The organism is Ochrobactrum sp. Marseille-Q0166, assembly GCF_014397025.1.
Taxonomy (GTDB): Bacteria; Pseudomonadota; Alphaproteobacteria; order Rhizobiales; family Rhizobiaceae; genus Brucella.
Window position 1 is genome coordinate 288,356 of the sequence record NZ_JACJUO010000003.1, and the last position, 115,343, is coordinate 403,698.

The following is a 115,343-nucleotide window of genomic DNA, read 5'->3' on the forward strand; positions in this document are numbered from 1 at the left end:
CGATTGCTTTTGAGGCGATATTTGGCTGCCACTTCGTCGATCATCGACAACAGAATATGGTCAAAGCGAATGCCGTGAAACTCAATGCGCTTGTAGTTGGCAAGATCGCCTTGCACGACGATGCCCGCGGGAAACAGCGGTGCCAGTACAATGCAGCGGTTCTTTTGCGCAAAACTTGCAAAGTGATCGCGGTATTGTGCCGCCGTCCGCCCTGTTCCGTGAATGATGACGATCAGTTCGTGCGTTTCTGTGCCGTCTTCATCATAGTCTTCGGGGACATAAAGGCAGTAGCTGAAACGCTGGTCGAACTGACTTGCAAAAAACGTGGTCGCCCCAAAATCGTAGAAGCTGAGTTTCTTGCCATGGCCCTGCCGCTTGGTGGCAGGCTTTTCCTCAGTGGTGGACATAACCGCCCTCCTCTCCGGATCTCGTATTTGCATTATCGCCGCGCCATTTGAGTTTGACGCCACCTTCGTCCGTCAGTTCGAGCATCGGAATGGCTGACAAAAGACGGCGGGTATAATCGTTTTGCGGGGCGTCGAAAATCTCGTCGCGCGTTCCCTGCTCGATAATACGACCGTCATTCATCACGACCACACGATCGGCAATTTGTTCAACCACGCCCAGATCATGAGTGATAAACAGGCAACCGAAGCCGTAGCTCTGCTGCAACTTGGCAAAGAGATCGAGAACCTGCGCCCGCACCGTCACGTCAAGCGCCGAGACTGCCTCATCGGCAATAACAAAAGCGGGACGGCGCACAAGCGCACGCGCAATCGCCACACGCTGACGCTGACCACCCGACATTTCATGCGCATAACGATTGGCATAATCTCCACCGAGGCCAACATCCTCCAGTGTTTCGCGAACACGATCCACTTTCTGGCTGGACGAAAGCTCTCTTGAGAAACGCAGCGCCTCGCCGACCAACTCGCCCACTTTCATACGCGGGTCGAGTGATGAATAAGGGTCCTGAAACACCATTTGCGTGTGATAACGATAATCCTGATAATGGGATGAACGTCTCTCAACGGGCTGGCCCCTGAACAGCAATTTGCCTTCGCTCGGCTTGATTAGTCCGGCCATCACACGCGCGGCTGTCGTCTTGCCCGAACCGGAGCCGCCAACCACGGCAACAACCTCGTTGGGCAGAACATCAATTGTAACTCCATGCAGAGCTCGTTTGCCGCCCGCTTTCTTGAACCAGCCGCCCCGACCTTCAAAATCAACCACAAGATCGCGCACGCTGATCAGCGGATCAGCCTTTGGAACCACGCGGGCAGGCCCACGAACCGGCAATGTCGAAAGCAGTTTGCGGGTGTATTCATGGCGAGGCTTTGCCAGAACATCAGCGGTATCGCCTGTTTCAACCACTTCTCCATGGCGCATTACAACAACACGATTAGAATAGCGCGCAATCATTGGAAGATCGTGGCTGATCAGCAAAACGGTCGTGCCGCGTTCGCGCGTGAGATCGACCAGCAACTCCATAACCTCGCGCTGGATGACCGCATCGAGCGCAGTGGTCGGCTCGTCCGCGATCAGCAGGTCGGGCTTCATCAGCATCGCGCAGGCGATCATGATGCGCTGGCGCATTCCGCCAGAAAACTCATGTGGGAACGCCTCAATCGCCCGGTCAGGATCGGCAATACCAACACGCAACAACATGGCTCTGATCCAGTCGGCATGTTGCGCCTTCTCGGCTGGAAAGTGCAGTTCAAGCCCTTCTTCAAGCTGCCGCCCGATGGTTAGTGACGGGGTGAGCGAGGTCATCGGCTCCTGAAAGATCATAGCAATGCCATCGCCACGCAGCCCGCGCAAAGCGGTCGGCGACATCGTTGACACGTTCTGCCCCTTGAAGCGGATCGCACCATGACTTGTTTTAATGGACGCCGGAACCAGTCCCATAATGGCCCGCGCGAGCATGGTTTTGCCGGAGCCGGATTCACCAACGATGCCGAGAATTTCGCCAGCTTTTATGGAGAAGGACGCGCGCTTGACGATCTCCAGCGCACTGTCGCCAACGCGCAGGCTGACATCGTCGATTTCAAGCAGGGGTGCGGAAGTCATGAGCGCTTCCTCATGCGTGGGTCGAGGCGGTCGCGCAACGCGTCACCAAGAAGATTGATACCAAGCAGCGACAGCGAAATTGCAAGGCCGGGGAAAATACCGAGCCAAACGGCCTGCTCAATGAAATTGCGGCTACCGGCCAGCATATTGCCCCATGTCGGCGCTGGCGGCGGCACACCCAAACCCAGAAAGCTGAGCGAACTTTCTGCGAGAATTGCCCAACCGCACATGGACGTTGCCATGACAAGAACCGGTGCCAGACAGTTCGGCAGAATATGGCGCACCATCGTATAGATTTCCGAGTTCCCCATGACGCGGGAAGCCTCAACGAACTCCCGTTCACGCAAGCTCAAAACCGTGCCACGAACCACGCGAATGACCGAAGACATATAGGCGAGAGCGAGTGCCAAGATGATGCCATTCTTGTTGGCACCAAAAACGGCCAGAAGACCAAGCGCCATCAATATACCAGGGAATGCCAGCAGCGCATCGTTGACCATCATCAACAACCGGTCGAACCAGCCACGCAAAAAGCCGCTGATCGCCCCGATAAGCACTCCACCGAGGGTGGCGAGAAAGACGGTAAACACGCTGATTGAAACACTGGCCGATGCGCCTTTCATAAGACGGCTCAGCTGGTCGCGACCAAATTCATCCGTACCCAGCCAATGCGCGGCACTTGGCGGCGCAAGGCGCGCGGTGAAGTCCAACGTGAGCGGGTTATAGGGCGTCCAGAAGGAACCCACCACTGCTATTGTGAGAAGCGTTGCGGTCAGAGTTCCGCCGATCAGTGCGTTGAGAGAGATGTTTTTCATTTCGCCGTCACCTTCGGGTCGAAGAACGGATAGAGAAGGTCCACGATCAGATTGACCAGCACATAAACGCAGGCTGTGAACAGCAAGCAGCCCTGAATGACGGGATAATCGCGGGCAAAGATGGCATCAACGAGAAGCCTGCCAAGTCCGGGAATCGTGAAAACTGTTTCCACAACTGCAATACCACCAAGCAGATTACCAAGGATCAGCCCCAACAGGGTCCAGGTCGGGCCAAATGCGTTACGGAAGGCATGGCGCCACATCACGGTTGCTTCCGACAACCCCTTGGCGCGGGCATGGGTGATGTAATCGAGGTTTAGCACTTCAAGCGTCGAAGCGCGCGCCATACGCAGAATGACGCCAATTTCATGCAGAAACAGTGTGGTGATCGGCAGAACCAGATAGAGAAACGCTTTCCATGGGTTCTCGCCGAAGCTGACATAGCCGACAATCGGCAACCAACCGAGCTTGAGGCCAAATGCCAGCAGCAACAGCAAGCCCATCCAGAATGCCGGAACCGAAAGCAGCAAAGTGGCACAGGTCACAAGCGTCAGATCGGTCAGGCTGTTCTGCTTCCAGGCTGCGATCATTCCAAGCGGAACAGCGACAAGCGTAGAAAGCACCACTGCTGACAAGACAATACGCGCACTCACTGAAAAGCGCTCCAGAACCAACGGAAGCACCGGCTGCTGGTTGGCAATCGAAACACCAAGATCGCCATGTAAAACATTGCCACCCCAGATCAGAAACTGGGTGAAAATACTGTGATTGAGGCCGAGCTGTTCGCGCAGCGCAGCCAGCGTCGCAGCATCCGCAGAATCACCCAGCATCAGGGCTGCTGGATCGCCCGGTATCAACCGAACGATCACAAACACAGCCACTGCCACGATCAGCAATGTTGGTATGGCCATGCCTATTCTGGAGAGCGCAAAGCGCAGCATTTCTTTAGCCTTCGATAAAGAGGGATTTCGCGCGTGGCGCAGCATCGGACGGTAGCGGCGTATAATCCTGCAGACAGTAGGTCGCAAACTGACGGTTCAAGGCCGGCAACGGCGCAATTTCCATGATGCCAAGCGCTGCTTCCATCACCACCATGGCAACTGTAGCCGTGATATTGTCGTGATTGCCGGGACGCGGCGGGCGGCAGACTGCATAAGGTGTCAGGAAGTCGTCAAACAGCGCCTCCTTCAGCTCTTTGCGGCCAATTTTTCCACCATGCGATTCAAGAGACTGTCGAACGCGCCAATCACGGTAGAAGCTTTCAGGCACAAACGGGATGCCGGTGTCGCGCAGCTTCGTCAGCGCAATCGGGCTGACCCAATGGTTGGCATGAACGATCAGATCATTTTCCGGCAGGATCGGAAAAGATTCATCCGGCGCGCATTCAAAATCGATGCCGAAACCGGCGCTCGTCGCAATCATGATATTGTTTGAGCAGGATTTTGGTGTCGAAGCCACAGCCTTGATTGCTTTTGCAAAATGCTCTTGCTCCAGCACCTTGCGGCGCACCAGACCCAGAGGAACGCCCAGCTTCTTATAGTCGCGTTCGCATTCAAGATAATTTGCAGTAATCGAGATGCCAGCCTCATTGAAGCCGCTGCGCGCCAGACCACCAGCCTCGACAAATGTCACAAAATCCGGACCGTTATTGTTGCGGACACGCAGCACAATGCCGGTTTCAACACATTCAGAACGCCAGTCCCAGTTCTGGCCATGAACCAGATTACCAGAAGCGCTTTTTGCAGGCATGATGAGAGCGCCGGTGCAGCCATCATCCTGCTCTTCGGGATCAGGCGAACCCGTTTCCGCACGCGCCATCGCAACAACTTCCGTGCGCGCATTGATCATGACGATCTGCTCAAATGGCACATCCGCACCTTTGGCGATGCCGCGCATTTCCTCGACATAGGACGCGTCGAATTCTTCAATCCGGCCTGCAAATTCTTCGATGAGGCTTTGCCTGCGTTCTGGCGAAAGACCAAATGCATCGAGCGTGCCGGAATAAAGACCTGCGCTGCGCCGAATGCGTTCTGCTGCCAGCACCCCATATTGGCGCCCGCGCTCTTCCGGTACGCCCGAAACTGTAATGAATGGAAATGGGGTTACTGACATACTCAATCCATATTTTGTATTTTGTATCTTCTTAATACAATTCACATTCAATCATTGCGGAGTCAACAGTTTTTTATTAGAATATGGAACAATTTGATTTATACACTATCTGCAGAGGACCGCCTGTCATTCCAATGGGATAGGCTATACGAGAAAGAAATGGCCTATTGCGAAATATCCCGTATTCTTTGAGCATAGGTTCATGAGAGAACGCACATTCAGGGGGCGCTGCGCGTGAATATGGACGTTAAGAGATCAACGGAAGGCGAATCCGGTCTGAGCAGTCTTCAGGCGGAAGTCGCACATAAAATGGTCTCGCTCATATCCGCTGCTCGCTGGAATATCGGCGACCGGCTGTCGGATGCCGCCATTGCAAAAGAACTTCGCGTATCGCGGTCGCCCGTGCGTCAGGTGCTCAATCTTCTTGTACAGCAAGGTATTGTCAGCCAGACGCCCAATCGCGGATATCAGTTGCATCGCATCCCAGAGCCGGACGAACTCAATGACAATCTGCTGCCGCCATCGGAGGCGGAAGAGCTTTACCGGCGTCTGATGAGCGCGCGCGCCTCTGGCGCTGTTGGCGACGAAGTATCGGAAGCTGAACTGGCCGATCAGCTGGGTGCAACGCGTGGCGCAGTCCGCCGGGCTTTGATGCGCTTTGCCACCGAAGGTCTCGCAGAGCGTCTTCCGGGCCATGGTTGGCGCTTTGCCGAGTCGCTCGATAATGAGCGTGCGGTCAATGAAAGCTACGCCTTCCGTTTGGTGATCGAATGCGGTGCACTTTCGCAACCCGACTACGCGCCTGATCTCAGCCAGTTGACAGCCCTGCAACGCGAACAGAATGAAATAGCGGTTCTACCCATCCAAAGCCTCACACGTGATCTTTGGTTCAACGCCAATGCAAACTTTCACGAAACTATTGTTTCATGGGCGAATAATCGCTTTTTTACACAATCAGTCCGCTGGCAGAACCATCTACGCCGCATGACGGAATATTCCGACTTTGATCGTCTGGGTGAAGAGCGTATTCGCAAGGCTTGCAAAGATCATTTAGGCATACTCGAAGCCATTGAAAACAAGGATTTCGAGTTTGCTGCAGCGTTACTAAAACGCCATATCAGCCGCTCGGGTGCGGAGGATGTTTAATGGCCGCGTAATGCATGAATCGTTCAGGCTAGTTGTTTGATCCCAGCGTTTGATGGTGCGATATTTTCCACAAAATGGAAGGAGGCTGTGTCGCAAAATTTTGATCAGATTAAAGGCGGGCGTATCTCCGGACGCAATTATGCTGCGAGCTCCGCAAAGAGCTCGAATGGCGAGCGATTGTCATTTGCAAATTGCTTCTTGCGGATCATATGTGCGACTTCAATGCCCACGATTGTTGCTGATGCGCTGTGAAACGCGTTGGAGCCCATCATCGGTTTGGTGACCCGCTTGATGAACAGATGATCTTGTTCAAGAATATTATTGAGATATTTGACCTGAAGAATTTCAATCATTTTGCTTGAACCGGTGATCTTCAGAATGTTGTTAACAGCCTGCGCTCCCGCTGGATTGGCTCCACTTTTATCAATGATTATTTTGTTTGGAACGCCATTGCTTGAAATGGTTTTCTCCAAAAACGCCTTGCAGCGCCGAGATTTCGCCGTTCAGAGAGCATGAAATCGAGCGTTTGACCGTCACGATCAACAGCCCGATACAGATAGGTCCATTTCCCTTTGAGCTTTATATAGGTCTCGTCAACACGCCAGGAGCCAAGCGTTGGCCGTTTACGTCTTTGTGCTTCAGCCGCGATCTGGGGGGCGTAACGAACCACCCAGCGGTTCAGTGTTGCATGGTCCATGTCGACACCCCGCTCAGCCATGATCTCCTCAAGGTCACGATAGGAAACCGAATATCGGACGTAAAAGAAAACGGCAGAAAGCATCACACTTTTGGGGAAATGAGCTCCTTGGAAATCAATCGCCATCCCCGCTCTCCTCACTCAATGATGCCTCGCAGCGTAAAATAGCTCAGAAAAAATGAACCTTTTGCGACAGAGCCCCATGCCATTGTCCTCAATAACTGCGGCCATTCTTTCTCGGACGAGGCTGATATTGTCGAGCACATTACCCGGATGATTGCTGGCTATCTGCGCACTGAACCAATACCTATCCGTGTTATTTTGAAAGAAGCGGCCTGATTCTAATTGTTTAAAGGCTGAACTCGAACAAAACGCCTTCATCGGATGACAAATGACATTTGGATGAAAGGATTATTATTATCAAAGGTAAACGCTATTTTCTTTGGCAAGCAGTTGATCAGGATGGCTTCACGTTAGAGGTTTTAGTCCAGAAATGCCATACTCCAAGCGCTTCATGCGCAAACGAGCGATAGGCCTTAACGTTTGCGATCATCACCAGCATAAAGGTCTGAACAACCGGTCAGAGACTTCACATCAGCCGATCCGACGACGCGAGCGGGTTATGCAGCGCTTTAAATCGGCGCGACATGTGCATAAAAGAGCAAGTTAGGTCGGCACGCACGTTAAAGTAACGGTGCCTAACGGAGCATTTCGTGCGATCATGCTTGATTAGGCGGGAATCCATGCTCTTTGGCGAGAAAAGCTATAGCGTAGGTCAACAATAGCAACGTCAACACCGACCATGAGAGCCATGTGACATCTGTATGTTGGAGCAATACCCCACCCACAAGTCCGCCCCCCGCAATCGCAAGGTTCCAGGCGGTAACTATCATAGATTGCGCCACATCCGACGATTCATATGCTGTGTTTGCTGCGGCTGTTTGGAACAGAGTGGCAGCTCCGCCGAAAGCCAGCCCCCACATTACTGTCGCCGACCATACTAGACTCTGCACATTACCCCATATGCTAAGCATAAGTGCTGCAATACTGAAAAGTAAAATGCTTGCTAAGACGAGCTCACGCAGCCATCGGCCGATGAAATAGCCAACAATGCAGATTCCAACAACTGCCATTATTCCAAATAAGAGCAAAATAATTTCAAGCTTAGAAGCCAGTCCCGAAGGCCCGACAAGCGGACCAATATAGGTGTAAAGAATATTATGAGCGAGAACGAATAATAGAGTTACAAGCAACACTGACTTGATACCATCAATTGACAATGTTCCAAATATAGACGTCTTATCCCTAGTAGTCGTTCCAGGATAGTTCGGTACCTTTATAAATACCAAAAAAATCAATGCTATAGTAAGAACCATCATCAATAAAAACGTCGTTCTCCACCCAATGAAGGAACCGATCATAGTGCCCGCGGGGATGCCTAATGATAAAGCGAGTGGAGTACCAACCATAGCAACAGCAATTGCACGACCTCGCAATTGTTCTGAAACCATTCGTGCTGCATATCCTGCCAGCATCGCCCAAAGAAGCCCAGCACAAATTCCCGCAAATAGGCGGGCTAGCAGCATAATGCTATAACTTCCTGTGATCGCCGTCATGCTATTGGCTATGGCAAAGCCTGAAATAGCGCAAAGCAGTACCGGTTTTCGCGGAAAATGCTGCGTGAGCGTGGTCAACGGAATAGCTGCTATAAGTGAGCCGACAGCATATACTGTAATGAGCTGGCCAATCGCAGAGGGACTGGCACTAAGTTCCCTACTCATTAAAGGAAGAAGACCAGCAGGCAAGGCTTCCGTCAGGATTGTTATGAAGCCTGCCATAGCGAGGGTGAGCAAAGCAGCCATCGGCAATCTGGTTTCATCATTACCTTCAACGCGATCTTGATTTTCTAAAATTAAGCTGGGCATTGTAATTAGCCGCGAAGCCCAAGTTTCGGTAAAACCAAATCGTGCACTTGATAGGTATGGAATTCACTTTTTGAGACGGTATCTAACTTACGAAACTTTTCGACGAAGACAGGATCGGAGAAGAACTCATCCACATTGTCTGCGCCCTGAATAGCTTCAATATTAACAACTGTGAGCCCATCCGTACTTTTGGCGAGATTGCTCCACAGGAAACCAAGTTTTCTCTCCGCCACATAATGAACTACATCCTGAATGATTTGAAATGCTTCATCCTGCTTGCCTGGAAAAGCATGAATAACATTGACGATGAATGTGGTTGGAACTGGCGACGACGTAAATCCGGCAGAAGGCTTCATATCCATTGTAAACTTCCTTGAAAAGATGAGTCATTCATCTTGCGACACACTGGATATCGCCTTCCAAATAAGTGATAAATAATCTTCTATTCTCATAAGACAGGAATTTATTTCCGTAATAGAGAGTTCTATGGATAAGCTCGCAACCTTGAAGATATTCGTTCAAACAGCTGAAAGCGGTAGCTTTGTCGCGGCCTCCCAACGCATGGGGCTTACCAGTTCGGCAATAGGCAAAGCAGTGGCGCGCCTTGAGCATGATGTCGGAGTTTCTCTATTTCATCGCTCGACCCGCAGCATGACGCTGACGGAAGAAGGGAGTTTCTTTCTCGATACTTGTAAAAGAATATTATCGGAACTTGATGCCGCAGAAGCACAACTCTCCCGGTCGCACAGCACACCATGCGGTCTGTTACGTGTAAGCTTTCCGCTGACCGGAATGCTACTCATGCCAACCATTTCTGCATTTATGAAGGCCTATCCTGCAATCGATCTTGACCTCGATTTCACCGATCGGCTGGTTGATGTGATAGAGGAAGGGTTTGATGCCGTTGTGCGCACGGGCGAAGTTCGGGATACGCGGCTGATGAACCGCAAACTGGGAACGTTCAAACATCGGGTTGTCGCATCACCCGACTATCTGAAACAACAAGGTACGCCACGTTTACCAAAGGATCTACTGCAGCATAGGTGTATGCATCACCGCTATGCTAATTCGGGAAAACTGGAACCTTGGCCTCTCATTGCAGATCAAACAGAGACCCGCATGATATTGCCGATAACGACCGTTGCCAGTACTTTGGAGCCGCTTATCCACCTCGCAGAAAACGGCTTTGGCATCACGTGTTTGCCTAGTTTCGCAGTTAAACAGCAGATTGCAGAAGGCAAACTTGTTCCGATACTCGATGAATATCTTGCGGAAACAGGTATCTTCCGAGCTCTATGGCCGACGAACCGATATTTATCTCCTAAAGTCCGTGTATTTGTCGACTTCATGGTTGCAAATCTGTTCGCGACGGGAGGCACCCAGCTCTAAATCACGCTAACTCAAGTCTCTCCGCACCAACGCTTCATTGACATCAGGGACTGCGTTGATAAGCATTTTCGTGTAGGCATGTGTTGGGTTTTCAAAAATATCTTCAACCTCCCCCTGCTCTACAAGAACACCATGACGCAATATCCCAACACGATCAGCCATCTGTCTCACAACTGCAAGGTTATGGCTTATCAGCAGGTAAGTAAGATTAAATTCCGCCTGTAACGTCGTCATTAAGTCGAGAACCTGAGCCTGCACCGAAACATCAAGTGCAGATGTGGGTTCATCGCAAATAATAAAACGGGGGCGGCTGGCAAGTGCTCGTGCGATTGCAATGCGTTGCCTTTGTCCGCCAGAAAACTCATGCGGATAGCGCCGCAAAGAGTCCTGAGGTAACCTTACCTTATCCAATAAATCGCTCACGAGGGCCTTAACAGCGGAAGGGTCACGTTCAAGCTTCAAGCGTCGGACAGGCTCTGCAATAATATCGCCGACACGCCAGTGAGGGTTGAGGCTGGCATATGGATCCTGAAATATCATCTGCACCGCACCGTTATGATCGAGAGAAGCTCCATCAGAACGTTCTTTACCATCAACTTTGATCAACCCCTCTCCAATTGGTAAGAGACCGGCAACAACCCGCGCAATTGTCGATTTACCGGAGCCGGATTCACCCACAAGTGCATAGGTTTCACCTTCTCGAATATGAAATGAGACATTGTTCACAGCACGAAGATTATTCTGCCTTTCCTCGCGCTTCCAGAAGAAAAAGCCGCGACTTCCAACACGAAAATCGTGCGCAAGGTTTTCAACGCGCAACATCTCCTTGGTTGATGATTGTGGAGGTTTGCGGAGGTTTTTCTGGTGAATAGAGGGCGTGGCTGCGATCAATCCGCGGGTATATTCTTCACGCGGTGTCTGGATCACATCACGGACGGATCCGGCCTCCACAGCTCGACCGTGATGAAGCACCAAAACACGATCGGCAATCTCCGCAATGACGCCCATGTCATGCGTAATAAGCAAAACAGCCAAGCCACGTTCAACGCAAAGTTTTTTAAGAAGCGCAACAATCTGAGCCTGAACCGAAACATCGAGAGCCGAGGTCGGCTCATCAGCAATAAGCAGTTCCGGGTTGGCGGCAATTGCCAGAGCAATAACAACGCGCTGGCGCATACCACCAGAAAACTCATGCGGATAAGCATCAAGTCGTCGCTCAGCCTCCAGGATTCCAACCTCTGTCAGAAGCTCAATTGCCCGTTTACGCGCAGCCGACTGGGAAAGGGGAAGATGACGGCGTATCGTCTCGATTAATTGCCGGCCAATCGTGTAAAGTGGGTTGAGACTTGAAAGGGGATCCTGAAAGACAGTTCCTATTTTTTTACCACGTAAAGCTGCTAATTCTTTATCCGGCAAATTATCAATACGCTGTCCCTTGAGATGAATTTCACCACCGGCAACATATCCGGGAGCGTCAAGCAGACGTGTTATCGCCGAACCGGTCATTGATTTTCCTGCGCCTGACTCTCCAATCATTCCAAGCACTTCACCGGCATGGATATCGAAAGACACATTATTAACGGCATGGAATACATAGCCATCCGCAGGGAAGTCCACTTTCAGATTGCGTACGGTTAATATGGGAGTTCCCTCTTTGCTCGACGCATCATGCATTAGCGTTGCCCCAGCTTTTTCGGATTGAGAAAATCGCGTAGCCGGTCACCAAGCAAATTTATGGACAAAGCAAGCAGAACCAACGTGACCGCAGGAAAGAAGAAGATCCACCATTCGCCTGAAAACAAAAACTGCTGTCCATTGCGAATGAGTGTACCCAATGATGGGCGTGTGGGCGGAACCCCTACCCCAAGATAAGACAGTGTTGCTTCTTCCAGTATCGCCAGAGCCAGCCCCAATGTTGCCACGACGAGCGTTGGGCCGAGCAAGTTGGGCAAAATATGCGTAAGCAACAAACGAAGAGGGCGAACACCAATCAGCCTTGCAGCTGCGACATAGTCCTTACGCCGCTCAACCAGGACTGCACCTCGAACTATACGCGCAAATTGTGGCCAATTCGAAAGACCAATTGCGAAAATCAGGAGCCACACAGCAGCTGCCTCCTGATGCGCGGAAGGAACCAACCCTTGCGCAAGGCCAAAAATTAGAAGTGCAATCAGTATTGTAGGGAATGTCAATTGAGTGTCGGCTATGCGCATGATGATCGTATCGAGCAGCCCACCTGCATATCCGCTGATAAGTCCGGCGCTGACACCGATTAACAATGATACAAAGGTTGCAGACACAGCCACCAGCAAAGAAACACGGCTTCCATAAAGAATAGAGGAAAATATATCGCGGCCCTGATGATCCGTCCCCATCAGAAATGTGTTGCCTGTAAACGCACTGGGCTGCAAAGGCGCACTCAAACCGTCCATAAGATTCAGCGTTGCCGGATCAAAGGGTGAATATGGTGCTATCAAAGGGGCAAATACTGCGCCCAATACCAGTATTGCAGCAAAAAATGCGGCAATTGTAGCAACCAGTGGTAACCGTTTGGAGTACGATTTAACCCCGGCCGAACGGCGATGATGGGCCATTTCTACAGAAAAAGGCGTATCTGTCATATTACGCTCCCGTCTTGATACGGTCGAAACGAAGACGCGGATCAACAGAAAAATAAAGAAGATCAACCACGAGATTGATGCTGACAAAAAGCAGAGATATGAAAACCAGATATGCAGCCATAACGGGCACATCGACGGCCTGTACGGAGTTGATAAAGAGCGAACCCACGCCCGGCCACTGAAACACCGTCTCCGTCACAATAGCAAAAGCGATGACTGAACCAAGTTGTAGTCCGACCACTGTTATCACCGGAACGAGGGTATTTTTCAGCGCATGTCCGAAATAGATACTCCGGCTGGAAAGACCACGCGCTTTTGCAAAACGGATATAATCCTGCCGCAAAACATCAAGCATTTCCGACCGGATCAAACGCATGAGCAGGGTAGTTTGAAACAGGGACAAAGTGATTGCCGGCAATATCAAAGAGCGCAAACCTGATGTTGTCAAAAAACCGGTGGTCCACCAGTTACCAAGCTCGATAACCTGCCCTCTTCCAAAGGAGGGCAGCCAGCCCAACTCGACGGAAAATAGATAGATCAGCCCCACTCCGATCAGGAATGTTGGCAACGAAACTCCAATGAGTGACGATGTCATTATGAATGCAGTCAAGCGCGATTTAGGGCGTAATGCGGCGTAGACACCCAGAATGCCGCCCCCGATAAGAGCTATGATTGAAGAGGTTATTGCCAGCTCAATTGTAGCGGGCAGTTTCTCTATGATCATTCGGGTGACTGGTTCCTGCTGTTTGTATGACAGGCCAAAGTCGCCCGCCAGACCACGCTGTATGAAAGACAAAAATTGCAGATAGACAGGTTTATCCAGTCCCAGACGTTCTTTCAGTTCCAGCCGTTCCTCTAGCCGTGTCTCCTGACTGGCTATTGATTCCAGTGGGTCGCCGACAAATCGAATAACAGCAAAAGCGATTAGTGCTACCGTGAGCATGACACCCGCAGATTGAAAAATGCGCCTGATGATAAAACTGGTCATATATTCAGCCTGAACTGTACTGCCACCTTGTGGCTGTTATTCATGATTTTGCTCTTTCGCCCGCGTATACGAGGGCGAAAGCAGTGATTAATTGCTTACTTGTTGATCGTTGCTTGTCCGATCTTGGGCGAATTATCAGGCTGATGTTCGAGATTAAACTTATCGCGCACCGCCCACGCTCCAACCTGATTGTGAAGCGGCAGATAAAGGTGCTCCGCTTTCACGAGTTTCCATAGCTCATCAATGGTTGCATCACGCTTGGCTGGGTCTATTTCAGCCCCCAATGACTCAATTTTCTGGTCAACGTCTGCATTGGAATAGCCGGTCGCATTATAGGCACCATAACGTCCCTGTCGTGTGTGCACCAAATCGTTGAAGTTATAGGCACTGTCGAAGGTCGGTACTCCCCAACCAAAAAGATAGAAATCTGTCTTTTGATCAACAATTAAAGGCGAGTGTTGTGCATAGGGTCGTGACGCCAAATTTACCTTTACACCTATGCGGCCAAGAAACCCTACAACTGCCTGTGCTATGGCTTCATCATTGACATATCGATTGTTCGGGGTGTCGAGAGTAATGGTAAAGCCCTGCGGATAACCTGCTTCAGTCAAAAGCGCTTTTGCTTTTTCGACATCAGGCTTTGAATAGCTGTCGAGTTCCTGCGTCCAGCCATGAACAAATGGCGGAACGATGATACCGGTTGGCACTGAGTTGCCGCGAAGGACAACTGTCTTGATGGCATCGCGGTCTATTGCAAGATCAAAGGCCTCGCGCACCCGAACATCGCTGAGTGGATTTTTATCCTTGACGTCAGAAGAGGCAAGCGGTGCATCATCAACCCGGTAGCCAAGGAAAATGGAGCGGTTTTCGGGGCCAACCGAGACGTTGATCCCAGGTGTATTTCGTAGCCGATCAATATCCTGCACGGGTACTTCATGCAGAAAATCCACCTCACCGGAAAGAAGCGCTGCAACGCGTGTCGCATTGTCGGCAATTGGCGTATAGACAATTTCCGTTATTTCAGGCTTCTTTTCCGCCCAATGGGCTGGGTTGGCATCAAGCACGGTTCGAACCCCCACCTCACGGGACTTGAGCGTATATGGACCCGTACCGTTGGTGTTTTTTACCGCATAATTGTCCTTACCGGCTGCAATATCCTGAACGTCTTTAACGTCATGCTTTTCCGCCCAATCCTTATCAAGAATGTAGGTTCCAGTCAGATTATTGGGATAGATTGCATTGGGAGCACGCAGCTTTACCTCGACCGTATTGTCGTCAACAGCCGTAACTTTTTCCACGTCTGCATGAAGCTGACGAAGATTGGATTTATCTGATCGCGCCCGATCAAGTGTAAAAACAACATCTTCAGCAGAGAAATCCGCACCGTCGTGGAATTTGACATCCTTACGCAGTTTAAAGACCCAAGTGGTCGGGTCACCCTCTTTCAAGCTCCATTCAGTCGCCAGGCGCGGCACCAGCTTGCCTTCGGCATCACGCCATAGAAGGCTTTCGTAAATATGGTTGAGGATCGCATGTGTGACGCCGTCATTCTGTGCATGAGGATCCAGCGTTAAGGCATCGGCAGCTCTGGTCCAGCGCAACGTGTCGGCGTTACTAAACTGCGTGGAGGAAGCAATAATCAGTGTAGCCGACAAAAGGCTTAGTATAGTTGATCGCAATTAGAGACCCTCTCATCCATGAAAAACTAGTTAGAGTTTTTCACAGGAAAGGGACTTGACGCACGCATCAATTAACTAAAATTTTCTACATGATAAAAATATTCTTCTTATAATTTCCTGTATATGCTCTCCCCACAATCTCACAGCCCTCAAGACTATCTTTATTCGCTCCACTGCAAAACAGCCGCATTATGTAATGGGTAAATTCTAACTATGTTTACACCGCCACCGATGGGCAACCCAGATTGATCGGATGGAACCCACTCTTCTCTGCTCGATACACTTAATCAGTGCACCGCAGCATACATAATGTCTTTCTCAGTGACTGTAAGGGGTGAGAATTCTTCGACAATGCGTCCCTGACGACAAACCAGAATACGATCTGACAGGGCCAGAATTTCCGGCAAATAAGATGAGATTACGATAACAGCCAGTCCCTGATCTGCGAGACCTTCAATCAGACTGTGAATTTCCGCAATCGCGCCCACATCAACGCCTCGCGTCGGCTCATCGAAGATAATGAGTTTGGGCTTCTGCACAAGCGCCTTGCTGATGACAACCTTTTGCTGATTGCCGCCTGAAAGTTCAATAACCTGTGCCTTTGAATCAATACTTCTGATGGCGAGCTTACTTCGCCATGCGTCGGCAAGCGCCCTCATTTCCTTATAGCTGACAACAGGCAGCCGCTCCAAACCAGCAGCGAGAAGTCCGGCATAAAGGTTTTCAGCGATGGACATGGTCTCAAAGAAACCGTCAATTTTACGGTCTTCGGTGACATAAACAATCCCGTCCCGCACGGCCTCGCGCGGCGTTGTGTAGCGCACGGGCTGTCCGCGATATTCAATAGTTCCGCCACGCAGAAAATTGCGTTTGAAAACTCCGGCGATGATCTTGGCCGTCTCTGTTCTGCCAGAACCAACAAGCCCAAAAATACCGGTCGCCTGCCCCTCGAAAACTGAGAACGATGTATTGCGCACCATCGCTCCCATAGACACATCTTCGACAGAAAGGATGCGTGGACCAGCAGAACGAATAGCTCTGCGGGGCTGGGAACCCTCGACAGAAGCACGGCCGATCATCGCCTCAACGATCTTCGCCTGATCCAGATGAGCCGTTTTTTCTGTCATCACCTTTTCACCGTCACGCATGATAGTGATGCGGTCTGATATAAGCAGAGCTTCTTCGAGAGCATGACTGATGAAAACGATGGTTACGCCGCGTTTTTTCAATCGCCGGACAAGTGCGAAGAAGTGTTTTCGCTCTTCAGGTGTCAAGGTCGCCGTTGGTTCATCAAAAATGATGATCCTGGCATTCAGCCGCACTGCGCGCGCAATCTCCACCATCTGACGCTTTGCAGCACCAAGCGTAGAAACATTGGCCGTGGGATCAACAGTAAAATTGAGCGATTGTAAGAATTGCTGTGCAGCAATGGTGATACCGCGCAAACGGTTGAATGCTTTCTCGTCACCGAGATAGAGATTTTGGGCAACAGTCATCGAGGGCACAAGGCTCGTTTCCTGAAACACCATAGCGATACCATGTTGCAAGGCATCAGCCGGGCCTGAAAACTGTATTTCCTTTCCATTCAGAACAAGCTTGCCTGAACTCGGCTCCACAACACCGGCAAGCAGTTTGCTCAGCGTAGACTTTCCGGCTCCATTTTCACCCAGCAGTGCATGCACCTCACCCGGGTGAAGGTCGAAATCAACCGCATTCACGGCGACATTCCCGTGATATGACTTCGTAATCGCTTTGGTTTCCAGCAGAACTGTCATTGTCCATCACCTTTACCAAGTTCGATAATCAGATCAGCTCCCTTCACGGTTGCAAGCACCGACGAGCCGGTATCCAGTATCGACGTTAATCCGTGACGGTTTCCGTCAGAGCGACTATGGAAACTTTCCTCGGGCAGGCACTGACTGTCGAGTCGGACCGCCAGACCGTATGAACGCGATGGCGCCCAGGGTTTGTGCACCCCCATCGTGCGCACCGATCCGCATTGCAATGGCGCAAGAAAGTCGGAGCCAGAAGACAGTGCGGGCGCAATCCAGTATTCGCGCTCAATTGTTGCAAGCATATCGTGACGAAAAGTCTTTTCCTGCAATACAAACTCGATCAGGCGATTTCTGGGTGCAAAGACAGATAGCCAGAAACCACCATTGCGCGCAGGGGACAGTCTGCCCGGATAACCCGGAATTCTGGTCAGAACCGGCATTATACCCTTTGTGGCATCTATGCGAATAATGCGGTGTGCAAAAGCCTCACTAAAGTAAATCGAGCCATCACGGTCAACCTGAACACCCGATGGCCATGCAAGCCTCTCAGCCAGAAGAGTTGCTTTTCCGGAAGCAATATCAAGCGACCAAACAGACCCGGTCGCCTGTTTGTTCATGAGTGCGACAACCCAGTCAGACGGCGCATATGTGGCAGAACCCACTGTCACAACGATGGTCGTTGCGTCGATTACTGATACAGCCGTTGGACAACGAAGGACGTTGGAACCAAGACGGTCGAAGGACTTACCGTCATGTGTGCCACCGTGCACAAGCAGTTTTCCGTTATCGAGCGCGACAATCAGAGCGTCATCGGAAAGCGCCGCCAGCGCGGAAATATCGGCATCGTAGTCGGCAATCTTCTCCGTTGTCGCGCCAGTGATTTTGAACACTGAAGCACCGGACGAAAAGACAGGCTTGCCCGACCAAAGAACGAGATTATCTGGCACTTCATGCGCATGAAGGACCGGGGCATCATCCAGCGCAGTATTTGGTTTGTAGGCACCATCATAGGGTGGGATCGTAATGGCCTTGCCACGGAATGGATCAAGAAGGCGGTCAATGAAACTCATTTTGCCTCTCCCCAATAGGAATTCCAGCCCGTCCATTCAGGATCAGCTCCGTCAATTCGGATACGGCCAATCCGGTTATTGAGGATACCGCCAATATAGAGAAAGCCTTTGTGCTCGCGCATGGACGTCACCATAGGGTGACTTGCGCCACCAAGATCGCCCAAGGTTGCAACGATGGTGCCGGATTCATCAAATTTCACGACGCCGCCCGTGTTAATATTGGGAAACAGCCACTCATCCTGCGGAAGACGCCGGGTCATGCGTTTGCGCATACCGGGATTACGCAACGCAAGATCGAAGCTTGGTGTGCGCATGCCCAGCCATGCCATCCAGTAGGTGCCATCGGAGGCACGATTGATATTATCCGGATAGCCGGGCATGTCCCTGATAACTGTTTCAAGCGTGCCCGCCTTTGGTCCCTCAATCCAGTAACGGTGAACTGAGCACGCCCACGACTCTGCCAAGAGCAGCGACTGTCCATCATGGGATATGCAAACGCCGTTGGAATAGCGGAGATTTTTAAGAACTGTCCGCGTTTTGCCAGTTTTTGGATCATAGACCAACAAACGCCCGGTGGGTCGGCTCTCAATGGAATCCAGAACCCAGTCATGTGCATCATAACGGGTAGTGGAATCGGTAAACCAGACCCGACCGTGGCGGTCTATGTCACAATCATTCGGATCACGCAGTCGCGCATCGTCGATGACGGAAAAAAAGGATCGCCGTGTCTCCGTTGATAATTCACTGACCGTGCCATCCTGTGCAACAGAATACAAACCCATCGCACCCACGCAAGATTTGATCGATCCGTCACGGTCGATAGCCAGCCCCAGCGGAAATCCGCCAATATGGGCAAATATCTCTGAGCGTTTATAATCCGGTGCAAAATAGCGGACGATTTCGCCATGCCGGGTGCCCGCATAAAGATTATCCTCGCGGTCCAGAACCACATCTTCCGGACCTTCGACTTCACCAATACCGATGGCTTCAGCACTGGCCAGTGAATTGTTGAGCGCGTATGGCGTTCCCGATCCGGGAACCGCTGACAAAGCCGTCTGCATCCGGTGATGCACGGGTGCCACGTAAACTTCAGATACGACCTTGTGGCGGTTCTTAAGCCAGCGAACATCAAACACGATTGCAAGCGCCAACAACAATCCGAGGATCATCTGATTGGTCCCCGTTCCCGCGCCCATGCGGATCAATCCGTTATTGATGAGCAGAACGGCAACGGCACCCATAAAGCCCTTGGCAATGGAACCACGACCGCCACCAAGGCTGTTCCCACCGACAACGGCTGCTGTCAATGCCAGCAGTTCCAGTCCAAGACCGGTTCCTGGCCCGACCCCGGACAACCGAGCCGCGAAAAGATAGCCGGCGATGCCACATGCACCTCCGCACACCACATAAGTCAGGAAAACCGTTCGCCGCACCGGAATGCCAATATTAAATGCAGAACGACGAGCGCCACCAACGGCGCTGATGTGCCAGCCAATGCGTGATCGTGTGATAATCAGATGAGCGAGTACTGTAAAAATCAGAGCGATCAACGCACTCACAGGCACTCCCCATAAGGTGCCCATACCCATCCAGTCAAAGCTATCAGAATAGACCGCAGAACTTTGTATCTGTCTGCCGTAATGAATGATCAGAATATCGTAAATTGAACGACCGATAATGAGCGTAACAAGTGTTGTGAGAAATGCGCGCAGACGCAGATAGCCAATGAGAAAGCCGTTGAACGCGCCAAACAAGGCCCCTACGCTGACCGCAGCAATAAAGGCCAGCCAGACAGGCCCTTCTCCAATATAAATGACGCAGAGTGTGGTAAAAGCTGCAAGAGCAAAAATAGACCCTACCGACAGATCAATCCCGCCTCCGATGATAACCACCGTAAGCCCGATCACGACAATTAGAAACTCTCCAAGCTGCCGGGATGTATCAAGAAGACTGCCTGCGGTAAAAAAGCCCGGAACGAGCGCGCCAAAAATACCGATGACAGCGATCAGAAAGACAAACGGAACCAGATTGTCAGCCCAGTTTTTAACCAGAATTTCTCCGGCGAGATGATCCGGGATTCTGTTATATCGAAACCGCGCTAGCGCTTCTCTCATTTTCATTCGATGTTTCCGGCTTTCCGAAATGCGATACCTGTCATCCAGTCCCCGCCGCTGGAGCGGGGACGTGTAAGAAAATTGGGAAAGCACAGCGCTCACGGCGACCGTACTTTCCATAATGACGTCTTTAAGTCTTCGCTGCTTCGATTGCTTTCTGGCTCCAGCAGACGCCGGGCGCCAGATCAGCCTTCGTACGCGCGCGTTCAAGCGTGTAAAGGTAGCGGGCCTTGTCACCAGGCTTTTCATTGCCCTGCAACAGAAGCTTTATCGCAGTTACAACGTCGTGCGACTGACGAACCAGCTCACTGGTGACAATGGCGCCGAAAGTGCCATCTTCCAGCAGGTTACAGTCGATCTGCTCGCCCCCGCCGGTGGTCACCAGAAACACCTTGTCTTGAAGACCGGCATCACGAATGGCAGCAGCGGTTCCCTGCGCGGTCGCATCCCAGAAATCGATAATACCGCACACATCAGGATTCTGCTGCAACAGAGTTGTGGCTGCATTGCGTGCGGTGGTTGGATCCCAGTTGGAATCAGGCTGGCCAACGACTTTGAATTCAGGGTTCTTCTCGAGAACAGCCTGCACGCCAGCCCATTGATCGAGGCTGGATGCATTAACCTGATCGCCCTGTATGACGCCGATCTTCTTGCTGGAATTTGGCCCGCAGCCTTTGATAACCGCTTCTGCTTCCAGCTCTCCAAGCTTCTTCCAGTCCGAGCCAGCAAAGACGTCCGACGCATAGTTTGATGGATTATCGAGCTGGATAACAAAAATGCCAGCATCCTGTGCCCGCTTATAAAGGCGGCTGTAGGAGTTGATGTCCGGGGACTGTACAATCAGCACATCAGGCTTGTTCGCCGACGAAATCAAATCGGTAATCGCCTGCGCACCTGCGTCCACGCTCCAATTCGGATCACGCGTTTCCCAGATACCACCGAAAGCCTTGACTTCTTCGCCAATAAAATGGTTCCAGCCCTGAGCGAGATCGAAGCCCATTGTCATTGGCACCAGCACAACGCGCTTGCCCTTGAGCGCATTTTCATAGGCTGCTGGACCAGGATTACCCGCATCCTGCGCAGAGCTTGTGAAGGCTCCCACAGCGAACATCATGGTCGCAGACACAGCGGCCAATAAACCACGCTTCCATAATTTCATTTTCCAACCCTCTTTTCGATGGACCGCCAGGCGCGCCCTTAGTTACAAATGTCAGATATCGCCCTGCTGACTGGTTTGTTCATCACGTGGGTTGAGACGCCCATCAAGAATGATTGCAGCCAGCAAAATTGTTGCTTTGATCAGGTTCTGATAGATATTGGGAAGGTCGAGGATGGTCATGCCGTTGAGCAGAATGCCAATCAACAGAGCACCAACCAGAACATTGCGCATTCCGCCTTTGCCGCCGGAAAGGCCTATGCCGCCAATCACCACGACCAGAATGACATCATAAAGCAACGTTGAATTCACGATGCGGGTATTCATGCTTTGCAGGCTGACAGCCGTAGCAACTCCTGCAATCCATGCCAGCAAGGCACTGACGACATATTTGAGCAGTGTCAGCGGACGTACACCGATGCCCATGGTTCGCGCGGCCTGATAGTTATCGCCCATCAGGTAAAGGAACCGTCCCGGCTTTGTATATCGGAGAAACAGCCAGCCTATGAGCAGCATACCAAGAAAAAGCAGCACATCGAGTGGAAGCCCCAAAAGCCGCGCCTGCCCCAGAGAAAGCAGCGTCAACGCATCCTGCGGAATGGCAATCACATCCTGCTTCAATATCTGTGAACGAACAAAGCCAAAAACAAATGCGCTTGTGGCAAGCGTCGCAAAAAGCGCCGGAACACTGGCATAGGCGATCAGAAAACCGTTGACCAGACCGATAGCCACAACAACCAGAAAGACGATTGAACTCGCCGCCAGCAAACTCCAGCCGGAATGCAGCAATTCAAGCTGCAGCGCTGTCGCTATCACCATCACAGCAACCATGGATAGATCGATACCGCGACCGATAACCACCAGCCCCATCCCAATAGCCAGAATGCCCAGCACGGATATGCTGCGTATAATTGCGATAAGATTTCCCGTTGCCCTGAAACCATCAAGGCTCACGGCAAATCCTGCAAACAATGCGAAAGCCAGGATCAGAACAATCTTTTCCTGACTAACCGATTTAAAAAAGCCAGATGATCGCGACAATCAGGGCAACCTTTCACATGCTGAAACAGTCGTTTCAGCCCGTTAGTCAGCGCCCCATCGGGCTGCAACATTCGCGGTAATTGAAACGCTTTCCGGATCATCAATAGCCGGTCCACGCTGTTGCTTGCAGGCAGCCTTTTCTATCTTGAAGCCAAAATGAGAACAATTTTTTGCCAAACAGCGTCGTCAAGGAAACATGTCTTGAACCGCATTATCGGCCACAGAAACAAAGTTGAAATTATCCGGCTCAACTGGTCACATCAAATTCAGGGTCAACAGGAATAGACAAGGCGGTAACAATCCGATTGGTCTCTGATGCCATTCCAATAACAGCAAGGAGATCGCCGTACTGAGCATCCGTCATTCCCTTGGCGCGCGCTGCGGCCGTGTGGGAATGGATGCAATAATTGCAACCGCTGGCAACCGACACTGCAATATAAATCAGTTCTTTTGTCAGAGGATCCAGTGCAGACGGCGCTACCATCACTTCTTTCAGACTTTGCCACGTCCGTTCGAGGGTGAGAGGATCATTCGCCAATCCCCGCCAAAAATTATTGATGAAGTCTGATCCCCGAACCGCCTTTATGTCATCGAATACGGCTTTGACGCGGGGGGATTTCTCTGCATCCATGTCGGTCCAGAGCTTTACTGTCGCCATTTCATCACCTTGAATTACTTCCATCATCGCTAGACGTTATAGCAAACAGACAACGCCGCCCAAAATAAGAATTTCTCTTCAGGCAAAGTAAATCATGGCGGGTTCACCACCCTGCATGGAATAACGGAATTGTTCAGATATTCCCTGCGATTTTGAAGCGTAGCGTGTTGTCAATAAAGCTCTTTTCTCCAGGTTCGCTTTCATTGGAACCGAACGGCAACTGGGCACGTAGCTTCCAATTGTGTGGAATATCCCATTGCTGTGCAACCAGAGTGTCGATCACCGGATTATAATGTTGCAGGCTTGCCCCAATCCCGACATTCGCTAAAGCAGTCCAGACGGAAAACTGTGCCATTCCCGACGATTGCTCGGAGAATTCGGGAAACTTATCCGCATAGAGCTTATAGGTTTCCTGCAGATCATGAACAACCTGCTGGTCTTCATAGAAAAGCACCGTGCCTACTCCCGATGCGAATCTCTTTAGTTTCGCTTCAGTTGCTTCAAATACATCTGCGGACACGAGAGGTCGCAGCGCTGCCTTGACAAGATCCCAGAACTGAACGCTTTCGGAACCATAAAGGATGGCGACGCGCGAGCTTTGGGAATTGAAGGTGCTGGGCGCATGGCGCACCGCTTCCTGAATTATACTGGTGATGTCTGCCTGAGACAGCTTTACGTTCCTACCAATATTATACTGGCTTCGACGGCGGCGAAGATTATCGATAAAGTCATGGGCCATTACAGTTCTCTTTGCAGGTGAACAGAATTTTGGTTTCAGGCAATAGCTGAACGGATAGTCGAAGGTGCATAAAACTGACAGGTTGACCTGCCCCGGGCAAAGTCGTCAGGCGATAAATTACATCACTTCTGGAGATTTTTTTTCCATCTATGCGGTTCATGCGCTCATTTTATTATACGAACACGTTCAAATTGGAACGGACGGCAGTCTGGGCGCTATGGCCGTACTGGGCAGCACTGTTGGGATGTGTTTTTCTGGTATACACACGAGTGCCTTATCGGGCTGGTTTTTTTCTCATCTTTTGCACCGCAAGCCTTTGATAGGTCCTCAAATTATTTCCCCCTGAGAAAGCCGGCATAAATGAGCAGAAAAAATCATCCGCCGAGCTGTGCCCTTTTCAGATGCACCGGCTGCTGAATTCTTATTTTCCACGGTGTTTCAACACCAGCTTCATCGACCGCAACTTTGTCGAAAGAAGAAGTCAGTCACGAAACGTTGTTTGATTGATTTTCCCCCAAATGATGAACAAGCGTTGCATTTCGCTCAACAAAATCCATGTCGTGGCACACTAGGATCACTATGTGCCCGGACTGTTTCTCTTCTGAAATGATCTGCTCCAGTCGTTGCGTCCAAGCTCTGTCCAGTCCGCGTTGAGGTTCATCAAGAAGGATGATATCGGGATTGTTGGCCAATACACATGCAAGTGTCAAAAAACGACGACTTGCATAGTCAAGGCCAAGAGGATGCGGACTGGCGAATTGTGTCAGCCCGGTTCGTTCAAGTACAGTCGCACAATTCTTTCATCAATTCGCTGTTTTTCGTGCCCGAACTGTTTTGGGCCAAAGGCAATCTCTTCCTCATCTGTGGATGCAAAAAGCTGCTGTTCGGGACTTTGAAAGACTGTACCTATGTGTCTGGCAAGCTCATGAATCTCCAACTGGGACAGATTTTTTCCATCGTGCTGAACTTGACCGAACTGGGAAAGATGCCCTTGTCACCCCAGCGTTTCCAGCGGTTATAAAGCGTCCTGAAGGGACCGTATTCCTTCGGTGCATCGCGCCATCTGAGGCCATTGCGGTTTACGAAGATGATGCCACTCAGAACGGATGGATCATCAACCGCTGACGGCCATGGCTCTTGGGGAAATAGGGCTGAAGACGAGCCATTTGCTCCTCCGTCAGCCAAAAAAATTACTCATCAGCCAGGCTCCTTCTCGCAAAGCCTGAATCAAGCCCGTCAGCTAAAATCAACAGGTCCTGACCTTGGTCAATCACGAGTAATGTTTGGCAACAGAATTGGTTGGTGAAGCCCATCCACTTAGCTATGTCGCTTTCTTTGACGATATGCACGCGCACTTGCCTGATCACCACACGGGGACATGGCACACCAAATCCGATTACCGGCCCGTGATTTATCCACGAACATCACATGGCAGCGTGGTGAAGCGCATTGCTTGATGCGCATGCGGTATGGGCCGGTGAAAACATCGATTGCATCCCGCGCGATCAGACCAAGAATTTCGTTCATCTCGGCTGCGTCCGGCGGTTCGGTGCTATAGCCATCACAAGCGATACGCAAAACCGGCATACCTGAACGGGCATGAGCATTGATCAAAGCAATATCCGCCATCAATATCTCGCTTTGATTGATACGATTATCGGCCAGCCTGAATATTGCCTCTCGCAAAGACTTAGTTTTTGCAAGATCTTCGTGTGTCACAGCACATGCAAGCGGTGGTAGCTCCGCTTCACAAAGCCATCTGTCCAGTAGTGAAGGCTCTGAAAATCGGTCTATCCCCTTGGCTCTGTCTTTTGACGCCGCGACTGTCGCGACAAGATTGAGCGCAACACTGTCCGAACGGAACAGGAAGCGCCAGCTTCCCTTATTCCGACGCTCTTTCGGATGCCTGGATTTTGCATCAGTTATGTCCATCAGTTCGCTCTTTGCTTGGCAGACCGTCCAGCTTCGAAAGCTGGACGATACTTATGAGATAAGTGCCAACAAAATCAACTGTTCGCCGAAGGTGTCGCCAACTCAAGATCAACAGCATATCTGCCGACTTCCTGTATTTTTACAGCCACTGGATCGTGCAGCGTGTAGATACGGGCATCGCGCCAAAAACGGTCAAGCCCCAGCTTCAAAGTCGCAGAACGCGCGCCAACGGCCTCGAAAATGCGCGATGTTACCGAAAGTGATGCTGCGTCGGAAGCAACCTTGGCCTGCGAGATGAGATCAGCAATCTCCCCGCGACGTTCCGGCGTCAGCCTGTTTTCGTCAATGTCTGCCACCAGTTCGCCAAACGCCTTGTTGGCGACAATTGATAGCGCAAGAGATGCGCTGGCTGTGGTTATGGCATTGCCGATGCTATCTGCAATATAGTTCGGCACAGATGCATTCTGTGCATTTTTGCGCAAATGCAGTTGCGACAATGCAGCATCAATTGCCCCCAATGCCGTCCCATTGAGAAAGTTGACGAACATGATTTGAAAGGCCAGCGAGCCTATCGACTCATTAAGCGGACGTTTTGTTGGATCGGCCGCCGATGTGCTGAAAATCGCGTCATCCGGGATGAACACATTTTCAAATACCAGACTGCCCGATGCCGAGCGACGTGCCCCAATGCCATCCCAATCATCAGCATGGACAATGCCCGGCGTCGACGCATCAAGAACAAAAGTCAGACGTTGTTCATAACCATCGGGAGCACGATAACTTTCACCGACGACCAGACGGTCAGCTGTTTGTGCAGCGGTCGCAAAGCTTTTCCTGCCATTGGCAATGTATCCGCCATCGACCCGTTTCAGGTCTGCGGCTGGACCGGCTGGGTTGTTGGCGCCGCCCCAAAGTGTCGGCGACTGCAACGAATCTTTCGCGGCTTTTGAGAATACCGGCCCACGCCCGGCAATCTCGATACGCAGCAGGTGCATGTAATTATAGCCGAGAAGTGCTGCGGCTGATAAGTCAACGCGTGAAATCTCCCTGATCGCAAAAAGCGCATGTTGCCAGCGCGCATCTATCGCTTTCCGGCGGTCGTCTGCTTTACGAAACAGCGCCAGACGCTCATCGATTGTTAATGCTGCCAGCCCGGACTGGCGGAGAAGTGCCGCTTCCTCAACGGGAGCGGAACCTTTACGGTCCCGCTCTGCCACATGTGGCGCAAGCTCAGTTTTCACCTGCTCGACGCGCGCCCGGATGTCCGCTTCGATTGGCGGGTCAAACCATTGCATATGCCGAAAGGAGTGCGCATGTGCATTCATGGTTTCACATCCAAAACGGCTTTACCATGCAAACGCCGGTCAAGAAGCGCCGCAACAGCTTGATCAAATTGGCTCCAGTCACCGCGCCATTTCACTTCCGTCTTAAGCTTGCCCTCAGCCAGCCATCGCAGCAGTGCCGTGAGATAAGCGCCCACCCGATACTCGGAAATCAGAAAGCCATGGATGTGACGGCCAACCGGACCAACCGTGCCGAGATTGCCAAACACCGCGTCTTCACCCGAAGCCCAGCCGAGGCTTTGCACATTGCCGTGGCGGTTAAGAAGCTTGAAGGATTGCACGAGCTGCGGCCCGCCGACATTATCGATGACCAGATCAATACCTTCCTTCACATCATCAAGGCTGGTCACAACAAGGTCCGCACCAAGTTCCTTCAGGCCCGTTGCACTGGCTTCTGATCCCACAGAGGCGATAACGCGCGCACCACCCAGCCGTGCAAGCTGAATTGCAAACCGCCCTACGCCGCCGGAAGCACCGGTGATCAGAACGGTTTTGCCTAAGATTGGCCCACCAAGCTGTAGGGTCGCCAGCGCCGTAACAGCTGCTGTCGGAAGCGTTGCCGCTTCTGCCGGATCGACACCCTCAGGAATGACTGCGATATCCTCCACATGTGCAATGCGCTTCTCAGCCCAGGCGCCAAGTGGGGCGCGTGTGACAACCAACGTTCCGATGGGCGGTGCTTTGGTTTGTGGGCCAACGGCCACAATTATACCGGACGCATCCCATCCAAGAACCGTACCATCGGCCTCAAGACCGCGCGCACCCCGTCTTGTTTCACCAAAATTCAGTGAGGTATGTGTCACATCGATGAGCACCTCCCCATAACCCGGTTCAGGGGTGGTGCGCGTGGCGAAACGCAGACCGCCGGAAGTTGCCTTATCTGTCTCGATAACTCGAATGGTCATGCGGTGATCCTTTCCAGACGTCCTGCAATCGAAGCGCCGCGGGTAACGACGTTATAAACAAAGCTGTTAAGCTCAACACGCTGGCGCAGATCTTCCAGCTCAGCATCAGATGCGGGGGACTGGATTTTCGCTGTATAGCGAAGTTCCAGATCAACGGGCTCGCTTGAGCCTGTTCCGATTTGTCCCGGTTTGCTGACAGCCTCAGCGACAACTTCCAGCGCGTCGATCTCGATATCGAGTAACGACGCCTGAATAAGAAAGCCATGATTGAGGCAACCAGCAACGGCGCCAATTAGCAATTCACCCGGGGCCGGACCAAGATCAAAGCCGCCGCCAGCGGGCGATCCATCGGTGATAATCTGAAAATCACGAATGAAAAGACGACGGATGCCGCTGCGTCCTTCGGCAACAACACGGGCAGAAAGCTGGCCCGTGCCAGATGGCTGACCCTTTCGTGCGTCGTGCAACTTTCTCTTGTGTCGGATGTATTTCGTCAGACCACTGGTCATGGGTATTTCCTGTATTCATATGTTGGAAAAAAGGCTTATTCAGCAGGTTTGATTTCGTATGGCAGCGTCCAGTCATCCCGGCGGATGTCCCATACGACTTTGTCGCTGTAGGCATAGGTTTGCGGCAGATCCCAAAGAAAGACGGCGAGCGCTTCATCAGAAGCCACTTCGGTCGCACGTTTTACCGATGCAAGCTCGGCATCCTTGGTGAGTGCGGCTTTTGCCTGTTTTACCGCTTCGTCAAAGGCTGCAGGAACGGGTCCAATCGTCTGAAAATGCGTGCTGCCGAGATAGGTGAGTGTTTCGGCTGCGATGCTTGCCGTATCGGCGTAACCGAACCACGTCAGGCCAGCGGCTTTGTCGGATGCCGCGCGCTCCGCATGGGACGAGGCAGGTAGAATATTGAGCTGCGCACGGACACCAACCGCTGCCAGTTGCGCCGCGATAATCTGCGCTGCCTGCTCTCCACCGACATAGGTGCCTTTGCCAAACACCATCTCGACATCAAAGCCATCCGGATAGCCTGCTTCCGCAAGCAACGCTTTGGCCTTTTCGGGATCATAAGGCCACGGCTTGAGGTCTGTGTTGTAGCCCTCATGAAAGCTGGTGATGATCTGGCTGTTGGCGGGGCTTACCAATCCCTTGAAGAGCGCCTTGGTGATAGCTTCCTTATCAATGGCGTAATTCAAAGCCTGTCGCACACGCGCGTCATCAAGCGGCTTGATATTGGTGTTGAAACGGATGATCTGTACACGCGTGCTTGGACGCGCACCCACCACCAGATTGCCATTGCTTTCGAGCTGTGCGAGATCCTGTGGTGCGATAACGGCTGCGGCATCAATCTCGCCGGATTTCAGGCCATTGATCTTGGCCGCGGCATCGACCACAACGCGGAACTGCGCCTTGGTAAAGGGTGCGGCCTTACCGAAATAATGTTCATTGGCTTCAAGGCGAACGTCGCCCTCTGGATTATAGCTCAATAGCTTATAAGGGCCGGTGCCAAGAGCCTCAATCGCTGGATTGTGTGACTTGGCCCATTCAGGTTCCAGATAGAAAATGCCTGCCAGTCGCTTGGCAAACTCGATGTCCGGCGCTTTCAGCGTAAAGGCAACCTGATGTGGCGAGAGGACTTCAACCTTATCGACCGCCTTCATTGATGAGACAATCCAGCTAGGCTTTTCGGACGATAGAATGCGCTCAATATTCCACTTAACGACGTGAGCATCAAATGGCACATTGTTGGAAAAAACCACATCGTCGCGCAGATCGAACACCCAACGCGTATCGGATTCCTGTTTCCAGTCCTTTGCGAGAACGCCCACCAGTTTGCCTTCACCATCAAGGCGTGTCAGTGGCGAATAGATCGAGGCAATGATACTCAGATCGCCACGCAGATTACCCCCGACGGCGGGATCAAGGGTCTGCAAGGCATAAGGCAGCGCCACTACCAGTTCATGTGTTTTGCCATAGTCCGCAGGTGCCTGCGCGTGGCTCGCCGATAGCGTCGCAGACATGAGAAGCAGGCTTGCTCCCATCAGTCTCAAGGCGTGGAGTGATCGCTTTACAATCATGTGTCTTTTCCAGTTTTTGTGTTCAGATTCAGGGATTGGGAGCGACGAGTGGCTTTCTGCCGGGGATGGCCGCAAGCAACTGTCGGGTATAAGGGTGCGCCGGAGCCTCAAATATCCGGCGGGTTTCGCCGCGTTCGACGATTTCACCGCCACGCATCACCACGACTTCGCGACAAAGCCGTGCAATGACCGATAGATCGTGCGAAATGAGCAGTTGCGCGGTGCCATGCCGACGCTGCATGTCTTCCATCAAGGCAAGCACGCGCTCCCGCGATGTAGAGTCGAGCGCCGCGACAGGCTCATCGGCGATTAGAAGTTTGGGGCTTGGCGCAATCGCCCGCGCGAAACCCACACGCTGCCGCTGCCCTCCCGATAAACGCCCCGGAAGACGATGCCACAAAGCCGGATGGATGCCGACTTCTTCCAACAAGCCTTGCGCAACTCTCACGGCCTCAGCTTTGCGAAGCCCTTTGGCGAGTAAGGGTTCTGCCACTGTTTCCACTATGCTTATGCGTGGATCGAGAGATGAATATGGGTCCTGAAACACATATTGTACGTGACCTGAGCGTGTCCGCGGACGCAGCGCATTCCCATCTATCAGGATATGGCCCTCATCTGCACGCTCCAGCCCGGCAATAATACGTGCCAGTGTGCTTTTACCCGAACCACTTTCGCCAACAATACCGAGCGTCGTGCCAGCCCTCACTGAAATATCAATGCCACCAAGCGCACGCGGACCGTTGCGGAATGTCTTTTGAAGGTCTTTCACTTCAACGAGTGGAGGCTCTGAAACAGCCTCATGATGTGTGCCACTCGCGGCCGCAAAAGTCAGTTCACTCGCCTTAAGAAGTGATCGTGCAGCGTGGCTCGTGGGATTTTTAAAAAGTACATGCGTAGCGCCACTATCAACAATCACCCCGCCATCCATGACGACAACGCTATCCGCTCGGTCCCGGATCACGCCCATGTCGTGGGTAATCAGCAGAACACCGAACCCATGACGCTTTTGCAGCCGGGCAATAAGATCAAGAATTTGCGCCTGAACTGTCACATCGAGTGCAGTCGTTGGCTCATCCGCGATAAGCAGCTTGGGCTGTCGCGCCAAAGCCATGGCAATAACTACACGCTGCGCCAGCCCGCCCGAAAGTTCATGTGGCCATGCGGTCAGCTTCTTCACCGGCTCGCTGATGCCGACCTCTTCCAACAGTTGCAGGCAGATATTTGCAGCCTTGGCCTTATCGCGGCGCATGGCAGGCGACAGGGCTTCAAAGAGCTGCGCACCGACACTCAACCGCGGATTAAGCGCTGTTGTCGGGTTTTGGAAAACCACACCAATCTGTGAGGTTCTAAAATCACGGCCACCACCAGATATGCCAAGCGCGAGTGGTGCTCCATCGAGATAAGCCTGACCATGAGCTTGCAAACTCTGGGGCAGAAGACCCGCAACAGCCATTGCAGTGAGTGTTTTACCGGAGCCGGATTCACCAACAATCCCAAGCGTTTCGCCTTGTTTCAGCATGAATGATACCGGACCGGCGAGTACAGTTTCTTTTGACCTGACAACCAGGCCTTCAACCGACAGAAGCGTATTTATAAATGTCATGCCGGCTCTCCTGTTTCGCGCGCGGAAAGCCTGCTTGAAAGGGCATCGCCCAAAAGCTGCACACCAAAGAGAAGGCTGAGGAGAGCGAAAGCAGGCATAAGCGACAGCCACCAGGCGGCCCCAAGCTGCGATTTTCCCTGAGCGATCATCAGACCCCAATCGGCAGTTGGCGGCTGAATACCCAAACCAATGAAGCTGAGACCGGCTTCTGTCATGATGATGAAGGCAGCGCTTATTGTTGAGGTTGCAATCAGCAGCGGCAACAGTCCCGGAACGATATGGCGCAGAACGGACTTCCACAGCGGAACACCTGCAAGCCATGCGGCTTCCATATAGCCCTGATTGCGCGCGTTCAGCGTATAGGAACGCGCGACACGAAAATGCAGAGGCCAGCTTTCAAGCGCCAGAATAAGGATCAGGTTCTCCAGCCTTGAACCAAACAATGCCAGTGCAAGAAGCGCCAAAACCAGACCGGGAATTGTCAGTTGAATTTCAGCGATCCGAGCAATGATCTGATCAATCAGACGATTGCTCAAACCTGCAACGATACCCAGCAGGCTTCCGATCAAAGCGGAAAGAAGCGTTGCAATGCTCGCAACCAGCAGCACAGGCCGTGCGCCGTAAAATATCCGGCTTAAAATGTCTCGACCAAGATCGTCGGTGCCGAGCCAATGCCCGCTATTCCATGACGGCTCTTGCAGAAACGCCATCAGATCACTGGAGTTGGGCTCATAAGGTGCAAGGAACGATGCGAAAATGGCGGCCACCACCCAGAGGAGGATGATCAACAGACCGATCTTGCCTCTCAACGCCAGCCTTGGTGTTGGAATTTCGCGCGAGAAGGCCACAATTTCAGAATTTGAAATCTCGCTCATTTTGTCACCGCAGTTCGTGGATCAACAACAGCGATGAAAAGATCGGCCAGCAGATTGCAGACACTGACGGTCAGCGCGATCAGCACAATTGTCGCCAAAATAACCGGGTAATCTTTCATACCAACGGCGCTAACCAGAACGGTGCCGACACCCGGCCAGCCAAAGACCGTTTCTGTGAGAACAGCTCCGCCCAACAGGGTTCCCGTTTGCGTCCCCAAAAGTGCGATCACGGGAACCAGTGCATTGATTGCGACGTGCTTGAAACGCACACGACCCAGCGAAATCTGTTTCGATAAAGCAGTACGCACATGGTCGGCGCCCTGCTGTTGTTTAAGACTGGTGCGAAACAGCCGCGCTACGGGCGGAGCGATCAGCAGAGACAAAGTCAACGCGGGTAGAACGAGATGACGCAGGCTTCCACTGCCTCCCGTTGGCAGCCATCCAAGCGTCAACGAGAAGAACAGAACCGCAAGAATGCCGGTCACAAAAACAGGCGTCGACTGCACGACAGTCAAAAGTGCCAGCGGGCCTTCACGAAGAAACCGGTTTGATGACGTGGCCGACAGATAACCAGCAGCCAGCCCTAATGCAGAACCGATCAGAAGTGCTGTCAAAACCAGAACAAACGTCAGTGGTATGGCGGGCGCCAGAACATCAATCGCAGGTATGTCAAAACGCAGGGATTTTGGAAAATCACCACGTAGGCTGTTAAACAGGAACTGCGCATATTGCTCGATCAAAGGGCGGTCAAAACCATAGCTCGCGTTCAGTGCAGCGATTTCTTCTTTCGTCGCTTGTCCGCCAGCGAGCAGAGTGGCCGGGCTGCCGGTTGCGAAAATCAGGAAGAAAACCAGAGAAACCGAACCGAGAACCGAAACCGCCGTCGCACCAAGCCTTTGCAGGATAAACGATGGGCGAATATCGCGTCTGCGACGTGGCAGCTTGCGCAGGACGTTCCGCTGAGCCTGCCCGCTATCAAGGCCCTCGTCGGCTTGCAGCCAAAACTCCTGTTCGCGCGATGTGATGGTCATAACGAGCTTTCGATGTTTAAATCCTATAAAATTTATAGACTAATAAGCGTCAGGCTTTAAGACCCTGACGTTTTGCAGATTTCAGGCAAAAGAAAACAAATTACTAAACAAGCAGAACAATTGAGACGCGCATACGTCAGTGGCCATGGAGCTGACGAAAGCCTGATTTCTTCAATCACAAAAAACAGTAAGCGACGACTGCCTCAGATCACGCTTGCGAAATTGCTCCGCACATGCAGATGCGAGCCGGAAGTGGCATGCACCAAGCCATCTTTATAAGCTTGTAAATCGAAGGATCGGAGAACGGATAAGTCTGCCGCCTAGTCGCGTGCAGACGCTTACCTTTTACAGATAAGTCGAATAAAAACTGACTATCACATCGCTAAAAATGGATCTCAGGTACCAAGCCTCTTCCAGAAGGCTCAGATATTCTGTCTCCAATGGTCAGCTAGACGAAGCACAAGTGCTTGTATTGATTTTATAAAGTGTTGCGATCTCGGCAGCGACAAGCTCTTGAAGCTTCCACAGATTGCGATCACGGATACCTTTTTCTTCCAGATGCTTAACCGTCAGATAAAGATATTCAGCACAAGAGCCGATATGACCGCATGCCCTTGCCAAAGTGTGCGCTACCACCTCAAGCGGCAGCCCATCGAGAACCCGCTCTCCACGCGGACCCGCCCAAAATGTCAGGGCGCGAACCGGGCCTTCCGGCGTATCAACAGATACCCAGCGAATACTGGAGGCATCACTTATTGAGCTGATTTCCCGGCGGATCATGCGTTGAATCTGGGCAAGCCTCTCTTCGTCAGACAACCGAAAGGCGATGCCGTTGCAGCTTCCGCCGCGTCGCAACGCGAGCATTAAACCGGGCTGACTTTGCGTGCCGCGCCAGCGCGTCAGGCGCAGGCAGAACGACCTGTGCCAGCCTTGCAGCCGGCCATAACGCCAATCGACGGCATCGAAATCTGGTTTCCATATGAGCGACCCATAGGCAAAAACCCATAGTGGTGCGTCACCGCTTTCACGATGGAGCTTTTTAGAAAGTGCCTCTACATCCTGATCAGTCATAGGAATCCGGTTAGGCTCCGGCCCCCGGTCCACTTCCGCTCGAATGCTCAAAGAGACCATCGCCTCAGTCAGCGTCATTCTGGATGCAACGTCACTCACTGCGCTTCCCTGCTCAAGTCCTTAAAGATGCTTTTGCATCGTCAAGCTGACGGATTTTGGAAAACAAAACTTCGCGATCCGACAGGTGACGGTCAAACAGCGCAATGAAGACCGTATTATCGGCAATATGCGGCAGCGGAGCCGATTGAGCACGGCGCAAACTTTCATTCGCAGCCCGTTTTGCCGTCTCTACTGCGGCCAACAAGGAAGCAATTTTCCCTCGCTCTTGCACGCATTCACCAAAACCCTTTGATAAAGAATGCTGATAATCTGACTGAATTTGCATCGTAATCACATCTCCTATCAATAGCGTTTTCGATTTAACGGCTCGAAGTATATATTAGTCCCTTTCACCTCTCCAGAACGAGGTACTCAAAGCTATTTGTGCATAAAAGCCTGAAATTTCAGCTCTTCGATAAACACTTTTCGTAGAAAAATTGGCCTTAAGCTCAAGGCCCGTTCACTTAATGGAAATGATACCTCAAACGGCCAGAATGCAAGGAAAGAAGCGAAGAATGGGGTTGTTCCCCTGTCTGAGCGTCTTGGCGCAGCAGATCGCCTGCTCATGTTGGTGTCCTAAGGATGTGACCCAGCTTTCGATCTGTCAACAAGAAGGGCGGCCTAAGCCGCCATTCTGTCTTTTGCCGAAATTTAAGTCCAGATCGAATTAAAATGAGCGCTGGAAGCGAACAACACCCTGCCAGGCGTCCTGACCCTTGAGGATTGATTTGCTATCCTCCCATTTGGTGTAGGAGACTTGAGGCGTAATTGTGAGTCCCGGCACCAGCTGATAAGCGACATTGGCGCTTGCTGCAAAGGTATCTGCGGCTTCATAGGCCAGCTGTACGTTGAAGGTTGCCTTCTTGGTAGCCTTGAACTTGGCACCACCCCAGACGGCCCAATCACCGCCCCAAGTACCAAAGAAACTATCAATCACACGCACGCCGCGATATGTAGTGCTACCCCCATCATGAACAATGACACCATTGGCGTTATAGTGAACATAGTGATCCTTGTTCGACTTATATGCGCCCTGTAACCACAATGAAAACTGTTCGTTCACATTGACATCGAGGCGAACCTTCCCAGCCCATTTCTCGTTCACAGCATCATAAGCAGCAACACCGGCAATCGAACCCCAGCTTTGCGCATATTTGAGACCGCCAACCACGTGTGGCGTGTAATCATCAATCACACCATGCCAGTCGACGTCGATGTTATTGCCCTGCTCGAGCGAGAGAATTGCTGAAAAGCCGTTGCCACCCTTGAAAGTATAACTGATCTGATTTGTGCGATAACCGCCAGCACTAATCACATCGTCATTCAGGACGTCACCGAAATAGCCGGTGAACGTGTAGAATGCGGAGTCATCCAGACCGATGCGCAAACCACCAAGCTGGATATAGGCGCGATTGAGTGTGGTGCCTGCATCCGCGCCATTGCCAAAATTGAATCGCGATTCAGTAAAGGTCGAAAGCGTACCCAATTCCGTTTCAGAAGCCGTTGATGTGCGCAGCGTAAAGCGCGCATTGTTACTCCAGGTCTCGTAAGATTTACCGCGTGGACTTAGATTATAGGCGCTTCCATCTGGTGCCCGACTGACGCCCGCACCGCGATAATAAACGTTATCGCCAGCCCTGAGATCATAGCGAACATAACCATGAATACGCAGGCAGGTTTCCGTTCCCGGAATGTAGAAATAACCCGCTCCGTAAGCATCACAGACACGCACATACTCTACAGTTTCAGGTTCCGGCGCTACAATTGCATCAGCTGCATTTGCGTGTGTCACCCCAAGAACAGCAAATGCCGAACCGATTACAGTGTTTTTTAGAATCATATTTATCCCCAACAATAATAAACAAAATCCTTTTATTTCAGCGGGGCAATCCGATTAAGGCAATTATGTCTAATTATTGTAAAATAAATAATAAATAATATTTCAAATTAAATATTTTTATTTGACATCATTTATATATTGAACAATATTTATATTCTATTTAAACTGATATTTACATTAATATAAATTATGCAATAAATAATAATTAATATTATTTTCTATTTCACAAAATAACACTTGAACCACCTGCTAGAGCCATTTCAATCTGCCTATATCAGATCGGTTCTCTAATTATCTGCTTTAAGGCGCATCTTTGTCTGATCGAAGCGGGGTCAGAAATCAGTCCAGTGGACCAATTTCCCCCTAGGCATTTCACACTTTTTGGGATGTGCTCTCGTTCGGTATGATCGGTTCCTGAAACAGCGACAAATAGCGTTCGCCACTATCAGGCAGAACGGCAACGACGGTTTTTCCTGCGTTCTCTGCGCGCTTTGCAATTTGAAGAGCCGCAGCAATTGCTGCCCCGGAAGATGTTCCGACCAGAAAGCCCTCTTCCCGCGCAACAGATAATGCTGTACGCCGAGCCTGTTCAGTCGTCACCGCGACAATTTCATCGACAACGGCCTTATCGTAATTCTCGGGCAGAATAGCCTCATCAATATCAGTGACTTTATGAACGCCTTCAATGGTTTCGGCTTTCGGATTATCGGTGGAAGGCACTGAGTCAGCCGTCGGCTCCACGAGAATGATGCGAAGCGATGGTTTCTTTTCCTTCAAATATTTTCCCGCGCCCGAAATGGTCCCTCCAGTACCCACAGTGCTGACCAGAATATCCACCTCGCCATCCGTGTCGTGCCAGATTTCCGGGCCAGTGGTTTCAAAATGGATTGCCGGATTGGCTGGATTGGAGCGCTGGCCCGTATAATAAGCCTCGGGGTTTTCGCTGCGAATGCGGTCGAGCACCTTTTGCAGCGCTCCCGGCTCCAGCAACTCGTCATTATCAATCAGCACGATTTCAGAGCCGAACTGACGCAGAATATTGATTTTGTCCTCGCTAATCGTATCGCGCAGATAAAACTTCGTCCGATAACCTTTTGCAGCAGCCACAGCTGCTATTCCAATGCCGGTATTTCCACTCGTCAAATCCACCAGAAGATCCCCTGGCTTTATCTTGCCGGCACGCTCGGCATCCCGAATAATCCCCCATGCAGTACGGTCTTTGATACTGCCAGCGGGATTGAGATATTCGATCTTTGCGAGAAGCCGTACAGAAACGCCATTGCTCTTCGCAAGGCGCGAGAAAGCAACAAGAGGCGTATTGCCGATAAGCTCCGAGAAGCCATTGCGTATTTTACCCATGATCCTCTCCCTCTTGCCACAAGGCGTCAACTTTCAGCGTCTAATTTTCACCAGCTGCTGATTTTTATTAAGAAAACTGTTCACTAAGTTCGCTCAGCGCATAGATTTGCAATCTATTGCAGGACAACACTTTGCATTTATATTCGCGTGTCGATGCCATCCGGATTGTCATGAATGATGTCCTCTATTCGATAGGCTGACCGGATTCGCACGTGCCTGCCCCATAGCTGTCTCAAGGATCGACGGCTCCGGTTTTTCATGCCCTGACCACCGAAACCGTATCCACCCATTCTGATCCACGAGAAAGCTTGCCCCAATGGCAGTCGGCGCCAGAAGTTGCATGGCTACAATCGCCGTCTGGTCGGAAACATCGCATTGGGTCAGGATGCCATTGCCATCAAAAACAAAGACTTCAAGATATTCGCCCTGAAGGTGAAGCAGCCAGAAACTGTCGGATTGCCGACCGACCTCATGTCGTTTTCCCCCGCAATACACCGTAATCCGCGGGCTGAGTGCCGGGTAAACCGCACTATCGGGCGCGGGCAGGCTGATTGTCCGCGCGGAAGCAATCGTGCGGATATAATCCACAAGCGACCACGCCGTTTTCGCATCAAGCACCATATGAAAGCCCGGCATGGATGATCGACCATCTTTCAACGCCTTGCCATGCATGATCGTCCAGAACATTTCACCGTCACTGCGATCCGCAAACAGGGGTGCTGTCAGATCGGGCGGCCATACCGGATTGCCCGTTGCTTGTTCACCACGACCACGCCCGTCCATGCCATGGCAGGACGCACAATTGCCTTCAAAAGCCGCAGCACCGCGCGAAATTGCGATAGAAGTATAGGATGTGGGCGAGCGCAGAAAACTTGCTTCATTCGCTTCCTGAACAAACAATCCAATGCGTGGCGACTGAAACGATGCGATGCTGAAAACTGCAACGACAACAATAGTTTGCCAGCGCCATTTGGGCAGGAAAAGACAGAGGACACCAATCAGAAAAGCCAGCAAAAGTGGCTTGAAACTGCGCCATGCGGCATCGATGAGAAACGCATCACTCAGCATATTGTCTCGCAGGCGATAATCGAAAGGCCAAATAATATCCCCATGCACGCCGGGTGGTTGTGTCGCGAGAAGAGATGCCGCCAAAAGCACCGCCACGCCGATCATGCCCTCAAGGATCAGCGCATAGCGAAGCCCCTGCCCGCTTGCTCCGTCGCGGCTCAACCAGAAACGATTGAGTGCTGCAAGTGTCAGCATCGCCGCGAAAAGCACGATCTTTATGAGCATAATCCCGCCATAAGTCGTACCAACCAGCCCCGGAAAACCACCTGTCAGAAGCCATCCCGCAATTGTGGCTCCAACAACAAGAACTGTAACGAAAACAATACCATATACTGAAAATCGCCGGGTGACTTGAAGACCTTCATCACTCGAAACACGCAAGAGAAAATACAGCGGAGGCAGCGAACCAAACCAGAGTGCCCCGGCAATCAAATGCGCTGAAACGGCCAGTGGCAGCCAGATAGTATCAGCTGCAGCGGCGTGCCCCATACGTATTTGAAGGCCAAGCGCCAGAACTGCTATTAAAAACAACAAAACCCGGATTGCTTGAGAGTTTACTGCATAAGGCAGAAGCAAAGCAGCCAGCACAATTGCCAACGCCCGCAGACAAGATGCAATGCCGAAGGCTGTTCCCAAAAGACCGCTTGAGAAAACCGCCAATGCATCGGAAAAGTTGTTAGCACCAGACAGCGATGAAAACTGAAGTGGCACCCACAAGACCAGACCAAAAGCGCTGATTGCCACAGAATAGGCACAAATCTGCCACCAGAATCTTAATCTTGCCGTCAGTTTGCCGTCGCTTTTCGCGGTTTGAACGACGAAAATGCGGAAAAACAGAGCACCTGCGAACAGTGCGAGACCAGCAACATTGAGGCCTCGCACAAGCGCAATGACAATATCAATTCCGGTCATTACGCCCGGCAACCTTACTTGGCGATCTTGAACTTGAACGCACCTTCGGTGCGATGCGTATCGACCGAAGCAGCGCCCCACTCGACCGTATAAGTCCCCGGCTTCAAGACTGGCGGTGTGACCCAAAGTGTCTTGGTGTTGCCATCGATATGTTCAGGTTTACTGGTCTCGATAGTTGCCCCGCTCTCATTCTTGAGGACGAGTTTGCTAAGACCGAGTTCTAGCGGTTCAGTATATTCAATAGAAACAACCGGAGGGGTTTTATTGAGCACGGCATCTTCGGCTGGCTCGGATTGTACGAGATGCGCATGCGCATAAAGTTGCGTCATCGACCCAAGCAAAAGGCCGACTGTAAGAACTGTTTTTCTGAACATTTTTCTTTCCTGATTTTACCAGTCTGCATCCAGCCCGAGATGTGCAAGCGCCTGTCTGCGCAGTTCCGCCAGTCGCGGATCGCCGCGATGGCGCGGATAGCTGAGGTCCACTTTCAGTTCCGCTTCAATACTTGCCGGGCGATTGCCAAAGATGATGACCCGCTGCGCAAGGAAAAACGCTTCCTCGACATCATGCGTGACGAGCAATGTGGTAAAGGCGTTGCGCTGCCACAGATCCAGAAGCTCCACCTGCATGGCAAGCCGCGTCAGGGAGTCGAGTTTCCCCAATGGCTCGTCCAGAATGAGCAATTTCGGATCATTGACAAGCGCACGCGCCAAAGCGGCACGCTGCGCCATTCCGCCTGAAAGCTGGCGCGGATAGGCGTTGGCGAAAGCCGACAATCCCACCAGCTCGATCGCTTCATCAATGCGGTGTCCCTGTGTTTTCAATACGCCGCGCGCCTGAAGTCCCAAAGCCACATTGTCCCGCACCGTTCGCCACGGATAAAGTGTAGGGTCTTGAAAGACCACCACACGCGACGGATCGGGCCCAAGGATTTCTTCGCCATCAGCCAGAATGCGCCCTTCGCTTGGTGGCTCCAGCCCGGCAGCGAGCCGCAACAGCGTACTCTTGCCGCAGCCCGATGGACCCAGAATGGCGACAAACTCACCGGGTTTCACATCAAGATCAATGTGGTTGAGAACCGGCAATGACTTGCCTTCAAGACCGAAGCGATGACTTACATTCTCAACCTGAATATGGAAGCCACGGCTTTCATCAGCAGAAGCGGCAGGCTTCTGCTTGAGCGCAGCATTCACCATTTCACATCCCCCTTCTGCCAGGTCAGAACGCGATCACGCACGGTAAAGAGCAGCGTAATCAGTCCGGAAAATACAATCGCCATGATGATCAGCGCGCCATAGAGATTGTTATAGGCAGCCCAGCCTTGCGCCCATTGCAGATACCAGCCGAGGCCGGACTTGACGCCCATCATTTCAGCGGCGACCAGCACAGAGAAGGATGCTCCCAACCCCATGAAAAGACCGACAAAAACATGCGGCAATGCTGCGGGAATTGCGACGCGCAGGATCAGGAACAGCTGACTGGCACCCAAAGTGCGGGCAACATCGTAATAGGCTTTATCGACACTCGCCACGCCGGACCATGTCAGAACCGTCAGCGGGAACCATGTCGCCAGCGCAATCAGAAAAACTGCCGCTGAAAAGCCTGACGGAAAGAAATAAAACGCCATCGGCAACAATGCTGTCGATGGAATTGGCCCCAGAAACCGCAACACCGGATGAACCCAATAGCCTATTGCCTGCACCCAGCCGATGGAAACACCGGTCAGAAAACCAGCAATTGCGCCAAGCACAAACCCCGAGGCCAGCAGCTTGAACGAGTTATACAGGCTGTCGAGCAGGCGCGGCCAGTCGTCCAGATAGACTTCCACCAAAGATGATGGTGGCTGGAAAAATGGCACAGGCAATACTGCAAACTTTGCGGTCAGCAATTCCCAAATACCAAAGAATATCGCAAGAACCGTCAGCCATGGCGACCAGTAAACCAGCCTTTTGCCAAATGCCGGATAGACCGCAACCAATGCGCCACCGATTGCCAGAAGGATCGTCCAGCCGATGAACAGGCCATTGGTTTCACGAACATAAAGCGGCTCGGCAAAGCCAACCACCACATTGGGCAGGAAGACGGAAATCGCACTGACGATAGCCCAGGCGATGACCGCCACAAACGGCCATAGTGAGCGGCGAAGGGCGGAAGGCGAGGCCTCCCGCGCTTCGTCGTTTGACGTGATATAGACTGTGTCAGGTGATGACATTGGCGACGATCTTTTTGGCAAATGCATCCGTGTTGGTGTTTGGCCGGATAACATTGATGATCTTGAGTTCGTCCACGAACAGAGCGACGTCCTTGCGCAAGGCATCCCCCGTCGAATGGTGGTCATGCGTGTGACTGCGCAGGATACGCGCCACGTCCGTGGCAGAGACATTGCCCGGAACAAAAGGTGCGAAGATTTCAGCGCTTTCGTCAGGATGCGCTGCAGTCCACGCCTGCGCTTCTACGATGGCGCGCGAGAGCGCACCGGCAACTTCCGGCTCATCACGAACCAGACTGCTGCGCAGACCCAGCACACAACAGGCGGAATTGACGTATTGTCCATCCAGATTGGTCGCCACTTCCTTAAGGCCGTCACGCTCGCGCTGGAGGAAGGCGTGCGGATCATCGCCAGCCACAGCCTGCACTTCACCTTTCTTCAAGGCTTCAGCAAAGAGATCGGCCGGATATTGCAGCCACTCGATCTCGGTATCCGGATTGATACCCTGTTTGGCTGCCTGAATGGCGAAGAAGTTGCGGATCGGGCTTGCCTGATCACTGACAGCAACTTTCTTGCCTTTCAGATCAGCGATGGAATTGATGCCAGAATCCGGGGCGGCCAGAAGGCGCATACACCCGCCATGTGTACCAACCGTCAGCGATACGTCAAACCCCTGCTCCAATGGCTTGAGCCACCGCAGTGCCATGCCTATGCCGCCATCAGCCTTTCCAGTGGCAATTGCCTGAAGCAACTGGTCGGTTGGACCGGAGAAATTGACCGGCTCGACAGTCAGGCCATATTTCTCAAACAATCCCTGCTTGAGTGCGACCGAAATGGGCGATTGACACACAGCCGTCTGCCCCCAAGCCAGCTTGATCACTCTGGGAGAAGATGAACTGCTCTGCGCAAATGCCTTGCGCACCAAGCCGCCGGAACCGCCCACGGCCGCCGCACCAAGACCAACCGCAGATGCCCCCAGAAAAGCACGCCGCGATAGATAAGATTTCTTATTTTCGGAAGTCATGCAATCACCCTGCTCCTAAAGAAAGATGATTAAGCTTATTTATAGCGGATCAATATGTTTAGAAATTGAAGTTCAATCTCAGTAATAATAATGAAATTTATTTCTACATATCCTATTTAGTTTTTTTCTATAAAATATACGGATATTGGAATTCTTATTCAAAATAATCTGATTATGGTAATTATTTTTAATAAATTTATATTATGAAGCAAGGTAGCTACGTCTTTTTAAATATTAACAAAAGACTATCTCTTTGCTTATTCCGAAATAGGCTTAGCCTGTTAGCGGGCCTGCAAGCATTTTTGCGGGGTGCCCCATAGACCGCCGTAACCGATAGTCATCGGCATTCATCTCGTATCTGCACTCGAAGGCGGTGGGGTTTTCATATCTTTAGCCTGATCCCAACAGGACAAAGAATAACTGATACACTTTTGACAATTTGTCAGGTGGAATCTGGTTCAGACGTCGAATAAATCGACGTGATGAGGGTCTTAATTACGTATTTATCGGTGTCAATATCCTCTCCGGACCATTCGACAAACTCGAACAAACCGACGACGCATTGCCAAGTTATTTGAGTTTGGGGTCTTCCGTATCGATGCGGCATGAAGTGACCGAGCTCATTTCCCCAATTGAAAGGGTTTGGATTTCCGCGTGAAGTTGTCACCTACGTGATCTCGAGCTATCACCAGTGTGCGCTGAGCACGGCCGATGCAGAAAATCTGCTTGCCGCCCAAGCCACAACACGGCAAAGCAAAATCGAGATAATCCACTGACCTATTCTCAAACATAACGAGGTCGTGGCTCGCGTCAAACCATCTCGACAGCGCTTATCGATAGAGACGATTATGGCACGATAGGAACATGCGGCGCAGATTCGCCCGGCCTCCGCCACTGGATCGGGCGTTTACCAAGCGGGATTTCGTTATTTAAAAGAATAGTATCATGAAGGGGCACGCGGCTTATCCGTCATGAATGCATTGCAAGCAGGCAAAGTCCGGTGGCAAAATAGAAGTATTTTTCTTGTTTTATGTTTGAGTAGCAAATTGTTTCATCGTCTTTGATCTTAATCAAACTCCAACGGCACTGAATCGCATAATTCTTTGATATGTTAACCGGGAACTGAGTAATGATGAAGATACCGCCAGTTGTCGCTGCTTCTGTGCGGCTTGTTCCGCCATTTCTGTTGACCTCACTTGTTTCACGCGTCTTTCTGCAGGTTATCTGCGCGCATCCGGGCTTGTTCGAGCGCATGGGCGACTATGTCGATAAACGATTTGGTTTCAGCCCGTTGGATCTGCCATTCATGTTCGTCGTCGAGCCTGCACGCTCTGCCATAACTGTTATGCGCAAAGATGCAGCTGTTGAGACGGACGCCGCGATTGATGGCCCACTCATAATGTTGCTGGCATTGCTTGAAGGAAAACTAGATGGTGATGCGCTGTTCTTCTCGCGCGACATCACTGTGACTGGCGACATGGAGGCTATGCTTGCACTGCGCAATGCGCTTGACGATTGTAACGTTGATCTTCCCGCCGATCTAAGCAAAGCCGCAGGCCCATTTGCTCCGATCATTAAGAACATTGGAGTCTATGTTCGGGACAAGATGCTGAATACCAAAGGGTCGGATCATGGAGAAGGTACATGGAACTGATCTGCCCGGCGGGCACACCCGCCGCGTTACGCGAAGCTGTTCATGCAGGTGCAGATGCAGTTTACTGTGGCTTTCGTGACGAAACCAATGCACGTAATTTTCCAGGGCTTAACTTCAGCCGTAACGAATTGCGCGATGCAATCAGTTTCGCGCATTCCAACCGCACACAGGTCTTTGTTGCTATCAACACGTTCATGCGCGCAGGCGACGAACATATCTGGTATTCCGCTGTCGATGACGCGACCACCCTTGGCGCAGATGCCGTTATTCTGGCCGACTTCGGGCTGATGGCTTACACGGCAGAAAAGCATCCAGAACAGCGTTTGCATGTTTCCGTGCAGGCTTCAGCATCCAATGCCGAAGCGGTGCATTTTCTGGGCGATGCTTTCAAAGCCAAACGTGTGGTGCTGCCGCGCGTTCTGACTATTCCAGACATTGCAAAACTTGGCAAAACAATCGCCTGCGAGATGGAAGTCTTTGTCTTCGGAGGCCTTTGCGTAATGGCAGAGGGACGCTGCTCGCTCTCCTCTTATGCTACAGGAAAATCCCCCAATTTGAACGGCATCTGCTCCCCGCCAAGCCATGTTCGTTATCGTAAAGATGGTTCCGAACTTGTATCTGAACTAGGTGATTACACGATCAACCGGTTCTCCAAAGGAGAAGCTGTAGGTTATCCAACGTTGTGCAAAGGCCGCTTTAATATTGGCGATGAAGCAGGCTACGCCTTTGAAGATCCGGTTTCGCTCGATGTGCTGAAGCATCTGGATGAGTTGCGCGCCGCAGGAGTTTCAGCTCTCAAAATTGAAGGTCGTCAGCGTGGTAAGGCTTATGTTGCTGAAGTTGTTTCGACAGTGCGTCAAACACTATCGGCGGAGTCAGATCAACGCGCGGCCCTTTTGTCACGCTTGCGTAAATTGAGTGAAGGTCACCAGACCACGTCAGGTGCTTATGAAAAACACTGGAGATAATCATGTCAGATCAATTTCCCAGTTTTAGTCCCACCCTCAGTCTAGGGCCTGTTCTGTTCTTGTGGGACGGTCCAAAATGGCGGGATTTCTATTTCCGCATCGCCGATGAATCTCCAGTTAAGCATGTCACCGTTGGCGAAATTATCTGTTCCAAACGCTTCCATTTCATTGACCCCTTTATGGAAGAAGTGGTCGAGCGGCTGCAAAATGCTGGCAAGATTGTGAGCTTTGGTTCCCTTGCATTGGTCATGCTGGAACGCGAAGTAAAACATGTACGTCAAACGGCGAAGGATTCGCCTTTTCCGGTCGAGGCCAACGATCTATCAGCGCTGGGATTGCTTGAAGGTCAGCCACATATCGTCGGCCCATTGGTAAATGTGTACAATTCCGCAACGGCCAGGGTTCTGGCAGCGCGTGGCGCAACATCCATTTGCCTTCCTCCCGAGCTGCCGCTCCAATCCATTCGTGAAATCATCAAAGGCGCCCCGGAAACCGCCTTTGAGGTGTTCGCTTTTGGACGTATTCCGTTGGCGATCTCGGCACGCTGCGCCCATGCTCGCTCCAAAGGCACTGTAAAGGATCATTGCCAGTTTGTTTGTCGTGAAGAGCCGGACGGTCTGCCGGTCAAAACTCTCGATAGTCAGCCGTTTTTGGTACTCAATGGCGTACAGACACTCTCTCACACCTGCCAGTCACTTATTGAGGATATTCCCGATTTAGTGCGCGCAGGTGTTCGGCGTTTTCGGCTGTCGCCACAGGACTGTGACATGGTTGCGGTCACGCGCGTTCATGAAGATGTTCTGCACGGACTTATTGAGCCTGCGGAAGCACTGGTCAGTTTGCAGCAAATCTATCCGGCTGCGCAGCTCTCCAACGGGTTTTTGCATGGTGGCGTCGGTGCTGCATATATTAGTCGACATAAATCTGCATCAATCATGCACAGCTAATATAATTGCTTAAGCCTCACCTTCCGCGAGCTTTCTGACGCCCTGCGCATCAATGATCGTCAACTTCTGACGTCCACCGAGTACAAAGCCTTTTGCTTCCCACCCACTCAGTATCCGCGACACGGTATGCAGCGTGGTGCCCGTCATTTCCGCAATATCTTGCCTTGTGATCGGAAAATCGATGCGGATGCCGTTATCTTCCTTCTTGCCAGCCTTCTGCGCCAGACGCAGTACGACATGGGCAACGCGGCGCTCGACATCCTGTGTTGACATTTCCCGAATGCGCGTATGCGCTTCCTCGAGACGCGTACCAATTGTTTGAATGGCATTCATCGCAAGGCCCGGATTTTTTTCAACAAAATAGTCCCAAAGTTCGTTGGGCCAACCAAGCACGATGCTTGCAGTCACCGCCACGGCCGTTCCGGGATAGTCGTTGCGCTGAAGAGCTTTTGCGAAGCCGAAAAGATCGCCCGGATGGACCATGCGAACAATGATTTGCTGCCCGTCGGCTGTGACCTGACTAACCTTCAGCCGACCATGGAGCAGCAGATAAAACGTTACGGCTTCATCGCCCTGTTCAAAAATGGACTCACCCTGCAGAACATGTCGCGAGCTGGCATAGGAGACGAGCTTATCTAGCTCATTGTCACCCAATTTGGCGAATAACGACAGCTTCCTGACAAGACCGCGATCAAACGTGGCCATTACAATTACCCCTACTCTAGATGCGCGTTCCAACTTAACATAGTTAAGCAGGATTGGCATGTATGACGGGGTATAAAGTTGGGCATTCTAATCAGATATCATTACATCGACAGATACTTTATCCGCCTGAGTACCGGAGCATACCAGCGTCCATCGCGGACAAGGCGAAATCCAAGATTATCAGGCGGCAAACCAACACTGCATCCACCGGATTTCGGGTTACGGATGAAAGAACTCAGGGCTGCACGATGCTTGCCATTGACTACATAGACACCGCAAACCATGTTCTCGCTTGAGACATTGCCATAGGCATCAAGGTTAACACGGCGATGGCAGGTCGTGGTCCATTCCCAGACATTGCCGCTAATATCCGCTATGCCAAGCTCGTTTTCACCAAAGCTGCCCAACGGCCGGACCGCAGGATCACGATCCCGCTTGCGGATGCTCTGCTTTTCATAATCGCGCAACCAGCGCAGCGCAGGATTAATGCTACCATCCTCATCGCCGCCCAGAACATCGTCGGCAAAGCGGGAGCCTGCGGCAAAGGCCCATTGCTCATCTGTTGGTAAGTACCAGACTTCGCCCTTCTTTAACGAAAGCCAGCGTGCGTAAGCCTCTGCATCGTTATAGCTGATACCCACAACAGGATGTGTCGATTGAGCGCTGTTTGCAGCCTTCGACTGAGGATCGGCTGCAATACATGCGCCTTCGTTTACACACTTCGAATAATCTGAAACCGTAACCTGATATTTCATAATCTCAAACGACCGGCTAAGCTTGTGTGTCGTGAGCGGCGCATCGGTCGGATAATTATTCCTCTGAAAATCGCCATATGCACGATATGTCATGCTTCGCGGGGTAATCGTCACGGTTTGCGGGCTACTAATCCCGGATACCTCACCTTTAACACCGATCTGAGCCGCCACATCGACCACGACAAGCCCAGCAGCAATAGCAAGAAGAACAACAGGAACGGCTAGGCCAAGATCGAGCAGCTTTTTCTTTACACTCAGTTTCATGATGTTCACATGATTAATAACGGAATCGGTCGTCCGGGAGACGAGCCTACAGTGTTCGCATGCCCCCCGAACTCTTGGTTGTTATGTCAGGCTTACATGCCCGTCGGCGCCAGTACTGACGTCATAAGATCGTCGTTCCATTCACCCGTCACTTTAAAGTGAGCAGCAGCGCCCAGTTCAAAAGCCTCGATGAGGTTGTGGTTCACATAGGCATAAATTCCCGGTTGCTGGAAGGTGTAGAACGCTGCTGCCGCTGCACCGCCTGGGATAAACCATGTTTCCTGATCGACATCCGGTGGCGTGTTAAACTTGCCGGTTGCCCACACATAATCCCCATGTCCACCAATTAGGTGTGGACGCGTATCACGGTTAGCCTGCGAGTGAACGATCAGAACCTTTTCACCCACTTTTGCTATCATGGCATTATCACCGGTTAACGCACCAACACCGCCGTTAAAGACAACATGGGTTGGCGTAAGAGTGCGCATGACTTTGACAACATCTTCATAAGCATCGCCGGGGGCATCATACTTCTTGTAATTGCCTGCTTCATCACGAGGAACATAGAAGTCCTGCTCGCCGACATAATAGACCTTGTCATAGGTCAGCGCATTACCCTTGCCATCGTTAAGACCTTCGCGAGGCAGAACCATGATTGCACCATTCATGCCCGACGTAACGTGCCATGGAACCATTCCGGGAGGTGCGCAGTGATAAACAAACACACCAGGCTTGGTTGCCTTAAACCGCAGAACTGTCTTTTCACCCGGGTTGATCTCTGTCAAACCGCCACCGCCCAAGGCACCTGTCGCAGCGTGAAAATCGATGTTGTGCATAAGTGTGTTGGTTTCAGGATTGATGAGCGTCAGCTCAACATAGTCATCCTGATGCACTACCATAAGCGGCCCCGGCACAGTGCCATTTAATGTCATCGCGTGGACTTCGGTGCCAGCGTCATCGAGGACTATCTTCTTTTCTTCAATCACAATGGTGAACTCAACCACCTTGGGACCGCCTTTGGCGACCTGGCTGTGCGCATGCACGAAAGGGGGAGCAACCAGTTCCACCTTCTCTCTTGGCAGCGCTGCGATTTCCGCAGCAGTTGCCTTTCTCATCGTCCCCTTGGCCCAGATCGAGCTGGTCGCTAAAACCGGAGCCAGTGCCCCCGCAAGACCTGCTCCTACCAACATTGTGCGACGATTCATTTGGATCTGGTTACCCATCGATTCTCTCCTTCCGATAGGACCGAGCGTTCTGTTCGCTCTGTCACTATAGTTATAGGCGAATCCCATTGACGCTCATTGCTTACGATCAATATCGGGCGAATATGTTGATAATAATTATTGTTAAAAATCATATGGTTAAAATAAGGATTCTGGACTTTGACTTCGTATTTGCGCCAGAACAAGTAAGAGGGTTAAAAACGAGCGCGCACTTCGAGAATAGCTATATCCGGTGACAATGCCGGTTCATAGGTCAGCTCAACGTCTGCATAAGAAACACCAGCCACGTACTCAAAACACGCCAACATCTACCGTTGAGCTTTTCTTGCCTAAAGCCATGCGCTATAGAAACCCCAGCCCATGTCATCAGTTGGAGCCCGCTAGGGCGCAATCTGAAACCCGATCTCACCGCCAAGACCATGCTTTGCCGATAAGGCGATGCCATGCCCGGCCAACAGTTTTCTCAAGCTCTATAAAATCAAGCATAGTATGCTCGCCTATTTCCAGAAAAGCTGCTCCACATCCAGCTCATTGGTCAGAGGTTCGATCATGCTTTCCGTCTTCCCCACCGTAGCGCTTCCAGACATTGCCGAGTTCACAGGGTAAATGGGCCCCTCGCCCAGCAGCGTGTGAAAGTTGAAGTAGACATTTTTATCCCGAACATTCTCGCCGAGGATACCCCTTCAAGCAGTACGGATTCATCCGACAATGTTGTTTTCATGTAGTAATAGTTATGCGCCGTCAGTCCCACCAAGGTCGTGAAAAAGAAAACGGAACCGCCGTAGCAGTCGTTTCGAGCGCCGATCTTGGTTATGCGCTCTGCCATCCCATTCTTACTTTCAGTGGCCGAGACTTAGCCACGGCATTTTAGTCCCCATCGATAAATTGGCTCGTAACTCCTTTCCCATCATCGCGGGGAAGCATTATTTCATTGGCAGGGGGAGAAAGTGTCATTACGTTTTGGCAAAGAAAAAATCGCGATCGCAGAGGTATTGTGCGTTTTCAAAACTAGGAAATGTTTCAATAGCAGAAGCACAATTCGGACTATTAATAGCGGCGCCTGTAATCTTAGGATTTTCGCTGGTTATTTAACAGATCGGTCCGTTGCACGGAGCAGTCATGTGGCAGTTGCAGCGTTAATTGTCATCGACGTCATCCCCTTTCAGGGCCGGTGACGATGGACAAAATCTCTCAACTCCACGCATCCGATGATGACTCTCAGTATAATTGGTTGCAAAGATCAAGCCACCTTTAACCTGTGAAAAATTGCGACCCTGCCATTCCGACGCACGGAATTTTTGCAACAGATGCCAACGATTTAGTACTACTTTTCAATTAGATGCGACCAAATCCGCAAGACGATTGCCCAGATGGCCAGCTGGATTTGCCATATCCAGAACGACACTCATATGGTTTACGTCAGGTACTGGAAGCAAAACCGCAAAATCTTTTTGAGCGCTGAGTTGTGTTTTTAAAGCGATGGCCTGTTCTTGAAAGGGTGTTGTTTCCTCGACACCAAAGGCGATGATGCGTTGGGGACATGGAAGCTGGTTTGACGTTAAGGGTGACCAGTTCACGGCCTCCTCCATTGTCATTTTGGCCTCATCTCGCAAAAAACTATCAGGAATGCCCGACAGGTCATAAATGCCGCTCACAAGAAGAAGCCCCTTTATGGCCGGCAGAATAGGCGCTGTGCTTTCTACGGCACCTGTGGCTGCTAGATAGGAAGCAAGATGTGCGCCTGCCGAATGACCGCTTATGGTTATTCGGCGTGGGTCCGCGCCAAATTTGTCCGCATTTTTCTCAATCCAGTATACGGATCGTCTCACCTGATCGACCAGCACATCAAGGCGCTGATCAGGCATGAGATCATATTCAATGATTGCAGCAATACCGCCAGCCGCCAGAACCGGCGCGGCAACAAAGCGGTAATTCTCTTTTTCTCCTGAACGCCAATAACCGCCATGGACGAACACATGTATAGGTGCGCCGTGCGCCAAGCGGTCAGGTAATATAATGTCCAAGACCTCTCGATCCCGCGAACCATAGCGTATATCTGTCAGAACCTTCTGCTTTGCCGAAAGCGCGCGGCTTCGTTCGGTAAACTCCTGAGCAATTGCATCGAAATCTGGTACAAAGTCTCGGATGCGATAAAAGTCTTGGGACATTACGGCGTGTTCCTTCAAAAATCAGTAATCCACTGCGTAATACTTAGCTTCCATAAATTCCAGAATGCCGGTAACACCACCTTCACGACCAAGGCCACTTTGCTTAACGCCGCCAAAAGGTGCCGCTGGGTCTGACATTAATCCCCTGTTGATGCCGAGCATACCTGTTTCGAGTCGCTTGCCGACCCGCATTGCCTGCTTCAGGTCGCGGCTGTAAATATAGGCAGCAAGCCCATATTCGGTGCTGTTTGCAAGTTGGATCGCCTCGTCTTCGCTCTCGAACTTATAGACTGGTGCTACAGGGCCGAAGATTTCCTCGCTGGCGATCGCGGCATCGACTGGAACATTTTCGAGCACTGTTGGTGGATAGAAATAGCCTCCTTCCGTAAGAGGCTTGCCTCCAGTCGTAGCGCGTGCGCCCAAAGAGATCGCATCCGTTACCAGCCTGTCGATCTTAACTACAGCAGTTTTCGTGATCATCGGACCGCACTGAGTGTCAGGGGCATATCCGGCACCAACTTTGAGCGCATCCATACGAGCTGTCAGACCGGCAACAAACGCGTCATGTATTCCTGACTGAACATAGAACCTGTTAGCGGCAGTGCATGCTTCACCGGCATTTCGCATTTTTGCGATCATAGCGCCGTCGAGGGCTGCTTCAAGATCTGCATCATCGAAAACAAGGAATGGCGCATTGCCACCGAGTTCCATTGAGCAATTGACGACCGATCTTGCAGCCTCGCCAAGCAATGTGCGGCCCACAGCCGTGGAGCCCGTGAAGGAAAGCTTGCGCACACGCGGGTCTGCGAGCATGGCGTTTGTGACCGCACCTGGGTTGCTTGTCGTGAGCACATTTACAACACCTGCAGGTACGCCGGCTTTGTCGCAAATTTTTTGCCCGGTTAAAAACGGCCATATCTGTGGACGCAATTATGCTGCGAGCTGTGCGAAGACCTCGAATGGCGAGCGGTTGTTGTTGGCGAATTGCTTCTTGCGGATCATATGCGCCACTTCGATGCCAGCAATTGTCGCTGAAGCTGAATGGAATGCTTTGAAGCCTAATGTGTGTTTAGTGATCCGCTTAATGAACCGATGGTCCTGTTCAAGGATGTTGTTCAAATATTTGGCCTGCAGGATTTCAATCATCTTACCTGTGCCCGTGATTTTCAGGATCGTGTTGATAGCCTGTGCGCCAGCTAAATTCGCCCCGCTCTTATCAATGACGATTTTGTTAGGAACACCATTGCTTGCAATGGCTTTTTCCTAAAGAAACGCCTTGCTGTGCCGATATTTCGGCGCTCAGAGAGCATGAAGTCAAGAGTTTGGCCATCACGATCTACGGCTCTATACAGATAGGTCTAGTTCCCTTTGACCTTTATATAAGTCTCGTCAACACGCCATGAGCCAGATGTTGGTCGCTTACGTTTCTGTGCCTGATCTGCAATCTGTGGCGCATATCGAACGACCCAACGGTTTAAGGTTGCATGATCAACATCGACGCCTCGTTCGGCCATAATTTCCTGAAGGTCACGATAGGAGGCAGGGTAACGAAGGTAGAAGAATACGGCATAAAGAATGACGCTTTTGGGGAAATGAGCCCCTTTGAAATCGACAGCCATTCGCTCGCATCTCGTTCAAATAAACATAACGGACGCATTTAACTCAACAGAAGTGAAAATTTTGCGACAAAGCCCTCAAATCACGTTTCTTGCTGAAATAGAACTCAACCGTATCGCCATTGCTATCAATCGCACGATATAAGTACAGCTACTCACCTTTGACCTTGATATACGTCTCATCAAGGTTCCATTTGCGTGTGACCTGACGCTTCTTCTCATTGAACCGTTCAAGCAGTTTTGGGTTAAAGCAGATAACCCAACGATGGACGGTAGAATGATCGAGATCGATGCCACGTTCCGCCATCATTTCCTTCAGATTGCGAAGGCTCAGATTGTAAGCCAGATACCAACGAACACACGGCAGAATGACTGATTTATCAAAATGGCGGCCTTTAAACATCTAAAATACTCGGCTGATTAAAAGCCAGGATACTATCAGTTCATCAATTGACGAAAAGTTTGCAACAAAACCATAACGCTCGCCGGTATTGAGCTCATTCACATGATGCGTAAACAACAAGGCGTCTTTTCAGCGGCAAATGAACGCTCAATCAAACAACAGTTCGAAGCACTCGCGGCTTAACTGCGGCCACAGTTAAGCAGTGCTCCGTTCAAATAAAATCTTTGCAACACAACCGTCGAAAGTGGGGCAGTTCATACACCGAGTCATGTAGATGTCATTTAAGTAAAGCCACTTAATCAAATCATGTGCCTTATTGACCTTTAAATTTCCGATTCACAAACTTCTGAAAGGGGCCCTCTAAAAGCATGGATAGCAGAAGAGTTACAGTTGCCGTGATTAAAATGCTCAGCCATGATTGCATATCTAAAGCACTACGTGCTCCAACCATTATCGGGAAGTGTAATACGTATAGTGCATAAGAGATCGGGGCGATCACGACAAAAGGTCCAAATAATTGCTTAAAGAATGGCCAGCCCGTAGCAGCCCAACCTATCAAAAACAAAGCAATAAAGATTGCGCTTACAAAGTGTCTTAACTCGAGATAGGGAAATATGTTACTATTACCGATATCTATCGCTGTAGGGCTCTGGTAAGCAAGAATTAAAAGACAGCTTGAAATAAATAATATAGGTAGTATTGCAAAAATAATTTCTTTAAACATCACACGGCCCAAATATAGTTCACTCATTACGGCGCCGAGCCACCAAATGCAAAAGTAAGAAACAAATCGACTAATCTGGTTTGGATAGACCAACATAATGAGAAAAAATATCGAAGTTGTAATGCTAACTACGAATGTCCTATATCGTTCGTTTATGTATGTATTTACTAAGTAGTAGAAAATATAAAATGCTACTTCATATGAAAGGGACCACAATGCTTCATTGCCCATGTAGGGTGGCACGATAGTCCCTTGTCTGATTCTATCTTGTAGAAATAGCATATTTCCAACTAACGTTGGAGAATCGACGTCTATAAAGTAACCTGCATATAAAGATGCGCAAACGTATGAAATCAAAAGAGCGATAATATATATCGGAACCAGCCTTATAAACCTATCTTTTGCGAATATTTTAACGTTCTGCTCACTCTTAAAAGACCAAGAATAGTTTATACAAAATCCGGATAGTAGGAAGAATAGTATTACAGCCTCTTGCCCAAATCGGAATGGTATTGATATTATATAAGAATATTCTTGTAGTTCAGGCCTAATCACATGAAATAAAACGACATAAAGTGCTGCGAAACCGCGCAAGCACTCAATTTCGAATATTTTATTGCTGTGGTTGTTTGAACTATTAATCATGCTATTTTTCTTTGCTTTATTTTATATAAGTGTATTTTATTTTAAGTTAACAAAAGGATAATTCACAATTATTAAAACTAGCGATTTAGTTATTTAAAACAAATCAAACAAAAGATTTCCTTTAAATTGATTATTAAATTGATCGCAAAAGTCATTGCTCGGTAAAAGCTCTTGCGAATGAATCGAAAATTGGGCGGCTTAGGTACTCTACGAATGTGCGCTCACCGGTATGGATATGAGCCTCGACTGGCATGCCAGGAGTTAAAGCCTCGGAGGAAATGCTATCAGGTAGCCTATCTTTGAGCTTTAATTGAACATTGTAATAGGGCTGCTGCGATACTTCATCAATTAGCCGATCAGCTGATACGTAAGTCACAATCGCACTAACTTCTGGCGTGGTGCGGGCGTTTAATCCAATTAACCGGAGACGTGCTGGCTGGCCTTTTTTAACCAAATCTATTTCATGGGGCATGATTTTGGCATCAATAATTGGAGCTTCATCTGCAGGAAATATCTCCATGATCGTTTCACCAGACCGAACAAAGTCACCCCTTGAGTTGTGAGCCATTGTAACCACTATACCGTTTACCGGTGACTTCATCTCGGTCCGATCCAAAACTGTTTCAGACGCTATCAACTGCTCTTCAACAGGCTTTGTCGCAAAATTTTCACTTCTGTTGAGTTAAATGCGTCCGTTATGTTTATTTGAACGAGATGCGAGCGAATGGCTGTCGATTTCAAAGGGGCTCATTTCCCCAAAAGCGTCATTCTTTATGCCGTATTCTTCTACCTTCGTTACCCTGCCTCCTATCGTGACCTTCAGGAAATTATGGCCGAACGAGGCGTCGATGTTGATCATGCAACCTTAAACCGTTGGGTCGTTCGATATGCGCCACAGATTGCAGATCAGGCACAGAAACGTAAGCGACCAACATCTGGCTCATGGCGTGTTGACGAGACTTATATAAAGGTCAAAGGGAACTAGACCTATCTGTATAGAGCCGTAGATCGTGATGGCCAAACTCTTGACTTCATGCTCTCTGAGCGCCGAAATATCGGCACAGCAAGGCGTTTCTTTAGGAAAAAGCCATTGCAAGCAATGGTGTTCCTAACAAAATCGTCATTGATAAGAGCGGGGCGAATTTAGCTGGCGCACAGGCTATCAACACGATCCTGAAAATCACGGGCACAGGTAAGATGATTGAAATCCTGCAGGCCAAATATTTGAACAACATCCTTGAACAGGACCATCGGTTCATTAAGCGGATCACTAAACACACATTAGGCTTCAAAGCATTCCATTCAGCTTCAGCGACAATTGCTGGCATCGAAGTGGCGCATATGATCCGCAAGAAGCAATTCGCCAACAACAACCGCTCGCCATTCGAGGTCTTCGCACAGCTCGCAGCATAATTGCGTCCACAGATATGGCCGTCTTTAACCGGGCAAAAAATTTGCGACAAAGCCCCTCTTGATTGCCAGACCCATCAAGCTTGATGTTCTGAACAAGGACTGAGGGTGTATTTCTGAAAATTGAAATAATAAACCTAGTCAGTAGGCGTCCAGATGTTTAATCAGAATTATCTCGTTAAACCCGGATGCAAAAATGGCTAACACCCTCGATCCCCATCTGCTGAATGATCTTTCATCGTTCGTACAAGAGCTCACTAACGAAATTGAACCACATTTGATCGAAGTCCGTCGTGACATTCACGCACATCCGGAAACCGGGTTTGATGTTAAACGAACCGCAGGCGTAGTTGCTCAGGAGCTGGCAAAGCTAGGCATCGAGCATCAGACAGGCGTTGGGCGTACGGGTGTTGCGGGTCTGATCAAGGGTGGTCGCCCCGGGCCGACTTTGATTATCCGCGCCGATATGGATGCACTGCCTATCGAAGAGCAAACCGGCCTTCCTTTCGCAAGCCTTCATCAAGGCAAAATGCATGCCTGTGGTCATGACCTGCATACTGCTACGTTGATCGGCATCGGTAAGGTCTTGAAAGACATTGCTCCGCGTCTAAGCGGCAATGTCAAGTTGATGTTCCAGCCGGCAGAAGAAACGCAAGAGAGCGGTGCGCGTGCAATGATTGCCGATGGTATTCTTGATGGCGTTGACTATGCACTTGGTTTTCACAACCATCCTGATGAGCCAACAGGAACATTTACGTTCGTGGAAGGTGTGGCGAACGGCTCGTCTGACGAATTTGATATTACGGTTCATGCTGCCTCCGGCCACGCCGCGCGTCCCCATCAGGCTGTCGACCCTATCGTTGCGACAGCGCAGCTTATCACCCAGTTGCAAACAATCGTATCGCGTGAAGTCGATCCCATGCTGGCCGCGGTTTTGACCATCGGCTCGATCCACGGCGGTCATACGCATAATATCATCCCGGATTCAGTGACGATTATGGGAACTGTGCGCTGTCAGGATCGAGACGCTCGCGACATCATCGAAGCTGCTGTTCGTCGTATCTGTGGGGGCCTTGAAGCCGCATTGCGCGTGCGATGCTCAATCAATTATGTGCGCGGGGTACCGTCAATGGTGTCTGATCCCTATCTGATCGAGATGACGGGTGCGGCCATTCGTGAGCATTATGGCGATGTGTTTTTTAAACGTAACGGCAGTTTAGGCTCAGAAGATTTTGCACTGGTCGGTGAGAGAGTGCCATCATTCCAGCTTGGAATAGGCGCAGCACAGGAAGGCCGTAACGATAAGTTGCATAATTCGGATTATCAGCCTGACGAACGCTCTATTGCAAATGGTGTCGTCGCACTGTCACTGGCAGCGGCTCGTATTCTATCATGAGATAGAACGGGCCTATCGAGATTATCGTCAGTGTGTAATCGATTTCGGGAACAGCTTATGCGGATTGTTTCAAAAGGGTTCATTTCCCTAACAGTTTAAATTTATAGGCTGCTTCTCTTATGTTCGCCATTCAGTTTCCTATCTTCAGAAAGTCATGGTCGAACGCGGCGCAAAGGTTTGATTACACCGCATTGAGGCGGTTGATTGTACGACAGTCACTGCAAATTACGGCCTACACTGGGCTCATGATCCGTCGCCGATTGATGTCACCGATTTCAAGTAAAGTGCTATTAAACTGTTATTACAGAATAAGCAGCGCGGAGTGGGGCTTTGTCGGGTGGCTTGCGAGGCGTGAGCCGTGATGAATTTGGTCGTCCGCGTCGTGTGAAATCCCGCGCAGTCAATGGCATCGATCAGGATATTAAGCTCAACAAAGCCCTTTGGACACTTTCGCAAAAAATGGCCGAACTTACAGCCTAAACGGTTTTGGCCGGAGCCTTCCGGCCAGACCATTTTCATTTTAGACCGGATAATTTTTATGAAATTCGTTGTGCTTATGATTGCATCCGCCCTCTTGCTCACAGCCTGCCACACAGACAATGTGTTAGACAGCGAAGCCAGAACCACCAGCCTGTCGCAACAGAAGATATGCAAGCAGGGCGGATTCAAGCTTTCAAAATATGGGCTGATTTATTGCATCGTGCCGGGCGAACTATCATGACGCATTGATTATGTAGATAAATCAATCTACATTATTATAATGAATAATGTAGATTATTGAAGGTTTGTGACCATGGCGATCAACATTACCAATGACGAAGCGGATAAGCTCATTCGCAAATTTGCAGCGCTTACCGGGCGTAATCTGACGGACGCGATTATATTGGCTGTCAACGAGGCAATTGATAGCCGTGTGAATGCTGAAACACCGTTGGAAACTGCCGAACGTTTGCGAAAGAAGCATGGAATGCGCCTCACAGATCAGGCGAGGAAGCCCCTGCCGCAATCCGTCTTCAACGACATGTGGGATGACAATTAATGTTTGTCGATGCTTGCGCCCTGATCGCCCTTGCGACCAATGAACCAGAAGCGACACGCGTTTCAAACGCACTGACAAATGCGAAGAAGCGCATCACGTCACCGGTCGCAGTGCTGGAAACGGTTATTGCTTTAGCGCGTCCTGATAAGTTTGATTGCACGCCGACGCAGGCTGAAGCGTTCCTCATGGACTTGCTGGAAACGCGCAATATTAAACTGGTGGATTTGCCGATTGCCAAGAGTGCAGCGAGCCTTTCCATTGGGGCATTCGAGAAATATGGGAAAGGCGCAAGGCGGCTTAATCTTGGTGATTGTCTGCACTATGCCTGTACAAAATATTACCGTGTTCCCATTCTCGCCACTCATGATGAATTTCGGCAAACAGATCTGGAAACCGTCCCCTGAAGAGGTAGAGCCAGTGAGTTTAATGCGGATGTCGTTTCCTATCCGTCGTTATCTGCGGTGCGGTGCTGCCTACAGGCCGGATCGACCGGCCAGGTTGCCAGATGAGAGGGGGCTTACGCCGCCCTTCTCAAACTCACCCCATGAGAAAAGGTTTTGTTGCAAACTTTTCGTCAATTGATGAACTGATAGTATCCTGGCTTTTAATCAGCCGAGTATTTTAGATGTTTAAAGGCCGCCATTTTGATAAATCAGTCATTCTGCTGTGTGTTCGGTGGTATCTGGCTTACAATCTGAGCCTTCGCAATCTGAAGGAAATGATGGCGGAACGTGGCATCGATCTCGATCATTCAACCATCCATCACAGGGTCATCTGCTAGAGTCTAAAACTGCTTGAACGGTTCAATGAGAAGAAGCGTCAGGTCACACGCAAATGGAACCTTGATGAGACGTATATCAAGGTCAAAGGTGAGTGGCTGTACTTATATATGTGCGATTGATAGCAATGGCGATACGGTTGAGTTCTATTTCAGCAAGAAACGTGATTTGAGCGCTGCTAAACGTTTTATACGCAAGGCACTGGCCCGCCATGGCAGGCCAGTGCGCATTACCATTGATGGAAGCGAGACCAACAGAATAGCTATTTTGCAATGTGATACAGAGAACCGGCTCAGTCAGACTGGCAAACCGATTGCCCTTCGCTCCAGCAAATATATGAACAACAGCATTGAGCAGGATCACCGTCGCATCAAACGACGCACACGTTCCATGCTTGGCTTCAAGTCACAAACCGCAGCGGGCATAACGCTCGCCGGTATAGAACTCATTCACATGATGCGCAAACAGCAAGGCGTCTTTGAATATCAAAAAGCACTCTCAATCAAAAAACAGTTCGAAGCACTCGCAGCATAACTACGTCCAGAGATAGGCCGTGCTCCGTTCAGATTGAATTTTTGCAACAGAGCCCTTTATCTTTTCCCACGTAATCACCGCCTGAAAAAGACATCAGACCGACGGTAAGCTTTTCTCATCATTATTTTTTCGATAAACTTTGGGAGAAATCCATTATTCTCGTTCTGCAATATCTGATAAATAAAATTAATTAAAAAGCCGTCGCCAAATCGCTCGATATTTTCATGCAGAAATTTTACAATTTTGCTAATGAATTGATATTTGGTTGGTATTGGTTAAGTTGGCATAGAGGCGAGGAAATGGGTCAGACATCAACGAGCGACGATATTGTTTCGGAAATATTTGGCTTGAAGCCTGCCAGTTGGAACTCTTGGCGTGCGATAAGAACGGGTTTCTGTATAGGGTTTCCTTTCGCCGTTGGTATGATTTTTGATGACATAATGACCGGCATGTGGGTCGCAATGGGTTGCCTCATGATGTCGACCGGCGAAAGCTCAGGCAGCTACGGTTCAACATTTAAAAAGATGATGATTGCTGCGCCGATCGGTGCGTCTGGCTACCTACTCGGCTATCTTGGGTATTTGCCTTGGGTTGCAGTTGTATGTGCTATGATCACGGTTGGCTTTTTTGCTGCATTCTTAAGCAGTAAAAATAGCGCATTATCTATCGGTACACTGCAAGCATTACTTTTGGCTTCGATTGCACTTGGTGTTCCAGAAATTTCACCATTTTGGCAGCCTGCGGCTCTATATCTGGTTGGAGCTCTTCTCTATGCGTTCGTGCTCGGCTTGGAGGCGCTATTACGTGGCCAGCATTCATATGATGCTAAGTCATATAAGGGCAGTGAAAAACTTTCACCTCAGCATCGCACCGCTACAGAAAAAACAATCGTAGTCTCCGCAATAGCTTTTTCGATTTGTCTCGGCGTTTCGTATTGTGCACACTGGTTTGATCATAAAGCACATTGGTTCTGGATTCCACTTACAGTCGGTCTAGTTATGAAGCCTGACTTTGGGTCAATTCGAGATCGTGCGATACAACGCACTATTGGAACAATAGTTGGTGTTGTAATAGGAGCTGTAATCTTGGCAACCGTTCCGAAAGGCACTTTATTCATAGCGATTATGGCGGCTTTGGGCGCTTTACTTCCCTGGGCAATGCAGCGCTCTTATATTTTGCAGGCTGTTTTTCTCACGCCTATGATTTTAATGTTAGTAGATGTTATTATCCCGGGAACAGCCGATATCGATTTTGGCGTTCAGCGTCTTGTCGATACAGCAATTGGGGGGCTGATAGTTATCATCCTAGGATATTTACCACTTCAATATTTAGAAAGATCGAGGATTTTCCGTAGCTAGACGGTTCGAAGAAAATTGTTTGAATTATGATGAATAAAGGACGGAATTCAACTGATCGCTTCATATGCCCAAATCGGTCGGCCAGATCGCGCGCTTAATTTCCTGATAGCTGCTTCCTCATTGCCGCCAATTACTCTCTTCTTTGTCTTTGGTCGCGAGTGAGCGTGGCTATTGCTTTTAAATCAGTTGTTTCTGCAATGTAATCGCACCACAGGCATAACGCATGGTGCCGTGGCGCGACACCATGATCGGAATGAGAGTTTGCGTCGACGCGGATTAAAAAAGAGTATCTGATCGTGGGCCGACGGTGCGTATTTTCAATTCTGTTGCTCAGGCGCTTGTGGGCTTGAGGACGAGTATTCTGGGCCAAATTCTGTATCGGCTTTATGTAACTTCGCAGCTTGTTCGTCACGACGACACGCGGTTTGCCGAATTGCTTGATCAGCCCTAGAAAAATGGCTTGAGCGGCAGGGCTTTGTCGCAAATTTTTTGCCCGGTTAAAAACGGCCATATCTGTGGACGCAATTATGCTGCGAGCTGTGCGAAGACCTCGAATGGCGAGCGGTTGTTGTTGGCGAATTGCTTCTTGCGGATCATATGCGCCACTTCGATGCCAGCAATTGTCGCTGAAGCTGAATGGAATGCTTTGAAGCCTAATGTGTGTTTAGTGATCCGCTTAATGAACCGATGGTCCTGTTCAAGGATGGGCTTTGTCGCAAAATTTTCACTTCTGTTGAGTTAAATGCGTCCGTTATGTTTATTTGAACGAGATGCGAGCGAATGGCTGTCGATTTCAAAGGGGCTCATTTCCCCAAAAGCGTCATTCTTTATGCCGTATTCTTCTACCTTCGTTACCCTGCCTCCTATCGTGACCTTCAGGAAATTATGGCCGAACGAGGCGTCGATGTTGATCATGCAACCTTAAACCGTTGGGTCGTTCGATATGCGCCACAGATTGCAGATCAGGCACAGAAACGTAAGCGACCAACATCTGGCTCATGGCGTGTTGACGAGACTTATATAAAGGTCAAAGGGAACTAGACCTATCTGTATAGAGCCGTAGATCGTGATGGCCAAACTCTTGACTTCATGCTCTCTGAGCGCCGAAATATCGGCACAGCAAGGCGTTTCTTTAGGAAAGCCATTGCAAGCAATGGTGTTCCTAACAAAATCATCATTGATAAGAGCGGGGCGAATTTAGCTGGCGCACAGGCTATCAACACGATCCTGAAAATCACGGGCACAGGTAAGATGATTGAAATCCTGCAGGCCAAATATTTGAACAACATCCTTGAACAGGACCATCGGTTCATTAAGCGGATCACTAAACACACATTAGGCTTCAAAGCATTCCATTCAGCTTCAGCGACAATTGCTGGCATCGAAGTGGCGCATATGATCCGCAAGAAGCAATTCGCCAACAACAACCGCTCGCCATTCGAGGTCTTCGCACAGCTCGCAGCATAATTGCGTCCACAGATATGACCGTCTTTAACCGGGCAAAAAATTTGCGACAAAGCCAGATCAAAAGCGCAGCTCATAAAGCTGTTGTCTGTAAGTTCGGTAAGCCAAAAGAGATATCGATGCACCAACGTCACTCTGCATGACGGCTCGTTAATAGCGAGCCGTCATGCTTTACGTTAAAGTGGCTTTGACACCTTCAATCGGAAACCATGTGCAAGTTTCCCACCATCGGTACTGACCTGAGTGTCATAGCCGATGCTGGACACCAAACCTGTTCTAAACTTGGCGTCAATACCGACTTCGATCCGAACATTATCTCGGGCATCGGATTTAGGATCAATCGCGTACGGCAGGAGGCCTGCCATGTCACTGTATCCCAAGTTCAAAAGGCTAACAGAGGAAAATTCATGCGTATATTCAAGGCGTGTCTTAGGTGTTAACATACCCCAGCTAGTCACTATCGAATATTCTCCTCGCAAGCCTATAGTGGTTGAGAAAATATTCGCTCTCTGATCACCATAAGTAAGGTTATAAATACCCGCTCCATCCTCACTGAAACTAGATAGATTTGTAGTAGCTGCATCACCGCGCAAATATGGTGAAAGAAGCCAGTTTTGGTCGCGGAATTCATAACCGACAGAGAGCGATCCGAAAACTTGCTGTCCATCGCGTTTCCCGGTGGCTATCTGATCAGTGAGAGCAACATGGCGAGTGCTATCGAAATCAAGCCATCCATAACCCACTAGACCGTCAATGAAGATGTTATGGGCTGGGCGGTAGCTGCCATAGGCTGCCAGCGAGAACATATTGTTCTTGCTCTGCGTACCACGCTCGCCCACATCTGTTGTGTCACTTCCATATCCGAAGCTTACGCCACCAATAAAGTTTGGTGAAATACGATAGTCTAAACCACCACTCACAACAATACTGGTATGCTTAAGCTGTTTGGGGTTGTTATCATCAGACGATCTATCCAAATTCACCTCACCTACTGTCCAGAAAGCAAAGTTGCGTTGTGAACAAGCGGCTGATTGTGGCAACTTCGGATTTAACTGTGCACCATCAAGTGCGATGCTGACACCTATTGAGTCTTGACGACATTCTCCTTCGCTATGAAGCCCCTCTAGCCGTTGTTGGAAATTACGAATCTGCATCTGGGTCATTCGTTTTGCAGCCTCTACCTGCGCATCAACGAGACCGATGACATCCGCATCCTGAGAAGGATCAGGGCGTGCTATTACTTGAATGGAAACGGTTGCAACATTTGAAACACCCTCGGCACCTGCAAGCGTGTAGCTAAGTTTGGCGTCGCCCGAAAATGTCGGCGAAGCCGCAAAGTATAGAATCTGTGTATCATGCTTACTTTCAATCCAAGCTTTACCCGCAGCCGGATCCGGTTGTGAAACGATTGAAGCCGATACCACCGCAGCACCAGTAGACCCTTCTAGCAAATTGACTGATCCTGTAGTCGCAGCCATTACTGTAAGCCTCAGGTCTTTCGCTACTGGCAACACCCTCGCAGCAATCACGAGCGTTGCTGTCTGTGAACGGACAATACCATTCGCATCAGTAACACGCATTGTCACGTCGTCGCTAAAATGCGTCCTCGGTGTGCCACTGATCAGCCCCTTGGCAGAGTCAATCGAAAGCCCCGAAGGAAGACCCGTCGCACTCCAGGCATAAGGCACAACACCACCCGTGGCTGTAAGCTGATGCTCATAGGCCTGACCAACCTTGCCTTTCGGCAAAGGAGGCTTTGCAAACATAAGATCAGATGTGATCGTCAAAGGGCGTGTCAGCGTTGCACTCTGATGAGGCTCAGCCGCATCCCTGACCGTGACCGTAATCGACGCGGCAGTAACTTCCACCGTCGGCGTGCCACTGATCGTACCTTTAGCAGCGTCAATCGAAAGACCTGCAGGAAGACCCGTCGCACTCCAGGCATAAGGCGCAACACCACCCGTGGCTGTAAACTGATGCTTATAGGCCTGACCAACCTTGCCAGCAGGTAAATCCGTTGCGGCAATCGCAAGGGTAGCTGGAACAATCACGAGCGTTGCTGTCTGTGAACGGAAAATACCATTCGCATCAGTAACACGCATTGTCACGTCGTCGCTAAAATGCGTCCTCGGTGTGCCACTGATCAGCCCCTTGGCAGAGTCAATCGAAAGCCCCGAAGGAAGACCCGTCGCACTCCAGGCATAAGGCACAACACCACCCGTGGCTGTAAGCTGATGCTCATAGGCCTGACCAACCCTGCCTTTCGGCAAAGGAGGCTTTGCAAACATAAGATCAGATGTGATCGTCAAAGGGCGTGTCAGCGTTGCACTCTGATGAGGCTCAGCCGCATCCCTGACCGTGACCGTAATCGACGCGGCAGTAACTTCCACCGTCGGCGTGCCACTGATCGTACCTTTAGCAGCGTCAATCGAAAGACCTGCAGGAAGACCCGTCGCACTCCAGGCATAAGGCGCAACACCACCCGTGGCTGTAAACTGATGCTTATAGGCCTGACCAACCTTGCCAGCAGGTAAATCCGTTGCGGCAATCGCAAGGGTAGCTGGAACAATCACGAGCGTTGCTGTCTGTGAACGGAAAATACCATTCGCATCAGTAACACGCATTGTCACGTCGTCGCTAAAATGCGTCCTCGGTGTGCCACTGATCAGCCCCTTGGCAGAGTCAATCGAAAGCCCCGAAGGAAGACCCGTCGCACTCCAGGCATAAGGCACAACACCACCCGTGGCTGTAAGCTGATGCTCATAGGCCTGACCAGCCCTGCCTTTCGGCAAAGGAGGCTTTGCAAACATAAGATCAGATGTGATCGTCAAAGGGCGTGTCAGCGTTGCACTCTGATGAGGCTCAGCCGCATCCCTGACCGTGACCGTAATCGACGCGGCAGTAACTTCCACCGTCGGCGTGCCACTGATCGTACCTTTAGCAGCGTCAATCGAAAGACCTGCAGGAAGACCCGTCGCACTCCAGGCATAAGGCGCAACACCACCCGTGGCTGTAAACTGATGCTTATAGGCCTGACCAACCTTGCCAGCAGGTAAATCCGTTGCGGCAATCGCAAGGGTAGCTGGAACAATCACGAGCGTTGCTGTCTGTGAACGGAAAATACCATTCGCATCAGTAACACGCATTGTCACGTCGTCGCTAAAATGCGTCCTCGGTGTGCCACTGATCAGCCCCTTGGCAGAGTCAATCGAAAGCCCCGAAGGAAGACCCGTCGCACTCCAGGCATAAGGCACAACACCACCCGTGGCTGTAAGCTGATGCTCATAGGCCTGACCAGCCCTGCCTTTCGGCAAAGGAGGCTTTGCAAACATAAGATCAGATGTGATCGTCTAAGGGCGTGTCAGCGTTGCACTCTGATGAGGCTCAGCCGCATCCCTGACCGTGACCGTAATCGACGCGGCAGTAACTTCCACCGTCGGCGTGCCACTGATCGTACCTTTAGCAGCGTCAATCGAAAGACCTGCAGGAAGACCCGTCGCACTCCAGGCATAAGGCGCAACACCACCCGTGGCTGTAAACTGATGCTTATAGGCCTGACCAACCTTGCCAGCAGGTAAATCCGTTGCGGCAATCGCAAGGGTAGCTGGAACAATCACGAGCGTTGCTGTCTGTGAACGGAAAATACCATTCGCATCAGTAACACGCATTGTCACGTCGTCGCTAAAATGCGTCCTCGGTGTGCCACTGATCAGCCCCTTGGCAGAGTCAATCGAAAGCCCCGAAGGAAGACCCGTCGCACTCCAGGCATAAGGCACAACACCACCCGTGGCTGTAAGCTGATGCTCATAGGCCTGACCAGCCTTGCCAGCAGGTAAATCGGAAGATCTAAATACCAATTCCGGATTAACAATTTCAATTGTTATACCACCAACGCAAGTTTTAAGATTTAAAAAACCATAACCACTAGATTCTACTTCAAAATAATATGTACCTGCTTTTGTTGGAGTTCCATTAATTGACAACTCGCGGCATGTAGTAGTATATCCGATTCCTGGAATAATTGGCTTATCGCCTTTGATGTGATAACAAACAGTTTGTTCATACTCACCGCCACTAGATGGATTGTAAAGCGGTTCAAGTTTATTGATTTTTTCTCCAACATAATATTTAAAATTGCTCGAGAAATAATCTGCATTAGCAACGTTTAGACCAATTATAAAATAAATAAGAACTATAGAAAACTTGATTATTAATCTCATATCCAACCATATAATACAATACATCGATTATAAATTAATTATATATATATATAAATATTTATGTTCTAACATTACTATTAATTGATTGCTATAAAGCGCTGTATAATAATTGGGATTTCATTAGAGTCTGCTCCAAAAAAGGGTTGAGCGATTTCAGCAGTTTATGGTTCTCTGTGTTTGCAAGGCACCGTTACTTTAACCTGAACGGGCAGTGTAACCTTAACTTAGGTTTGGTCGCACTTTATCCTACGTTGCTGATCTTACGCGGATTTCAGGCAAGCGATTTGGCTTTGTCGCAAATTTTTTGCCCGGTTAAAGACGGTCATATCTGTGGACGCAATTATGCTGCGAGCTGTGCGAAGACCTCGAATGGCGAGCGGTTGTTGTTGGCGAATTGCTTCTTGCGGATCATATGCGCCACTTCGATGCCAGCAATTGTCGCTGAAGCTGAATGGAATGCTTTGAAGCCTAATGTGTGTTTAGTGATCCGCTTAATGAACCGATGGTCCTGTTCAAGGATGTTGTTCAAATATTTGGCCTGCAGGATTTCAATCATCTTACCTGTGCCCGTGATTTTCAGGATCGTGTTGATAGCCTGTGCGCCAGCTAAATTCGCCCCGCTCTTATCAATGATGATTTTGTTAGGAACACCATTGCTTGCAATGGCTTTCCTAAAGAAACGCCTTGCTGTGCCGATATTTCGGCGCTCAGAGAGCATGAAGTCAAGAGTTTGGCCATCACGATCTACGGCTCTATACAGATAGGTCTAGTTCCCTTTGACCTTTATATAAGTCTCGTCAACACGCCATGAGCCAGATGTTGGTCGCTTACGTTTCTGTGCCTGATCTGCAATCTGTGGCGCATATCGAACGACCCAACGGTTTAAGGTTGCATGATCAACATCGACGCCTCGTTCGGCCATAATTTCCTGAAGGTCACGATAGGAGGCAGGGTAACGAAGGTAGAAGAATACGGCATAAAGAATGACGCTTTTGGGGAAATGAGCCCCTTTGAAATCGACAGCCATTCGCTCGCATCTCGTTCAAATAAACATAACGGACGCATTTAACTCAACAGAAGTGAAAATTTTGCGACAAAGCCCATTTGCCTTGTCAGGGTCAAAACCATAAGCCGTTTCAAACTGCTGATCATAGAACACAGTCGAAGGGCTGAGCGATCCTCCAAAGCTCTTATAGGAACCATTGAAAATGGATTGCAATGATGCCGGTACGTCGATTGCGTGGCGGAATGCCTTGCGCACGCGCAAATCATTGAATGGAGCTTTCGTTATATTCAGGTCCAACTGAACCGGTATACCAGCCCTAACCCCATCTATGATTGCGAATTGTTCACCCGATGCGACTTCCTGAAAGTTTTCTGGAGGTATAGTCTGAATTGCCTGGACTTCACCGTTTTTGAGCGCTCCAAAACGCGCAACCGGATCTGTGATGAAGCGATAGGTGATTTGTTCGACGTAAGCCGGTCCCTTGTGGTCTAATGATGCTGGAGCAGAGTTATAGTTCTCGTTTCGCACCAGGGTTACATGAGATTTTTTAATCCATTCCTTGACTATGAAAGGTCCAGTTCCAATTGGTCCATTCTGCGCATTGATCGCATGGCCGCGCTTCAAACCAGCTGGAGACTGGATACCGGCAAAAGGATGTGCGAGAAAAGATAGGAAATCTGCATAGGGTTCGCCAATGTCGATGCTCAGCGTATAATCATCAATGACGCGTGCTGATTTAAAATGACCAAATGCTTCGTTTGCGTCCGCAAAACCTGTTTTTGGATCAACCCAATATTCAACATTAGCTTTTACGGCTTCTGCATTGAATTTAGTTCCATCACTGAAGGATACATCATCTCTAAGTTTAAACGTGTATACGCGACCATCATCCGAGACCTGCCAATCCGTGGCGAGCCACTTACCAATAGCACCATCCTTTTCCTGATAGGTCAGTGAATCCAGATAGCTGCGTGCGATAAGTGATTGAGCAACATTTGAATCCTGTGCGGGATCAAGGCCCGTATCCGGTTCAACATCGGTTGCAAACACGAGTTCATTTGCCCGTTGTTGTTCTGAATTCCAAAACCACCCACCGACAGCGATTGCAGCGGCTACAGCGACTATTGCCACAGCGGATGTCAACGCTTTGCTACGCTTTTTCTTAAAACCACTATTAAAGTCGCCGTCAGGCTTTACATTCGTTTCCGACATATTTTTTCTCGATAGCCAATCACACCTGTATGAAACATTGCACCTCACTGCTTTGAACGATGCGCGTGCAAAAACCTCAACCACGTCATCCAGCGTCGCATTTAAGCCCCGCGCGTGTCTTTCTGAACTGCCTCAAGAATAGTGAATTTCCACTTTAAATCGAAAGCAGGCCAATTTTAAATTCTATAAATTTAGTAGAATTTAAATGGCGATTAAAACTCATTCGATGTATTAAATGACCCTACAAATTTAAAATGCTTTTAGTCGTATGCTTTGAAAGAGATGCGCAAAATGGACTAGCGATCAGCTTATAAAAATACTGACTACATTGTGTTTGAGCCAGAAGCGCTTGTGTTAACCGTCGATCAATTCAGTCCAAAAATCGAAGAAATTTTAATAAAATATAACTGCAAGACAGCCGCCTTTCTTACCGCCTGGAACCCTTTGAGCCAAGTAACTGATGATAAAAGGAATCGAGCAGTCCAACAGCAGTTAGCAGTCGACCTTCATCAACTGGATGTGACAGTGTTTGAAGGTATCGGTAAAGCCCGCGATGGCGATTGACCCGGTGAGGAAAGTTTTCTTGTGCTCGGAATTGAACGGATTGTAGCTGATCAGTTGGCGGTTAAATATAACCAATATGCATGGCTTTGGGTACAAATTGCCAATCCCGTCGAACTTGTCATGACGCGACATTTTATGAATAAAAGCACGGACTCTAAAACACCTTAAGCGCTTGCTCGCTTCAAGACATCATATCCAATATCAAGAACCGAATTGCCTACACTCCCTCCCGAAACACGATGGATAATAAGTTCCATACTTCTCTCGCCCATCTCATAGGCGTTGGGTTGAATAGTCGAAAGACCCGGTGTGATTTCTGAAGCAATTTCATAGTCCCCCCATCCTGTTACCGCCAGACGATCAGGGACTTTCCAGCCAAGGCGTGTGCATTCGAAAATCACGCCTGCTGCGACAATGTCCGTCGGACAGATCACGCCTTCAATGTCGGGATCAATAAGGCGCAATGCGTCCAACGCTTTCGGGCCAGCTCCAAAACCATCGGCTTCATCTACAAAGCAAATGCGATGATTGGCTAAACCTGCCGCCGCAATAGCTTCTGTAAATGCGGGTAGTCGGTCGCTATATCGACGGGCAGACGGACTGCCATACCCGACGAACCCGATACGCTTACAACCTCGCTCGATTAAAAGCTGCGTCATCGACCGCGTTGCATCAGTCATGGAATAACCAACAGCCATATCAAGCGGGTTTTCAGTCACCCAGCTCTCGACGACAGGTGTTTGAGTTTTGTTGATAAGATCGATAGCCTCTTGCGAATGCTGGTTGCCGACCAGCGAAATGCCAGCGACACGTAACCCAATGAAAGTCTGGATTGCGGCGGTTTCGTCTTCTTTGGTCTCTGCAAGTTTCAGGATCAGTTCATAACCGCTTTCAGTGGCACGATCCTGCATACCGCGAACATATTTATAAAAGCTCGAATTCTTCATGGAAGGAATAACAGCGCCAATCACGCGGCTCTGTCCTGAAGACAGGATACCAGCTGAATGATTGGGGACATAGCCAAGTTCGGCAGCAACCTGAAACACGCGCAGTCGCGTTTCTTCCAGCACCCGCTCAGGATATCGAAACGAATTTGATACAGTCATAGGCGATACACCAGCGGCTTTGGCGACTGACTGCATCGTTATGAGAATTTTGCTTCGGGATGAGTTATTCATGATTGAAGCACAAATTATTACCCTGAAACTCTATTATCAAGGTTTTATATACTCTTGAATTTAAATTCGGAAGAAAACTCATCCTTGACCAAAACTGCTTAAAGATTGATTGTAGCGCTACAATATATTGCAAATTCTGGATATGCATATGGTCTTTGGTTTGGGTGAGAGGGCAAATCGCGAGATGCCCTTATGAGTTATAACGACAACATTGGAGCCAGCGCACTGGTGTTGCAAGCTGTTACCAAACGGTACGGCTCGGCTATCGCCGTCGATAATCTAGATCTGACCATTGAAGCGGGCAAACTTGTGTCACTGCTTGGCCCATCGGGCTGTGGAAAAACGACCACGCTGCGAATGGTTGCTGGTTTTGAGCGCGCAGGCTCCGGAACAATCCGCATTGGCAATACGGATGTAACTGCCTTGCCGCCACACCGCCGCCAGCTTGGTATGGTGTTTCAGAATTACAGCCTGTTTCCGCACAGAACGGTTGTTGAAAATATCGGCTTTGGGCTCAGAATGCAGGGCCTTGGTCGCGCCGCTCGCGATGAGCGTATCAAGTCCATGCTCGACCTCATTCAACTTGCGGGACGTGGCGACGCATATCCGGCACAGCTTTCCGGTGGCCAGCAGCAACGCGTAGCACTTGCACGCTCACTCGTGGTCAACCCAAAAGTTTTACTGCTTGATGAGCCGCTGAGCGCACTCGATAAATCGCTGCGTGAAAGCATGCAGTTTGAAATTCGCGCAATGCAGGCACGTCTTGGCATCACGACCTTGCTGGTCACGCATGATCAGGAAGAAGCGCTGTCTATGGCCGATCAGGTTGCCGTTATGAAGGGTGGCCGCATTCTTCAATTGGGCACACCGGGCGACATTTACGACCGGCCGCAAAGCCGATTTGTCGCTGAATTTCTTGGTGCTTCCAACATATTTGAGGGCATCGCATCTGAGGATGGTAAAACGCTGCTCTTAAAGAGCGAACAGGGCAAGGTCGCTATTCCGCTGGACGTACCGCAGCCTGCGGCAAGACCTCTGACCTTATCGATCCGTCCCGAACGCATCGTGCCTATTACGAAAGGCCAAGGCTTGCTGGAAGGGCGCGTTGTCGGGGCCGTTTTCCGGGGAAATTACGCCGCTTATCAGATCGATATTCCGGCGTTGCGCCGCGAGATATTTATCTACCGACAGGCAGAAAGCAGCCTCGGTGAGCTTGCCTATCATCTCAATCAGGAAATTACGCTCAACTGGAAGCTGCAGGATGCGGTCGTGGTTGCGCCGGAATAATTGGAAGACAGGAATATGCAGAAGAGCGGCGCACGGATCGGCATCGATGTGGGCGGAACATTTACCGATTTTGTTCTGTTTGATCCGAATAAGAACAACCTGATCCATTATAAAGAACCGTCAACACCGGACGAACCATCGCGTGCTTTGATTCTCGGGCTGCAATCTCTTCTGCAAAAAGCCGATCTCAAGGCTGATGAAATCGACACTTTGATGCATGGCACAACTATCGGCCTCAACGCCATCATTCAACGGCGCGGCGCTAAAATCGCGCTGATCGTCAGTGAAGGCTATCGTGATATTCTCGAAATCGCGCGCAGCCGCATGCCTTCATCGTTTGATTTTCATGCCAGTAAAGAAGAACCGCTGGTGCCGCGTCATCGCATCCTTGAGATTGGTGCGAGACTGTCGGCCAAAGGTGACGTCACACAATTTGCCGATGATACAGCACTCGATGCGCTTGCAGATGAGCTTAAAGCGCTTGATGTCGAAGCCGCAGCCCTCGTGCTGATCAATGGCTATACCAACCCTGCTGTCGAGCGCGAACTTGCAGAAAAAATTTCTGCGAAAGCAGATGGACTTTCTGTCACTTCTGCCGCCGCCATCTGGCCTGAAATTCGCGAATATGAGCGCACCCTCGTTGCTTGCCTCAACGCCTATATTCAGCCACTCATGGGCCGCTATTTTGACGGCCTGAAAGCCGGCCTCGCCCGCGACGGCGTCAGCGCTCCTATACTGGTGACCGCATCCAATGGCGGCTCGCTCAGCCTGACATCGGCGCAAGAGCGTCCGGTTGAAACCATTCTTTCCGGCCCTGCTTCGGGTGTTATGGCTGCGGCGAGACTTGCCAAATCCGCAGAAGTCCATTCGATCATTACATTCGATATGGGCGGCACGTCATCCGATATCGCTGTCGCTCAGGATGGTGCAGCACAACTCGCAACCAAAACCGATATTGGCGGCCTCCCTCTGGTTCTTCCTGTGGTGGATGTTTCGGCGATTGGCGCAGGTGGTGGCTCAATCGTCTGGGTTGATGATCATGGCGTGCTTAAAGTCGGCCCGCGCAGCGCAGGCGCAATGCCCGGCCCTGTTTCCTACGGGCGCGGCGGCTCCGAACCAGCCGTTACTGATTGCTATCTGACACTGGGTTATATCGATCCGGCAGGCTTTCTCGGTGGCCGTATGCAGCTTAACAGTCAGACCGCAAAAGCCGCGCTTGACACCATCGGCCATCGTATCGGCTTTAACGGTGATCAGACAGCAGCGAAAGCTGCTGAAGGCGCGCTTGCTGTCACGACCGCAGGCATGGCGACTGAACTTTACAAGACACTTGCTTCGCGCGGGCTTGATCCAGCAACTTTCGCGCTCGTGCCGTTTGGCGGAGCAGGACCAACCCATGCCAATTTGCTGGCCGAAGAGGTGGGCATTTCTCACATTGTCATCCCGCCAGCAGCAGGAACCTTCTGTGCGCTGGGTGCAGCAGCAGCCGATCTGCGCCGCGACTTCGTGCGCAGCCTGCGTCGTGCGCTCAATGATGAAAGCGCTGGCCTGTTGGCTGAGACATTTACGGCACTTCAGGCGGAAGGCAGCCAATGGCTTAATGAGGAAGGCGAACAGAGCAGCGGACGACATTTCGATAAGGCCGCAGATATGCGCTATGTCGGTCAGGCTTATGAACTCCGCGTGGCACTCAACGACGTTTCAACCGACGCACAATCCCTTGCCGAGGCTTTCCATCGCGAACACGAGCGCATTTATGGCTTCCGTGATACGCAGGCTGAAGTCGAACTTGGCACCGCACGGCTCGCTGTCATTGGTATAACGCCTGAACTTCATGCACCCACAATTGCAGCGGGCACAGGCAAACCGCAACCCAAATCCAGCCGCCCGCTTTTTCACAAAGGTTCGTGGCTTGAAGCTGCCATTTTCAGCCGCCCTCACCTTGGCGCTGGCGATCAGATCAGCGGTCCGGCCATTATTGAACAGGAGGATACCACAACGATCCTCCTGCCCGGCTGGACCGCGCGCTGCGACCAATCCGGCAATCTGCATCTTGAAAGGCTGGCCCAATGAAACTCGATCCGGTCACACTTGCCATTCTCGGCAACAAGCTTGCAGCCATCAGCGAAGAAATGTGCCTGACATTGCAGCGCACTGGCCGCACACTCTACGTCAAAGAGACGGCCGATTTTGCCTGCGCTTTAGCAGGACTTGATGGATGCTTTTTCGCCTATCCGCGTTCTATCGGCGTGTCAGGATTTGTCGGCCTTGAATGCGGGCCAACAATTGATGCAGTCGGGCATCTCGAACCCGGCGATGTCATTCTGACCAACGACCCTTATCGCTCCGAAGGTCTTGCAACGCATTTGCCTGATCTGCACATGATCGAACCTTATTTCCATGAAGGCCGGATCGTCGCCTATGGCTGGTGCTTTGTGCACTGCTCGGATGTGGGCGGTCGTGTGCCGTCGAGCATATCTCCGGTCAATACGGAAATCTTTCAGGAAGGCCTTCGTATTCCGCCCGTTAAGCTGCTGAAGCGCGGAGAAATGTCGTCGGAAGTAAAGCTGTTTCTGGACGCAAACAGCCGCACACCAGAGGCCAATATGGGCGACATTCGTGCAATGCTTGCAGCCCTTGCAGCGGGTCGTCGTCGTTTTGAACAGGCAATTGCGCAACATGGCGTGGACGCAGTTGCTACTGCCAGCACAGACCTTGTTTCTTATGCCGCCGAAAAGGCACATGCGGTGCTGCGCAAGGTTCCGGCAGGAACATATGCATTCTCTGATTATCTCGATGATGATGCCGCCGGAAAACTGCCCGTTCGTATCGCGCTCAGCGTTACGTTCGAAGACGGCAAGGTGCATCTTGATTTCACCGGAACAGACCCGCAAGTCGCAACCGCTATGAATATTCCATCGCGCGGCAGGCCTCATGCATGGCTCACGCTGCGCGTGCTGGCCTTAGTCAACACGCTGGATGCAACGGTTCCACTCAATGTCGGATTGCTTGATCCGGTGCGTATCACAGCGCCTGAAGGCACACTTGTTAACCCCCAGGAGCCAGCAGCGACTGGTGTTCGCCACGCTGCCGCCATTCGTGTCAATGACGTGCTCAATGGCGCTTTTGGTCAGGCTTTGCCCGACATCATGCCTGCGGCTTCGTCCGGCACAGTTATCCCGGTGGTTATGGCTGAGCCGGATGGCAAAGGCGGTCGCCGCGTTCAGGTCATTGAACCCATGATCGGCGGCACGGGTGCACGCAATGGACATGATGGAGTTGATGGCCGCGACAGCGGCATCTCAAATCTTGCAAACAACCCCGTTGAAACCGTTGAGGCTGAACTCGGCATTGAAATTCTGCGCTATGCGCTGCGTCCGGATTCAGGTGGTGCCGGTAAATGGCGCGGCGGCTGCGGTATGGAGCTGACTTTCCGCATCCTGAGCGATGACAGCAATGTGCTTGGCCGTGGCATGGAGCGCCTGTTGTTTCGCCCGTGGGGTGCGCATGGCGGCAGAGCCGGATTACCCGGTGAGCTGATCGTCAATCGCGGCAAGCCAGACGAGCGCAGACTGGGTAAAATCGACGTTCTAACAGTCAACACTGGCGATACAGTAACATTTCTGACACCCGGCGCGGGCGGCTGGGGCAATCCGCTTGAACGCGACCCTGCGGCAGTCATGCGGGACGTAACCGACGGTTTTGTCTCGATTGATGCTGCATTCAGCGATTATGGAATTGTTATCAAGAACGGCCAGATTGATGAACCAGCGACCACAAAACAACGCGCAACATTGTCTGAGAAGTCCCCAATGGACGGTCGCGGACCAGAGCGCCAGCGCTGGGACGAGGTCTTTCAGCCAACACTGATGGATCGACTGAACCACGGATTAATCGCCCTGCCTGCTACCGTGCGTCAGCGCTACCGCAAGCAAGTCTTCGACACAGTGCTTGAACAATTGCCGGATGGGTTCCCGCGCATCGATGCAACGAAAGACGCCACGTCAGCAGCCCATGCAAAGCTTGCAACAGCAGTCGAACATTTAACTGAAAATTCCTGAATCATTCTGATCGGAGAACCGAAATGCCTATTTTGACAAGACGCAACTTCCTCGGTTCCGGCGCTATGCTGGGTCTGGGCCTTGCCGCTGGCAACCTGCCCCGCTTTGCGCAAGCACAGAGCGAAAAGGAAATCACCGTCACCGCTTTTGGTGGCGTCTGGGAAGAAGCAATCCGCACCTGCTTCGTCACGCCATTTGAAGCCAAATCAGGCGCGAAAGCCAATGTCGCCCTTGGTGGACCACCACAATGGCTGGCACAGATCGAAGCCGCCCCGCAAAAGCCGCCGCTTGACGTGCTGATCATGACACCGGACCTTGCTCTGACCGCAGCAAAAGCAGGACTGGTTGACGAGTTCACACTCGATAAGCTGCCTAACCTGGCAAAAATCCCACAGGAACTGACAGACTCCGTTGAAGGCAAAGGAACGCTGTTTGACTATGGTGTGGCTGGCATAACCTACAACAAGGATCGGGTAAGAAATCCGCCAAAATCCTTTGCCGAATTTGTTGATCGTGTCGCCAGCGGTGAGTTTGTCGCTTCGGTTCCATCGATCAGCTATGCAGTCACCCCGATCATGCTCATCTGGGCAATGGCAAAAGCGCTGGGTGGCGGCGTGGACAATGTTGATCCGTTCTTTAAGGCCGTCGAGAAGATGAAGGATAATCTCATCTACTGGGCAAGCCCGAATGATTTTTTCAATCACCTGTCGTCAGGCGAAGCCGATATCGGCATTTATTTCGATGGCCGCACCTGGAACCATTATGATGCAGGCGCCACCTGGATTGACTTCATCAACCCATCAGAAGGCGGCTCTCTGAACGGGCTTGCCGTGCAGAAGCCGAAAAATTCCAATCCGCTGGCGTGGGACTATATCAACGAAGTTCTTGATGCAGCCAACCAGACCAAATTTGCCGACATTATGAATTACGGCGTGACCAATGTTGACGTGGTTTATAGCGAGAAGCTCAAGCCGCGTATCACCCCATGGCAGAAGACTGCCTTCCCGCCTTATGAACAGATCGCCGAAGTTCGCAACGAATGGGTTGATCGCTGGAACCGGGAAATCGGTCAGTAAAGCAGCGCTTTGGCGCTTCTTGGAGTAAAAATATGAGCCAGACGAAATCACCAGACTCGATTGGAGCGAAAAGGCTGGCCTTACCGGGCTGGCTCCTTGCCTTGCCCGCTTTGGCGTTTCTGCTGGCCTTTTTCGTCCTTCCGCTTTTTGACAACAGCATTCGCAGTTTTGTCGATGCTGAAGGTGGCCTGACTTTCGCTCGCTATGCTACCTTGCTAACCGACCCGTTTTACCTGCGCATTATCGGTGAGACACTGGTGCTTTCCGGCGGAGTGACGCTGATATGTGTCGTGATTGGTTATCCGGTTGCCTATTTTCTGGTGCGAAAAGCTGGAAGATGGGCAAGCCTTATTGTGTTTTTGCTGATCGCACCGCTTCTGACATCCATTATTATGCGAACATATGGCTGGCAGGTTCTGTTTGCTCGTCGTGGCCTGATCAACAATCTGCTCGTGGACCAGCTTGGCATCATTTCCGCACCACTACGCTTCACCAATTCGCCAGAAATCACCATCGCTGCTCTGGTGCATGTGCTGGTCCCATTCATGGTGCTATCTATCAGCACTGTTTTGCAGGGGATTGATCGGCGGCTTGAGGAATCTGCGAAAATTCTGGGCGCCGGGCGCCTGCGCACCTTCTGGGAAGTTACCCTGCCGCTATCGCTTGATGGTATCGGCACTGGTGCCATTCTGGTGTTTATGATTGCCAATGGCAGCTTCGTGACACTCGTCATGCTGGGTGGTGGCCTGCAAACCTTGCCGCTGATGATCTATCAACAATTCAATACGACGCGTGATTTCGGCATGGCCAGTGCGATGAGTACCATCCTGCTGGTTGTCGCTGTTTCCTGCCTGTTTTTGCAATTGCGCCTCGTGCGACAGCGGGGAGCGTAAAGCAATGAAAATATTCGATAAAGACTGGGCCGGGATCGCACTGACCACTTTCATAGTCGCATTCTTCATTTTTATGCTGGCACCAATTCTGGTGGTCGTCGTGGTGTCCTTCACATCGGCGGGCTACGTATCTTTCCCGATCCCCGGCTGGTCGCTCAAATGGTTTGCGAATATTTTCGCCTATCAGCCTTTTGTTGATGCGATCTTCGTGAGCCTGAAAATCGGCCTCGGCGCGACTGTGCTTTCCTGCCTGATCGGCATTCCGGCATGTCTTTATCTGGCACGCTCGCGCGCCGGATGGGCGAATGCCATTATGACGTTCCTGCTATCCCCTTTGTCGATGCCAATGATCGTCATCGGTTTCGCGTCGCTGTTTTTTATGAGTTGGCTCGGGCTCGGCATTTCATTCACGGCACTTCTCATCACCCACACGGTGGTTTGCCTTCCTTATGTGGTGCGAACAGTCGCGGGTGTTTATGGCAATCTGCCACGACGCTATGAAGAAGCGGCAGCAATTCTCGGTGCCAATCCATTGCAGGTTTTCTGGCATGTGACCTTGCCATTAATCCGTCCTGGCGTGATGGCGGGGTCGCTGTTCTCATTCCTGACATCGTTCGACAATCTGCCAGTCAGCTACTTTTTCGCAAGCGCACAAACAAACACCCTGCCAGTTGTGATGTTGAGCTATCTTGAACACCAGTTTGACCCAACAATCGCCGCTCTGAGCACGTTACAACTGCTCATGGCAATTTTTACACTGCTGGTCGTTGATCGCATTTATGGCATCCGTAAAATGACCGTCGCAGCGTAAAACTTGTTGCGAACTATCTGAACCACCAAAGAAAGAACGCACATGCCTCGCGCTGCTGTTATTCAACTCTTTCACGAGGCCAATGCTTTCACGCCAGTCAAAGCAAACTATGAAGGATTTCTCTCCGCTCAGTATTTTCAAGGTGAAGATGTAAGACGCGAATTCGGCTCGACCAGTAACTGGCTCGGTGGCGTGACTGAAGCACTGGATGAAGCCGGATATGAAATTGCCTATGGCGTCTGCACCGGATGTCTGCCGGGTGGCACACTTGAAACTGAGAGCTATCACCGGCTGGTTTCAGAGATCATTGAATCACTTAAAGATATTGTTGCGGATGGTCCGGTAGACGTTGTGGCGCTCTTGCTACATGGTGCTTTGGTGGTTGACGGCGTTGCTGCACCCGAGACCGACCTTGCACTTAAAGTTCGCGCCATCGTCGGATCAGATGTTCGCATAGCAGTTCCGCTCGATTTCCATGCCAATGTTGAGCCGATGCTGCCTTATGTCGTCGATGTAGTCATTGGTGGCAAATTATATCCGCATGCTGATACGCATGCACGTGGCAAGAAGCTTATGCAGCTCGCACTTGATCCTGTGAAATGGAAGACCCGGCGTTTTCGACTGCCCGTCGCTGCACCTATGAGCGCACAAACAAGCGATGCGGAACCGTTTAAAAGCCTAGTTACGCTGTCTAATGAAATCGAGCGTCGCGATGGTCTTGCTGATGTGGTGGTTATGGGCGGCTTTCCCTATGTGGACTCTGATGAGGTCGGGAGTTCGGTAGTCGTAACCGGAACTGATGACGAGGCCATGAAGCAAGTCTATCGCGACATGGCCGAAGTGATCTGGCAAAAGCGAGAAGCGATCACCCGGCCAGCGTCTTCATTTGAAAAAGCGGCAAATGAAATCTATGCGTGTGCAGCGCGAGGGCGTGTTGTGATTGGGGATGCTGGCGATAATCCCGGCTCCGGGGGCGTTGCCAATGTCGCTGATATTTTTGCAAGTCTTTCGGCGCAGGATTTACCCTTCGCAGCGGGTTTTATGGTCGATGGCGAAGCTGTATTGGCCGCGCAGGCAATTGGCGAAGGCAATCGCGGCGCGATCGCTATGGGACACCTTCAAAATGGTAAGCCATTCGTCGTTGATGCATTCGTGGAGCGCGTCACTGATGTTCGTTATCGCAATGAGGGTGCAAATTTACATGGCGAATTATTAGAGGGGGGCTTGGGTGCAGTTCTTCGTGTTCGTGATGCTGGCCATATCGTGCTCGTTACTGAGCGCATTCAAGCATATGATACGCAGGCCTTCCGTAGTCTTGGTATCAATCTTGAAAGCAAGGCGATTATCCACGTTAAATCGAGCAACCACTTTCGCACGTCATTTACGCCATTGGCAGAGCAAGGCGTCTTTGTCGTTGATAGTGGTGGCTATGCTTCGACGGACGCTACCAAGTTTCCGTTCACCAAGCGCGCAACCCGCATTCTTCCGCTAGCACCACTCGACAAAAGCGATTGGGATCGTCAGGTCGCAGAAGAATGCGAGATTGCATGTCGCACGCTATGATGCGTAGTCTTTGGCGATCTCCCCACCTTTGATGACAAATCGCAGGTGATCAGCAAAATTTTCCAAAGTGCCTTTGTCAAGCGGATTGGCTGAAAGAATATTGAGATCCGCGCGGTAACTTTCTTTAACAAACCCAATTTCATTTTCCAGCCGAACGAGTGCGGCCGCCGTACTTGTTGCGGCACGAAGCAGATCGAGTGGCGGCACAACGTCGGCTCGCAGTGCGAACTCATGCAATTGGCGAGAATGCATCGGCCCAATCAGATCGGTGCCATACACCATGGGAACACCGGCACGATAGGCAAGTTCAACAGCATAAAGACCAGAGTCGAGGACCAGCTTGATCTTATCCATCCGATCTTTTGGAAAGCCGCTTTCGGCCCCCACTTCCGCCAGCGCACGGAAGCATGAAAGCGTTGGCGTGAGGAAACTCCCAGCTTGCTTCATCAGTGCGACAGTCTCTTCATCGAGCAGGTTGCCATGTTCAATAGAGCGGACACCATTGCGCACTGCACGCGCGACTGAGCGCGCTGTATACGTGTGAGAAACGACATAGAGGTCGGCCATATTGGCCTCGTCTACGATTGCTGCGATTTCATCTTCAGAAAACTGATCCGACGTGATGCGGTCGGTTGGAGACGAGATACCGCCATTGGCCATAATCTTGATGTGGTGCGCGCCACGTCTGATCTCATCGCGCGCGGCACGACGAACCTCGTCGACCCCGTCACAACGTCGGCCAAGGCTCACCTGCGTATAGGTTTCATCCGTCCGATCCACACCCATTGCACGGTGATCGCCATGACCGCCGCTAGCCGAAAGCGCCTTGCCTCCATAAAGGAGCCGTGGCCCTGAAATCAGTCCTTCTTCGACCGACTGCGCAAGACCAAAATCCGCACCACCAACATCGCGCACAGTGGTAAAACCACGCGAGAGCATTCCATCAAGCACCTTCGCCGCACGCGTTGCAACATACATAGGAGACTGGCGCGGAAGCTCACTGAGATTGGCGGTGTAAGCAGTGGCATGGACATGAGCGTCGATCAGCCCCGGAATAATAAAAGCGCCTTTGAGATCAATCCGGTTCGCATCAAGCTGCGAAAGCTTGCCAGTGTCAATTTCACGGATAAAGCCATTTTCCAGAATGAGGTTTTGATCGGCTTGAATATCTCCGCTTTCAACATCGACGACATTCGCATTCTCAAGAATTGTAATCACTGTAGTTTTTCCTGTCAGAAAAATTGAAAGCGGCAAAAGCCGAACTGGTTATCAGCCCGGCTTTTGTTGCGTGGTTCGGCTTATTTTTCTGACCAGCCGACCCGGTTGAGAAAGATATTCTCGTTGGGTAAAGGCGTGAAATCCACGTTCTTGGCGGCGCCATAAAGTACCGAAGCCTGATAGAGCGGGATGATATAGTTTTCGGCAGCAACGATCTCATGCACCGACTTATAAAGTTCAAGACGACGTTCCGGGTCAATCACGGTTCGCGCTTCATCCAATGCCTTGTCCAGACGATCATCCTTGATCGTTGACCAGCTGCTTGACGAGTGCAGAAGCGGATAAAGCGTCCCATCTGCATCCTGACAGCCGCAGCTCCAGCGCCCAAAAGCTGCCGAAGGAATTGTGTCGGAGCCGGATTGCATTTGCTGCATCCAATTGCCCATATCAGTCGTTGAAATCTTCACATTAAGGCCGACTTCATTGAGCATCTGCTGGATTGCCTGAACCACGCGCTGATCGTAGGTTGGTGTGGTGAGCAGAGTGATTTCAGTTTTTGCAGCATCACCAACCTCGGCAACAAGCTCTTTAGCCTTCTCAGGATTGTATTCCGGTGCCTTAATGCCTTCGACAAAGCCAAATGAAACCGGGGACGTCAGCTCGTCAATCGGTGCATCGTAACCGCCGAGAATGCCTTCAACGATACCCTGTTTGTCTATAGCATGGGCAATTGCCAGACGAATGCGCGGATCATCAAGCGGAGCTTTGTTGACGTTGAGCGAGAAGAACGCAATGCGCTCGCCGCGCACTGGCAAAACCTTGCCCTGCCCCGATGCTTCAAGCTGAGCTGCAAGATCATTGTCAAGGTTGCTGGCGAGGTCTGTTGTTCCCGACTGCAGATTGGCGATACGGGTTGAACCATCCGGAACTGCGCGGAAGGCGACTTTCGGAAATTCGCCCTTCGTGCCCCAATAATCATCATTGCGATCAAGCAGAACTTCCACGCCACGGTTCCAGCTTGCAAGCTTATAAGGGCCTGACCCCACTGGCTTGATATTGAACTCATCCTTGCTGACGGCATCAACCACATGTTTTGGCACGATGGAAAGCTTGGTGAGCTGCGCAAGTAATACCGGATATGGCCCCTTTGTCGTCACGACAACGGTTGTATCATCCTTAGCGACGGCATCGGCGATCTGATTAAACTGACCAATTTGCGGGCTCGCAAAAGCCGGGTCAATAATGCGCTTGATGCTGAAAGCTACATCTTCAGCGGTTAGTGGCTTGCCATCGTGAAACTTCACGTCATCGCGGATTTTGAACTCAATCTCTGCATCGGAAAGATATTTCCACTCCGTCGCAATCTGCGGCGTGATCTCGCCCTTGTCGTCACGCGTCAGCAGATTATCGAAGATATTGCGATAGACATTAAAGCTGTCGGTATTCCACTGCACATGCGGATCAAGTGAGCTCGGCTCAGCAATGAAATCCACCGCCAGCACGTCTTTGGCATTGGCATTATAAGGCACAGCGATGAGTGGTGTTGCTGCAAGCATTGCAGCGACAAGGGCATTTTTAAAGCGCATCAATATATCTCCCGTGAGTTCCCCGATTTAGCGGCTGAATACGACACTTTGCCAATCAAACTGTAAAACTGACATCTTAGTTTTAAGATATGCAATATTAATATCGAATACTGTCATCATATAAAAATCGACGCAACCAGCACGCTTTCTAAATCTAAAGGCAAAAGAAAAAAGTGATTTCGTTTTTAGGTCCGAAAGAGAAACAGTTGATTTATAGGAATTGTAAAGGCAACATGCGCTTGTTTCATCTTGAACGCGATATGGAGATAAATTCTTCACTTCGGCGATCAGGAAAGAAAAATATGTTCTTTTCTTCGTGTGAAAGAGATTTCAAAATACAAAACTGAGAGGTCAGTTATAAATGTTGGATATTGATGCCTATATATCCCCTATTTCACTTGAAGGTAAGGGAGACCTGGCGGAAAAGGCGCTACGAAGTGCAATTGTAAACTGCATTCTGGCGCCGGGCGAGCGGCTGTCGGAATCTGCACTTTCTACTGAATTTGCACTCGGACGCGGTGCACTCCGCGCCGCTCTCGCGCGTCTTAAGGCAAGTGGACTCGTGTCATCGTCGGCACGTAGCGGTTGGGTTGTTACGCCAATTTCTGCGGGAGAAATCCGCGAGTTAAGCGCAGCAAGACGGCACTTGGAACCGTTGCTTTTCGCAGCCGTACTGGATGATGCATCGATCCAACGACTGATCGCGCTTGGAGAAATGCATTCCGCACTCACTCAGCGCAATGAACTTGGTGGCGACATTCTTCCCACGATCCGCCGCTATGAGCGCGAAATATTGGAGCTTCTCGCGACGCGTCTCAATATGCCGATTGTTTCGGGTTGGCTGATTGACCTTTGGGATCGCGCCGTAAGGCTGGTTAACTTCTTTGAGAAAACGGGGCGTGTCAGACTGGTTCCTGCCAACCGTTCGCTTTTGATCAGCGCGATTATTGAGGGCCGCAAGAGCGAGGCTCTGGAATTGTTTGGTGCGGCAAACACGGCGCTCGAAACCTATCTGCTCGACCGCTTTCTTGAATCAGAAGCGATGGTCGGCACGAAACCTATCCGCCGCAATACGGGCAAAAGCAAAACAGAAAAACAAACGCGTTCAGAACCAACCTTAGAGAAACCAGGGGCATTATAGATATGAAAGTAGCGAGCCGTTCGATCCGCTCCGCCATTACAGGCCTCATTCTGGCCTGTTCACCGCTGACCATGACCACAGCTTTCGCCAAGGATCAGCTGGTCATTGATCTCGTGAACGAACCATCCTCGCTTGATCCACACAAGCAGTGGAACCCGGACAGCTACTACGTTTACCGCAATATTTTTGACAATCTGGTGACCCGCACAGACGATGGTGAGATTGCACCGCAGATTGCGAACGAATGGAAATATAATTCGGACGATGAGATCGTCTTTAAATTGCGCGACGATGTGAAATTTCACGACGGCTCGCCACTGACCGCTAAAGATGTTGCCTTCAGCATCAACCGCATCATCAATCCTGCCTTTGCCAGCCCGCAGCTCGGCCAATTCAATAAGATTGTTTCGGCGCAAGCCTCTGGTGATCATGAAGTGATCGTTAAAACGGATGGTGCTTATCCAGCACTGCTTGCGCAGCTTGTAAAACTGTCGATCGTCCCTGAGAAGGTCGTTGAGGCGCAAGGCGACGATGCCTTCAATGCAGCACCTGTTGGCTCTGGCCCTTATAAGTTTGTAAACTGGCAGCGCGGTGTATCCGTCGCGCTCGAACGCAATGATGATTACTGGGGCGAAAAAGGCGCTTTTAAAACTGCCGAGTTCCGCGCGGTTCCTGATGCCGCGACCCGCATCGCCAATCTGCAATCTGGCACCACCGATCTGGCTGTTGGCCTTGATGCCGACCTTGCAACCCAGGTTGAGGGTTCGGCCAATGCCAAGCCTTTATCCGTTCTGACCGAGCGTGTTGGCTATGTAAAACTTAACCCGAACCTGCCGCCTTTTGATGATAAGCGCGTCCGCGAAGCTGTGGCGCGCGCAATCGATAAGCAAGCGATTACCGAAGGTCTTCTGGGCGGTGTTGATAAGCCTGTCGCGCAAATGGTGACGCCATCGCATTTTGGCTATGTCGAAGGCATTGAAGGATATGCTTACGACCTCGAAAAAGCCAAGCAGCTTATCGAGGACGCCAGTGCGACTGGTAAGGCTGTGAACTTCGCAACGGCACCCACATTCGATCAGCGCATCGTACAGGCTGTGGCTCAAATGATTGGTGAGACGGGACTAACCGTCAACATCGAAACGACTGATATGGCGACCTATCTCAAGCGCGCTCAAAGCGAGCCTGCAAGCCAGCCAGCCATTGCGTTTGGACGTTGGTCTTGTGCCTGTCAGGATGCCGATGGCGTGCTCTTCCCGCTTCTGCACTCGTCCAGCTCCTGGTCTTCGACAAACAATCCTGAAATCAACAAAGCGCTGGAAGCCGCACGCGGCACGCTGGACGAAAAGATCCGTCTCGAAAACTATAAGACGGTCAGCAGTTTCGTTGCCGAAGACGTACCGCTCGTGCCGCTTTATCAGGCTGCGATCATTTATGGCGCAGCAAAGCAGCTTGAGTGGAAGCCGACTGCCAATGAAAGCCTCTTCCTGAACCGCATGAGCTGGCAGGACTAGAGCGCATCCCGAAAAGTGTGAAACGGTTTTCGGATAAAGATGCACTCCAAACATGAAAGACTGGCGCAGACATGCGCCAGCCTGCAATAAAATAACAAGGGAACGATAACCGCAGTGCCAGCTTTTTTCCTGACCCGCATTGTGCAGGCTCTGATCGCCATTCTTGGCGTGATGACACTGATCTTCTTTCTGCAACGCCTCGCTGGCGATCCCGTTCTGCTGCTTGTTCCGCAGAATGCGACACTGGCTGATATTGACGCAATGCGGACAGCACTTGGCTTTGATCGGCCTCTTGCTGTTCAATATCTCGAATATGTGCGGGGTCTACTAACCTTTGATCTTGGTCGCTCCTATGTGCAAAACGTCTCCGTCTGGACACTGATTGCGAGCCGTTTGCCCTACACGTTGCTGCTGGCCGGTGGTGCGCTCGTCGTTGCGATCGGCCTTGGCATTCCGTTGGGTGTCATCATGGCGGTGCGTCGCGGACGCGCTGAATCAAAAGCAATCATGGGGATTGTTCTGGCAGGGCAATCGATGCCGACTTTCTGGAGCGCGATCCTGATGATCATGGTGTTTGCGGTCTGGCTCGGATGGTTGCCACCATCCGGCGCGCGCGACTGGCCAAGCCTTATCATGCCATCCATTGCACTCGGGCTTTTGTCCATGGCCACATTTGCGCGCGTTGCACGGACCGCCGTTCTAGATGAGTTGGAAAAGGATTATGTGCGTACCGCCCATGCCAAGGGCGTGCCGATAACGCGCATCGTCATGCGTCATTTGCTGCGTAACGCCTCCATTCCGGTTGTCACAGTCGCTGCACTCGAAATTGCCAATCTTCTGGCAGGAGCCGTGATCGTAGAAACTGTCTTCGCATGGCCGGGGCTTGGACAATTGACTGTACAGGCAATTGCTGCGCGTGATTTCATGCTGGTTCAGGGCGTTGTTCTGTTGGGTGCAGTGACTGCAATTGTGCTCAATCTGATTGCCGATGTTCTCTATAGCATTATCGACCCTCGCATTCGAATGGGGGGGCAGGCATGACATCTCTTACGTCATCAAAAAGCACATTCGCCAAATGGTCGAAGAGATTGCCACTATCCGTTTCGCCCTTTCTCGCAATATTGATCCTGTTGCTGCTGATCGCCATCTTTGCGCCCTTTTTTGCTCCTTTCGATCCAAACAAGCAAAACTTGCTCGCTCGCCTTAAACCACCGGGTTTTGAAAGCCGCGGTGTTGTCTATTACCTTGGCTCCGACGAGCTTGGCCGCGATGTATTAAGCAGGCTTATCTATGGTGCTCGTATTTCGCTTTTCGTAGCGATTTCATCGGTCGTCCTTTCGGGTATTCTGGGAAGCATTCTTGGTATGCTGGCTGCTTTTTATCGCGGCTGGACTGAAACAATCATCATGCGACTGGTCGATATGGTGCTTTCTGTCCCGGCTATTTTGCTTGCAATCATTACGGTTGCCATTTTGGGGCCAAGCCTTGCCAATGTGGTGATCGTACTCGCCCTCACGCGTTGGCCACGCTATGCACGCGTTGCCTATGGGCAAACGCTTTCGGTCGCAAACATGCCCTATATGCGCCTGTCTCGCTTCATGGGTGCGGGCTGGCTGCGCTTATTATGGCGGCATATTCTTCCGAATATTGCGGGCGCGCTCATTGTTGTTGCAACGCTCGAATTCGGGTTGATGGTCTTGTTTGAGGCGGGTTTATCGTTCCTCGGGCTGGGTGTGCAACCACCAACTGCAAGTTGGGGCGCAATGCTCTCGACCGGACGCAACTACGTCGCTTCCGCTTGGTGGATCGCAACATTTCCGGGCCTCACTTTGTTCCTGCTCGTTCTTTCCATCAATCTTATCGGCGATCATATCCGCGACTGGCTCGACCCGCGCGGCAGATAGGAGTTTATCCGTGAATTTCGAAAATGAATTCAAAGGCAAAAAAGTCATCGTAACCGGTGCGGGTGGCATCATTGGCAGCTGGATTGCCAGTGCCTTTGCAAAGGAAGGCGCAGTCCTCTGCTTGACCGATCAGGATCGGGCCAAGATTGATGTACGGATTGCTGAACTGCCCGGCGAAGGCCATTTTGGTATTGTTTCCAACCTCACCGACGCAGACTCAATTGTGAGCTTTGCTAAGGCTGTCGGGGAACGCTGGGGCGCACCAGACATTCTCATCAACAATGCTGGTATTTATCCGTCAGACTTTCTGCTCGATATTTCGCTTGCCGATTGGGACCGCATCATGGGCGTCAATTTGCGCGCTCCATTCCTGCTCTCACAGCTTTTTGCAAAACAGATGGTGGACAACAAAACAGCCGGTTCTATCGTCAATATATCGTCGGGTGCTGCGCGCAAAATGCGCACCACCGTCGTTCCATATTGCACCTCCAAAACGGCGCTTGATCGCCTGACTAAAGGCTTTGCACTTGAACTTGCCGAATATGGCATTCGGGTTAATGCTGTCGAACCCGGCTTTGCAACTGGAAGCGATGTCAGCCCGTTATCCGATGAACACGTCAACACCGTAACCGCATCAATCCCGCTTGGGCGCGCCTCTTCAGCCCCCGATGTCGCATCAGCCGTGCTCTATGTGAGTTCTTCGGCGTCCTCTTATGTGACGGGCGCGACACTGACGGTCGATGGCGGCAATTCGATAGGTTCCTCGGCGGTATTCCAGCAGAAAAAGAAAGCGCTATGACCGAAAGGCTCGATGTCAAATCGCCATGGCCGAACTATCAGTGGCCTTCCGGAAAGCAGTCCGCGACGCTGTTGTCTGTCGATGTGGATGCGCATGTTCCGTTCATGTGGACACATCGCGACGTGGTGCCTGATCGTCTGGCAACGCTGGAAATCCGCAAGTTCGGTCCCCGTACCGGGCTTTATCGACTCATCGACCTTTTTGCGCGATACAACGTTAAAGCCAGTTTCTATGTGCCCGGACTGACCGCTGAAACAAACCCCGAAATCCTGCCGACATTGATTGAAGCGGGACACGAAGTTGGCCTTCATGGATATTTCCACGAGATCGTCGCCGATGTGTCAGACGCCGAGTTTACCGGAGCACTTGAAGCAAGCATTGAATTGTTCGTTAAACAGACAGGCAAAAAGCCAGTGGGCTTTCGTTCTCCTGCATGGGAAATCACGCCGCACATGCTTCGCGAAATTAGGCGTGTGGGTCTGGCCTATGACTCGTCTCTTTCCGGTTTTGATCATCCCTATGAGATCGACGGCATTACAGAAATTCCAGTGCAATGGGCAACCGACGATGCCATTTTCTTCAAGTTTGAGGGTGGAGGGCGCGACAAGTGGCCGTTTCAGTCTGGACAGCCCATCTTGCAGGACTGGATCTGCGAATGGCGCACCCTTCACCGCTTTGGCGGACTGTTTACCCTCACAGTCCATGACTGGATTTCAGGCCGTGCGCAACGCATCGCACTTCTTGAAGAGCTCCTAGACAACATAACCAGTCAAAGCGATGCATGGGTAGCCACAGCGGCCGAAATCGCAGTCTACCATAAGGCATCCGCCAATCTCGGACGTTTTGCTGTCGATGCAAATATCCCCGCTGCCATTGGAAACCGTAGATTTGGACAGGCGAATGGCTGAGAGCTGGGCAATCCAAAAAAAGCAGAGCGTAAGTGAAGGCGGCATGGTTGCCTGCCAGAATTGGCTCGCAGCGGATGCAGGTGCGGCTGCTTTGCGTCGCGGTGGCAACGCTATGGACGCTGCCGTAACAACTGCATTGGTCTTAAGCGTCGTCGAGCCGTGGCTATCGGGCGTGGGCGGAGGCGGTTTTTTGCTCCACGCTGATGGAAAAAAAGGCACTATAGATGCGCTTGATTTCAACGTCGTGTCGCCACGCAATATCGATCCAGATGACTATCGGCTTGCACCGGGTAGCGATGGTGACTGGTTCAACTGGCCTAAAGTCGTCGAGGACCGAAACCTCATCGGTTATAGCTCCATCTGTGTACCGGGTGCGATAGCGGGCCTTGCATCCGCATTGGAACGCTTCGGCTCGATCAGCTTTGCTGATGCGCTGCAACCCGCTATTCAGCATGCGCAGCGCGGTTTACAAATTGACTGGTTCACCACGCTTTGTCTGGCTATTGATAGCGAAGGTTTGAACCGCTTTCCTCCCTCAAGTGCTCTCTTTCTCGATCATGGGCGTGCGCCGCGTGTTCCTGAAACGGATTCACCGCACAGCATTCCTATGCCCAAAAAAGCCGCCATGCTGGAACGGCTGGCTAACGCAGGTGCGCGAGATTTTTATGAAGGTGAGATTGCTGAAAAGCTGGTCAAAGATTTGCGTGATGGCGGTTGCCGCATCGACAAAAATGATCTCATTCAGTTTGAGCCGCAGTGGAAAAAGCCGCTGACCATCGATTATCACGGCTCGTCAATACATGCCATGCCCGGGCTTTCCGGTGGGCCAACGCTCAAACACGTTCTTGAAGAATTGAGCCGCACGCTACCGAGCGAAAATGCACTTTCTGGTAAAACAGCGCTCGCCTTTGCGCGCGCAATCCGGCGCGCCTCTGAAGAACGATTGAGAACACTCGGCCATGGTAGCAGCGGCGAGAGTTGCACGACCCATATCAGCGTTGTTGATCGTGATGGAACGATGGTGTCACTCACCAACACTCTGTTGTCACGCTTTGGTTCCAAGGTGGTTTTGCCCTCACTTGATCTGCTCATGAACAACGGAATGATGTGGTTTGACCCGCGACCCGGTCAGCCAAATTCTATTGCGGCAGGCGTTAAGCCACTCGCCAATATGTGTCCGATCATTACCTGCAAAGATGGCTCACCGCATATAGCGCTTGGCGCTGCGGGCGGTCGCCAGATAATGCCAGCAGTGGCCCAGATATTATCTTATATCGATATTTTCGGCATGTCGCCGGAGGTGGCGTTTCATGCACCGCGCATTGATGCCAGCGGGGTTAAGCTGCGCGTGAGCGAACGCGCACAGCCCAACGTTGCGGCCCGACTAAGCGAAGAATTTCCAGTCGAGATTATTGGAGACACGCTTTATCCGGTGAACTTCTCGATCCCTTCAGTTGTGATGCGTGAAGATGGCCACAATATCGGCATGGCGCATCCCTACCATCCGTGGGCAGCAGTAAGCACGGAGGAAGCATGAGCAAACATGTGCTTACAGTCGATGGGCTTGTCATCCAGATTGCCGGTCAACCCGTGGTGGATGGTGTCAGCTTTCATGTCAATGAAGGAGAAATTCTCTCTGTTGTGGGCGAATCCGGTTGCGGAAAATCATTGACCGCATTTTCAGTTATGGGGCTACTTCCCAAGGTCGCAAAGGTAGCTTCAGGCAGCATTCGCTTTGGCGTAAAAGATCTGCTGAATATCCCCGAAAGGAAACGGCGTAGCCTACGCGGCAATGATTTGGCTATGATATTTCAGGAGCCAGTTGCTTCACTCAATCCACTGATGAAAATCGGCAAGCAGATTGAGGAAAGCCTTATCGTGCATCGCAATTTGAGCGGTAAAGCAGCCCGCCATGCCGCTATCGCCATGCTTGAAAAAGTTGGTATTCCAGAGCCGGAAATTAGGGCCGGGCAATATCCTTTTGAGCTATCCGGCGGCATGTGCCAGCGCGCAATGATTGCTATGGCACTGATTTGTCGACCTAAACTGCTGATAGCAGACGAGCCGACAACTGCTTTGGATGTGACCATTCAAGCGCAGATACTTGACCTGATGAAGAATCTACGCGACGAGACTGGAACTGCCATTCTTCTAATTACCCATGACATGGGCGTGGTAGCCGATATGGCTGACCGCGTAGCAGTGATGTATGCAGGGCGCGTGATCGAACAGGCTCCCGTTGAAGCGATTTTTTCTCGGCAGGAGCATCCCTATACGAAACTTCTGCTCTCAACCATTCCGCGGATGGAGGGTGCGCCTAAAACCCATCTACCGACAATTGAAGGCATTGTCCCCGACATAGGTTCATGGCCCGATGGATGCCGCTTCGCACCACGTTGCCCAATTGCTGAAGATCATTGCAGTGCGCAGATACCGCAATTGTCGCCACGCATTGACGTTGGCGCTGCTGCTTGCTGGCGTTCACAACATGTGGGAGCGTTGCTATGAGCGACATGCTACTTTCAGTCGAAAATCTCAAAGTCCATTATGCCATTCGCGGTGGCTTGCTGGGGCGGGCCATTAATTACGTCAAAGCCGTTGATGGGGTTAGCCTCCATATTGCAAGAGGCGAAAGCGTTGCACTGGTTGGTGAATCCGGCTGCGGAAAATCCACTCTGGGCACTGCAATCTTAGGCATGACGAAAGCAACGTCTGGCGAAATCAGTTTTGACGGAAAGCCAGTAGCGCACGGCATGTCAGAAACCATACGCGCGCTTTCGCGGGATATTCAGATCGTGTTTCAAGATCCGGCGTCTGCGCTTAATCCCAAGCTTACAATTGGTGAAAGTATTGCCGAACCACTTGCGATCCATAAGATCGGCACATCCGCAGAACGTCGCGCCCGTGTCGCAGAATTGCTTAAACTGGTTGGGCTTCACCCCGAACATGCGCAGCGCATGCCCGGTGCCTTTTCCGGCGGGCAAAGACAGCGCATCGTGATTGCCCGAGCGCTTGCACTTAATCCCAAGCTGATGATTTTGGATGAGCCAGTTTCGGCGCTCGATGTCTCCATCCGTTCGCAGATTCTCAATCTGCTCCTTGACCTTCAGAACCAGTTTGGCCTTTCCTATCTGTTCATCAGCCATGATCTTTCGGTGGTACGGCATTTTGCAGATCGAGTAGCTGTCATGTATCTGGGACGTATCGTTGAGACGGGCAAAACATCAGAAGTGTTCGATAAACCAGCGCATCCCTACACTGAAGCACTGATTTCAGCCATTCCTCTGCCTGATCCCATCGCTCAACGACAACGTAAGCGCATCGTCCTGTATGGCGATCTGCCTAGCCCCGCCAATCCGCCAAAGGGCTGTGGTTTTTCCACGCGCTGTCCCATCGTTTTTGCTGACTGCCATCAAACGCCGCCCCACTTAACTGCAATAACTCAGACTAGACATCTCGCCTGCTATGCACATGCGAAGTGAGATCTTTGGATAACGAGTGTCCGGCTTCCAAACTTGATTTAGACACACTGCAATGCAATTATCAGATATTGTTAATAGTCAATGTCAGGTGCAATTCAATCCCGACCAGGTTACCCAGCTTCGCTTTTAGATTGCCAGTCAAGAATCCATTCGTAGGGCTCAGGGAAATATTAATTGCGCAGGAATGCAGGTCCACGATACACTCTCATTGGTTGATCAATCTTCGGCGAAAACCGACAAGCTATTATGTCCGCTTGTGTTGGAGCAAGCTCATATGATGAGTCTCGATGCATCCTGACCGAGCATTATAGCGGGCCTGAAAGAACTTGAATGGCTCGGATACCGTTCTGGCGCCAAGTTTTTTATCCAGAATTTGCATAATCCTTACTTTGTCTGACAGGCTGGTGTTTATTCCGAAAATGATACCGTCTAGCGTATCATAATCATATGTGTATGTCCGACCTTCAGGTGTTTCGTGGATGCCCAATATATCGGAAATCACGATCCGGAGTTCTTCCTCATGTCGCCAGTCTGGTAGTTTTCGAAGGAGTGGCGGTGCGAAATTACCCCAATAGCCGCTTCGCCATGATTCTTGCTTGTCTTGGTTGAGGTGTTCCGCAAGAGTTGATATGTTGCCTTCATAATCACTAAACCAGTCGCGGCGAAGCTGTTCCACGGGTAAGCGACCAATGTTTGTGAAAAATTCAATCTGCTGTTCCTGTACAGCATAGCACACCGGTTCGAGCGGCATATTTTGGCTGCTTCTTGTAATGCCTCGTGCTCCATAACCGTTGGGACCGTGTAGGCGAAGTTGCATACCGCCGGTTGTTTGTTGTTTTCGGAACACAAGACAGCACCCACGATGATTGTCTGCATAGTAGCTCCACATCGCTGCATTATCATGCCGCGTCGAAAAGCATGCAACAAACCATGGAGGATATACAAGCTTCAAAAGGTTGCTGAGGTATTCTGAGGTGAATTCGAAAAAGAGACTTTCGCGCTTCGGATTCAAAGAATTTGCATTCTCAATGGCCGTCAAAATTGTCATTTGCTGAGCCATGTGCTGCTGAACTTCATGAATGACATCGAGACCAATAATAGAATACTTTTCTCGAATTTCTGGATTTGTTGCCTGGAGCGTGCGAATGACTTTGACCGCCGCCGCTGAATCGGGTGGTCCCCCGTCGGTAGATGGGACCAATGCTCGATCTTCGAAGGCTTTTTGAATCAAGTATAGCCAATCTAAATGAACTGCCCGGAGTAACTGCTGCAATTCTGTGAAACTAATGTCACGGTCTGCCTTCGCAAGGAAATCAAGTAAGGCAGTATGAAGATCACTAGCTTCGACGGCCGTTATACAAGCTTGGCATAACGATTTTACCTGAGATGTTGGAAAATTGTGTAGTGACTGAAATACGGCAATCGTATCTGACGGTAAGCATTCTGTATCCCGACTTAAGAGGGCTTCAAAGAAACGATTGTGAATGCAAATAATGTAGTGACGCAACAGGTTGCGCCAAGTTACACGATCTCCTCGCCAATAGATCTGTCGCAGACCTTCCATCGGATCGTTGAGATACTCAGGTGGTGAGAAATAAACAGTCTGGCGCTCCAACTCTTCGTGCTCACCAAGCAGTGACTGAATTGAGCGATATCTGAAAACGGCATTGCAAAAGTGCGAATCTGAAGTCATTTTAATCACTTAGCACACGGTTTGATAACGCTGTAGGATTAACGACCACATAGCGTGTCGTAGGCTATCCAACGATAGGTTCTACCCGATGTATCATGACTAATATCTCTGACCCCCTTGCTGGCGCATATGATCCGTTGACGCCCCATCAAGCTAATTGTCGCGACGCGCGCTAGCTTTGTACCGTGGTTGAAGTCAAAGGGTGCCTCAAAGTGGAATTCCTGTCCGATCTGCGATTTTCTTTTTGATGAATCCCTTCGCGAGGTCCTGCAAAAGGTCAAGCGTGAAGCCTTTTGCGGATAGTGCCCCCTCCTTCGTCTTTTTCCAGATTTCTGGGTCTCTTACACTTCCTATGAAGTCGTGTCCTGCCCAAGTCAGCCGCGTCGGCATGACATGGTCAAACGGAAACTCATCGTCTGGAACGGTGTCGCCGTCAATGAGCCGGGCCTCAAGGAGTAATCGAAGATGCTCGGCAATGACCTGTGGCTCGTGAGCCCTCGATTCAATCTCGACTTCGCTGCCAAAGCCTTGATCTAACTCTTCAATCTGCAAAAGTAAATCCCGCATCAAGTCCATATCCCGTTTCAAAAGCATCCCCGAATGTTGTTGAGAAAAGAGCCGACTCGATTGATAGGCAGCTCCAATAAATACTACCTTGGATATATGATCAAAACAGCTTTAGACAGACGTGTTTCTCTGGCGCTTGAGGGCGAAGTCATTGAACGTCGCCTTAGTGAACTGCGTGGTATGCCCTATGTCGTTTTGCTCGGCGAGCCAGGAATTGGAAAATCCACCGCGCTCGAATATGAAGCAAATCAGGAAAAAGGAGAGCTTCTGACCTGCCGTGAGGCTATGAATGGGATCTCGATTACAACCTCCTCTACAGCCTATCTGGATGCGCTGGATGAATATCGAGCGGGAGAAAATGGCAAGGACAAACGGCTGTGTCGCAAATATTCTGGCTGGTTAAGGGCAGCCTCATTTTTGGACGCACTTATGCTGCGAGCTCCGCAAAGAGCTGGAATGGCAAGCGATTATTGTTGGCGAACTGCTTCTTGCGGATCATATGCGCCACTTCGATGCCAGCAATTGTTGCTGAAGCGCTGTGAAACGCCTTGAAGCCCAATGTGTGTTTTGTAATCCGCTTGATGAAGCGATGGTCCTGTTCAAGAATATTGTTGAGATATTTGACCTGAAGAATTTCGATCATTTTACCTGTACCGGTGATTTTCAGGATGTTGTTTACAGCCTGCGCACCAGCCAGATTGGCTCCACTTTTATCAATGACAATCTTGTGCGGAATACCATTGCTTGCTGGTTTTCATAAAGAAACGCCTTGCAGCGCCGAAATCTCGGCGCTCAGAGAGCATGAAATCAAGGGTTTGCACGTCACGAGGTTTTGTCGCAAATTTTTCAGTTCTGTTGAGCTATGTCAGGATCGTTGCATGTAACTGAATGAGGTGGAAGCGGATGGCGGTGGATTTCAAAGGTACTCACTTCCCGAAAAGTGTCATTCTTTACGCCGTTTTCTTCTATGTCCGCTATTCAGTTTCATATCGCGATCTGCAGGAGATTATGGCTGAACGTGGTGTCGAGGTTGACCATGCAACCTTGAACCGTTGGGTTGTTCGTTACGCGCCGCAGATTGCTGCGCAGGCACAAGAACGTAAACGCACAACGCTTGGCTCATGGCGTGTTGACGAGACCTATATAAAGGTCAAAGGGAAATGGACGTATTTGTATCGAGCGGTTGATCGTGACGTGCAAACCCTTGATTTCATGCTCTCTGAGCGCCGAGATTTCGGCGCTGCAAGGCGTTTCTTTATGAAAACCAGCAAGCAATGGTATTCCGCACAAGATTGTCATTGATAAAAGTGGAGCCAATCTGGCTGGTGCGCAGGCTGTAAACAACATCCTGAAAATCACCGGTACAGGTAAAATGATCGAAATTCTTCAGGTCAAATATCTCAACAATATTCTTGAACAGGACCATCGCTTCATCAAGCGGATTACAAAACACACATTGGGCTTCAAGGCGTTTCACAGCGCTTCAGCAACAATTGCTGGCATCGAAGTGGCGCATATGATCCGCAAGAAGCAGTTCGCCAACAATAATCGCTTGCCATTCCAGCTCTTTGCGGAGCTCGCAGCATAAGTGCGTCCAAAAATGAGGCTGCCCTTAACCAGCCAGAATATTTGCGACATAACCACCTTGAAGCGGCGGGTGAAGCGTTCAAATGCAATAGCGAGCTGCTCGGTCTGATCGGAAGTGGGTTCTGTCATTTCTGATATTAAGCATTTTATTCCGACGAACGAAAGCCAGTGTGAAGCGCAGGACACAAACTCCCCTCGGCCTATATTGTACCGGCTCTGTCGCTTTCCAAATATACTCTGCCATGTTCAGAAATGTCAGATTAATGCAGTCTTTGTCACGCTTACTCGTAGCATTAATCGAGGAGAAACGGTCTACGACCCATGGCATTGTAGGCCTGTTCTTCGTCGAAAACCTAGCACCCTACGCAATGGCGCACCTTTTCGCGATTGGGTTTTGCCAGCCGTGATGCAGAAAATCCGCAAACGTTTGCAAAGCGCTCACGATGGTGATCGGCATATGGTCACCATGCTCGCAAGTGTACCTTGCGACGGATTGGCGAATGTCAGCATCTGTCGTATCTGTAACTTGCTGAGAACAGCGCAGCTTTAATTTGCTAAAACAACTTGTGTAGCCGGGATGATATTAGGCATTCTGATTCTTTGCAGAACAAGTCCAACTGGAAAGGCGGCGCAATATGCGCCGCCTTCGTTTTGTGTGTGGGCTATTTGTTACCACTTCAATCGGAAGCCGACATTACCAGAGACAGAATGGCTGTCTCCAAAATTGTCGAGGCTTGTTGCGCCTGAGAGCTTGCCATAGACGGAATATTTATTGTTATCCCATCCATAATTTACAGTCGCTCCGATTTCACCCCAGGTTTTGTCGATTGTCCCGGTTGGAACATCAGCACCCGATACGGTGACATAATCTGCACCGCTCTTCAGCTCGCGATACACATTAACGAGACCACCCACGCTAAACTGTGCATCGGTATTGTTCGCATCCTTCCATGCGGTTGTGTAATTAGCAGCCAAACCTATGCGTCCTGTTAAGCTGTTGTTGTCTGGTGTTTCGACATAAGCATCAAACACATCACGATAGCTATCGGTGTTCAAAGATGACCAGATGAGCTGTGCCTGTGGTGTAACCGACCAACGATCGTTGATTGTAACACGCTGACCAGCTTCGAGGCTGAGGGCATAACCAAAACTCTTTACACCGCTTGCCAGAGTATCGCTGAGGCGATCTGACTCAAAGTCTGATTTATACCACGTCGCTTTGCCCTGTCCGTCAATATAAAAGCCGTTGGAACCATACCAGGTGACTGCACCGCCAAGGCCATAACCATTTACGTTAGTCTCGCCTCTGCCGTAATCAGACCAGCTGCGGATTTTGCTACGTGTATAATCAAGCCATACACTACCGAATAGCTGCCCAGATGTGTTGTTGACGAACTGACCATCAAGACCTGTCTGTAGTGTCCAGTCATTCGTACCAAAGGTCGAACCCGTAACGCTGCCATTTGGTTTGTAAGAGCTCGAACCACCCTGCACACGGCCCCAGAAGTAACGATCACGGACAATCGAACCATCAGCATTGCCATTCTGCTGGCTGTCATCAGCATCAGCACTCGTACCACCGGCATTCATGCGTGAACCAAAGCTTGCGAACCCGCCACGGTTGATCATTGCTATACCAGCAGCTGAGCTTCCATATACCGGGACACCTGCCTGATATTCAGATTCACCTTTATTGTCTTTCCTATCACTGCGCAGATACCAGTTGCCATCTGGATCAGTGACACCGTCTTTTTCTAACGTATACGCGTAAGCACCAGCAACAACAGCACTCGCACCACGATAGTTGGTATAATCTCCATTCAGATTAAACACACCATTAGATTGGCCACCAACTTCAATCACTTTGATGCCATTCGTCGTCTGCGCTCCAAGGCCACCACGATTAACAACTGTTACTTCAGTGGTTCCCGATGTGTTGCCTGCAATTACGAGACGATCACCCTTGCTGTTATCGCCACCAAGCTCTTCATGGAGGATCAACTTGCCATTTTCACTTGTATAATTGCCATTAACAGTTAACGTGCCGAAGCTCTTATCCGTACCTGGTGAGACAGTGCCTTTGTTCAACAGATCCTTCATCGATCCATTGCCCGATAATATGCCCTGGTTGACCACGTTTGATGTAATACTTCCCGCTTTGTCTTCATTGCCAAGCTGCAGCTCGGCAGTTGGCCAGATATTAGTATCACCCGTATACGTGTTCTCGCCGGTAAGGACTTGCTTGCCCTTTTCAACTGTTAGGCCACCTGTACCATCTATAGTGCCCTTGTATTCGCTACCATCACCTTCAGTGATAACAAGATTCTTATCACCAAGAGCGACTTCACCGCTTTCCTCACCGAGCAAATGCTTGATACGGAAATCTTCAGCATCGATACCAGCAACATCGACATTACCATTGTTGGTGAGACCGGAAGAATTGCTTAGATCGCCAGCACCTTCTACGACAAGCGTATTGTTTTCATTGACAACAACTTCACCCGTCAGCTCCTGCTTGCTGTCGACAACGCCAGTGCCGTTGCCCTGGAACTCAAGATTACCGTTTCCTTCCAGTGGGTTCACTGTATAGCGATCGGAACGATCGTAAATCAGCGTACCATCGACATCAATCTTGCCTTTCACGCTACCCTTCGTACCACCGTCACCGATAATCAGTGTACCATCAGTGTCAATCTTGGTACCACCTGTGTAAGTGTTTTCTCCGCTGAGACGCTGAGTGCCATCCTTTAAGTCAACACCACCTGTACCTTCAATCGTACCAGCAAAGATACCGTCTTTTGCATCAGTGATATTGAGGTCTTTATCACCGATTTTGATGATGCCCTTATCATTGCCGTCGATGCTCTGAAGATCAACGCTGGAGTCAGTGGTGCCTGTTGCATCAAGGACACCGTCGACTTCAACTTTTGCAGAATGCGCAATGCTGCCTTCGCCAACGAGATGCAACTCTCCATCAGTGATCTTGGTGTTGCCCGTATAAGTAGCTGGTACAGTGACCGTCGTGGTGCCACTACCCTGCTGTGTCAGACCACCCGAGCCTGAGATTTCGCTTTCAATTGTAATATTTTTCGCAAGATCAATCACCAATGCACTATCTGGCGCTCCTAGCTCAACAGGCCCCTTGATACTGCCTGATGTACCACCATCACCAATTTGCAAGATGCCATTTTCAACCTTGGATCCACCTTCATAGGTGTTCTCACCAGTTAGAATCAGTGTGCCGGAGCCATCTTTTATGAGCTGGCCAGGACCGGAGATGACACCTGTCACCTTATTGGTATTATCCTGCGTATCAATTTCGCCACCTTTCGAACCCAGCTCAACATTACGCGCTGTGTCAAAGTTGTCCGATGTTTGCAGTGCACCGCCATCAATTCTGATCGCACCCGAAGCATCTCCGAGATTTGAGTTCGAGCCAACCTGCAGAACGCCATCTGTAATGTCAGTGCCGCCCTTATAGGTGTTCTCACCCGTCAAAGTAGTTGTGCCAGGACCTTTCTGCTCAAGGCCGCCGTTGCCGGAAATCACGCCATCAATCGTGTGGTTTTTGGAAAGGTCGATCGTGAGCTTTGCATTGTCGTTAATATCAACATTTCCGGTTAAGCTGCCCTTCGAGCCACCATCACCGATCTGCAACGTTCCTTGATCGATTTTTGTACCGCCAGCATAGGTATTCTCACCCTTAAGGATCAGCGTTCCGTCACCCTCTTTTTTCAAAGCACCAGCACCGGTTACTGCGTTATTAACAGTCAAGACTTTATCGGCATCCACGCCTAACGAGCCTGTACCCGAATTAACAGAAATTGAACGATCTGTTTCGAAAGTATCTGTCGCATTCAGCTTGCCGCCGTCACCAATAACCACCTGACTGACTTCATCGCCAAGATTGGTGTTGCGACTGACAGATACAGTACCTTTGTCGATCAAAGTATTGCCAGTGTAGGTATTGTCACCTTCAAGCGTCAGAACGCCTTCCGACTTCTTGACAACGTCACCTTCACCGGAGATTTCCTGCGTCAGAAGAGTATCGTGAGCGCCATTGTCGACAATAATCTGCGTGCCTGCTGCAAGATGAATATCGCCTTCGCCAACACCGCCAGCATCAGTACCATTACCCAGTTGCAGAACGCCTTGCTTAACGTCTGTTCCGCCCGTGTAGGTGTTTTCATGGGTTAGAATAAGTGTACCAGCACCCTGTTTTTCCAGCGTACCCGTGCCCGAAATGGCATTCGCCACTGTGACATTATCAGAACGATTGTAAACCAGACGCGCTTCATCTGAATCGTTCGTACCGACAATAATATTGCCAACAACACTGCCGCTCGTACCGCCGTCACCAATCTGAAGCGTACCATTTTGGACTTTGGTGTCGCCAGTGTAGGTGTTCTCACCAGTCAGAATAAGAGTGCCGAAGTCAGTTTTCACGAAGCCTTGGGTGCCTTGAAGCTGCGAAGAAATCGTCGCAGTCATGTCCTTGCCGGCCAAAGTCCCATCGCCAACACGAATGATAGGGGTTGCACTTGCGGCTTCTTTCAGCTCCAGAGGTTGACCATCAATCTTGTAACCATCAACACCAAACTGCAATCCAGACGCTGAAACTGCGGTACCGGCATTATCAATCGTAACCGTTCCGCCGGTACCTTGGAAAATAGCAAATTCACCAGTTGTCCATGGATTGGTTGCGTTGCCGCTTTCATCCGTCCAATTGTTGCCAAGCGCGCTCCATGTTCCAGAGCCCCCATTAATGGAACCGCCACCCGGATTGGCGCCATCCCAGAAATTAACGGTTGCACCCGTAGTGTTAAGGATTGAAACCTGCTTGGCGGTCGATGTGACAAGTGTTAAGTTACCTACCGTAACACCTTGAGGAGTGGAACCAAAACTGACATCGGCTGAAACCGTGTTAGCATTAAGCAAATTGCCTGTATAATCAAAAATTCGGTATGTGCCTGCACCAAAGCCACCGATTGAAGACACATTTATAGTCGTCTTCAATGTAAGATTACCACCGACCGAAAATAGTGCGGCACTGCTCGCGGTTCCCAACTCCAAATCCAGTTTACTGCCGGTTTCGAGCGTAAGATTATGATCAAATGTCATGGTTGTGCCTTGCGATCCCTCAAGGGTGCCGCCTGACTGAACAATTGTATTCCCTATAACCCTGCCTGTACCATCTAACTCACCACCGCTTCCGACGACGATCTCAGACGCGCCAAGCACGCCATTCACGGTCGTTGTGCCATTCAACTCAGCCTTACCGGTGAATGCACTGCTATCAGCGGTCAATATAACGCCGCCGGGGCTATCAACCTTGAGTGTGCCAGTGCCGCTCAAAACACCATCATATTTTTCAATGTTGGAATGATTAAACTCAAGCGTAGCACCTTGAGCAATCATAGCATTATGTTCAATCGCGCCGTCAACACCGCCCTTGCCGATCTGTAACGTTCCCGCATTGATGTTAACCCCGCCAAGCTGGTCAAGCTTGCCAGTAACAGTCATTTTGCCAGATCCTGCTTTGGTCAGGCTGCCCGCACCGGAAATAATGCCATTAAAACCATTCGTATTCGACTGGACATCAATCGTGCCGTTATTGGCTCCAACCGTAATGTTACGAATAAAATCAAAATTAGCAGATGTCTGCAATGCACCACCATTTAAGGTCAAAACACCACTGGTATCACCCAGACTAAGAGCCTGACCAATCGACAACGCACCGCCTTCGACAGTCCAATTCGTCCGTTCAGTCGTTACACCTGTCAACGACCACGTCGAAGTACCCGCTTTTTTATAACCATCGAAGCCATCATACTTCTTGTCCTTGCCGATCTCGTTCGCAGCAAAGGTCGAGTTTGCAGCACCGCCTAAAACTAGTGTATTGCCAGTCTTGCCATCCGCAACAACAACATTACCCTGAATGTCAGAACCAGCCCGTAACTCAAGCGTTGTATTATTGCCGACAATGGCTATCGCGGCTGGGTCCAATATTTTATCGTTTACGCTACCAGAGGCATGCTCTCCGGCTATTAATTGTCCTGAGTTAATGAGCTTTCCGCCATCACCTATTCGTACCGCACTGCCGCCTTTCACTCCATAGCCACTATTATTGCTAGTGTTTCCGGTTCCTCCAGCCCCACCTTTACCGCCTCTTACTTCACCATAATTTTCGACGGAGGCTCCAATTATAACAATCCCGTCACCTCCGGTACCACCATCTTTTGCATATTGGGAGGAATTCCCTCCGTTTCCACCGGCGCCCCCAATAACAATACCACCAGCATTGATAACTAATGCAGCGTCCAAAACAATTGCCCCGGCACCGCCGCCACCACCGTAACCTGAAACCGAATAGGTTCCATTTCCTCTAGTATAGCTACCCGTTCCACCAGTTCCTCCAACAACCTTTTGTCCGTCTCGAACAGAAAAAGTTTGCGCCTCTCCAGTCAAATAAACACCAGCACCGCCACCGCCACCGCCCGCGCCATTGTTGTTTCCACCATTACTAATAATAAGATCAGCGCCGGAAGATCCATTAGAACCGCTAATAACAGATACACTACTATCGATTGTTAAAGCCCCAACTGCGCCACCTTGCCCACCTACACCATGGTTGGTGGAATAAGGATCTGTACCATTTGCTCCATTACCCCCACGCCCATTAACAGCCTTAAGCAGATCAGCATTTGTCAACAGATTGCTATCTCCTCCCCCCCAGCCATTTCCATAACCAGTGCCGTTAAGCGTAGAAGTAGGCGACAATGAAGAATTCCCACGCAAATCTTCGGCATGCGCTATATCGAGTGTATCAAATAATGCGACCGAAACTACTGCAGCCATGAGCGCCACTATTGCAGCATTCGACGAGGATGCGCGCAATGAACGCTTATGCCTTTGAAAGCTCGAGTAAATAATAGATTCAACGAAATTAGGATTATTCATATATGCTATCCTTTTATGAAATAAATCTTCAATATCAAATATCTAAATAATAATATTGACATTAAAGAATTTAAAATAAACATTCGATTTTGAAAAATACTCATAATGAAGTGAAAATAAAGAGTATTTTGAAACTTATTAACAGCGTTGCAATTAAACAACATATTTTTCAATCCATATATAAATATTATAATAAACTTAAGTATTATAATTAAATGAAATCAGTTGATTAAAAATATTACGATTTAATTATGTAAATTTTCATGATTTAATATATACTGTAATTGAAATTCTATTTTTATATAGTCAGATACAAGAATGAAGCCTGAATAATCGATTCAAGAATCAACCGCTGGACTTATCGGGAGTTAATTGCGGTTGATACATGCCCAAGCAGGCAAATTCGGCCTTATCCCTAGACGCACCTATGCCGCGAGTTCGGCAAAGACTTCGAATGACGAACAGTTGTCATTGGCGAAATGGTTTCTACGGATCATATGCGCAACTTCTATGCCCACGATTGCCGCTGAAGCGGAATAAAACACTCTGAAGTCCAACATGTCCATTTAATCCGCTTGATAAAACGATGATTCTGCTCAAGAATATTGTTCAGGTATTTGACCTGCGGGATTTCAATCAGCTTGCCTGTGCCCGTGATCTTCTGGCTATTATGCAGCGTTGAATCGGTGGGGTGTTAAATATGCGCCACAGTCTGCTGCTCAGCCACAAGGACGTAAACGACCAATCCTTGGCTCATGGCGTGTTGATACGACCTATGTAAAGGTCAAAGGAAAATAGACATATCTGTATTGGGCTGTTGATCGAGATGGCCAAACTCTTGATTTTATGCTTTCCGTGCGCCGAAACCTGGTTGCGTACGACCTATCTTTAGAAAAGCTATCGCAATCGATGGGGCTTGCGCACAAGATCGTCATTGATAGAAGCGGCGCCAATTTGGTCGTTGCGCAGGCTACAAACAATAGTCGGGAGATCACGGGCGCAGACCAGTTGATTGAAATACGGCAGGTTAAATACCTGAATAATATTCTTGGGCAGGATCGCCGGTATCGAGCTCATTCATATGATACGCAAACAGCAAGGCGTCTTTGAATATCAACAAGCACTATCTATCAAACAACAATACGAAGCACTCGCTGCATAATTGCGCCTAGAGTTAAGTCGAGCTCCGTGCAAATCATATTTTTGCAACACAATCTTCTGCACCCGGCTATAAATCACCGATCCAGTTCGAGATGATAAACCGTAAATTAGTGACAGAACCTCTTCATTAAATCAGGGCAAGTCCATTCCGCTTTTCCGGAAGCAAAGTGCCGGGCAATAGCTGGACATCAGAACCGTAGACATTGGCGTGCAGTTCTGCGACCCGCTCATCTTCTGTCTTATAGAGACGACGGGGCCGCCATCACCGGCACCGGGTTTGCTCTCAGGAATACCCAGCACCACATCCCCGCCATTGCAGATCAGGCTGACATCAGCCGGGTTGATACCGTCGAGCACCAGCTTGTCAGCGTGCCCCGCGCACAAAACTTTCGCCCAGCGCCTGCGGAAGGCTGGCCTTTCGCCCTGCGATCAGAAGCACCAGCATCACCATGACAAATGGTAGCATTTGTATCACGTCCGTTGGCACATTAACGCCCGCGACCTGCAAAGCTGTGGCAAGCGACAGGCTCGCTCCAAAGAGAAGCGCTCCACCAAGCACCCAAAGGGGTTTGCCCCGTGCAAGCATTGCAAGGACAATCGCAATGAAGCCATTGCCGTGGCTCATAAACGGGATGAACACCCCTGCGACGGCCACTGACATAAAGGCACCGCCAAGGCCCGCAAGTGCTCCGGTTATCAATACCGCGGCGCTGCGGGTTCGCACAACATCAACACCCGTTGCATCCAGTGCAGCAGGCTTATCACCAGCTGCCTGCAACGCCGTACCCCAATGGGTCATTCTGTAAACCCATGCAAAAACTGCAACTAGCGCGACAGCCAAATAGACGATCGGATTGTGGTTAAACAAAATCGGGCCGAGAATTGGAATTTCAGAGAGAGGCCAGACTGGCCACTTTGCAGCACCATCAAGACGCGGATAACTACGAGAAAACTGCACAAAATGTAGCAGTGCTGTCAGTCCTTGTATTGCGAGCGTAAGAGCAATACCGATAACAATCTGATTAAGGCCCAGCCGGACACATAGAAGCGCCATAAATGACGCGACTATTGCGCCTGCTGCAGCTCCGCCAACAAAGCCGAGCCCCATATTTCCCGTACTCCATGCGACGAGAAAGCCCGCATATGCGCCAGCAAGCATCATTCCCTCAAGACCAATATTGAGCACACCGGCCTTCTCGGATAGTTGTTCGCCAAGTCCTGCAAGCAACAAGGGGGTTCCTGCAGCGATTGCACCAAGGAATAAGGTTATGATGAAGCTTTCGGTAAAGAGTGACATGGTGCGTCCTCAGATCTTCGCACGGGATTGGCGATTTTTGTCGATATATTCAGCCAGTGCCAGCGTGACCAGCAAAAGAGCTACAATGACCAGTGAGAAGAAGCTGGGCACCCCCAAACGACGCGCAGCGCTTTCGCCACCAATCGTCAGCGCCGAAAACAGAAAGACATAGGCGATCGATCCAAACCCATTCAGTCGAGCGAGAAAGACGAGAGGCACGACAGTGAGGCTGTAAGCTGGGTTCCAGTCAGCACGGACATTACCCTGTGTGCCCAGAATATCAACGGCACCAGAAAGGCCGGCCAGCCCAGCTGAAATTGCAAACACAGCGATCGTGAGTTTGGGCACCGAAAGTCCCGCATGAACGGCCGCACGTGGATTAGCCCCGACAAGACGTAACTTCATACCAAAAGAAGTGCGTGTCATCATCAGATGCATTGCAATGATAACAACCAGTCCCACAATCAAGCCTGACGAGATGGTCGTGTCAAACAGCTTTGGCAACCGCGCATCAACCGGCAAAGTACGGGTCTGAGGTGTTGTCGTCGCGGGGTCAAGAAATGCCAGTTTAACCAGAACATTGGCGAGCGACACGCCGAGAAAGCTCATCATCAGGGTCGTGATAATTTCGTTAATCCCATGCCATGCTTTAAGCATTGCTGGCAACAGTCCCCAGAGCGCGCCGATGACCAGTCCAATTACCAATCCCAGTGCCAGATTAAGCCAAATCGGAATCCCTGCCGCGTGCATCAACGGCGTCGTCGCAGCAACAATAACAGCAGCGAGCAGAAACTGCCCATCACCGCCAAGGTTCCAGATACCTGCACGAAATGCGACAATGAGGCTCGCTGCAATCAGCAGAAAAGGACCCATTCGGGTCAGCGTCGCAGACAAGCCCGATGAAGATAAGATCGCCCGCTCCACAACATAAGCGTAATAGCTCAATGGATTGACACCCATTACCAAAAGGATAAGCCCGCCTAGCATCAGAGCCGCAATCAGGGGACCAATACTGACCGTCAGTATTTTGCCCCATGCAGCAAAGGGCGAACGCATGGTAGGGCCAGCCAGTCCAGCCGTGCCAGCCTGTTGATCACTCATTCTTCTTCTCCGGTACTCATCAGGCGGCCAATTGCATCGCGTGCGCCCACACCATTCTGAACTGTTCCCACGATCCTGCCCTGATCAATAACGGCAACCCGATCTGCAAGTTCAAGAAGCTCATCAAGGTCTGTCGAGATCAGCAGAACGGCTTTTCCGGCATCTGCCGCTTCACGAATACGCTCGCGTGTTGCACGAATGTTTTTCACATCAAGACCATAGGTCGGCTTTGCAAAAATAACAGCTTCCGCAGACCCTGTGAGTTCTCGCGCCAGCAACACTTTCTGGATATTTCCACCTGACAGAGTTCCAACAGGGGTCTGAACATCCGGCGTACGAATATCAAAGTTACGCACATGCTCCTGAGCCTGTGAACGAATGGACTGTGGCTTTTCGATACCTTTTTTCCAGAAAGGCGATGCACCAATATCTTTAAGCAAAAAGTTGGTCGCCACGGCGAAGGTACCAACCGTGCCCTCACCCAGCCGATCATCTGTCACATAGCGCAGCCCCGCTGCGCGACGTTCGCCCACTGTAAGAGAGCCGATTTCGGTACCATGCAGCTTTACACTTCCTGAGGAAGGCGTTTGCCCGGCGAGAGCCTCCGCCAGTTCTTTTTGACCATTGCCGTCGATGCCAGCAACACCAAGGACTTCCTTTGATCTGAGAACGATAGAAACATCACGAACAGGAATGCGCCCCGCTCCTGAGTAAAGCTTTGATACCTCAAGCACAACAGCGCCAAGCTCCCGGGTAGCGCGATAATCGTTGACGCTGTCATCCGTTGCAGACTGTCCAAACATCATACGGATAATATTGGACGTATTTTGCTGGTCATTATTGGCATGGAGTTCTTCGGGAGGGATAGCACCAGCATTTTTACCAAGGCGCAGCACAGAAATACGGTCACCATAGGCCAGTGCTTCATTGAGCTTATGGGTGATGAAAATCACCGCTAGCCCTTCAGCAACCAGACGGCGCATCAACTGCCCTAGCGAAACAGCCTCATTGGGGGTCAGCATAGCGGTCGCTTCATCCAGAATGAGACAGCGACTTCCGCGCATAAGGGCACGCAGAATTTCAACTTGCTGCCGCTCGCCAAGAGACAGGCTGGAAACTAGCCCAAAAGGTTCAACGCGTAGACCAATGCGGCTTGCGGTTTCATTGATACGTTTTGCTATGCCGTTGCGATCAGGCTTGCGCCACCATTTCCCGCCGAGTGTGAAATTATCGACCACTGTTAGACTTGGCACCAGCATCGAGTGCTGAAATACTGTGCCTATTCCTAATGTCAGAGCGTGACGAGGGGATGTTATATTGACGGTCGCCCCATCAATTTCGATGACGCCACCATCGGGCTGCTGAAGCCCTGACAACATACCAACCAATGTGGATTTACCCGCACCGTTCTCACCCAACAGTACATGGACTTCGCCGGGCCATATGTCCGCACTGACATTATTATTGGCTATAACTCCGGGAAAGCGCTTGGTAATGCCACGCAATCCAACAAATGGTTTTGCAGCAGAATTCGATGGGAAGGCTGCATTTATCACTGACGCCTGCATCTCACTATCCTTCATGCAAATCCGCCCTGTAGCTGCCTGCCGGATCACCTCCAGCCGCATTCACACATGCGCCTTAGACGACCCAGCAAGAATAGATGCTAAGATCAGCGCGACAGGACGAGTTTAAGAGCAGGCTGGCTCACTTAGAGGCAACGGTCTTGACCAGTGCATGAACACTGTCTGCATCGAACTTCGGCTCCACCTTAATGGCATCCGAAACAACGTCAGCCTGAAGAGCTTCCATTTCCTTCCAGACATCATCCGGAATGTTCTTGGTCTTCAGAAGGCGAAGACTGCCGTCACTCAGCTTGATATTGTAGTTGTGGCTGCCGTATTTTCCATCCTTCACATCTTTAATCATCGCGGTATAAACCGGCGTCAGATCCCAGATAACAGAGGAAAGAAGGTTACCCTTATCAATGGACGTTTTGTCGCCGATCACATCGATAAAATAAGCTTTTCCACCATCGGTAGCAGGCGTTGTTTCGACGGCCTGCAACATCCCGAAACTGGAACCATTGCCCTGTCCAAAGATGATGTCAGCACCAGAAGCGATAACGGTTTCAGCAACTCGCTTACCACCAGCAGCATCAGCATATGCAGCTGGTCCAATCACCGCATAGCGAACTTCGACTGCCGGGTTTTCAGCTTTTACACCTTGCGCAAAAGCCACCGACATGTTGTTCCACGATGGTGGCTCACCAGAGACAACGATACCAACAACTTTGGTCCTGCTCATCTTTGCGGCCAGTCGGCCCGCGAGATAAGCACCATCGCTACCGGCAGCCGTGTAATCCGCAATTTTTCCTTCAGCAAGTTTATCCGGACTGTCGACAATCGCGACCGGAATATTCATTTCAGCGCCGATTTCAGGGGCGGATGTGTTATAACCCGAAGCATGCGCGATCAGCAGACCAGCGCCATCTTCAGCAAGTTCGCGCAAAGTCGGGCGAACATCGCCGTAACCAAGATTTTCGGCAACAATTACCTTCACGCCAGCCGCCTCACCTGCTGCCTTGGCAGCATCAACGCCCTGCTGGTTCCAGCCCATATCGGTTCCCATTTCCGGGGCCAGAATAGCGATGGATGTAATTTGCTCGGCCAACGCACTACTTGCCATCCAGCCACTTAAGGCGAGAGCCAGCACAGCGCTACCGACTGTTCCTGCTATTACTCTTATCATTTTATTGTTCCCATTTATAGATTTCTGTTGACTATTTATTCAATCCCGGACGATTTTTAAAGTATAATCGGGAGATATGTTTCAAAATGAAAACTCACTTCACCTTTCTTGCTACAGCAATTCTTGGGTTTAATACCGCATCTGCCGCAGTTGATACACAGTCGCTTGATATTACAGTCAAAAACAGTGGCAAAACCGCATTGGTATGCTCTGCTTCCATTGCACATTGGTTTTCAGTAGACCTCGGTGAAGTCAGCCCTGGCACCAGCCAGTCATTCAGTTTTGGCGTCGATGTAAAAACGGGAAATGTCTTCCAGCTTAATACAGTCGGCGACGAAATGGCCGTACTGCGCATCTGGTGCGGCCATAAAGGCAATGACTGGGCAACGCGGGCAGAAATTCCGATGGAGCGGCGGGCGGGCGTCAGCCCGAAACCGATCCGTTTAACTTGTGTGGCAAACACGGCAACAACACGATGCACAGCATTGTGACTGAACCCATTCAAGCTGACTTTTAAACCACCACAGCCTTGCATCTGACGCCTTAGTTACGGAAGGGGAGGTTTTTGAAGCGGATCACTTAAACGATCTCAGTAACTCAAAAACCGCAACCCCGATTGACAGTGCGAGAATACGATAGCATGATCATACCGTAATACAATAATGAAAAATCAACTGGAGGCAATTTTACGATTTTTCTTTTATCTAACTGTATTTAAATAGAAAAATCTGAAATACTGCCAGAAGCATTCACAAGAGAGTAAAAAATGCGCACTGCAATTGTCACTGGAGCCAGCCGTGGACTGGGTCGAGCTTTTGCTATTGGACTGGCAAAAGATGGATTCACACTGAGCCTATGCGCTCGTGATGAGGCAGCGCTGGAAGAGACCGCGCAACTCGCCCTCGCCGCCGGTTCGCCGAAATTCGTCATCGTTGCTGCCGATCTTTCACAGGCTGGTGCCGCTGAAAAAGTCGTATCCGAAACGCTTGCAGCCACCGGACAAATTGATGCGCTGATCAACAATGCTGGCGCAACCAAGCGCGGCGATTTCCTATCTCTGACGGACGAAGATTTTCATGAGGGATTTGCCCTCAAGTTCCACGCAACTGTTCGCTTTTGCCGCGCCGCATGGGATGCCCTGTCTCACAGTAAGGGCACTATCGTGAATATATCGGGCGTTGGCGCACATACGCCGGAGCCAGACTTCACGATTGGCGGCTCAGTCAACTCCGCGCTCATCAATTTTACCAAGGCGATCTCCAAGCGCGCACAAGGTACAGGAATGCGGATCAACACCTTGTGCCCCGGCCATATCGTAACTGATCGTCTTGCTCGCCGGATTGAAGTGCTGGCACAGGAGCGCAATATTTCTATCGAGTCTGCACGCGAAGAAATTCGCGAGGCACAGGGCATACAGCGATACGGCGAAGCAGATGAAGTAGCTGATGTGGTGCGCTTCCTGTGCAGCCCCGCCGCTGCCTATGTGCATGGCACAGTCATCAATGTCGATGGCGGCGCTACGCCAGGGATATAGAGCGCAAAAGAAAATGCCGGGGTAAAAACCCCGGCATAATAATCAGGCATCAGCCTCTTCTGCAATCCGCGCCCGCAGGATAGCGATTGCAACTTTGCCCGCGTTCATGACGTGGTAAGCCGCTGCCTTGCGTGCCTCCATGCCGCGTCGAGCAGCCAGATGGCCAACCACCTCTTCAAGTTCAGCCAGGCTTTCACGCGTACGTCCCGGGGCGCCAAGCGATGTCGCACGCAAAACCATAACCCGCGCATTGAGCGATGACAGCGTGTGACCTAGCGCTTCGTTATGTGCGCCGAAAATCAAGCAGTCATAAAATGCATTCTTGGCTTGCAAGCGTTCCAGTGGATCGGTGACTTTGTCACCTTGCTTGAGTACCTCAAAAGCGGCTTTGAGCGCATCAATATCTTCGTCCGTTGCATTGCGAGCAAAAAGCTCGCACGCCAACCCTTCAAGCTCTATCCGAACCTGATAGATCCCTTCAGCCTGCTCTGGCTTCAGACGTGCCACAATCGGCCCGCGATGCGGAACAACTTCAACAAGGCCTTCACTTTCCAGCTGACGAAGAGCTTCACGCACAGCCGTGCGGCTGACACCCGTCATCTCACACAAATCGCGTTCAGTGATGCGCTGGCCAGCTGTGAAATATCCAACTGCAATCGAGTTGCGGATACTTTCAGTTACGCTGTGACGTACGGGCGCAGCAGCCTTGACCACTTTAAAATCAATAGGCGGAGTTTTTGCGTTCATGGATACAGTCATATGTTCATACCCCTTCTATCTTCTGGGGACCGATATTACCGTATTACTATACGCTAATTGCTTGTTTTGAAAGCATCAGATTTGCCATCATGCCTGTCTAATGTGCAAAACCTCACGCTTGTGCCGCATCTATAACCGCCATAGCGGCTGCAACGCCGGCTCCAACATCCACATGTTTAACGCCTGCGGCTTTCAGCCCACCCGCAATTGCGGCAACAGACATGACCGAATACGGCGGACGGGCAGTCGGCCCCATATGTCCGATCCGGGTGAGTTTTCCCAAAGTCTCACCACGTCCAGATGAGAACACGACACCATAGCGCTCACGAATTGAACTACGCAGCTTCGCTTCATCAATACCTTCAGGAACCGCCACAGCCGTGCATGTTGGAGATGCTATCTCCTCGCGAGCAGCCCAGAGTCTCAAACCAGCCGCCTGCACCCCTGCCCGACAGGCTTTAGCTGTGAGCGCATGACGCGCCCAGACGTTTTCTTCGCCTTCATCCAGATAAATATCGAGTGCGGCATCAAGCGCATTGATCTCAGAAACCGAAGGCGTGAATGGAAACGGCCGATCAGCTCTATGCGCATCCTTCCAATCAACAATTGAAAGAATTGAAGCGCGCGGTGCATCAGGATTAGCGGCCATTTTTTCCCAGGCGGCATCGCTGACATGCAAAAGGGTCAGTCCAGGTGGACAACCAAGACATTTATTCGGACCCGTTACAAAAATATCGGCAAAGGATGTCTGCGGCAAAACATCCATTCCGCCAAAAGCCGAAACGGAATCCACGATGAACAGTTTGCCCGCGGCTTTTACCACTGCTCCGATCTCAGCAACCGGATTGACCGTGCCGGACGGCGTATCATGATGACAGATCGAGACTACGGCAACATCTGGCCGCTTCTTTAAAAAATCTGCTATCGCCTCTGCCAAAAGCACTTCGTTGTAGGGCACTGCAAGTTCAACGACTTCTTTGGCATAGCGTGCTGCCCAAGAGCCAAAGCCTTTGCCATAAACACCAGATACGAGATTAAGCACCACATCATTTCTGTTGATCAGCGATGCCGCAGCTGCTTCCAGTCCCAATACAGGCTCTCCCTGCAGAATAACCGGCGGGGTATTTGTATGAAAGGCCCGCTGCACCTTCGCATTGACCGTTTCATAGAATACGAGAAAAGCGGGGTCATAATCATAGAGAACAGGCCGTGACAGCGCACGAAGTACCGCCGGATAGGCATCCACCGGGCCTGTTGTCAGCGTGAATATCGGATCAGCAATCTTCTCAATGCTCATATCGCTCTCCCATTCATGTCCGTATTGCCTCGCGTCATTGCGAGAAAAGCTGCGCCATCCGCAGCGTCTTCAATTGCATTAAGCGTAGCGATCAGCCTATCGGCATCGAGATCAACGCCGCACCAGCTAATCTGCACGCGGAACTTTGCCGCGAGATCGGCATCGGTCATCGGATGATCCAGCCCGCCTTTGGCGGCATCAATTCTCTGTTCTAGCTTGCGTCCGTCATGCAGCAAAAGACAAACTTCAGCCGCTTCAAATGGAAAGGAAGGATCATCTAAGAAAGATACTTTTGACGCCAAATCTTTGAGTTGCCGATCCTGCACAGCATGATCGGAAAACGCTTCAAGATCAGCCCTGCCCCATAGTAAGCTCACCGCAACAGCATGCTGCGCGCTGACCTGTGAAAGCCTTCCCGTGGTGACGTTTGGACGATCCGTACGCTGCCGCAGAAGCGGATGCCCCGTCAATGCGATGGAAGCAATATCATTAGTGTGAAAATCCTCTTGCGCATGCAATGCAAGACAGGCTTCGATAACTGGGTTGAGAACCACGCCACAAGGATAAGGCTTGAAAGTATTTTTGAGAATCTCCCAGCGGCTTCCCAATCCGTCTGTAAGAGCTGATAAATCCGGGGCATCTGAATGCAGCGCCAGAAATCCCCTTTCCCCTTCTAGTGGCGCGTCAGGACCAGTATAGCCTTTAGATGCCAGCAAAGCAGACATCAAACCCGCGCGTGCGGCCTGCCCCACCGAGAGGCTTTTCGACATTGTTCCAAGCGTTTCAACTGAGCCGGAAGTCTGAGCCAGAGCATGGCC

General features: G+C 50.7%; 89 protein-coding genes and 16 pseudogenes (2 of these 105 running past the window's edge). 37 read left to right on the forward strand and 68 right to left on the reverse strand.

Annotation, left to right across the window (positions count from 1 at the left end; all coding sequences use genetic code 11):
• The 5 genes in view from H5024_RS19820 to H5024_RS19840 are tightly spaced (at most 4 nt apart) and all read right to left on the reverse strand, a layout consistent with a single transcriptional unit that may run on beyond the window.
• Nucleotides 1-407: the 5' portion of an alpha/beta hydrolase gene (locus H5024_RS19820; protein WP_187548919.1), read on the reverse strand. Its footprint begins 460 nt before the window's first position; 407 of the gene's 867 nt are visible here — the first part of the coding sequence; its start codon is at nucleotides 405-407; its stop codon lies off the left edge, out of view.
• On the reverse strand, nucleotides 394-2,070 hold the full coding sequence (locus H5024_RS19825) for an ABC transporter ATP-binding protein (RefSeq protein ID WP_187548920.1): 1,677 nt from the start codon (nucleotides 2,068-2,070) through the stop codon (nucleotides 394-396). Before H5024_RS19825 ends, H5024_RS19820 begins: the two co-directional genes overlap by 14 nt.
• Nucleotides 2,067-2,885 (reverse strand): ABC transporter permease, encoded by an 819-nt coding sequence (locus H5024_RS19830; protein WP_187548921.1) that lies wholly within the window; start codon nucleotides 2,883-2,885, stop codon nucleotides 2,067-2,069. Before H5024_RS19830 ends, H5024_RS19825 begins: the two co-directional genes overlap by 4 nt.
• A complete protein-coding gene (locus H5024_RS19835; protein ID WP_187548922.1) occupies nucleotides 2,882-3,826 on the reverse strand; it encodes an ABC transporter permease in 945 nt (314 codons plus the stop codon). Before H5024_RS19835 ends, H5024_RS19830 begins: the two co-directional genes overlap by 4 nt.
• 4 nt (nucleotides 3,827-3,830) lie before the next feature.
• A complete protein-coding gene (locus H5024_RS19840) occupies nucleotides 3,831-4,997 on the reverse strand; it encodes a C45 family peptidase (RefSeq protein ID WP_187548923.1) in 1,167 nt (388 codons plus the stop codon).
• A gap of 240 nt (nucleotides 4,998-5,237) precedes the next feature.
• Between H5024_RS19840 and H5024_RS19845 the strand changes: the two genes are divergently transcribed.
• Nucleotides 5,238-6,143 carry a GntR family transcriptional regulator gene (locus tag H5024_RS19845; protein WP_187548924.1) on the forward strand — a complete coding sequence of 302 codons (906 nt, stop codon included), beginning with the start codon at nucleotides 5,238-5,240 and terminating at the stop codon, nucleotides 6,141-6,143.
• A gap of 137 nt (nucleotides 6,144-6,280) precedes the next feature.
• On the opposite strand, the pseudogene H5024_RS19850 reads toward H5024_RS19845, so the two are convergent.
• Nucleotides 6,281-6,966 (reverse strand): annotated as a pseudogene (locus tag H5024_RS19850) (IS6 family transposase).
• A gap of 260 nt (nucleotides 6,967-7,226) precedes the next feature.
• Between H5024_RS19850 and H5024_RS21415 the strand changes: the two are divergent.
• Nucleotides 7,227-7,498: pseudogene (locus H5024_RS21415) on the forward strand (DDE-type integrase/transposase/recombinase); the annotation flags it as partial.
• 61 nt (nucleotides 7,499-7,559) lie between these two features.
• On the opposite strand, the gene H5024_RS19855 reads toward H5024_RS21415, so the two are convergent.
• Entirely contained in the window at nucleotides 7,560-8,765 is a 1,206-nt protein-coding gene (locus H5024_RS19855) for an MFS transporter (protein WP_247875404.1), read from the reverse strand.
• A 5-nt stretch (nucleotides 8,766-8,770) separates the two neighbouring features.
• Entirely contained in the window at nucleotides 8,771-9,127 is a 357-nt protein-coding gene (locus tag H5024_RS19860; protein WP_187548925.1) for an antibiotic biosynthesis monooxygenase, read from the reverse strand.
• A gap of 124 nt (nucleotides 9,128-9,251) precedes the next feature.
• Here H5024_RS19860 and H5024_RS19865 point away from each other — a divergent pair, with 124 nt between their 5' ends.
• Complete coding sequence (locus tag H5024_RS19865; protein WP_187548926.1) at nucleotides 9,252-10,154, forward strand: LysR family transcriptional regulator; 903 nt, start codon at nucleotides 9,252-9,254, stop codon at nucleotides 10,152-10,154.
• Nucleotides 10,155-10,160: 6 nt separating this feature from the next.
• Here H5024_RS19865 and H5024_RS19870 read toward each other — a convergent pair whose 3' ends face one another.
• The 11 genes from H5024_RS19870 to H5024_RS19920 form a co-directional block, all read right to left on the reverse strand.
• Complete coding sequence (locus H5024_RS19870) at nucleotides 10,161-11,828, reverse strand: ABC transporter ATP-binding protein (RefSeq protein ID WP_187548927.1); 1,668 nt, start codon at nucleotides 11,826-11,828, stop codon at nucleotides 10,161-10,163.
• Nucleotides 11,828-12,775 carry an ABC transporter permease gene (locus H5024_RS19875; protein ID WP_187548928.1) on the reverse strand — a complete coding sequence of 316 codons (948 nt, stop codon included), beginning with the start codon at nucleotides 12,773-12,775 and terminating at the stop codon, nucleotides 11,828-11,830. Before H5024_RS19875 ends, H5024_RS19870 begins: the two co-directional genes overlap by 1 nt.
• 1 nt (nucleotide 12,776) lies before the next feature.
• Nucleotides 12,777-13,763, reverse strand: a complete 987-nt coding sequence (locus H5024_RS19880) for an ABC transporter permease (RefSeq protein WP_187548929.1) — start codon at nucleotides 13,761-13,763, stop codon at nucleotides 12,777-12,779.
• A 95-nt stretch (nucleotides 13,764-13,858) separates the two neighbouring features.
• A complete protein-coding gene (locus H5024_RS19885) occupies nucleotides 13,859-15,442 on the reverse strand; it encodes an ABC transporter substrate-binding protein (protein ID WP_187548930.1) in 1,584 nt (527 codons plus the stop codon).
• Nucleotides 15,443-15,729: 287 nt separating this feature from the next.
• Entirely contained in the window at nucleotides 15,730-17,217 is a 1,488-nt protein-coding gene (locus H5024_RS19890; RefSeq protein ID WP_187548931.1) for a sugar ABC transporter ATP-binding protein, read from the reverse strand.
• Nucleotides 17,214-18,287 carry a hypothetical protein gene (locus tag H5024_RS19895; RefSeq protein WP_187548932.1) on the reverse strand — a complete coding sequence of 358 codons (1,074 nt, stop codon included), beginning with the start codon at nucleotides 18,285-18,287 and terminating at the stop codon, nucleotides 17,214-17,216. Before H5024_RS19895 ends, H5024_RS19890 begins: the two co-directional genes overlap by 4 nt.
• Entirely contained in the window at nucleotides 18,284-20,407 is a 2,124-nt protein-coding gene (locus H5024_RS19900; protein ID WP_187548933.1) for an SMP-30/gluconolactonase/LRE family protein, read from the reverse strand. Before H5024_RS19900 ends, H5024_RS19895 begins: the two co-directional genes overlap by 4 nt.
• 124 nt (nucleotides 20,408-20,531) lie before the next feature.
• The gene (locus H5024_RS19905) at nucleotides 20,532-21,560 is read right to left on the reverse strand and encodes a sugar ABC transporter substrate-binding protein (RefSeq protein ID WP_187548934.1); all 1,029 of its coding nucleotides are present in this window, start codon (nucleotides 21,558-21,560) and stop codon (nucleotides 20,532-20,534) included.
• A gap of 51 nt (nucleotides 21,561-21,611) precedes the next feature.
• A complete protein-coding gene (locus tag H5024_RS19910; protein WP_187548935.1) occupies nucleotides 21,612-22,598 on the reverse strand; it encodes an ABC transporter permease in 987 nt (328 codons plus the stop codon).
• Nucleotides 22,599-22,845: 247 nt separating this feature from the next.
• A complete protein-coding gene (locus tag H5024_RS19915; RefSeq protein WP_187548936.1) occupies nucleotides 22,846-23,256 on the reverse strand; it encodes a carboxymuconolactone decarboxylase family protein in 411 nt (136 codons plus the stop codon).
• A 133-nt stretch (nucleotides 23,257-23,389) separates the two neighbouring features.
• Nucleotides 23,390-23,995, reverse strand: a complete 606-nt coding sequence (locus H5024_RS19920; protein WP_187548937.1) for a nitroreductase family protein — start codon at nucleotides 23,993-23,995, stop codon at nucleotides 23,390-23,392.
• 697 nt (nucleotides 23,996-24,692) lie between these two features.
• Here H5024_RS19920 and H5024_RS19925 point away from each other — a divergent pair.
• Entirely contained in the window at nucleotides 24,693-25,016 is a 324-nt protein-coding gene (locus H5024_RS19925) for a hypothetical protein (protein WP_187549158.1), read from the forward strand.
• Here H5024_RS19925 and H5024_RS19930 read toward each other — a convergent pair.
• The 18 genes and pseudogenes from H5024_RS19930 to H5024_RS20015 all read right to left on the reverse strand — a co-directional run.
• A pseudogene (locus tag H5024_RS19930) lies at nucleotides 24,977-25,161 on the reverse strand (transposase); the annotation flags it as partial. The gene H5024_RS19925 and the pseudogene H5024_RS19930 sit on opposite strands and share 40 nt — an antisense overlap.
• A gap of 151 nt (nucleotides 25,162-25,312) precedes the next feature.
• Nucleotides 25,313-25,927, reverse strand: a complete 615-nt coding sequence (locus H5024_RS19935; RefSeq protein WP_187548938.1) for an ABATE domain-containing protein — start codon at nucleotides 25,925-25,927, stop codon at nucleotides 25,313-25,315.
• 74 nt (nucleotides 25,928-26,001) lie between these two features.
• Nucleotides 26,002-27,252 (reverse strand): hypothetical protein, encoded by a 1,251-nt coding sequence (locus tag H5024_RS19940; protein ID WP_187548939.1) that lies wholly within the window; start codon nucleotides 27,250-27,252, stop codon nucleotides 26,002-26,004.
• On the reverse strand, nucleotides 27,249-28,175 hold the full coding sequence (locus tag H5024_RS19945) for a zinc-binding dehydrogenase (protein ID WP_187548940.1): 927 nt from the start codon (nucleotides 28,173-28,175) through the stop codon (nucleotides 27,249-27,251). Before H5024_RS19945 ends, H5024_RS19940 begins: the two co-directional genes overlap by 4 nt.
• On the reverse strand, nucleotides 28,172-28,684 hold the full coding sequence (locus H5024_RS19950) for an OsmC family protein (RefSeq protein ID WP_187548941.1): 513 nt from the start codon (nucleotides 28,682-28,684) through the stop codon (nucleotides 28,172-28,174). The genes H5024_RS19945 and H5024_RS19950 overlap by 4 nt, the downstream gene beginning before the upstream one ends.
• Nucleotides 28,685-28,719: 35 nt before the next feature.
• Nucleotides 28,720-30,255 carry an ABC transporter substrate-binding protein gene (locus tag H5024_RS19955; RefSeq protein WP_187548942.1) on the reverse strand — a complete coding sequence of 512 codons (1,536 nt, stop codon included), beginning with the start codon at nucleotides 30,253-30,255 and terminating at the stop codon, nucleotides 28,720-28,722.
• A gap of 28 nt (nucleotides 30,256-30,283) precedes the next feature.
• Nucleotides 30,284-31,858 (reverse strand): ABC transporter ATP-binding protein, encoded by a 1,575-nt coding sequence (locus H5024_RS19960; protein WP_187548943.1) that lies wholly within the window; start codon nucleotides 31,856-31,858, stop codon nucleotides 30,284-30,286.
• A complete protein-coding gene (locus H5024_RS19965) occupies nucleotides 31,855-32,733 on the reverse strand; it encodes an ABC transporter permease (RefSeq protein WP_187548944.1) in 879 nt (292 codons plus the stop codon). Before H5024_RS19965 ends, H5024_RS19960 begins: the two co-directional genes overlap by 4 nt.
• Nucleotides 32,730-33,764 carry an ABC transporter permease gene (locus H5024_RS19970; RefSeq protein WP_187548945.1) on the reverse strand — a complete coding sequence of 345 codons (1,035 nt, stop codon included), beginning with the start codon at nucleotides 33,762-33,764 and terminating at the stop codon, nucleotides 32,730-32,732. Before H5024_RS19970 ends, H5024_RS19965 begins: the two co-directional genes overlap by 4 nt.
• 444 nt (nucleotides 33,765-34,208) lie before the next feature.
• Nucleotides 34,209-34,913 carry a gamma-glutamylcyclotransferase gene (locus H5024_RS19975; RefSeq protein ID WP_187549132.1) on the reverse strand — a complete coding sequence of 235 codons (705 nt, stop codon included), beginning with the start codon at nucleotides 34,911-34,913 and terminating at the stop codon, nucleotides 34,209-34,211.
• Nucleotides 34,914-34,947: 34 nt separating this feature from the next.
• Nucleotides 34,948-35,241 carry a hypothetical protein gene (locus H5024_RS19980; RefSeq protein WP_187548946.1) on the reverse strand — a complete coding sequence of 98 codons (294 nt, stop codon included), beginning with the start codon at nucleotides 35,239-35,241 and terminating at the stop codon, nucleotides 34,948-34,950.
• A gap of 360 nt (nucleotides 35,242-35,601) precedes the next feature.
• Complete coding sequence (locus H5024_RS19985) at nucleotides 35,602-36,774, reverse strand: porin (protein ID WP_187548947.1); 1,173 nt, start codon at nucleotides 36,772-36,774, stop codon at nucleotides 35,602-35,604.
• Nucleotides 36,775-37,146: 372 nt separating this feature from the next.
• The gene (locus tag H5024_RS19990; RefSeq protein ID WP_187548948.1) at nucleotides 37,147-38,133 is read right to left on the reverse strand and encodes a cysteine synthase family protein; all 987 of its coding nucleotides are present in this window, start codon (nucleotides 38,131-38,133) and stop codon (nucleotides 37,147-37,149) included.
• 168 nt (nucleotides 38,134-38,301) lie between these two features.
• Complete coding sequence (locus H5024_RS19995; protein WP_187548949.1) at nucleotides 38,302-40,113, reverse strand: CopD family protein; 1,812 nt, start codon at nucleotides 40,111-40,113, stop codon at nucleotides 38,302-38,304.
• Between the two features lie 14 nt (nucleotides 40,114-40,127).
• On the reverse strand, nucleotides 40,128-40,487 hold the full coding sequence (locus H5024_RS20000; protein WP_187548950.1) for a copper resistance protein CopC: 360 nt from the start codon (nucleotides 40,485-40,487) through the stop codon (nucleotides 40,128-40,130).
• A gap of 15 nt (nucleotides 40,488-40,502) precedes the next feature.
• On the reverse strand, nucleotides 40,503-41,309 hold the full coding sequence (locus tag H5024_RS20005; protein WP_187548951.1) for an ABC transporter ATP-binding protein: 807 nt from the start codon (nucleotides 41,307-41,309) through the stop codon (nucleotides 40,503-40,505).
• Nucleotides 41,303-42,325, reverse strand: a complete 1,023-nt coding sequence (locus tag H5024_RS20010; RefSeq protein ID WP_187548952.1) for an ABC transporter permease subunit — start codon at nucleotides 42,323-42,325, stop codon at nucleotides 41,303-41,305. The genes H5024_RS20005 and H5024_RS20010 overlap by 7 nt, the downstream gene beginning before the upstream one ends.
• Nucleotides 42,312-43,346, reverse strand: a complete 1,035-nt coding sequence (locus tag H5024_RS20015; protein WP_187548953.1) for an ABC transporter substrate-binding protein — start codon at nucleotides 43,344-43,346, stop codon at nucleotides 42,312-42,314. The genes H5024_RS20010 and H5024_RS20015 overlap by 14 nt, the downstream gene beginning before the upstream one ends.
• A gap of 1,129 nt (nucleotides 43,347-44,475) precedes the next feature.
• Here H5024_RS20015 and H5024_RS20020 point away from each other — a divergent pair.
• The 3 genes from H5024_RS20020 to H5024_RS20030 are packed head-to-tail and all read left to right on the forward strand — an operon-like array spanning nucleotide 44,476 to nucleotide 46,915.
• A complete protein-coding gene (locus H5024_RS20020) occupies nucleotides 44,476-45,000 on the forward strand; it encodes an SCP2 sterol-binding domain-containing protein (RefSeq protein WP_187548954.1) in 525 nt (174 codons plus the stop codon).
• Nucleotides 44,991-45,968 (forward strand): peptidase U32 family protein, encoded by a 978-nt coding sequence (locus H5024_RS20025; RefSeq protein WP_187548955.1) that lies wholly within the window; start codon nucleotides 44,991-44,993, stop codon nucleotides 45,966-45,968. The genes H5024_RS20020 and H5024_RS20025 overlap by 10 nt, the downstream gene beginning before the upstream one ends.
• A gap of 2 nt (nucleotides 45,969-45,970) precedes the next feature.
• Nucleotides 45,971-46,915 carry a U32 family peptidase gene (locus tag H5024_RS20030; protein ID WP_187548956.1) on the forward strand — a complete coding sequence of 315 codons (945 nt, stop codon included), beginning with the start codon at nucleotides 45,971-45,973 and terminating at the stop codon, nucleotides 46,913-46,915.
• A 9-nt stretch (nucleotides 46,916-46,924) separates the two neighbouring features.
• Here the strand turns inward: H5024_RS20030 and H5024_RS20035 are convergent, their stop codons facing one another.
• The 10 genes and pseudogenes from H5024_RS20035 to H5024_RS20075 all read right to left on the reverse strand — a co-directional run bounded on the left by H5024_RS20035 (nucleotide 46,925) and on the right by H5024_RS20075 (nucleotide 56,019).
• A complete protein-coding gene (locus tag H5024_RS20035; protein ID WP_187548957.1) occupies nucleotides 46,925-47,620 on the reverse strand; it encodes a Crp/Fnr family transcriptional regulator in 696 nt (231 codons plus the stop codon).
• 101 nt (nucleotides 47,621-47,721) lie between these two features.
• Nucleotides 47,722-48,642, reverse strand: coding sequence for a formylglycine-generating enzyme family protein (locus H5024_RS20040; protein ID WP_348770731.1), 921 nt, complete (start codon nucleotides 48,640-48,642; stop codon nucleotides 47,722-47,724).
• 89 nt (nucleotides 48,643-48,731) lie between these two features.
• A complete protein-coding gene (nirK, locus tag H5024_RS20045) occupies nucleotides 48,732-49,862 on the reverse strand; it encodes a copper-containing nitrite reductase (RefSeq protein ID WP_187548959.1) in 1,131 nt (376 codons plus the stop codon).
• Nucleotides 49,863-50,423: 561 nt separating this feature from the next.
• Nucleotides 50,424-50,688: pseudogene (locus H5024_RS21420) on the reverse strand (cytochrome c); the annotation flags it as partial.
• Between the two features lie 505 nt (nucleotides 50,689-51,193).
• Nucleotides 51,194-52,030, reverse strand: coding sequence for an alpha/beta hydrolase (locus H5024_RS20050; protein ID WP_187548960.1), 837 nt, complete (start codon nucleotides 52,028-52,030; stop codon nucleotides 51,194-51,196).
• 21 nt (nucleotides 52,031-52,051) lie between these two features.
• Nucleotides 52,052-52,924 (reverse strand): annotated as a pseudogene (locus H5024_RS20055) (aldehyde dehydrogenase family protein); the annotation flags it as partial.
• A gap of 36 nt (nucleotides 52,925-52,960) precedes the next feature.
• Nucleotides 52,961-53,649: pseudogene (locus H5024_RS20060) on the reverse strand (IS6 family transposase).
• A 43-nt stretch (nucleotides 53,650-53,692) separates the two neighbouring features.
• Nucleotides 53,693-54,049 (reverse strand): annotated as a pseudogene (locus H5024_RS20065) (IS6 family transposase).
• 313 nt (nucleotides 54,050-54,362) lie between these two features.
• Nucleotides 54,363-55,418: an acyltransferase gene (locus H5024_RS20070; RefSeq protein ID WP_187548962.1), complete on the reverse strand. Its 1,056-nt coding sequence runs from the start codon at nucleotides 55,416-55,418 to the stop codon at nucleotides 54,363-54,365.
• A 151-nt stretch (nucleotides 55,419-55,569) separates the two neighbouring features.
• Nucleotides 55,570-56,019, reverse strand: a complete 450-nt coding sequence (locus tag H5024_RS20075) for an HlyD family efflux transporter periplasmic adaptor subunit (protein ID WP_187548963.1) — start codon at nucleotides 56,017-56,019, stop codon at nucleotides 55,570-55,572.
• A 123-nt stretch (nucleotides 56,020-56,142) separates the two neighbouring features.
• On the opposite strand from H5024_RS20075, the pseudogene H5024_RS20080 reads away from it, so the two are divergent.
• The 7 genes and pseudogenes from H5024_RS20080 (at nucleotide 56,143) to H5024_RS20110 (ending at nucleotide 61,934) form a co-directional block, all read left to right on the forward strand.
• A pseudogene (locus H5024_RS20080) lies at nucleotides 56,143-56,831 on the forward strand (IS6 family transposase).
• Between the two features lie 193 nt (nucleotides 56,832-57,024).
• A complete protein-coding gene (locus H5024_RS20085; RefSeq protein ID WP_187548964.1) occupies nucleotides 57,025-58,224 on the forward strand; it encodes an amidohydrolase in 1,200 nt (399 codons plus the stop codon).
• Nucleotides 58,225-58,575: 351 nt separating this feature from the next.
• The gene (locus H5024_RS21565) at nucleotides 58,576-58,704 is read left to right on the forward strand and encodes a hypothetical protein (protein WP_282186090.1); all 129 of its coding nucleotides are present in this window, start codon (nucleotides 58,576-58,578) and stop codon (nucleotides 58,702-58,704) included.
• 313 nt (nucleotides 58,705-59,017) lie between these two features.
• Nucleotides 59,018-59,263: a type II toxin-antitoxin system VapB family antitoxin gene (locus tag H5024_RS20095; RefSeq protein WP_187548965.1), complete on the forward strand. Its 246-nt coding sequence runs from the start codon at nucleotides 59,018-59,020 to the stop codon at nucleotides 59,261-59,263.
• The gene (locus H5024_RS20100) at nucleotides 59,263-59,667 is read left to right on the forward strand and encodes a type II toxin-antitoxin system VapC family toxin (RefSeq protein WP_187548966.1); all 405 of its coding nucleotides are present in this window, start codon (nucleotides 59,263-59,265) and stop codon (nucleotides 59,665-59,667) included. Before H5024_RS20095 ends, H5024_RS20100 begins: the two co-directional genes overlap by 1 nt.
• Nucleotides 59,668-59,888: 221 nt before the next feature.
• Nucleotides 59,889-60,576, forward strand: a pseudogene (locus tag H5024_RS20105) (IS6 family transposase).
• Between the two features lie 224 nt (nucleotides 60,577-60,800).
• Complete coding sequence (locus H5024_RS20110) at nucleotides 60,801-61,934, forward strand: FUSC family protein (protein WP_187548967.1); 1,134 nt, start codon at nucleotides 60,801-60,803, stop codon at nucleotides 61,932-61,934.
• A 525-nt stretch (nucleotides 61,935-62,459) separates the two neighbouring features.
• Here H5024_RS20110 and H5024_RS20115 read toward each other — a convergent pair.
• Nucleotides 62,460-62,639, reverse strand: a pseudogene (locus tag H5024_RS20115) (DDE-type integrase/transposase/recombinase); the annotation flags it as partial.
• 75 nt (nucleotides 62,640-62,714) lie between these two features.
• Here H5024_RS20115 and H5024_RS20120 point away from each other — a divergent pair.
• A pseudogene (locus H5024_RS20120) lies at nucleotides 62,715-63,401 on the forward strand (IS6 family transposase).
• Nucleotides 63,402-63,574: 173 nt separating this feature from the next.
• Here the strand turns inward: H5024_RS20120 and H5024_RS20125 are convergent.
• The 4 genes and pseudogenes from H5024_RS20125 to H5024_RS20140 form a co-directional block, all read right to left on the reverse strand.
• The gene (locus H5024_RS20125; RefSeq protein WP_187548968.1) at nucleotides 63,575-66,730 is read right to left on the reverse strand and encodes a putative Ig domain-containing protein; all 3,156 of its coding nucleotides are present in this window, start codon (nucleotides 66,728-66,730) and stop codon (nucleotides 63,575-63,577) included.
• An 18-nt stretch (nucleotides 66,731-66,748) separates the two neighbouring features.
• Nucleotides 66,749-67,255: an Ig domain-containing protein gene (locus H5024_RS20130; protein ID WP_187548969.1), complete on the reverse strand. Its 507-nt coding sequence runs from the start codon at nucleotides 67,253-67,255 to the stop codon at nucleotides 66,749-66,751.
• 703 nt (nucleotides 67,256-67,958) lie between these two features.
• Nucleotides 67,959-68,645, reverse strand: a pseudogene (locus tag H5024_RS20135) (IS6 family transposase).
• A gap of 15 nt (nucleotides 68,646-68,660) precedes the next feature.
• Nucleotides 68,661-69,836, reverse strand: coding sequence for an ABC transporter substrate-binding protein (locus H5024_RS20140; RefSeq protein ID WP_187548970.1), 1,176 nt, complete (start codon nucleotides 69,834-69,836; stop codon nucleotides 68,661-68,663).
• Nucleotides 69,837-70,166: 330 nt separating this feature from the next.
• Between H5024_RS20140 and H5024_RS21655 the strand changes: the two genes are divergently transcribed.
• Nucleotides 70,167-70,400: a DUF3293 domain-containing protein gene (locus H5024_RS21655; protein ID WP_187548971.1), complete on the forward strand. Its 234-nt coding sequence runs from the start codon at nucleotides 70,167-70,169 to the stop codon at nucleotides 70,398-70,400.
• A 164-nt stretch (nucleotides 70,401-70,564) separates the two neighbouring features.
• Here H5024_RS21655 and H5024_RS20150 read toward each other — a convergent pair whose 3' ends face one another.
• Complete coding sequence (locus H5024_RS20150) at nucleotides 70,565-71,578, reverse strand: LacI family DNA-binding transcriptional regulator (protein WP_348770725.1); 1,014 nt, start codon at nucleotides 71,576-71,578, stop codon at nucleotides 70,565-70,567.
• A gap of 192 nt (nucleotides 71,579-71,770) precedes the next feature.
• Between H5024_RS20150 and H5024_RS20155 the strand changes: the two genes are divergently transcribed.
• The 7 genes from H5024_RS20155 to H5024_RS20185 are packed head-to-tail and all read left to right on the forward strand — an operon-like array spanning nucleotide 71,771 to nucleotide 81,269.
• Nucleotides 71,771-72,865: an ABC transporter ATP-binding protein gene (locus tag H5024_RS20155; RefSeq protein ID WP_187548973.1), complete on the forward strand. Its 1,095-nt coding sequence runs from the start codon at nucleotides 71,771-71,773 to the stop codon at nucleotides 72,863-72,865.
• A 15-nt stretch (nucleotides 72,866-72,880) separates the two neighbouring features.
• On the forward strand, nucleotides 72,881-74,938 hold the full coding sequence (locus tag H5024_RS20160; protein ID WP_187548974.1) for a hydantoinase/oxoprolinase family protein: 2,058 nt from the start codon (nucleotides 72,881-72,883) through the stop codon (nucleotides 74,936-74,938).
• Complete coding sequence (locus H5024_RS20165; RefSeq protein ID WP_187548975.1) at nucleotides 74,935-76,926, forward strand: hydantoinase B/oxoprolinase family protein; 1,992 nt, start codon at nucleotides 74,935-74,937, stop codon at nucleotides 76,924-76,926. The genes H5024_RS20160 and H5024_RS20165 overlap by 4 nt, the downstream gene beginning before the upstream one ends.
• A gap of 23 nt (nucleotides 76,927-76,949) precedes the next feature.
• Nucleotides 76,950-78,002: an extracellular solute-binding protein gene (locus H5024_RS20170; protein ID WP_187548976.1), complete on the forward strand. Its 1,053-nt coding sequence runs from the start codon at nucleotides 76,950-76,952 to the stop codon at nucleotides 78,000-78,002.
• 32 nt (nucleotides 78,003-78,034) lie between these two features.
• Nucleotides 78,035-78,895: an ABC transporter permease gene (locus H5024_RS20175; RefSeq protein ID WP_187548977.1), complete on the forward strand. Its 861-nt coding sequence runs from the start codon at nucleotides 78,035-78,037 to the stop codon at nucleotides 78,893-78,895.
• A gap of 4 nt (nucleotides 78,896-78,899) precedes the next feature.
• Nucleotides 78,900-79,706: an ABC transporter permease gene (locus H5024_RS20180; RefSeq protein WP_187548978.1), complete on the forward strand. Its 807-nt coding sequence runs from the start codon at nucleotides 78,900-78,902 to the stop codon at nucleotides 79,704-79,706.
• 42 nt (nucleotides 79,707-79,748) lie between these two features.
• Nucleotides 79,749-81,269 (forward strand): M81 family metallopeptidase, encoded by a 1,521-nt coding sequence (locus H5024_RS20185; RefSeq protein WP_187548979.1) that lies wholly within the window; start codon nucleotides 79,749-79,751, stop codon nucleotides 81,267-81,269.
• Here the strand turns inward: H5024_RS20185 and H5024_RS20190 are convergent.
• Entirely contained in the window at nucleotides 81,264-82,487 is a 1,224-nt protein-coding gene (locus H5024_RS20190) for an amidohydrolase family protein (RefSeq protein WP_187548980.1), read from the reverse strand. The genes H5024_RS20185 and H5024_RS20190 overlap by 6 nt on opposite strands.
• A gap of 80 nt (nucleotides 82,488-82,567) precedes the next feature.
• Entirely contained in the window at nucleotides 82,568-84,073 is a 1,506-nt protein-coding gene (locus tag H5024_RS20195; RefSeq protein WP_187548981.1) for an ABC transporter substrate-binding protein, read from the reverse strand.
• A gap of 361 nt (nucleotides 84,074-84,434) precedes the next feature.
• On the opposite strand from H5024_RS20195, the gene H5024_RS20200 reads away from it, so the two are divergent.
• The 9 genes from H5024_RS20200 to H5024_RS20240 all read left to right on the forward strand — a co-directional run bounded on the left by H5024_RS20200 (nucleotide 84,435) and on the right by H5024_RS20240 (nucleotide 93,818).
• Nucleotides 84,435-85,214 (forward strand): GntR family transcriptional regulator, encoded by a 780-nt coding sequence (locus H5024_RS20200; protein WP_187548982.1) that lies wholly within the window; start codon nucleotides 84,435-84,437, stop codon nucleotides 85,212-85,214.
• Between the two features lie 2 nt (nucleotides 85,215-85,216).
• Nucleotides 85,217-86,725: an ABC transporter substrate-binding protein gene (locus H5024_RS20205; protein ID WP_187548983.1), complete on the forward strand. Its 1,509-nt coding sequence runs from the start codon at nucleotides 85,217-85,219 to the stop codon at nucleotides 86,723-86,725.
• Nucleotides 86,726-86,839: 114 nt separating this feature from the next.
• Nucleotides 86,840-87,766 carry an ABC transporter permease gene (locus H5024_RS20210; RefSeq protein WP_187548984.1) on the forward strand — a complete coding sequence of 309 codons (927 nt, stop codon included), beginning with the start codon at nucleotides 86,840-86,842 and terminating at the stop codon, nucleotides 87,764-87,766.
• Nucleotides 87,763-88,629: an ABC transporter permease gene (locus H5024_RS20215; RefSeq protein WP_187548985.1), complete on the forward strand. Its 867-nt coding sequence runs from the start codon at nucleotides 87,763-87,765 to the stop codon at nucleotides 88,627-88,629. Before H5024_RS20210 ends, H5024_RS20215 begins: the two co-directional genes overlap by 4 nt.
• 10 nt (nucleotides 88,630-88,639) lie before the next feature.
• Nucleotides 88,640-89,428 carry an SDR family oxidoreductase gene (locus H5024_RS20220; RefSeq protein WP_187548986.1) on the forward strand — a complete coding sequence of 263 codons (789 nt, stop codon included), beginning with the start codon at nucleotides 88,640-88,642 and terminating at the stop codon, nucleotides 89,426-89,428.
• A complete protein-coding gene (locus H5024_RS20225) occupies nucleotides 89,425-90,336 on the forward strand; it encodes a polysaccharide deacetylase (protein WP_187548987.1) in 912 nt (303 codons plus the stop codon). The genes H5024_RS20220 and H5024_RS20225 overlap by 4 nt, the downstream gene beginning before the upstream one ends.
• The gene (locus H5024_RS20230; RefSeq protein ID WP_187548988.1) at nucleotides 90,329-91,873 is read left to right on the forward strand and encodes a gamma-glutamyltransferase; all 1,545 of its coding nucleotides are present in this window, start codon (nucleotides 90,329-90,331) and stop codon (nucleotides 91,871-91,873) included. Before H5024_RS20225 ends, H5024_RS20230 begins: the two co-directional genes overlap by 8 nt.
• Nucleotides 91,870-92,844: an ABC transporter ATP-binding protein gene (locus H5024_RS20235; RefSeq protein WP_187548989.1), complete on the forward strand. Its 975-nt coding sequence runs from the start codon at nucleotides 91,870-91,872 to the stop codon at nucleotides 92,842-92,844. Before H5024_RS20230 ends, H5024_RS20235 begins: the two co-directional genes overlap by 4 nt.
• A complete protein-coding gene (locus H5024_RS20240) occupies nucleotides 92,841-93,818 on the forward strand; it encodes an oligopeptide/dipeptide ABC transporter ATP-binding protein (protein WP_187548990.1) in 978 nt (325 codons plus the stop codon). The genes H5024_RS20235 and H5024_RS20240 overlap by 4 nt, the downstream gene beginning before the upstream one ends.
• 244 nt (nucleotides 93,819-94,062) lie before the next feature.
• On the opposite strand, the gene H5024_RS20245 is transcribed toward H5024_RS20240, so the two are convergent.
• From H5024_RS20245 to H5024_RS20255, 3 genes and pseudogenes are all read right to left on the reverse strand, one after another.
• Nucleotides 94,063-95,511: a DUF2971 domain-containing protein gene (locus H5024_RS20245; RefSeq protein WP_187548991.1), complete on the reverse strand. Its 1,449-nt coding sequence runs from the start codon at nucleotides 95,509-95,511 to the stop codon at nucleotides 94,063-94,065.
• Nucleotides 95,512-95,718: 207 nt separating this feature from the next.
• A complete protein-coding gene (locus tag H5024_RS20250) occupies nucleotides 95,719-96,099 on the reverse strand; it encodes a DUF2513 domain-containing protein (protein WP_187548992.1) in 381 nt (126 codons plus the stop codon).
• A gap of 406 nt (nucleotides 96,100-96,505) precedes the next feature.
• Nucleotides 96,506-96,905 (reverse strand): annotated as a pseudogene (locus tag H5024_RS20255) (DDE-type integrase/transposase/recombinase); the annotation flags it as partial.
• Between the two features lie 76 nt (nucleotides 96,906-96,981).
• Between H5024_RS20255 and H5024_RS20260 the strand changes: the two are divergent.
• Together H5024_RS20260 and H5024_RS21430 are read left to right on the forward strand one after the other, a co-directional pair.
• Nucleotides 96,982-97,666, forward strand: a protein-coding gene (locus H5024_RS20260) for an IS6 family transposase (protein ID WP_247875408.1) whose coding sequence is annotated in 2 segments (ribosomal slippage) — nucleotides 96,982-97,355 and nucleotides 97,354-97,666 — 687 coding nt in all. Because the reading frame shifts where the segments join, the coding sequence is not laid out codon by codon here.
• Nucleotides 97,667-97,951: 285 nt separating this feature from the next.
• Nucleotides 97,952-98,161, forward strand: a pseudogene (locus H5024_RS21430) (IS21 family transposase); the annotation flags it as partial.
• 173 nt (nucleotides 98,162-98,334) lie between these two features.
• On the opposite strand, the gene H5024_RS20265 reads toward H5024_RS21430, so the two are convergent.
• The gene (locus H5024_RS20265) at nucleotides 98,335-104,523 is read right to left on the reverse strand and encodes an autotransporter outer membrane beta-barrel domain-containing protein (protein ID WP_187548993.1); all 6,189 of its coding nucleotides are present in this window, start codon (nucleotides 104,521-104,523) and stop codon (nucleotides 98,335-98,337) included.
• A gap of 527 nt (nucleotides 104,524-105,050) precedes the next feature.
• A pseudogene (locus tag H5024_RS20270) lies at nucleotides 105,051-105,301 on the reverse strand (DDE-type integrase/transposase/recombinase); the annotation flags it as partial.
• On the opposite strand from H5024_RS20270, the pseudogene H5024_RS21435 reads away from it, so the two are divergent.
• Nucleotides 105,295-105,684: pseudogene (locus H5024_RS21435) on the forward strand (DDE-type integrase/transposase/recombinase); the annotation flags it as partial. The pseudogenes H5024_RS20270 and H5024_RS21435 overlap by 7 nt on opposite strands.
• Before the next feature lie 234 nt (nucleotides 105,685-105,918).
• Here H5024_RS21435 and H5024_RS20280 read toward each other — a convergent pair.
• The 5 genes from H5024_RS20280 to H5024_RS20300 all read right to left on the reverse strand — a co-directional run bounded on the left by H5024_RS20280 (nucleotide 105,919) and on the right by H5024_RS20300 (nucleotide 110,935).
• Complete coding sequence (locus tag H5024_RS20280) at nucleotides 105,919-106,170, reverse strand: hypothetical protein (protein WP_187548994.1); 252 nt, start codon at nucleotides 106,168-106,170, stop codon at nucleotides 105,919-105,921.
• A complete protein-coding gene (locus H5024_RS20285) occupies nucleotides 106,151-107,083 on the reverse strand; it encodes an ABC transporter permease (protein WP_187548995.1) in 933 nt (310 codons plus the stop codon). Before H5024_RS20285 ends, H5024_RS20280 begins: the two co-directional genes overlap by 20 nt.
• Before the next feature lie 9 nt (nucleotides 107,084-107,092).
• On the reverse strand, nucleotides 107,093-108,184 hold the full coding sequence (locus H5024_RS20290) for an ABC transporter permease (protein ID WP_187548996.1): 1,092 nt from the start codon (nucleotides 108,182-108,184) through the stop codon (nucleotides 107,093-107,095).
• On the reverse strand, nucleotides 108,181-109,752 hold the full coding sequence (locus H5024_RS20295) for an ABC transporter ATP-binding protein (protein WP_187548997.1): 1,572 nt from the start codon (nucleotides 109,750-109,752) through the stop codon (nucleotides 108,181-108,183). The genes H5024_RS20290 and H5024_RS20295 overlap by 4 nt, the downstream gene beginning before the upstream one ends.
• 139 nt (nucleotides 109,753-109,891) lie before the next feature.
• On the reverse strand, nucleotides 109,892-110,935 hold the full coding sequence (locus H5024_RS20300; protein ID WP_187548998.1) for a BMP family protein: 1,044 nt from the start codon (nucleotides 110,933-110,935) through the stop codon (nucleotides 109,892-109,894).
• 86 nt (nucleotides 110,936-111,021) lie between these two features.
• Between H5024_RS20300 and H5024_RS20305 the strand changes: the two genes are divergently transcribed.
• Together H5024_RS20305 and H5024_RS20310 are read left to right on the forward strand one after the other, a co-directional pair.
• Nucleotides 111,022-111,426, forward strand: coding sequence for a hypothetical protein (locus H5024_RS20305; protein WP_187548999.1), 405 nt, complete (start codon nucleotides 111,022-111,024; stop codon nucleotides 111,424-111,426).
• Between the two features lie 275 nt (nucleotides 111,427-111,701).
• Nucleotides 111,702-112,469: an SDR family oxidoreductase gene (locus H5024_RS20310; protein ID WP_187549000.1), complete on the forward strand. Its 768-nt coding sequence runs from the start codon at nucleotides 111,702-111,704 to the stop codon at nucleotides 112,467-112,469.
• 42 nt (nucleotides 112,470-112,511) lie between these two features.
• Here the strand turns inward: H5024_RS20310 and H5024_RS20315 are convergent, their stop codons facing one another.
• The 3 genes from H5024_RS20315 to H5024_RS20325 all read right to left on the reverse strand — a co-directional run.
• Nucleotides 112,512-113,216, reverse strand: coding sequence for a GntR family transcriptional regulator (locus H5024_RS20315; RefSeq protein ID WP_210309773.1), 705 nt, complete (start codon nucleotides 113,214-113,216; stop codon nucleotides 112,512-112,514).
• 124 nt (nucleotides 113,217-113,340) lie between these two features.
• Nucleotides 113,341-114,525, reverse strand: a complete 1,185-nt coding sequence (locus tag H5024_RS20320) for an alanine--glyoxylate aminotransferase family protein (protein ID WP_187549002.1) — start codon at nucleotides 114,523-114,525, stop codon at nucleotides 113,341-113,343.
• A protein-coding gene (locus H5024_RS20325; protein ID WP_187549003.1) for an MmgE/PrpD family protein crosses the window boundary here: on the reverse strand, nucleotides 114,522-115,343 show its 3' portion. The gene runs 576 nt beyond the window's last position; the window shows 822 of its 1,398 coding nt (coding positions 577-1,398); its start codon lies beyond the right edge, outside the window; it ends in the stop codon at nucleotides 114,522-114,524. The genes H5024_RS20320 and H5024_RS20325 overlap by 4 nt, the downstream gene beginning before the upstream one ends.

Excerpts from the sequence above, each read along its gene's own strand:
- H5024_RS20205 (WP_187548983.1), top strand. The coding sequence starts at position 85,217 with ATGAAAGTAGCGAGCCGTTCGATCCGCTCCGCCATTACAGGCCTCATT.
- H5024_RS20050 (WP_187548960.1), bottom strand. The coding sequence starts at position 52,030 with ATGTCCCAAGACTTTTATCGCATCCGAGACTTTGTACCAGATTTCGAT.
- H5024_RS20075 (WP_187548963.1), bottom strand. The coding sequence starts at position 56,019 with ATGAAGTCACCGGTAAACGGTATAGTGGTTACAATGGCTCACAACTCA.
- H5024_RS19845 (WP_187548924.1), top strand. The coding sequence starts at position 5,238 with ATGGACGTTAAGAGATCAACGGAAGGCGAATCCGGTCTGAGCAGTCTT.
- H5024_RS19975 (WP_187549132.1), bottom strand. The coding sequence starts at position 34,913 with ATGACGCTGACTGAGGCGATGGTCTCTTTGAGCATTCGAGCGGAAGTG.
- H5024_RS19855 (WP_247875404.1), bottom strand. The coding sequence starts at position 8,765 with ATGCCCAGCTTAATTTTAGAAAATCAAGATCGCGTTGAAGGTAATGAT.
- H5024_RS20315 (WP_210309773.1), bottom strand. The coding sequence starts at position 113,216 with ATGAACGCAAAAACTCCGCCTATTGATTTTAAAGTGGTCAAGGCTGCT.
- H5024_RS19950 (WP_187548941.1), bottom strand. The coding sequence starts at position 28,684 with ATGACCAGTGGTCTGACGAAATACATCCGACACAAGAGAAAGTTGCAC.
- H5024_RS20285 (WP_187548995.1), bottom strand. The coding sequence starts at position 107,083 with ATGTCACTCTTTACCGAAAGCTTCATCATAACCTTATTCCTTGGTGCA.
- nirK (WP_187548959.1), bottom strand. The coding sequence starts at position 49,862 with ATGGGTAACCAGATCCAAATGAATCGTCGCACAATGTTGGTAGGAGCA.
- H5024_RS19830 (WP_187548921.1), bottom strand. The coding sequence starts at position 2,885 with ATGAAAAACATCTCTCTCAACGCACTGATCGGCGGAACTCTGACCGCA.
- H5024_RS20305 (WP_187548999.1), top strand. The coding sequence starts at position 111,022 with ATGAAAACTCACTTCACCTTTCTTGCTACAGCAATTCTTGGGTTTAAT.
- H5024_RS20170 (WP_187548976.1), top strand. The coding sequence starts at position 76,950 with ATGCCTATTTTGACAAGACGCAACTTCCTCGGTTCCGGCGCTATGCTG.
- H5024_RS19920 (WP_187548937.1), bottom strand. The coding sequence starts at position 23,995 with ATGGCCCATGACTTTATCGATAATCTTCGCCGCCGTCGAAGCCAGTAT.
- H5024_RS20110 (WP_187548967.1), top strand. The coding sequence starts at position 60,801 with ATGCAGAAATTTTACAATTTTGCTAATGAATTGATATTTGGTTGGTAT.
- H5024_RS20000 (WP_187548950.1), bottom strand. The coding sequence starts at position 40,487 with ATGTTCAGAAAAACAGTTCTTACAGTCGGCCTTTTGCTTGGGTCGATG.
- H5024_RS20300 (WP_187548998.1), bottom strand. The coding sequence starts at position 110,935 with ATGATAAGAGTAATAGCAGGAACAGTCGGTAGCGCTGTGCTGGCTCTC.
- H5024_RS20030 (WP_187548956.1), top strand. The coding sequence starts at position 45,971 with ATGTCAGATCAATTTCCCAGTTTTAGTCCCACCCTCAGTCTAGGGCCT.
- H5024_RS19925 (WP_187549158.1), top strand. The coding sequence starts at position 24,693 with ATGCAAGTGTCAAAAAACGACGACTTGCATAGTCAAGGCCAAGAGGAT.
- H5024_RS20010 (WP_187548952.1), bottom strand. The coding sequence starts at position 42,325 with ATGTCATCACCTGACACAGTCTATATCACGTCAAACGACGAAGCGCGG.
- H5024_RS19985 (WP_187548947.1), bottom strand. The coding sequence starts at position 36,774 with ATGATTCTAAAAAACACTGTAATCGGTTCGGCATTTGCTGTTCTTGGG.
- H5024_RS19840 (WP_187548923.1), bottom strand. The coding sequence starts at position 4,997 with ATGTCAGTAACCCCATTTCCATTCATTACAGTTTCGGGCGTACCGGAA.
- H5024_RS20150 (WP_348770725.1), bottom strand. The coding sequence starts at position 71,578 with ATGAATAACTCATCCCGAAGCAAAATTCTCATAACGATGCAGTCAGTC.
- H5024_RS20215 (WP_187548985.1), top strand. The coding sequence starts at position 87,763 with ATGACATCTCTTACGTCATCAAAAAGCACATTCGCCAAATGGTCGAAG.
- H5024_RS19935 (WP_187548938.1), bottom strand. The coding sequence starts at position 25,927 with ATGGACATAACTGATGCAAAATCCAGGCATCCGAAAGAGCGTCGGAAT.
- H5024_RS19995 (WP_187548949.1), bottom strand. The coding sequence starts at position 40,113 with ATGACCGGAATTGATATTGTCATTGCGCTTGTGCGAGGCCTCAATGTT.
- H5024_RS19940 (WP_187548939.1), bottom strand. The coding sequence starts at position 27,252 with ATGAATGCACATGCGCACTCCTTTCGGCATATGCAATGGTTTGACCCG.
- H5024_RS20180 (WP_187548978.1), top strand. The coding sequence starts at position 78,900 with ATGAAAATATTCGATAAAGACTGGGCCGGGATCGCACTGACCACTTTC.
- H5024_RS20225 (WP_187548987.1), top strand. The coding sequence starts at position 89,425 with ATGACCGAAAGGCTCGATGTCAAATCGCCATGGCCGAACTATCAGTGG.
- H5024_RS20320 (WP_187549002.1), bottom strand. The coding sequence starts at position 114,525 with ATGAGCATTGAGAAGATTGCTGATCCGATATTCACGCTGACAACAGGC.
- H5024_RS19835 (WP_187548922.1), bottom strand. The coding sequence starts at position 3,826 with ATGCTGCGCTTTGCGCTCTCCAGAATAGGCATGGCCATACCAACATTG.
- H5024_RS19865 (WP_187548926.1), top strand. The coding sequence starts at position 9,252 with ATGGATAAGCTCGCAACCTTGAAGATATTCGTTCAAACAGCTGAAAGC.
- H5024_RS20005 (WP_187548951.1), bottom strand. The coding sequence starts at position 41,309 with ATGGTGAATGCTGCGCTCAAGCAGAAGCCTGCCGCTTCTGCTGATGAA.
- H5024_RS19990 (WP_187548948.1), bottom strand. The coding sequence starts at position 38,133 with ATGGGTAAAATACGCAATGGCTTCTCGGAGCTTATCGGCAATACGCCT.
- H5024_RS19895 (WP_187548932.1), bottom strand. The coding sequence starts at position 18,287 with ATGAGTTTCATTGACCGCCTTCTTGATCCATTCCGTGGCAAGGCCATT.
- H5024_RS20165 (WP_187548975.1), top strand. The coding sequence starts at position 74,935 with ATGAAACTCGATCCGGTCACACTTGCCATTCTCGGCAACAAGCTTGCA.
- H5024_RS19875 (WP_187548928.1), bottom strand. The coding sequence starts at position 12,775 with ATGACAGATACGCCTTTTTCTGTAGAAATGGCCCATCATCGCCGTTCG.
- H5024_RS20025 (WP_187548955.1), top strand. The coding sequence starts at position 44,991 with ATGGAACTGATCTGCCCGGCGGGCACACCCGCCGCGTTACGCGAAGCT.
- H5024_RS19890 (WP_187548931.1), bottom strand. The coding sequence starts at position 17,217 with ATGACAGTTCTGCTGGAAACCAAAGCGATTACGAAGTCATATCACGGG.
- H5024_RS19905 (WP_187548934.1), bottom strand. The coding sequence starts at position 21,560 with ATGAAATTATGGAAGCGTGGTTTATTGGCCGCTGTGTCTGCGACCATG.
- H5024_RS19880 (WP_187548929.1), bottom strand. The coding sequence starts at position 13,763 with ATGACCAGTTTTATCATCAGGCGCATTTTTCAATCTGCGGGTGTCATG.
- H5024_RS20140 (WP_187548970.1), bottom strand. The coding sequence starts at position 69,836 with ATGTCGGAAACGAATGTAAAGCCTGACGGCGACTTTAATAGTGGTTTT.
- H5024_RS20185 (WP_187548979.1), top strand. The coding sequence starts at position 79,749 with ATGCCTCGCGCTGCTGTTATTCAACTCTTTCACGAGGCCAATGCTTTC.
- H5024_RS20230 (WP_187548988.1), top strand. The coding sequence starts at position 90,329 with ATGGCTGAGAGCTGGGCAATCCAAAAAAAGCAGAGCGTAAGTGAAGGC.
- H5024_RS20155 (WP_187548973.1), top strand. The coding sequence starts at position 71,771 with ATGAGTTATAACGACAACATTGGAGCCAGCGCACTGGTGTTGCAAGCT.
- H5024_RS20290 (WP_187548996.1), bottom strand. The coding sequence starts at position 108,184 with ATGAGTGATCAACAGGCTGGCACGGCTGGACTGGCTGGCCCTACCATG.
- H5024_RS19960 (WP_187548943.1), bottom strand. The coding sequence starts at position 31,858 with ATGACATTTATAAATACGCTTCTGTCGGTTGAAGGCCTGGTTGTCAGG.
- H5024_RS19870 (WP_187548927.1), bottom strand. The coding sequence starts at position 11,828 with ATGCATGATGCGTCGAGCAAAGAGGGAACTCCCATATTAACCGTACGC.
- H5024_RS19970 (WP_187548945.1), bottom strand. The coding sequence starts at position 33,764 with ATGACCATCACATCGCGCGAACAGGAGTTTTGGCTGCAAGCCGACGAG.
- H5024_RS20095 (WP_187548965.1), top strand. The coding sequence starts at position 59,018 with ATGGCGATCAACATTACCAATGACGAAGCGGATAAGCTCATTCGCAAA.
- H5024_RS20310 (WP_187549000.1), top strand. The coding sequence starts at position 111,702 with ATGCGCACTGCAATTGTCACTGGAGCCAGCCGTGGACTGGGTCGAGCT.
- H5024_RS19825 (WP_187548920.1), bottom strand. The coding sequence starts at position 2,070 with ATGACTTCCGCACCCCTGCTTGAAATCGACGATGTCAGCCTGCGCGTT.
- H5024_RS20100 (WP_187548966.1), top strand. The coding sequence starts at position 59,263 with ATGTTTGTCGATGCTTGCGCCCTGATCGCCCTTGCGACCAATGAACCA.
- H5024_RS20070 (WP_187548962.1), bottom strand. The coding sequence starts at position 55,418 with ATGATTAATAGTTCAAACAACCACAGCAATAAAATATTCGAAATTGAG.
- H5024_RS20085 (WP_187548964.1), top strand. The coding sequence starts at position 57,025 with ATGGCTAACACCCTCGATCCCCATCTGCTGAATGATCTTTCATCGTTC.
- H5024_RS20200 (WP_187548982.1), top strand. The coding sequence starts at position 84,435 with ATGTTGGATATTGATGCCTATATATCCCCTATTTCACTTGAAGGTAAG.
- H5024_RS19915 (WP_187548936.1), bottom strand. The coding sequence starts at position 23,256 with ATGGCGACAGTAAAGCTCTGGACCGACATGGATGCAGAGAAATCCCCC.
- H5024_RS20160 (WP_187548974.1), top strand. The coding sequence starts at position 72,881 with ATGCAGAAGAGCGGCGCACGGATCGGCATCGATGTGGGCGGAACATTT.
- H5024_RS20265 (WP_187548993.1), bottom strand. The coding sequence starts at position 104,523 with ATGGCTGCAGTAGTTTCGGTCGCATTATTTGATACACTCGATATAGCG.
- H5024_RS19965 (WP_187548944.1), bottom strand. The coding sequence starts at position 32,733 with ATGAGCGAGATTTCAAATTCTGAAATTGTGGCCTTCTCGCGCGAAATT.
- H5024_RS20245 (WP_187548991.1), bottom strand. The coding sequence starts at position 95,511 with ATGACTTCAGATTCGCACTTTTGCAATGCCGTTTTCAGATATCGCTCA.
- H5024_RS19945 (WP_187548940.1), bottom strand. The coding sequence starts at position 28,175 with ATGACCATTCGAGTTATCGAGACAGATAAGGCAACTTCCGGCGGTCTG.
- H5024_RS19900 (WP_187548933.1), bottom strand. The coding sequence starts at position 20,407 with ATGAAAATGAGAGAAGCGCTAGCGCGGTTTCGATATAACAGAATCCCG.
- H5024_RS20015 (WP_187548953.1), bottom strand. The coding sequence starts at position 43,346 with ATGACTTCCGAAAATAAGAAATCTTATCTATCGCGGCGTGCTTTTCTG.
- H5024_RS20125 (WP_187548968.1), bottom strand. The coding sequence starts at position 66,730 with ATGTTTGCAAAGCCTCCTTTGCCGAAAGGCAGGGCTGGTCAGGCCTAT.
- H5024_RS20240 (WP_187548990.1), top strand. The coding sequence starts at position 92,841 with ATGAGCGACATGCTACTTTCAGTCGAAAATCTCAAAGTCCATTATGCC.
- H5024_RS19860 (WP_187548925.1), bottom strand. The coding sequence starts at position 9,127 with ATGGATATGAAGCCTTCTGCCGGATTTACGTCGTCGCCAGTTCCAACC.
- H5024_RS19955 (WP_187548942.1), bottom strand. The coding sequence starts at position 30,255 with ATGATTGTAAAGCGATCACTCCACGCCTTGAGACTGATGGGAGCAAGC.
- H5024_RS20175 (WP_187548977.1), top strand. The coding sequence starts at position 78,035 with ATGAGCCAGACGAAATCACCAGACTCGATTGGAGCGAAAAGGCTGGCC.
- H5024_RS20195 (WP_187548981.1), bottom strand. The coding sequence starts at position 84,073 with ATGCGCTTTAAAAATGCCCTTGTCGCTGCAATGCTTGCAGCAACACCA.
- H5024_RS20295 (WP_187548997.1), bottom strand. The coding sequence starts at position 109,752 with ATGCAGGCGTCAGTGATAAATGCAGCCTTCCCATCGAATTCTGCTGCA.
- H5024_RS20235 (WP_187548989.1), top strand. The coding sequence starts at position 91,870 with ATGAGCAAACATGTGCTTACAGTCGATGGGCTTGTCATCCAGATTGCC.
- H5024_RS20035 (WP_187548957.1), bottom strand. The coding sequence starts at position 47,620 with ATGGCCACGTTTGATCGCGGTCTTGTCAGGAAGCTGTCGTTATTCGCC.
- H5024_RS20020 (WP_187548954.1), top strand. The coding sequence starts at position 44,476 with ATGATGAAGATACCGCCAGTTGTCGCTGCTTCTGTGCGGCTTGTTCCG.